This is a genomic window from Escherichia sp. HH41S (assembly GCF_009820115.1).
Classification (GTDB): Bacteria; Pseudomonadota; Gammaproteobacteria; order Enterobacterales; family Enterobacteriaceae; genus Escherichia; species Escherichia coli_F.
This window is the reverse complement of sequence record NZ_VNXE01000065.1, coordinates 1-105,989: the sequence shown is the minus strand read 5'-3', so window position 1 is coordinate 105,989 and position 105,989 is coordinate 1. Positions and strand designations below refer to the sequence as shown.

Sequence of the window (105,989 nt, the reverse complement as noted above, 5' to 3'; positions counted from 1 at the left end):
GAGTTGATGAACTCCTGCCATGGAACGTAGTACTCACCAATAAATAAGCGTCAATACGGTGCTCCGTTGACGCTTACCCTTTTGGTCAGGACTTTGTCAGCAATCTGACTGCCTCCTTAGGGGGAGTTTAGTGATAAGAATCAAACACTTTCGTTAATTATGACGTTAAATCATAATCAAACACAATAATATTGTTCAATATCGGTCTGAAAATTTCCTTGATCGCCCCATGCTCCGGGTGAGCAAGGTATCGCTGTCTTGCAGCCTCATCAGCAAATGTCATCATGACACAATGTGTGTAACCGACATTCTTTCCTTCCGGACTGTTGTTTTCCCCCCATTCAACAGAAGCCACTCCCTGAATTCTTACCGGCACTGATAAAAAAGCCTCTCTGACAGAAGCAATTTGCAATGTTGTTGCTTCTGGTGTAAAGCGAATCAACAGAATATGTCTAATCATATTATCTGTATGAACGCATCCCCGTTTACAAAGCTTCCGTTGTTCTGATATCGACGAGTAGTTGCAGCTCTGTATCCGGCCTTATTGCAGTCAGAGCTGCAAACTACTATGAGATTTGCTGACCTGAGCCTTATTCTCCTCATGGACTTTACGTCTAGGAAATTATTCCGTTTGATCAGGTCACAGTCTTACTGTCTTTATCATCTCTCGGATCGCCATAGCAACCTTTCAGCATTCACCCTTTTGTTAAGATGTCATTGTTTATCGGTATCAGCGATTTATATGGTCTGATACTGACGTGATTCTTGTCATATTTAAGTCCGTGAGCGGCTATTGGTCACACCGTTTGCGCCAGCTTGTTTGCCATGGCGACGATTGCCACATTGACCGGACGACGTTTTTTAAGTTCGGTTATCCACGAGCTAGGTTCTTTAGCGACTAATGCCGCTGCCCTTACACCGTGGATAAATAATGCCTGGAGATAAGTGTCGCCACGTTTACTTATCCCCAACAGGTGTACTTTACCTCCGGAACTGGTCTGTTTTGTACCAGACCGACATACGCGGTGTATTCGGATTTAATCCTCCATAGTAGCCACAGCTATCGTCGCAATAAGTGCTTTGAAAAATGCCGGTAACATTGATGGAGATCGGTTCGTGTCACTTTCACAGAACCGTTTTTACATTAACTTTACTGAACTCCATCGGTCAATGGGATTTGCATTTTTCGCTTTTTAAGAAAAGGCGTAAACAGGCTCATTATTTTTTATTGTGTGATACCTTGCCTGAATAAATCGCACTCCTTACTCTATTACCGGGAGTGGCAGAAGCATTCATTTTTTTTGTGATGGTGTTGTATGTTATTATTTCGGCCAATAAAGAGATTCCATTCTGCTGAACAAAAGCCTCACCTGTCAGGATCACCTCTCCTGTTTTTGGCGTATATTTAAGTTTTTTGGAGTATCCTGAGAACGGTTTTCCGTCTTCTGTTATTCCATTGTATTTTATTGGATCCCCTGTAGCGGTTATATAGATATCGCCGAAGTTCTCACGATGATAAATAGCCTCTTCTGCATCAACAGTCATATCTCCGTATATAGCATGTACATTGCCAACAGCCTTAATATTTCCGTTTGATAATATTAACTGATGATCCGAGTCTATTGTGTACTTATTTGATGGAGCTTCTGAAGCGTTAGATGCGCCCATAATAAAAAATAAAATAATTATGTATCTTTTCATTTACACCTTCAATTCATATTTAATAATAAGCAGGCGGGCGTTCACCTCGCAGACCAGATTAATGCTCTGGAAGATGAGTCAGCCTTCCTCGCTGTTTTACCAGAGGGCGTTGAACTTTTCCCTTAACATAAGCTTCCGCCAAGGCTTTATCTTTACGGAGAAATTATTTTCCAGTTTCCGTAACCTGAATTAAGTATTCATGCCCTCCCCAAGGACGAACGGATATATGTTTCGGTAAATACCCCGTAACACTGGATGTAAAATCTGTATTAAAAACTAATAGCATTAACGTTGAGTCCGACCCCTTTTCGGCCTCACAAGTTATGATCATAGATATAACATAGAGTGATAATCATGAAGTACGGGCTATGATTATTTAACCGTCCATGCGGGGCTGAAATCCTCTTCCTGAAACAACTCCGTCAGCCCGCTAATCTGTTTCAGCCTCAGAACTTCATCCTGGTCCATGCCCAGCTCTGTGCCAATACGCTCATCTGTCCAGCCCAGGCGCGAAAGGTCCCTGACAATATCAGACATGGAGGTTATCCGGTGTTTGCCTCTGGCCCGGTTATGCCGGATGGTGGTCGCCATACGTGTGGCCTGCCCCTTTCTTTCCGGATTAATGCAGGCCACTGGCAGCCAGCCTTTCAGGCGTTTTCCAGTTCCCGCTTCCCTGCCCAGTAACTGACGATGAAAACCATCCACGACCAGATAATGCTCCTTCTCTTCCGAGACAACCACAGGCTGCGTGAACCCATCCTGCTCCAGTGAATGTTTCAGTAGTTTTTTCTCACCCGGCGCCATGACATTGGGGTTATAATCGTTGGCCACCACCTCATCCGCTTTCACCCACAGCACACAGTCCACCGGCTCCTGTGCAAAAGGACTGACTTCATGAAGTACCCTGCGCAGATGATTCAGGGCCTGTATGGTCTCTTCTTCAGTTCGTGCCTGACTGAAGTACTGACGAATCATGTCGCCCAGCATCTCCGGTGTCACAGAATCCCCCATTCCTTCCTCCTTTCCTTCATACGCTGCAGGTAACGTTCATAGTGCCGGGGTTTGTTCGGACTGAAGGAGAGGGTCCGGCACCAGAAATCATTCTTTATGAGAGTCTTACAGATACGTCGCCAGGACGGGATATCCCGGCTCCCCAGGTCATTCTCCTGTTCATCCGGGATGTCATCCGGGAAGCCCCGCGTCTGATACCAGCGCAGATAGACAGCTATCTTGTTACGGTAATGTTCTGCCGTTCTTTCCGGCATCACATCCAGCAGGAACATCGCGTAACTGCGCCAGGTATGATGATCCGGTTTTGATATGCGCTTACGCAGGGCAAAATAGGCACCGCTCTCATTGGCATAAAGTGCCCCGCTGGCAGCCCCTGACACCCGCTCACACATCCTGGCCCAAGTTTCCGGCTCCAGAACATGGTAAAGCCACAGTCCCTTACGTTGTTCAGGACCAAAAGGTTCACAGACACGCATGTTGCGTAACGGCACGCCGGCACGGTACATCAGGTCATACAGGGGATTGTAAATGGCACATGTTCTTGCGTTATATATCCAGATATCGCGGGCTTTCCAGTCATATAACGGATACATGGTGTAATAAAACCCTTCAGGCGACGCTGTTGTCCAGGGCTTATCATCGGCATATCTCAGTTTGCGCTGGGACACCAGTCCCATAAAGCGGTTGAGGGATTCATCCGCACGGACACCAGTCAGCACTGCCACTCCACACCGGTTGCCGGCAAACCAGGAAGAAAATGCCGGAACAAATTCTTCAAACGTCATGGCATACCGGTAAAAGGGAAAATACGCCATATCCGTAATGGCCTCTTCCGGTGGCTGGCGAACCCAGGTCACACCTGGCTCCCAGCATATCCACTCCGGTTGAAACTGAGAAACACCATTTACCGTGGTCAGCGGAAGTGCCACCCAGTAAAAAGTTTCCGTCACATCCCGGTACATATTTCGCATATTCAGAACATGTTCAATGGTGCACTGGTACTGAGCTTCCCAGTCAATGAAAAGTACAGAGAAACGGCATTTTCTCCTGCGGGCCACCTCTGCCACAAGATGGAATAGCACCGTGGAGTCCTTTCCACCTGAAAACGACACGCAAACTGATGGAAACGTATCAAATATCCAGTCTATACGATGCCTTGACTCACACAGTACATTACCGCCGGTCCTGATTTTCTCTGTTCCTGTATATATATTCTCAGATAAAAAATTGTTTTTGTTAATGCATGGCATGATACATAAACTGCTCTGATGTAAAACGCTCTCCGGGCACTGGCGGGGAATACAGAAATCCCTGTAGGTAGTGAATGCCTTTATCTGTCATTACCTTCGCTTGTTTCTGTGTTTCAATTCCTTCAGCAATAATTTTTAGCTCAAGCTTATGGGCCAACCCGATAATACTGTCGACAATACAGGTGGAAATATGATCTCTGCCTTGCTGTTGTATAAATGATTTGTCGATTTTCAGATAATCCACCGGACAATGCTGCAGCAACTGAAATGAAGAGTAACCTGTACCAAAATCGTCCAGAGCCAGACATATTCCCAAATCACGCAGAGACTTCAGTGTGGCAATACTTCTGGGAGAAACAGAAAAAGGTATCCGTTCAGTAATCTCAAGAAGCAAGTTAAAACCTCTACCTCTCATCAGATCATTTAACATCAGGCAATTACTCCTGAACTCCGGTGCAGAAATATCCGCTGCAGAAACATTGAATCCGACATAAAATCCCTTCGGAAGGGTATGCCACATATCTTTCAGGATGGTACCTGTCTTATGCATTAACTGGGCTACTAAAGGAACCGAAAGTCCGGTTTGTTCCGCCATTGGAATGAAGGTATACGGCGACATCATCCCTACTCCTGGACGATTCCAGCGGGCCAATACTTCACATCCTGCCAGTTTTCCATTCTCTGCACAGATTACTGGTTGAAACCAAGGAATAAACTCCTCATTTTTCAGAGCATTCTGAAGAATGTGACGAGAAATACGGTCTGACCGCGTAGCAAGAAAGCATTGCTGTTCATCTCCTGTCAGCAAATCACTTTTTTCTGTTGGATTTTCAATAAAGTACTTATAAGAATATTCACTGTTCATGGCTTTATTTATAAGTCAGAGTCGGTGGAAACATATCGGACAGTCCCTCGCTACTGGTACTCAATACTTACCGACAGTGATACCCGCCAATGTTCCGGCATCGCGCCGTTCAGATGTAATTCACCACTGCCTGCCACAACCTGTGCGCCGTATACACCTTCCACCTGACGCAGGGCAGCATCACTGAAATGACTCACTCCCGAATAACCACTGACTGTCATTGTCTGCAGCCAGGACGGACCTTCACCACTGAACATCTTCTGAAGAACGTCCGGAATATCAGAAGCCTTCATAGCAGTACTTTCACCCGGCAGGCCATTCACTTTCAGGTCGTCATACACACCGACATATACAGGTTGCCCGTCCTGCATATGTCGTAACACCCCGACCGCCTGCATCCTGAAGGTGAATGTCCCCGCACGAACATTTTTATTGCCGGTCACAGGCAGCGCCACTTCCGCCATGCCGGGAGCTGTCCATTCAAGTGAAAATTCCTCAGTACCCTTTCCGTAACTGACCCGGGGAGAAAGTCCCTCACGTCCTGCCGGTGTGGTCAGAGTGGTTTTTCCCAGTAAAACGGTCAACGCCGGCAGTGCAACCGGAATTACCTGCCTACCGTCACGAACGCTACGGCTCTGCTTAACTTCCAGACTTTCATTTCCCTGTCCGACTTTCCACACCCACGGGTTACGGGTACTGGTCACCGCCCCTTCCAGCTTAAGCTCTCCGCTGAAATCTTCTCCCGGCGTGTTCCAGGCCAGTACACTGGAAGGCAGGAGACTGGCAGCAAACAGAAACAGCGTCACCTTCTTCATTTCTCTTCTCTCCTTATACCTCTGCAACCATCACTGTACTGTGACCGTCACATTCAGGCCTGCCTGCCAGCGGGCCGGTGTACCCTCTGCCGGCAACCGCAGTTCAAAATCCGACACCGCAGAGGCATATGCCGAAGCCAGATTCATCACCCGGCCGTCAGCCAGTACACCCTGACTGATAACCTGTCCGTTATCCATCGCACTCATGCCATTTCCAAAATTCTGATTCATCAGTAACAGGGAAGAGAGTCGGGCTTTCAACCCCTGTGGCACCGTTCCTGACTGTACATCTGTCACGCTCTGCCCACTAACCAGCGACATCCCGACCGGTACGGATGCCCCGTCTTCCTGTCTGCCGACGCTGACGGCCATCCCCTGATTCAGGGTGAAAGAAAGCTGCCCAGATACTTTCCCCGTATCTGGGTCACGCACCGGGACAGCGGCGCGAAAACGTTGCGCTGAAGTGTCACTGCCTTCCTTTACGGCGAAAGGTTGCCCGTTACTACAGAAAGTAATAAAGGGCGTTAATCCGGGCCCGCCACGCTCGGCCACTTCATACAAATGCCCCTCAAGAAAAGGCAGGGACCCTTTATCACGCAAATCAAAAACCAGTTGCCCGTTCTCTGAACGGGCATCGGCAGTATCCACTGCCCAAGTCTGGTCGGGAGAACTTATCTGCCATGTCCATTTGGGGGCTTCGTCAGTGACAAAGCCGCTAAACTGAATTTCACCACCATCGAGAATATCTGCATGTGATGTTACCGAATAAAATAAAGCTACCGACATCAGGGCAGAAATAATATATCTATAATGCAATACTTTATTCATCGCTGTTTACTCTGCTTTATTCAATCGCATAACAATCAGACTGAATGCTGGTGTGCAGTACTGGACATACCATATCTGCACACCAGTGCTTATCTGGAGATTACCAGGAAAAGCAAATTTTATTTGTTGAAACTTATATTGCCAAAGCCGGAACTACATCAGTTACGCATATGTAACAATAACTGGCAGAGATGCTTTCCATTTTATAGTCTCACCTGGATTTACTGGGGAATCGAGATTGATGGTGATATTTTCACCAGCATTAATTCCCGCACCGTACGCACCAGAGAAAAGGTAATCTGGATTAGAAAGGTCATCATTGCTAACTATACTCGACATAGTTTCATACTGAGTTGTACCCAGATTGTTAAAATTATCCAATAATTGGCTAGATAATTTTCCTATTAGTAACTCTGCCTCCTTTCCATCTTGAACTGCGGTAGAACGGGTAGTTGGAAGGCCTCCGTAGAACATGTTACCTTGGGCACTCGACCCCATTACAGAATGTGTTCTTGGTGAAGAAGTTTTCGGCTTGAAGGAGACAATTCCCACAGCAGTATATGGAGCGACCAAGGTTCCAATTTTCTCGCTCTGCTGATTTTGAACTTCTAATGTCAAGGTACCTTTGCCTTTCACAGCACTGGATAAATCAACCTTACCCCCATAATTAATCTGAGGAGATATACCAGACTCCCCATAGAAACCAGTATTTTGCTGAGTGCGAATCCCTAAGAACAAAATACTCTGCTCCACAGGAATGTGGACAACAGATGTACGTTCTTCGATTGGTGAATCCAGAGTGTGCAATGTGCCATCAACAAGCACTTCCCATGGTGTAGGGCAGGAAGAAGAAGAAGTTAAAGTACCTCCTAAGTGAACAGTACCACCAGTACCGTTTGGAGTCCACGCCATAGCAGAGCCAGATACTGCCGCAGATGCAGCCACAACAAGTGCAATCAGAGTCTTTTTCATAAAATAAACTCCTTGATATTCCACAAATAATAAACTGAAATCGGTAATCCTTATTTTCCGGAATTACCGTAAAACTATCCCTGCGGCTCCGTTTAAATAACCGCATTTCATTAAACACTGTGTTTAACCCAGAATAGCTTTGCGTTATTCCCGTTTAAAAAAACGGTAAGTCCCTTTACCAATCTGACTCAGTCCGGAGTCACGGATGTTTTGCATCACTAAGGAGATTAATCCTCAGTCCTCCACCTGCAGCGCTATCTGCAGGTTTCCCCGGTAGCTGACCGGCACCTCCAGCTCTGCCGGCGCATCCGTTCTTAACTCAATCTGCTTCTGTGCCTCCGGTACGGTAATCACCACATCCTCACCCTGCTGTCTGGCGCTGAGTGCCACTCTCTTTCCGTCAACCATCAGGGACGTCTTCAGGGTGATGCGGGCTTCCCCGTTATCCGGCAGTGCCTGTTTCACCGTGATGTTTGCCAGCCCGCCGGAAGCCGGGCGGCTTTCGGCATGCCGGATTATCAGCTCTGCAGGCAACGGGCTGTTACTGTCTGAGCGGTACAGCACCGGGTCTGTCGGTGTACGGGCCACCTTCACCACGCTGTTACCCACCACCTGACCGTTCACCACACCCAGATACTGCGTTTTCTCGCTGTATTCAGTGGCCAGTGCTGACTGAATACTGAGTGCACTCAGGACCAGGGTGGCTGCCATCATTGTTTTCTTCATTTATTACCCCTCTGTTCCGTGTTCCGGAGGGCGGTTATTTCTGCTCTGAGGTATCTACTTTCTCAGTTTTTGCTGCTTCCGGTGCTGTCGGTTTCTTCTTATTAATTGTCCAGACCTGCAGTTCACCGTAATCGTTCAGGGAGTCCACTTTCATTACATTTCCCTTCACCTGCACTTCATCACCCGGCATGAACATCAGCAGTTTTTGTGCCGTCTCATTATCCGTGGCAATTTTCTTTCCATTTCCGTCCAGCAGACTGCCAATCGCAAAAATGTATGGCGTGGTGTTCACCAGCATGGTCCTGCCATCCGGGCGGCTCTGCAGGCTGATGCCCTCTTCTGCCCCCTTGCGACCTTCAAGCAATGCCTTCGGGCGATAGAACAGCTTCAGCTTCGTGCGCAGTGCTACCGCAATACCGCTGCCCTCCAGAGCCGGCGGTATATCCTGCAGGTTCAGCCAGTACACTGACTCTTTGTCCTTCGGCAGATGGTCCGAGGCCATGATGATACGCAGTGTCTGCTGACCATTCGGCTTCACCTTGAAGAAGGATGGCGTCACAACAAAGGTCGGACGGGTATCCTTCTCCACGATATTGTCCACCCAGGCCTGACCACCAAAGGTGCGTTCCTTGTCATTGTTGGTAACCGTGATGGTCAGCGCATCCTTGTCACCGCGAAAGATATAGCGGGTCTGGTCTGCTGCCAGGGAAGCCATCGCACTCTGGCAGGTCATCATCAGCGCCAGGGTCATCCCCAGCGTCTTCGTTACCCGGTTAGTGAAAAACTTCGTTACTGCACTACGCTTATTCACACGTAATCTCCTGTAGTTTCTCGGTATCCTGCAGTTTCGCCGCAGGTATCCGGCACTGCCCCAGGGTGATATCACCCGGCGCATCCACCGTGTTAATCATCAGTACACCGTTGTTGGCCACAAAGCCCAGCGGTGTGTTCTTACTGTCACGTGCCCAGGTTCCCCCTGGCACAAATTCACCGTTACGCTGCTTCACCTGCAGCAGGTAACGCTTAACTTTCAGGGTATCAAACGGCATCCACACCACCGCCTTGTCCGTCGGCACCACCTTCTGACTGGTGTTCGTCAGTTCGGCGCTCAGCGGGAGTGTGCCCGCATCAATCGTCACCGTGTTCCAGTCATAGCTGTTCAGCGGTACCACCAGGTTGCCGTCGCTGTCAGTCTGTCCGTCACCGGACGTCACCTTCACTCCGGGTGTATCCTTCACGTTCACCACGGCCACGGTATCCCCGGTCGTGCGGCTGAACATAATGTCTTTCGCCGCCGGGACTGCCAGTACCGAACCACTGACCGATACAGAACCGCTGGTTCCCCCGGATTGTGAATTGTTCAGGGCACCACTCAGATAAGCCCGGTCACCACTGTACGACGCATTCAGATAACTACTCACACCACCACCGCTGTCACGACCGCCGCCAAAACCATAGCTGAAGCGGTCATTCAGCGAACCGGACAGCCCCGCACTGAAGCCCGTGCCACCGTCCTTACCCGTACTCACCGACGTGCTGCTGCTGTAGCGACGGTCAAACAGTGTGAACGGTACCGACACTGACGCCGATGCAGACCAGTTATTCTCCCCCCGGGAATTCCGTGAACCGGACCAGCCCAGGTTCAGACTGACACCCTTAATCTGTGTGCTCAGGGTGCCGGTAATCCCCGTGTCCTTACCGTTGTCATCGCTGTACCGGTAACTCCCGGTCATGGATGCGGGGTAATAACTCCGCTGCCAGCCTGACACCGACAGGCTGAACAGCCCGTCCACCGGCTGACTGATACCGGCATTCCACTCGTCCTTCGTCCGGCGACCATGGTTCTCCTGCCCCCATAACTTCGTCGGGTCAAAGGAGGACATGTCCTCATATTCCTCACTCTGCCGTGACCAGCTCACCCGCAGTCCGGTGTTCGTCGTCTCCAGTTGTTTACTCCAGGACAACTGCACCTTATTCCCACTGTGGCTGCCGTCACGGTATTTCGCCGTGGCATAAGCCCCGTCCGCAGAGACTGCCCCCAGGTAACCCAGACCGGCAACCACACCGGTGCTGACACCCTGCCAGTCCTGGTTAAACACCCCCCCGGTGCGCAGCGTCAGCCCGTCCAGACCGTAACCATATGACGCCGCAAACACGCCGCCTCTCAGGTCACTGTCATCGTCAGGCAAACCGGCTGCCACGCTGAACTCGTGTTGCCCCGGGCTTAACTGCCCGGCCATCACCGACAGCGGGAAGACCTGAGTCTGCTCACGACCGTCCTCGCCAGTGATTTTCATGGTCACATCACCACTGGTATACAGCGGCACATCCGTGATGGAGAACGGACCCGCCGGCACCATCTCCGAATGCAGCAACCGCCCGTTCTGTGTCAGCGTCACCCTCGACGGCCCGTTCGCAATGCCGCTGAACACCGGGGTATACCCCAGATTGCCCGGCTTCATGCTGTTGTTCCGGCTCAGTGACACCCCGTACGTTCCCGTGCTGCCCAGCAGACTGTCCCCGGTGGATGTTTTCCCGACCGCCAGGTCCGCACTCAGTGCGCGGATAGCCCGGGTGGCCGTGAACATGTTTATCGTGGCGGAGTTATCCCCGCTGTCACCGCCGCTGGCCGTGGCAGAAGAGCTCACCACCCAGCGCCCGATATTGGCCTTCAGGTCCGCTGAGCCAAAGGCCGAGGTGTTATTACGACCGGTGTTGGCGTTCGCGTTATAGTTCACGCGAAAGGCACTGGTCCCGTAATCCCAGTCCACATTCTCCGGCATCTTCACCAGCCCCTTCTGGGGAATGGACAGCGCCAGACTCTGGGTGGAAACATCAAAATCCACCTTCACTGACGGGGCTTTTGTCAGCACATAGCACTGTCGTGTGGCGTCATATCCCTCACGAAAGTAATCTGCACTGACGTAAATCCCGGCCTTCGTCAGCCATGCCTCTGTCAGACACAGTTCATTACTGTCCTGTGGTGTCACATCCAGTATCTGTTTCCCGGCTTCCTTCCCGTTCAGGGACAGGTCAACCAGATAACGCCCCGGCGCATAGCTGCCGTTCAGGGCTGCCCAGACTTCTGGATTAACCCCGGCACCACCCTGGATAAAGGACATATCCAGTTTTTCACCGGCAATAACCGATGCGCTGCCCAGTACCGCCGACATAACCAGACTCAGGGTTGCCAGACGAAACGCCACTGGCTGCACTGATTTTGTTGTCACATATTTTTTCATTGGCATCCCTACTGATAAGTGACAACAAAAGTCAGCGCTCCGGAATACTCTCCCGCCTTCACATCAGCCGGAAACACCGGTTGTGCACGAAAACGGAACTGACCCCTGGCGGCAAAATCAACCGGATAATTCACTGAATGTTTATCCTGTGTCAGACGTCCGCGATAATCAGCCTCTGCATCCACCGCCCGTACATCCACGCGAATACCATCACCGGCACCGCGGATGACCACCCCCCCTGCATCCAACTGACCCGGGTTACCAAAATCCAGGGTGGCAACCTGTCCAGCCTTAAAGGCTGAGCACCCCTGAACCGTGGAACCGGATTCATATAGACGCACTGTAAAATCACGCGATGGCACCGCCCCCCTCGTGGACTTGCGGTAAGTTCCGAATGTCAACTGGCCACCGTTGCCGGCGCCATCCGCATCCACCACTACATGACAGGCTGACGCAACCATATCAACATCAAAAAAAACCTGATGGGTGCCAGCATTGCCAACCCGACACCAATTAACAAAAAGAAACAGACCGAGAGCTAAATGTAATATTTTTTTATTCAAGACACACCTATACCCGAAGTCTTCAAAAAACACCCCCTCAATACCCCCTTCAATCAATCACATGACATTGCAGAATAAATTCCGCACCCTTTGCTTTGACACTGGTGAACCACAAAAAATGACCAACCTTTGACAAAAAAACGACCTGCAAATGACACGCCAATATTTACTGAGACGCGACAAAATTTGAAATCTTAAATTCCCACACATCAAAAACTAAAATACATTACATTTAAAGCACTCACATCTTGAATGCATAAACCTATCCTTAATGACAGCAAATCACCCACCCACTTTTTAAAGTAAATCCAATTTCAATATATTACCAAACTATCTCGAACGCTATATCTAAGACGCATTATACTAAGTGCAAAAAAACGAACTCTTAGCTAATGGTGCACTACCCAAAAAAACGAGACACCAATGCACAAAAAGCAAAAAACATCGCGATTTTTGTTTTAGGACTGATTTAATATGAACAGATATAACTGGTCATTGAATGCGATGATCATCACCGCATTAAAGAGAAAGTCATTGTTTCGAGGGGCAGGGGCTCTCCTCCAGATGACTTTAGCTCTTGGCACGGTTGTAGAAAACCTCAATAATTGAACGCGGCACATGACCCTGTTTTATATATTCGTTTCCTGATGTGATCAACAGATGATGAATTCGGCAACCGTATTGCATCTTCTTTGCCAAGGGGTGATTGCACGTGCGAGAACCAATAAAATCAAGGAATAAAGTCCGCGACGATGTAACGTTTTAAACATCTCAGAATTCCTTTGGTAGATAGCCCTTCGCCTCTCTTCATTTTATAAATTATTTTTCCACACAATATGCAGGACCAGAATCAGATAACTTCATGCCAATTGAAGAGCAGTATTCTGCTGTTTTTGATAACTCCCAACTACGACCAAAATCAAAAGAAATAACGACCAACTCAAGAACCAATAAACTAAGAATGATTTTCTTTAACATAAACACCTTGCCAACTATTAACTAATGTTACCTACAATCGACAGCGTCGTCACTCATGGCTGGGAAATCTCTTTCCGGGGATGAAATTTCATCAGATGTCTGTTTAAAAAATAACAAATGGTGGTGTCCGATATTGCCAGCATACTTCCTCTTACCAGCTGACAAATAACTATCCGTGATTCGCGCTCAAGTAAATATTCCGCAAACGCAATCACAACGGCAATAGCTTTGTTCTGTAATAATGTCCCTCCCTGTTTTTTCGTACAGAACAGCGCGGAAATACAGCATGGCGCAATATGCTAGGGACATTCCCGTGAAAATGAATAATATTTTTGCCGCTTCTGTATATATTCTTAAACCTTATCCTGAACGTTTCTGATTTTAACCATTATGTCCGATGATATATTCATACCAGAACCCGATCAGCAATACTGGACAATAATGGCCCCGGGTCACGGTTACCGACACAGAAGAAAACCGGGTTATTTTGATCCTCATCCCTGCATGCGCCCGTTATATAATTTCATGAGCAAATTCCACCGGATTCAAAATCCCCCCTTTCCTGCATCACATTCTCAGACTGAAAGTGAATGACACGCCCCCGGAGCCGTTATCCGTCAGTAATAACCCGGGGCCGCTACGGATATACTTTGTTGCGTTGTCCCAGGCAAAGGGAATATCAGCCAAGAGCTGTGTTTCATTCACCAGGCTGAATCCAAGGTCATCACGATAACCGGCACCATAAAACCCCCCTGTATTATTTCCGACAATGATATTCCCCCGCCGTCCAGCCAGAGTGAACGCATTCCGGAACGTGTATGCTGTCCGAAGGAAATAACTTCCCGCCCGTGTGCCGATATCCCGCGATCCGGATGACCGCTCAGATGTTGACAGAAAGGAAACACCCGTCCGCAGACTGAAATCACCGACTGTCATCATTCCTTCAATTTCAGGGCTGACAAACAGAACATTCTTGTGTTTCCACTCCAGTGCAGGGTACCAGTACACCTCATCCTGAATGTGACTGCGGTTATATATACGGGAATAGCCAACACTTACGCCTCCTCTGAGCGAAACGACGTCTGACAGTTTTACTGTTCCGTCTCCCCCCACCGACAGACCATATGCTTCCCAGTGAAACAAATCCCCATCCTCCATGTCGGTTTTCATATCCATGTAACTTCCCCGGGCCATAACGCCTGCACACACCTTTCCGTTCTCTGGCTGACAGTCGCTGTGCCAGGGGATGGAAAATTTTCGGATACGATTATTTCCGGCCCCCAGTCCGGAGGCACTGATATCCTCCGACACCTGCAGGCTCAGCAGTTTTGAAAACATCCCCTCAGCTTCATGTCCGTATGCTCCGGCAGGCGCCAGGAGTATTCCCCCCGTCAGTACCAGAATACGAACATGCACAGCTTTCATCATTATTTGCGTCTCTATTCCTGTCATCTGTTTGCTGCCTGTAACATGTCCGCTCTTTCAGCCATAGCGGCCAGACGGGAAAAATCCGCCACAGAATAAAACCCCGTCGTGGCAGGCAGGCGCCGCATCTTCTGCCCGGGCCAGAGCTGAAGCGCTGCCTGCATCGTCCCTGCCGACAGTGGTAGCGTCAGACACAGTACAGAAGCATCCACACCCGGAACCGGGGTCGGACAACGCACATCTGCCATATCGTAATTACGTCTGCGTAACAACCATTTATCCGGCAGTACACGTCGGCTGTCCCACCATAACCCGTCCAGTTGCCTGAGGCGGGCTCGGGTTCCGGCATGCGTTGCTGCGCCCAGCTGTGTCAGCACCTGCCGCAATGCCTGCCCCATGGCCACCTCATACATTCTCCGATCGGACACATGCCCGCTCAGTATCAGGGACTCAGCAATCCGGGCACCCAGCATGTTGGACCACAGGTCTTCCGGAGAGAATGCGGAAACCTCTTCAGAAAATCCCGGTATGGATTCAAAACCATACCACTGGGCAATTTCATGCCATGCAGCCAGTTGCCAGGCCAGCCGTGCAGCCATCCCTGCTGCCAGAATGTATCGCTCGCGGGGTGAGAGTGGCGGTGTGAAAGCCCGGAAAACCAGCCGTCGCTGCATAAGCTCTTCCCGCCCCGGATTCAGGGAAAATGCCTCGCCCAGACGTGGCCATAGATTCGTAAAAATCCAGACAGTCATGTCCGCTGTATCGCGCACATGTGCGGTATCCACAAATCCACCTTTCTCTGTCCAGACTATGCCATTATATTCTGTAGCCCCCCTGTTTATACTTACCGACAACAGGCTGTCATTGTAGTGATGCCCCCCTGTGGTTCCTGCGCTCACAATATTGTCCACCCGATAAAAAGGTAATGCGGCTGTCATCCCGGGTATTCTGACCCGCATGTCATACCCCAGAGCACAACAGGCCCTGAGTCCTTCAGGCGCCGGCAACGGGGACATCACTGGCCAGATAGCGCAGTTCTCTGTCCCCCTGTCAGGCCACAACAGAAGCGGAATAGTCGCCTGCACGGGCTGTGTCGTGCTGACAACCAGACACAACACTCCCGTCAGCCAGCGAATCAGGCGGCCATATGCAGTTTTTTCCGTTATGTTCAGAAGCGATACTCCCCGGATACGAAAATGCTCTTACGTGCTTCAAAGCCGGCTTCTGCAGTCAGGCTGACATGACGGGTTACGTCATAACGAATTCCCGTCATGATATTCCACGGATGTTTCAGGTGCTGCCTGATTTCAAATCGCGCATCCCCGTTTTTATTCACCCGGTTAAGCCACTGCTGCAGTGCTGGAGATGGCAGGAAAAGCCTGCTCAGTTTTCCCCTGAAATCCTGCTGCACATCTTGGTACATACTTCCCACCCAGATACTCAGACTGCCCACAGGAAAATACGCCGTCTCCGGCAGTGAAAAACGATACCCCACCCGCGGCGTCAGGGTCATAGCATTAATATGTCCGTCAAGCACGTCAAAGCGGGTCTGCGTGTAATTAGCATCCAGCGACATAAACATATTGTTCATTCCGCCAGCCAGTGTTACCCCCGCACCATATGTGTTTCCCTTATAATTCAGGCGGAAATTCAAATCCTGCGTTTTACCTGACGGAAATGCGCCCCCGGTAAATACCGGAGTCCGGATACTGACATCTGACACAGAATGTCCCTTCGTTCGTCCTGCCACGCCATAAACATTCATAAAGGGCAGCATCCAGACATCCAGCCGGATGGTTTCGGTATAACTTTTTTGCCGTGTTCTGCCGGCCCAGATTTCAATCAGGCGCTCCACCGGCAGACTCCCCAGCTTCATACCTGAGAAGCTGATACTGTCAATCTGAATACCCTGCCGTATTGCCATATGGTTCACCCCCACACCGTACGGTGCCGGCAGGTCATATCCCTCAGCCAGCTCACTGAAAAACGGTAACAGGGATGATGAGGTATTTTTGTTATCAGCCACTGCCGGAAAATGAAACATCGCGAAAAACAGGCCACATATCATGGCGGAAAGTGAATAATGTTTTATGTCCATCTGTTACTGGTCTTCGTTTTTTCTCTAATTTTTATATCTTCAGTATGAGAAGAGCGCGTTACTGTCCTGCCTGACAGCCATTTACTGAATGCCGCCCGTTCCGGCAGATATCCAAGATACCTGAGCGGATACTGTCCAGCAGTGCATTCCGTCTGCGGTATTCCGCCCGTTTGCGGGCCGGGATGTCTTCCGCACCTTTACGCGGCAGTGGCACGGGAAGCCGGTAAAAACCACTTCCGATTCGTACCCCTCCCACCGATACCCAGCACTCACTGTAACGTGCCACAAACCGCCCCTGTTTACGTGCTGCATACCGATCATGTCTCAGGACATGCTGCTCTTCACTGACCGCAGTGATGGTATACAGCCGGCACACCTCCGCCAGCGCAGCAACGGCCTCACACAGCACCCTGCGCGGAAAAAGACCGTGGCATACACGGGTGGTGTGACGAATGGTATCTGCCCCGTCTTCCCGGGGGCCCTGCAGTCCGCCAATAAACAGTGTGAAATATCCCCGCCAGCGAACAAATGAAAACGATATCCGGATAACAGGCGTACCGTCACAATACAGAACCAGCATCAGTTCGCCTTCACGGTCAAATCCACAGGGTGCACAGGTGACAGATATCTGTTCTCCACCACGTCCTTCTGTACTGACCAGTGGTATTCCCCGGTAACCCTGCAGATAACGCCTTACCGGTTCCGGCAGTGTCCGGACAAACTGGTAATGATCCAGAACAGCCTGAGCACGCTGCCAGACAGCATTGTTCCTGTACAGATAAGGACGGTGAATTTTGGCCGGTAAAACCGGACTGGCCTCAAGCAGTTGCTCCAGATTTTCCAGTTCACACAATGCCTGCAGATAACGGAAGGTGATCCCCGGACAGACACACAGCGCACGCAGAAGGAACCGGTAACGGAAGTTCCGTAGAGCCCATCGCCGGCGCCGGTATACAGGGTCTGTCATCAGATTCACAAGCAATGTGATGGCTGACAGTTTCTTTGTTTTGTCGTTTTTTTCGTCACCGGAACATGTTTTTCCAGCCGGCTGTTCCTGTTGCATATTGCCTAACCCCATCTGTCTTCATGAAAATCATCATCCGTTTTTCCTCCCCAGCGGATATACCGGTAACGTCTTCCCAGCGTCATCAGCGCCCTGACTGTACTGTCTATGCTGTAACGGGCATCCATTTCTTCCTGTCCCCGCTGCACCATCGCCTGCGCACATTCCGGCACATCCAGAAATGAAGTCAGGGCATTTTCCCAGGCAGCCCGGTCATCCGGTGGAAGTAAGGTTCCGTTATATCCGTGATGAATAACCGACGGGATGCCCCCGACCCGGCTGGCCATCACCGGCACCCCACAGACGGTAGCTTCCACAATTGCCGTGCCAAATGCTTCATTCCGGGAAGGCATTACCATGAGGGATGCCCTCCTGTATACCGGTGCCACAGGCGACAATAGTCCGCACATCAGCACGCAATAGCTCATCCCCAGATAGTTGATTTTCGCTTTCAGACGCGCTTCTTCTTCCCTGCATCCGCCGCCCACAATCAGCCAGTAAAAACGTTCCCCCTTCTGCTTCAGGTTGTGAAGCACCTCCAGCATGAAATCATGTCCTTTCTCAGGGCGAATCATCCCCACCTGAACAATGACCGGGGCCGGTGCACGTTTTTTCAGCCAGACGTTAATATGTTCTGGAAGTGGCTCACGGCTCTGCTTCCTGAGTTCAGCGAAGTCCATTCCGGGTGGTACAACCACCACAGATTGCCTGCACATTTTGTGAATCAGACGGGACCGCATCTCCTCAGAAGGCACCACCACAACATCACACATGTGGTTCAGAGAGAACATTTTCATATTCTGTGTCATGTACGTTTTCTGCCGGATAATGACAAAACGTGACGTACCACCGAACAGTATTCGCCGGGTAATGCCGACGATATTGCTGTCATGACCGCTGTGGCAGACCACCATTTCCGGCCTGAATGTCACTATCAGCCGCCGGAGGGCCCGGACAGAAGGTGGATGCAGGCTGTTCCGGAACGGAATGTGAGCCACCGGAATACCATAACGACGCGCTTCTGCCGAAATCCGGCTGTGTTCACGGCAGGCGAGCATCGCTGTGTGTCCCAGTCGCCGCATCGCACACATCTGGGCAATAGCCTGCAGCTCCTGTCCGCCGATATTGGGAGAGGATTCGGTATACAGTATGTTCATCGGTGCTCCCCCTGCTCAGTCCACTGTCAGTCGCGGCCCCTTATACAGGGCCAGTAGTGAAGAAAATCCGGGGGTGGTGTAATAAAATAGACGACGTTTCAGCCATCCCACACTTTCCCGCTCCTTTGTGCTGATACGACCAATACGCAATGAACCACTGACAGGATTGTTCATCCGCCTTTCTGTGGTATACAGGTATGTGAACCCCAGTTCCTGAGCCACACGTATATAGTCAGGGCTGTACCAGCCTTCCGGCCAGCACAGATGCTGACTGCAGTACCCCAACGCTTCCTTCATTCGTTCACGACTGAGAAGAATATCAGCATGAAGCAACGTCTGTGGATTGCGGATATCCGCCATGCAGTCCCAGCGTCGGTGTGTGTGCGTATGAGAGTGAAATTCAACAAGACCACTGAGGCTCATTTCCCGGACTTCTGACCAGCGAAGCATGACATCATCAGCCCGACCCCGTTCAATCAGTCTCTGACTCTCATCATGAGAGTACTCCCGGGTGTCTGCAGAAATCCGAACAGGACCATCACCGAGCAGGCCAGTCACCAGAAAAAAATGTGCATGCAGGTTAAACTCCTGCAGTACCGGAAAAACCTGCAGCCAGTTATCCAGCCAGCCGTCATCGAAGGTAAGCATGACGCTTTTACGGGGTAGCGTTTCGCCACGATAAAACGCCTCTACTTCAGCAGTGGTAACTGTTTTCCAGCCGGATTCGGCAAGCCATTTCATCTGTCCCCGAAAGGTCCCGGGAGACAATGTGATCAACCCGGGCTTATTGCTGACGTGGTGATACATTAATACCGGCAAACACCTAACATCAGTCACATGTCTTACGTTCAAAATGTAGCCCCCATACTATTTCATATTTGAAATAGTCAAATAAAATCCCCCCCAAAATGTCCCTTCAAAAAACACCCTCAGAGTAGCCTCCACTACCAAGATGTCACTCGATCGGAATTTACTTTTTCCACTACACTGGAAGACTGCAATGCATCCAGTTCTCCTCCTAACCCGATATATTGTCAGCCCAACTGCATCAGCAACTTCACGGGTACTGAAGAATGTTTTCCGGAGAAATTTTTCTGTCCTTACATAACATTAACAATTTAGCCATCAAAATCCTTATCCCATACAAATACCCTCAGTGTCAGCAACCAACTCACATTACTAACATCAACATACATGAAGATTTACCTAGCCTCATTTCCACCCATCGTTTTTTGAAATTATTTTGTAAAACAAAAAGAATCTCTTAGACATTTGTGCACAAACAAGATACCCATGCACAATAAGCAAAAAAAACCATGCGCAATTAGCTAAGTTTTTTTGCTTATTGTGCATAGAATCTCGAGCTTCATTTAAAGCAAGCTGGTTCTAAAGGTTATTCATGCTTAAAGAAATGATAGTGAATTCAATTATTCAACACATAGAAGATAACCTTGAAAATTATTTCATTACTATTGATAATCTTGTGGATTACTCCGGCTATAGTCGACGTTATTTACAGATTACATTCAAAGAATACATGGGGATCCCCATAGGGAAATACATAAGAGTACGGAGAGCCAGTCGAGCAGCTGCTCTTCTAAGACTTACTAAGCTTTCTATAATTGATATATCAGAACGTCTTTTCTATGACTCTCAACAGACATTTACAAGAGAGTTTAAGAAGATAATGGGATATACACCAAGACAATACAGATGTAATTCTTTTTGGTCCTTTGAAAATCTGCTTGGGCGGAGAGATGTTAACCGAATCTATCCCACACCAACTTTATGTTACCTTAAGAGAAAAGAAGTTTTCGGAAAAATTTTTGACCATAAAGAACTCATCCTATATACAGGGGTAGATACCAGAGCTCGCTGGGGAAGAGCGTACAGCCATTTCATTAATAATGATACTATAACTGTTTCAAACATGATTCCTTTTAATAACAATGACAATATCATTGCACGGACTGTTATTTGGACAGAAAAGGAATCATCCGATTGCAGCATAATAATTGATGATGGTTTATACGCGCACTTCCAATTTACAGTCCCCATGGAACAATATATACATTGTTTATATAATATATATTATAATTCATTGCCCATATACAACTTAAATAAAAGAGACGCTTATGATATTGAGATTATCTCCAAAAATGAAAATGGGACATTAACCTGCCAATATTATCTTCCCGTTTTCGATGAATGTACGATTCATGTTAATAAATAGTTTGCTTATATAAATTTTATTTGCCTACAAAACAAGCTTGCGTTCAATCTGCCTCAGAACCGGATACAGTGCCGATTTGTAGAAGGCACCGTAATAATTGTCCCATCCCCTGTTCGTCGCATTGAACATGTGTGCTAGGTTACCCAGAGCTTTGTCACTGCGCAGTTGCAGGTTCCAGCTCCGCACTTTCTGGCGGTTCTAGCACTGATTGCTGGACTGGAGTTGACGGAGGTCTAGCCATAACGATTCTTCGACACACGCGACTTGAACGTAAAGTCTAGGAAGTCAGAGCTCGTTTCCGGGTAGTCTCCCCGTCGCTCAGCATCCTTACAGTAGACCACACGGATCTTATGTGGATGCAACTCCAGTCCACACTGTGCATAACGCTGATCCATCAGCGCCTGAGCCTGCGCATGGCTGTGACAGCGGCACACTGCATCGTCGGCATACCGTTCAAACGGTACTTTTCCATGGTGTCGAGGCATCCACATGTCGGGGTATAGTGTAGAAACAGATTGGCCAGCAACGGCTGGCTTCCCTTCGCCATGTAACGGGCTTGTCCCACCGCGGACTACTACGGAAGTTCCGCCAGCCAGCGTGTAGGAATCACAGATGAGTTCCAGCAGTCGCTGGTTATCCTTTTCTCCGGCAGATACAGGGTTATGGAGCCAGAATAATAAACCTGATACTTTCATGATTCTATGAGATGCCATGCAATCTGTTCCGCTCAGCTGTGAGCGTGCTCGTTAATTGTCGGCGTCTGACTACCATTACTGACAGCAACTTCCTGTGAACATCAGGTTAGGGACGGATATATTTTCACCACTCAGAATGCTGGTTAATAACTTTTGCCATCTGTTGCAGGGCTGGTCGGTCTTAGGCAGATAGCCATTTGCGCGGGCAAAATCTCGGGCCTGTCGGGGATTGATAACAACCACATCGAAACCTTCAGGCTGAAGATAGCCAACCACACCGGACTCAAGCCCCCCCCGGTGGCATCCATCAGGATCAGTTGAGTTTCATTTTGCTTTAACTCTTTGAGTATCTGATTAAAACCACCATTTTCATTTGGCACAGTGAATGGCTTGGCAATACTGCTGATTGCAATATCCAGAGTGCTTTTCGAAACATCAATGCTTGCACAATGTTGATTTGACACGCTCATCTCCCTCCTTGCAAATACATTTTGGACTGCTTTAAACATGAAAAAATGGCGTTCAATCCTTGAGTGGTGCGGGTTTGCGGAGTTTCCATAGATTCTTGGTCGTTCAAAAAATATCCCAAAATGCTTTTTTTACGCTTTATTCTGGACTTTTTTGATCGCATTTTGGCGTGTTTTTAACATTCTTTGCGTGTATTTGATTTGCTTTAAGTTTACTGAAAAAGATCGTTTTGTATTTTGTGTTAGGTATTTCCCTGCCGGATTTTTGGTGTTGTTTACAAAGTACGCACTTTTCTATTTTCACCTTGAGGAAATGATTATAACCTATTGATGAAGCTAGTTTTCTCTTGGAAGCACGCATTGTTGCCGCAGGAAAACCCAAAAAGGTTGCACTGACCGTTTGCATCAGAAAACTACTGACCATCCTGAACGCAATGCTGAAAAATAATGAAGCATGGAATCCGTTGTATCACCAACATGCTTCGTAATCGGGATCGAAAGATGGTTGCTATGCTCAAACTATAGGGCCGATTTGCCTACGGGCTCGGAGATACTCCAATTCATTTAGCCGCATGTTCACTATTGCTGGGTAAGATTACAGGGCCTCTTTATGCCGACATTAGCCATTCGAGACACTCAATCAAAGGAGAGAGAACAGCTTGAACAACTTTCTCGAAAATCTCGGGGACTTATTGCATTTATGTATATTTGAATTATCATTAATTGGTGTTTTTGATTGTTTGACTTGCTGGGTGAATGTAACATATTGTTTATTGTGTTGTATAAATTATGTTGCAGAGATTGGGAGGGTTATGACTAAACCCTAATATTGATGGACTATGGGGATTCCCACTAACTGGAGAATTAATATGATCAAAGAAAAAACAGTGCTTTTCATCTTGGAATGGATAGAGAAGAATTTAGAACAGCGTATAACGATCGACGATATAACACGCTTGTCAGGATATAGCCGTCGCTACATACAGCTCCTATTTAAAAAATTTACAGGTAAATCAATGGGGGATTATATTCGGCGAAGAAGGCTTTGCCGGGCAGCTATATTGGTCAGACTAACGTCTATGAGCATGATTGATATTGCAACGCTTCTATTCTTTGATTCTCAACAATCTTTTAGCAGAGAGTTTAAGAAACTTTTTGGCTGTTCTCCTCGCCAGTATCGTGAACGAGATTACTGGGATTTGAGCGGCATTTGTCCTCCATGGTTGGATTCAGCCGTAACGTTGCCGCAATGGGGTCTGGTTAATATGGATGAAATAAGACTTAAAGGAAATTTTTTTGAGTATACAGACAATCTTTTAGGAGAGTTCGATAAAAACGGAATCAGGTATAACCACATATTAAAGCACCTACGATATTATAAAAGAGATATTTATTGTTTGTCTTCTGTTTGTCCTTCTACAAAAAATACCGATTCAATAAATGTTAAAACATTCATTGGAATACCAACTGAAGAGTTCATATCTGAACAGAACGAGTCTGTGCTGGTATCAAATCGTGGACTTTATGTTTTTTTTCATTATAGTGGCCTCTGGAAAACTTACAAGAGTTTAGTTCAACGAGTGTATTTTGAAATACTGCCTGCAAATGGTCTAGCCAAGACACGCTCCTATGATATAGAATTATTTCATTCAATCAATATAAATTTTGAAGAAAATGAAAGTATTTCATGTGATCACTATATTCCAGTAAAAAAAATAGATAGAAAAGAACATGATGTTTGTATTTGATTATTTTACTCAAATACGGTTCCGGGAAGAACGATCACTTATTAATAGCCTCTTCGTCGGTCATTGTTGACTTAGGCATGAGATCCAAGGCTTGTGCCAAGTTATTGACCTTATGTTTCACCAGCTGGATAAGTTTCTCGAACACGAAAACATTTTCGCCATTTACTTTATAGCTCACTCCGGAGATGCCGTCTATTGAGCGAAACCTATTCTTAAAAAATTGTGTAACTCATCCATACAAAAAACTATCAGCGAGCACGTCACTGCTCAGTAAGCGCCCCGAGAAGTACGTAGCGTAAGGATTATTTTACAGTTGAGCAGTTCCATGGCAGCAGTTCATGCACACGGTTCGACGGCCAGTCATTTTCTGACGGGGGACAGGTGTCAGGTGAATCAGTGACTGACGATGCATCTTCCAGAAGATTTCTGGCTGTGTTCAGCCGGTTTTCCAGATCCGACAGTCGTTTTTCTGCCTGTCGGATCTGATTTTCAAGCTTATGACGCTTTTTCTCTGAACTCTGGCCGAACAACATGCGACGCAACCTGTCGAGTTGCGCTTTCAGCCGTTCAATTTCCTGCTCATAGCCCGCGACCTGACAGGCATACTGGCGAAGCCGACTCTGTTGCTTACGCAACATGGCTTTAAGCAGCTCAATATCGTCGGGGAGTTCATTGTTCATTCCTTTGTTTTATCACGGGTTATATCCGGATGCCAGGCCGCTCTGTCCGTTTGGGATGTTGCCACGCTATCCCCTCCAGTAGCATGGATAACTGAGCTGGCGTCAGGTGCACTTTCCCTTCCCGGGTCACTGGCCAGACGAAGCGGCCCCGTTCCAGGCGTTTGGCGAACAGGCATAACCCGTCACGATCGGCCCACAGTATTTTCACCATTTTGCCACTGCGGCCCCGGAAGACGAAGATATGCCCGGAGAACGGGTCATCTTTCAGCGTATTCTGCACCTTCGAAGCCAGGCCGTTGAAGCCACAACGCATATCTGTGATGCCAGCGATGATCCAGATTTTGGTACCGGTCGGCAGCGTTATCATCGGATACCCCCTTTCATTTCGCGAATGAGCACCCTAAGAAGTTCCGGAGTGAGGGGGGCAAACAGTTTTACCACACCTGATTTAAGATGCAGCTCACACTGTGGTGAGTCTACGGTAGTGTCATTCTGGCTTTCATCAGACTTGTTTCGCCAGAAAGGATTTGTCACCGGTTTGACGGGGTCAGGAGTCTCAGTGATTGCCACCGGAACGGCCTGACATTCCTGGAGATCCTCATCATTCAGTAAGCCCTCTTCATACTGTCTTTTCCAGTTAAACAACAGATTGTCATTAATATTGTGCTCTCTGGCGATCCGTGCAACGACTTGCACCAGGCTGTAATGCCTGTTTTACCAGCCTGATTTTAAATTCACGACTGTAGGAGGTTCGTCGTTCTTTTCGCCGTATGCTTTCGCTGATTTGAGGATCATCAGGTGATTGCTTCTTTCTGTTGGCATAAAGTATGGCATCAAGTTGGGTGACTGAAAGTGATTCAGGTAATGGCCAGGTAATACCGGAGGCATTAAATCGTTGAAAGAGATTATGAATGGTGGAATGACTGAGGCCTAACTGCAGGGCGATAGCCCGGACAGATAATTGCTCGTCGAATCTTAGACGTAATGCGTCTGGCAAATAAGAGCGAAAGCCGGTGATATCTTTTGTTGTCTGAGAATTCATCGTTCGTGTCCATCAATATAGATGGATGCGATTGTTGCCAGACAGGACAACCATCACAAGACGTCACAGACGGAGCGCTTACACTGCTCATACCGTATTCCTCGCTAATCACTCAATCTCAACTTCATACTGGTCTAAAGTGATGTCCATCATAGCACCAGGTATTTCTGGCAACTAACAGGTTGTATTACTCCATAATCATTGGGAGATATGCCTTCTGCCGCCATCTTAAAGGACAATTTACTCTTTGCCATAATGGATAAACACTCAGGCTTTTTGGTTTCGCGCATCCAGTGCGTCACACTTTTACCGGCCCCATAGCAATTACCATGACTAGGGCAACCAGCCATGATGAATGTTGAGTTCTGAATATAGTCCCCCTCTCTTTTTAAATACAGATGCCTGAACTGGCTCATTGTGTAATTTGCATGTCCTCATCCCACTAAGTGGATTCCCTAAAACCAACCGAGCCCAACATAAATAACGTGCAATCATCAGCATCGCACATTTTGCAATTGTGCCCTGACCAAGCCGCTCGCGAATTTTGAGAAAACAGGGAGAAAACAAAGAGAAAACAAAGAGAAAACGAAAAGTTATCATCTGAAACATTTGCACCAATCGGAAATCAGGCGAAGCCTGACTGCACGTAAAGGTCTGGCAGGGAACTTTAGGGATGAGGACATGCAGCTGTGCTTTTTCACCTGGTCCTTCTCTGTTGAAAATGGCCTCCAGCCGGTAATCCCGGCTTTGACCTCTCACCAGCTTTCCGGGTAACAGGGCCAGCTCAACCAGACATCGAGGACTTCGGTGTCACTAACGGCCGCAGCATAAATCCCGGCGTCCGGAAAGGAATAGACTGGCAGGCTTGAGCCGGGTGACACGCCGTTATCCGTGAGGGCACCAACCACCTGGTACGGCCCACGAAGCAAATCGCCCATGTAATCATCCGATCGGATGGCATTGCGGGATGCCGCCATCTCAACAAATTCTGATAACGTATGGCGTGCTGGATAGCCCCGAAATACCTCGTATGAGGGCGAAACACATTCTCCGCTACAGGACAGCGCCCAGAATCCGGACAATTGCTCTTGTCGAAGCCCACTGGCATGCGCAATAACCTGAGTTGTAAACTGGTCGAACATGTTCATACAATAGCCCCTGTAGGCTTCAAGCAGACAACACCGCTTGCAGCAAAGTCAAAGTTGGCGTTTTGTCGTTCTTTCTCAATTAATGTTCATCCCACGGAGACATATCTGGAAGTATATCGACAATACGGAATTTTCCATGATAGCGATATCTACAGCCTCCTTGTGTCCATACTGTTACGACAAATCCCCCACCCTGATTGTCTTCGGGGATCAGGCGGTCTGTTTGTTCGGCAACCATGTGAACGACAAAAGGAGCATCGCTACCGTCTTCGAATAGCACCTCAAGGGCGTCCCGGCCTTCCAGGCGACCTCGGCTGATGATGACATATTCTGCTCCGCGCATTTCTTTCAACAAATGCTTTGCAGAGTCAGGCACAAGCAACCTAGCGGCGCCAGCGTTCCACGAGAGATATACATATCCGGCTCGTGCATTTTCTGACTTCCAGTAGTCAGTCTCCTTTAACGCCTGACCTTCATTTTTAATAAAAAACATAAAAGCTCCATTTTCAAATTTTCAAGTGTCTGTTTAGCAGCCCATCCTGCGGCCCATTGCGGTAAGGATAATCATTTTACCAGTTCTGACGAAACGACTTTGTTGCCTGGAGACAATAAATTCTCTAATACTGAATTTATGCTTAGCTATCCAATGGTCATTTAGTCATGCTTTTATTGGTTAAATTTCACGTAACCACCCTTCCACATTTTTTAACTTAACGGATTGATATTTCAATAAAATAATGATAAACAGCTTTAACAGCAAAGGGGGATTTAAATGGAGTGGAGATTTTTAGGTTCGATATCCGAGGCCAGAAAGTCTGGCTGTAGTGGCGTTTACCTTATCGTCCATCAAGGGGCTTTCAATCGTGTTGTTTATGTTGGAGTGAGTAATAATGTAGGAAGAAGGATAAATGAACATTATGAAGGTTACATGAGAGGAAATAGAACAATTTACAATGCAGGTCACAATGATGACGTCTATCGTTTTATGTCAGCCTACAAAATTCGAAACCATATAAATCACTATAAATCATTGGCGAATAATTATGAGATATGGGGTTCAACCACACTGCATTTTGATTCACCTAAAAATATTTTATCTAAACATCAGACTTTTGATGCCACATGGAAGAGTATTGCATTCGAAAAGTATATCCCACAACTGGTCGTGTGGGCTCTTCCGATGGCCGACTACTCCTATTCCAATGCAACGGATATTGAAAGTGTTATCCAGTCGAAACTCATTAAATCTTTCTATTTAAGAGGATTTTTTAATGTTAAAAACATAAGCATCCTGGGTAAGATTGATAAGCCTTTTCTGGAAAGAACAAAGCACTTTATTGTTGATACTCCTGATTTAGATGAGGCTTCAAAAATTATTTTTAATCATTTGGATTCTACATCAATAGATGAATCGTTTGAGAAAGAATTCCATTTACAGTTCAAGCATGAAATTTTTTTGAGAGAAAAAGAAACACAAAAAAAACAAGCTAAAATAGCTCGAAAAATTTTACTCCATAATAATTATGGTGCTCCCTGGACTTTAGAGGAAATGGAGAAACTAAGAGTCATGCTGGTTGATTTTAATCTGTCACCAAAAGAAATGTCTAATTATCTCGGTAGGGACCCTCGGTCTATTTCTAAAAGAATAACCGAAAATGACAAAATAACTAATTTTAAATGGCGAGAAGGCATCGTATGGTTGTGATAATGCAAACTGATGAAATAATCTGTTCTGGCAACTATTTTCAGAGCAAAGAATAATTCTGTGGCCCTTGAGGCAACGATTCTTTTCTATCCTCACAGGACGTCAGGCACACTTTTTTAAGACGGTGGTTATACAAGCCAATCCGGGAAATTTCCTGAAGATATTCTCTCTCTTGTACCGTTAACGACTTACCTTCCTGTGAAGCTTCAATCATCTCTTGCCAGTATAGCAATTGTTCGAAATTGACGTGCTCACTGGAGTCGAAGCAATGCTGTCTGAAGTAACGTAAAAATAGCGGTAATTCTTCAGTCTGGGCAATATCGTAGGCTTTCACCGTGAGCTTACATAAACAGACTATGGTTGCCTGCTGCATTCTGAGCAGGGCATTCCTACTTTGAGGTAATGTGTCGGGCAGTTTCATATAACAGTCGGAAAGGCGCTGGAGAAGAGGTCCTGGTTCCGCAGGTGCGCGGCCCTGATATACCTTCAGCTGCTCAGCACCAAGATCCTGCATCAAAGGATGGTAGAGCCATTCTCGTGACTCAATTTCATCAGTGATTATCTTCTCAATACATTCGCTGTATGTACCGTCGCGCCTGCCCAGCTGAACCTGACTGAGTTCGTACTCGATATCAGGAAGATCGATACGCAATGCAGCAACCATTTCTGAAGAATGTAGATGGTCGAACGTCAGCTTCCCAACCACGCTGCGGTCTATATCAAGAAATACGGCTATGCAGAGGTCGTTAACCTTTACAAATAAATCTGCCGTGGCGCCGAACATGCTTCCGCTTCCGCTTACCTCATCAAGTGGTACCGCTCCGCCGTCGTAACCAGCCAGTAGATGCGGGAAACCAAGAAGATGTTTTTCCCGTATAACTTCAATAATTTTGCCCCGAATCGCCTCCATCAGGCCGTCACAATCACCGAGGAGATCGGTACTGTGACTATAGTGCCAAAGTTTGACCTCTCCCTGCCTGGCGATCAAATCAGTACGGCACCCGGGGCAAATGCAGTTGCATGCACTTCCCCTGCTGACTTCCGAGATGTCCAGGTATCGCCCTGTTTCGCGATGAAGTCCGAAAGGAATCCCATAGGTATAGTTTTTTCGCATGTCATCCCCCACAGAATACAGAACCCCACTATATCGGACGATGGCAACATGACTTTTCGATATGAAGCTTTTTTTACCTGATTATTTGGGTTGATTTATTACAGTGGCGGGGTTGATTAATGAAGTTATGGTAATTTTTCGTTGGTAAAAAGTTACTTTTCCGATTGCCAGTATTTCTTCCTTCGTGGAACCTTATCAACCCGGAAGGTATCGAAGCTGTGCTCTGGAGTGCTATGCCTCTCTTACACAACAGCTTAAAATGGACCTCAAAATCACGAATGTCTAACGTTATTTACCATGTACCGCTTGGCTCTCTTTATGTACCAGTCTTTTTGATTTCGCTGGATGTTAACTGTATCTGGGCACACAGATGTGACACCGGAACACAAAAACAATCCGTTATCACAGGAAGTTAACAACTTTGGCCACTTTCCCAGTTGTCAGACATCAAAAGCCATCTGATAACAGATGTAGGCGGTCTCCCGTTAATGCTACTAAGTCCCGGCCAGATTCATGAAAACCCGTTTGCAAAACATATTCTGGACGACTTTGGTTTTGAGCGACTAAGAAATCACTTCTGCATTATCAGACCGAATTGCGTTATAGGCGTAACAGTACCTTTATCCAGCTTCTGACTGAGTATCCAAGTTCTCCGCATTTAATTAAAGGTGATGAATGGAGGAGTTAAATATAATAAAGGTTTAATTTTACTACTGACGTTTTCGTAAGTATATTGTTTAAAATAACGTCAGTATAAGGATTGCCGGAAATTTCATTTTACTGACGGACCAGAGTCCATACACTGGCGGGAACCTTATCGTAAAGTTTTTTCATTGTCAGCTCAGCTTTTCGATGGTCATATGCACCTGAAATTTCTACTGATGCTATACCAGCATTCTTCTCACAGAGCCTTTCGAATACCTTTTCCAGTGTGTCGAATGAAGAGCACTTACGAAATTTCATCAAATATGCCTGTTTAGTTTCGGACATGGTCAACCTTAATTTATTTCCATCGAAAGTTCGATATCTCAATATTATGTGGATTTGTTCATGGAATCTAATTAATTTAACTAATTGACGCGTAACACCGGCTCGTTGACGAACTGATCTTTTTTATCGTTGCGTGGAACCTGTTCATAAGCAGGTTCCGCAATGTTAAAATATCTGTAAATAAAAACAGTGTTTTCAGGTAGCCACAATGAACATCCAGCCAGTAACCAGAGAGTATGCAGACAACGATCTCCATCAACAATTGTCCACGGTTAAAGTTAATGACAAGCAGCTGACGCGCCTAATCCGCTATTTTTCTCACCTGAAATACCACACAGCTAAAACGTATCTCCATTGGCTGCATGCATGGAATGATTGGTATCACGCAAATGTAGGAAAGAAGGGAAACGCAGATTGGCCTGCCAGCTCTCTCCCGGTGACTGAAATCCCGCTGCTGGCCTATTTAGACCATCTTCAGAAGTCACTCTCTCGAAGCAGTATTAAAGGATGCCTGCATGCACTGAACAGCATCCAAAGGAAAGCTCTCGACCAGCCTGGGATCATAACATCTGAAGTCAGGTATATTCTTGCGGCGCTCGAACAGGATGAAGCCCGAAAGCAGAAAGTTACCCGCCAGGCAACGCCATTCATGCTGACAGATCTAAAAGCATTGATTAAAGCACACAGTACGACGCAGTCGGTTCGCAAACTCCGCGACCTTTGCATGGTCTGGACTGGCTTTGAAACACTGCTACGCTCAGCAGAACTCCGTCGCATTCGAATGGAGGACCTTGTTTTTAATGAACAAACAGGCAGTTTTACACTTACGGTCTATCGCACTAAAACTGAAATCAATACTCTGCTTACCTATCATCTGTCCCCCAACCTCACAGCCACACTGAGAAGGTTGATGGGTATGGTCAAAAAGGATCAATACAGCCATCCTAAGGACTATCTCTTTCAGGCCGTTAATATTCAGGATAACGGATATATGCCTCCTGAATGGGGGTTAAGAAGCCAGGGCAACGAGATCAATACGCTGCTGAGAAACCACAACATGCCCTATCTGCCAGCCAGAACCCCGCTCGGGGAAAATGGCGAGCCCATTCCCGTCGAGGATGAAGGTATGATTAGTAAGAACACGCTCCTACGGGCCTTTAAAGGGTTTTGGGAAGAGCTTCATCCGCAGGAAACAGGCACCCGATGCTGGACCGGTCACAGCGTTCGCGTAGGCGGTGCCATCGAACTTGCTCATGCCGGGTACACGCTCTTGCAGATCATGGAGATGGGTAACTGGAGTAATGTGGAGATGGTTTCCCGCTATATCCGTAACATTGAAGCTGGTAAAAAAGCTATGACGCAGTTCATGCGAGGGGCGCTTGATGAGTAGCGCCCTTAAGGGCGCCGCTCATTTTTACTTCTTACGGAAAGGATTAAAGCGGTTGAGCTCCTGATTGGCGCCTTTCGGCGGCAACATTCCTTTGCGATTAAATTTATACACCCCGTTTAGCTTCATCGTTTGCACAGCAAGGTTAAAAAGAGCCACCAGCTTAAGGGTATACAGAAACGTGAAATCCGGTGCCATTAGTATAAAAATAAGGAGCAAAGCAGCACACGTCACCCGTAGCCACGCTGCATACTCCATACTCAGCGGGCGCTTAAAATAATGGATTTCCAGTAATTCTACAGTCTTGTTACTGATCCACACCGCTGCCAGTGAGAGTAACAACACGATGCACACCATAATGCCCAGTTCCATGATCATCACTCCCGGTAGTTTTGATATTTTGTGTTTCTGATTTGTTCGCTTTGGCTTTGTTTTTCGCCTTCTTTTTGGGTTTGATATGATGGAACAGGAAACAATCCACCAGCACCCAGCCATTGACGTACCGGGCCAGCAGAAATTTCTGTCCCGGGTAATGAGCATGAAAAAGCATTTTCACATAGGCGGTATTCATGATCTGTTGTTTACGCTTCAGCTCTTCTTCAGGCATCTCAAATTCCTGAATAAACGGCGATGACAACCGATGGCGCAGCATACGAATTGCGCTGGCATTTTCATCGTGTTTCGCCAATCTGCCAAAACGTACAAGCGCCTTATGCGACACCTGGACTGGTCCCAGATGGGAATCGACTAGTTCATATTGCCAGAAATATCGCAAATCCACTTTCACCCAACTGATGCTGTCTTCCTGTGCGCATTTCATGATGGTTCCCGACATCGGGACCATGGTCAGTTTGGTCAGACGCGTGTGAATATAATCAGCCAGGGTCCTGAGGGACTCTGGTACATTATTGTTCAGCAAAAGCTGCTGGAGAGCCGGAGTCGGCGTCTGCCAGCTCAGGTTTCGACCGTCAGGTAGAAATTCAAAGTTTTGATCCGCTGGCGCCGATTTTGAGTTGTTTTCCTTCCGCATGAGAAAATAATGGCCACACAGTAACTCAGCCCGTACCTGATCCTCTTCCGGATCATGCCTAGCCTTACTAAGGTCAACTGTCAACACAACACGGTTTATTGCATCCTCGTGGTATTTTTTCACCCAGACACAGACACGATAAAGCCTCTCATCGAGCTTCTGGCTGGTCGTGGAGATCCATTGCATGCATTACTCCTCAGTTCTTACTCATAATGAAAATGCCAAGATCCGCACCGGGTACAAGCTCTGTGTAGCTATGGCTGATCCTCCGTTCATTCGACGGTGCTTCATCCGACGGAGGCTCCCAGTTTTGGAGCCTTTTAAATGATGGCTTTTGCCCAACGCCAAAAATGGGCAGTGAGGCTTTCACCACCCTGTAATCTGTCTCGGCATATTTATTATTTCTACGCTCCGTGTCTTCAGCGCGGTATGTGAACAGATGGGCAATCGGAACCGGAAAAGTATTGGTCCGGCAAAGGCGGTAGGCCTCCCCGTCTTTCAGTACCTTTGTATCCAGTAATGACATCGCCCTGTCGATGTTCGCAATTACTGTCAGGTCGGCTGTCGCTGGCGATTTGAGCGCAGCTGCACGACGCCTATCCAGCATCTCGATGAGCTCACTGGCGCTGGTTTTGACCTGATTCCGGTTTAGCCGCCAGGCAAAAGTAACTTTTTTGAGCTGTGTCCCAACAAACATAATTTTACGAGTGGAATGCACAGCCACCAGGCCGGGAAGTTTACGGTGAACTTCCTTAAAACGGATGTGTTTCTGATCATTCACCCTTTTCATTGCTGAGGCAAAGTCACTTTTGGCATCGTTAATGTCGCGAATAATCCCGCTCAGTAGTTCGCCCCCCTCAGGAACAATAATCAGCCCAGGGTATTTGGTCGTTACTTTCGTAGAAAGCCTACTGAGTAGATCAACGTCATCGATGCAAAAATCCTGAAAAACACGGATGATGTCGTCCACGGAAGCATCTGAGATAGTATTCACCTCGATTGTGTTCACCTTTTTCAGCCGCTCTTCGTGGCGCGTCACGCTCCCCACAGTCATCAGCTCGGCCATTACTGGCTGATGGTCATTCAGAAAAGCTCTGAGCTGGTCAATTCGCTCCAGAATCCGATCACGATAGAAGGGTAAATCTTCAATGGTCATTCATCACTCCGGTTTCAGTAAAACAGCGCAATACCGTTACATCTTCAGCCACTTCTGAAGATGCAATATGAAGACGGTAGTTGTACCTTTCCAACACCTTCCGAAACTCATCTGAATTGCCGGTAGAATAAAGAGGCAGAGGTTCAGCTTGCTGAACGTCATGCCGGAAACAACGATTACGGTCGGCCAAAAGACCAAAATTGACAGGCTTGTGTTGCAGATTGAAGTGCTGCCATTCCAGCGGTACTCCGAACTTCACCCACCAGCCCAGACCAATCAGTTCATTTCGGATGCTCTGCGCATTGCCTAAATCCGATACTGTAACATCCGGGATAGTACCCTTCCCTTCAACCAGCAAATGCATCGCGTTCTTAAAATCAGGCATGACGACTCTTCCTGGCTTGCTTCAGAATGCTACGGTTCGAACGCAAGCTGTGACGAAAATGCAGATTGCGACGTTCAGCCGAACTAAGCCATATCTTGATGAGTTCATTCGAATACGAAACCGGCATTTCCCCGAGACCTGACCTTACGTTTTCACGGACATTCAACGAACAGAAGGTGGCGCCACTCACCACGGCGTCAAACTTTGCGTTCATGTTCGCGTCCGTTAATATCAGAAATCTGGTTATCCGGGGACAGGAACAAAGGCTGATAATACAGGCGCCACGGATAGTGTACCGTAAGGCCATCCGTACCAATCCGGTTCAGCCGGTAGCGGCCGTTCATACGATCAACAGACCAGATGCCGGGAACTACAGGACGACTCCAGCGCCAAACAGGTAAACCTCCGAGCTGAAGGGTATTCACCAGCCCTTTATCCAACTCGGTCACGCGTACCTTCAACAAGAAGCATAACCACGGAGAGCACCAGATAAACAGCCAGACAGGGGGGAGGACAACCTTGTTTAGCAAATGGCCTGTCATCAGCATCGCAGACAACAGCATAAAACTGATGATCATCCAGAAAACCATCCATCCTAACCAGGCTCGTGTTTCGCAAAGTCTCCATTCCAGCAGGTAAAGTCGCTTTTTCATCCAGAACCTCCGGAGCTCAGTGAATCACTGAGGTGTGATGCATCAAAATAGTTGTGCGTGGGAAGATTTCGTTTCGCCACAGCTCTTGCGCCGACGTCCATCCATGGAGAATTCCGTTGCCACATTGAGAATTGAACGCCATTACCTCATCATTTAGCTGGTAGACAAGCCTTTCAGGCATATCAAGGTACTCAGGCAGAGAAAGCAGTACGCCGTGGATCATTTCGCTGGCCAGCCTGGATAACGTCTCTTCTTCGTCGAGATTTTCTGTCGGCATTGCAGAGAGCGGGATAGAGAAACAGCAGAGCTCCATACCCACAGCGTCATAACCAACTTCAAACCCCTCATCATTGAGCACAAAGCGGAAGATGGCCTCTGGTACCTGATCCAACTCGGGCATCGGTACCTCTGGCACTTCTACACCGGAAAAATACTTTTCGGTCCAGTTACTGAAAGGACTGGTGAACACCCAACAGAGCAGCGGCAACGCAATGTCCATTTTGAGTACTCGTTTCGTGCCAGACGCTCCCGAAGAATGAAGATTACTTTTCATGTTCTACCTGTAGATTGCTTTATTTACAGCTATTTAAACACATCCCGGAATTTCCCCAATAGGTTGGAAAACACTAAAACTCACAGATGCTGGTCCCCTTCTGTTTTAGCCGGTGCTCAAGATAGATGCAGGCCAGATCGAGAGGTTGATTTTCTTCGAGGCATGCCCGAACGAGATCTTCAGTGGAAACAGATTCCAGTCCCCGGTTTTCAAGAATTTCTTTCGCCGTCATCAGCGCCCGGGAGGCACTTCGGCTTAACTGAATTTTCACCTGAGAACTGCTTTCACACAGGGCATCAGCTGGTACGGTCTGTGAATCGGTATTATGCATAGGGGTATCACTCCATATCAGGGATCGAATGAAAATTGACTGCAATAGACTTCTCTGGTTCATCGTTTTCCACAGTACTTAGCCAGGTTCGGGCAGCGAGTTGTTGCTCACAGAGAAGCAGGTAGCCTTCGCCCATTAGATGCTTTTGTCCCAATGCATGCAGGAGATCCCCGGAATATGGCCCCAGAGCAGTTTGGGTATAAAACAACGCGCCAGCTGGAACTGTTTTCGACAACTTGCTAATTAATACGGTCTTCTCGTCCTCATTTTCGGGTAACACGAGAATTATCCTGAACCCCTTGCTAACGTGTGATTTCAGACCTGCAACCAGCGACCGAAACCTGAGTGCATAAATGACCATCCTGAATCGGGTCATTAACAGCGTTGTAGCGGCAAAAATAACGACAACTGAGCCGAGTTTGGAGCGGTAGAACCACCAGTTCAGGCCACCGGCCACGATCAGAACCACCAGTAGCACAATGCTTCCATAAAAAAATGCAGCCGGGAAACGGGTTCTTTTTCCTTCGAGGAACGCCGACGCCATTATTACGCCCGTGATGCAGTACACAATCCAGTCATAGAACGATTCAGTCATCATTAGGTACTAATGTCTCGTTTTGGTTTTAAATCGGACGCCTTGCTTTATAAAGCCCTCAGCAATCGTGTCCCATACAGCCATCGACTTCGCTAAAATTGTCACAATTCTCCGTTGTCACGAAGCGTTCCCCACGGTCTAAACGGCGCTGTAAATCGGACTTCACTTCAGCCGACGGTTTGAGAAAAAGATACTCCAGCTGTGTGTCACTACCCGAAGAAAGCAGCAGTTCAATACTGAAATCAACATGCCGATATGTGAACTGGCTTTGTTCGTGAGAAAAGATCGAATTCACAGGGATATTGCTCAGACTTGTGGTGGTAGGCATATTCACTCCTTTGTTTAAAACAGTATACAAATCTCTATCGGTCCATTTTTCGGATAAGAGACCTATTTTCGCGAAACTAGAACAAAGGACGTAAAATTTATTTATGTAGACTCCAACTCATCGACTGATTTCGGCTGGAAATGGAAACACAGGGCAGAAAAATCATAATAACAGGAGCAAAAAATGAAGCAGCAGGAAGGTAGTTATTTAGGATGGCGGCTGATGTGGATGGTAATGGAGGGATTATGTGAAACTGTGCTCGTAGAGTAATACCGACAATCATTTCAGAAATTTATTACTTTGAGGAAAATCGGAATAAACACAAGCTTTGACAAATGCACAAAAAAAGGCACGGATAACCGTGCCTTTTGGGATGTAAAAAATGAAGATATATAAATCAATCTTCAGCACTCATGCTGCAACAGAGATTTTAACCTCTGAAGCAGGAATGAGTTCACGTAAATTGGTGAACACTTCATAAATTAGATCCTGACGGTCATGGATTTTAATCCGACCACCAGCCAATTCAGACACATTCACCCCCTAGTAAAGTTCAGTAACAACCTCACCATCTAGATCAAGGACGCGAACACAAGCAACCATATGAAAGTAGGATTTTGCAGCATATCTTTCATAAATATCAATAATTGATTCGTTATTGCGGCGTAAAACGACCTTCCCAGACGGCAGGGTTGTTTCATCCATATAACAATCGGTTAATTGGTCTTCGAAATCATCCTCTTGAAGTGAAATATGCAGACTCAGTTCGTCGGAAATTCGACGTGAATATGAATAATCACTAAATGTATAAGCGGCCATGGATATATCACTGAAAGTGCGATAAGCCTCATAAAGCCGGGATGTTATTTCATCTGATACATAGTTGATAAGCCCTATAAAATGCGTATTCCAGAATAGTTCCAGTGCAAAACGGGCTATTAAAACCTGTCCATCAACTTCCATCAGTCTTTTGTACTCTTCACGATCATAGCCACCAGGCTGTGTGCTATCCGCAGAAAGACTCAAGACATCACTACAGACATCATCGTATTCAATGCGGCTGGTCGCGTAGTGTTTTCCAGCGATATCCAGATACTGACCGGAAACCTGGTCGAATACCTCAAGAAAATAAGCCAATCGCTTCTTGAGGGTATTCGCCTCCAGGCCATCCAGTTGGGTATCATTAAGAGTATCCACGTAATGGTCCACAGAATGTCTTAACTCACTGGCTGATATACTGCACGAAAATGAAACCTCGTCGCCCTGACAGTGTGAGACATTGATAATCATTTGTGTCTCATCAAAATCAATGCCAATGCCTGCCAGTACTGCACGAACGTAGTTTTGGTTATCAGTATAATTAGTCATTTTCACTTCCTCAGGAATATTGAAAGGAAGTGCCCCAGAGGGGAGCAACTTCCCCAGTGGGTGGATTAAATTTATGTTCTACTGCGCCATGCTGCCCTGCTAGTTAAACAGAACATTGAAAACGGCCATTCAGTCGAATAAAGGTACTTTTTACGATGAGTAGATAAAGGGAGCTGGTTAAACACCGTCCCGTAACTCTTCAATCGCTTCATGGAGCAATACAGCTCTGTCACAAATTTTTACTCGTCCGCAAGCACTCACAGAAGAGAAGGTTCCGTGCGAGGATTCACACATAACACTCCCATCACTGCCGGTGAAACGAACGTTCATCATTACCGGTACATCGTCTCCGGAACTTACGCTGGTATAAAGACTGATGAGTTTTTCATCATCGCAGTACACCCCCGTCGTCCCTTCCTTGAAGCCGATGTAAAGGTCTGGCATGCAAACCGGGTATTGATCTGTGTTCAGCTCAAGATGCAACGTCAATTCATCATTAACACGACGCTGATATTGATATTGACCAAAGCGATTAAATGAGGCCTTTACAGATTTAATCATCTGGAGAGCATTATTCAGACACTCCGAGATTTTTTTCTCGAACTCAGAGATGAAATCGCCAAAATCAGAATGAAAAAATTGCTTAAGTGCATATCGGGCAATAAGTACTTTCCCGTCAACACGCATTCTATTCTGATAAATCTCCTTTCTGAGCTGTAGCTGGAATGCATCATAATGAGGCAACGGTTTAGAAGCCGACAGTATTAGGGTTGCTACATCGACTATTTTTATAGCGCTGCGCGCGTTATGAAAACCGCGAATTTGAATTTTCTTAAAAGATGAATTTTCATAGACTTTAAGAAAGTATTGTATTTTATTCCGAAGGACTTCAGTTTCAGAATACGGTGCTTTATGTTTTATCAACTCTTTAATATATGAATCCAAATAGAGTAACAAATCATCAGGCACCACTTCTGTTTTGAATGTAAGCTGTTCAAAAAAGTTAGACTTGTCAAAGAGTTTTATATCCTGTTGACTTACAGTCAGTCCAAGCTGTTTTTTAAGCATGGCACAGACAAAATTCACATCATCACTTTCGTTAAACATTTCTACTTCCTTTTGGCTGAAAAAAAAGGAAGCATTCCCCACAGGGATTAAGCTTCCCTTGTGGGTTTAAATTAATTACATGTAAAGCAAATCATCTGAATGCTCTTGAGCAAACGAATTTACTTGCTTAAGCGAGTTATTTATCGCCTTTCGATAAAGCGCTGAAGAGTGCGATTGAACCATTTTATACTCAGTGACGAGAAGAGGTGATGTAAAGCAACCTAAATTCGCATCGAGTGTTAAAGGTCCAGCGTCGGAAGAATCAATGACAGCATAAATACGCCGCTTCATCACCCTACCTAACAGATAACGATTAACATGGTTCAGGAACTTATCCGCCCCTGAAACACTACTCACATCCCAATCAGCAGAAATTATCTGATCTGCAACTGAAACAGGTACCGGTTCAACAACTATCTGAGCATTGATTTGATGGTCAACACTGAAGAACCTGGTGACTACTTGTGAAACTGAACTCTTCGCAACCTTATCTGTAACTGCGAAAATAAGCGGAAGAGCCCGTGATAATCGTGACCGTAACAGACTATGAAGATGGCTGATAAAATTGTGCCCGTGTTCAACCATACCAAGGATTAGATCCTTGTCTGAATTGCTGGAGCGATAATAGACATACTCCAGTTTTTCACGATTCACACCCTCATTCAGCCAGTCTGGAGCAACATCCACAAGCCGAAGATGAGCAGCTGACAATGAAACCTCAAACCGCAAGGTTTCAAGAGTGACCGGCCCAGCCTTCAACAACGTAGCTCCTGAGCAATATTGTGCAACAGGGTGATTATCCACGTCATGGTCCCATAAAGGCTCCCAATCACGCAGATATCGCGCTAAATGCGGTATTAAAGTTCGGACTGGTATGTCAGCCTGAACAACAAGGCTCTGAATCACTCCCGTTTCCAGATTGACACTTTGGATCTCGGCACCTTCAAAACCCATTTTTACCAGCATCGCTTCAATTAATTTATCAATCGCTTTCATTTTATAGCCCTCGATTAAGAGGGAATCTTCCCCAAGGGAAAAATTCCCTCAGGGATTAGATAATTTGATATTAAGTTTTAATACCCGTAACGGATCGCATGTTGTCTTTCATTAAGGTACGCTTCGTATTCATTTTTTCCGGATGCGAAACACTCTTTAACAAAGACACTGCAAAATGCTTTAAGATCATCTCTGGCATGCATTTCTTTATCTGACATCAGAATTGCATAGTCAGACGTGTCGACATCCGCTAACCGCCATCCGTATTTCATGTAAACACGATTACTGAGGGCATAGCCTTTAAGATAGCGACGTGCATTAGTGATGATTTGGCGACAACCGGATAAGTCAGACGACAACGTATCAGGTGCGATCATCGTTTCCAGAATATCAACCGGCAACCCCTTACAAAAAATTTGAACATTATAATTGCTGTAGCAGTCATGATACTTAAATTCTTTTATAATACGGTCTGGTTGATCAGTTGATATCTTATTTAAAACATCAAGTGCTAAACGGACACCTTCCATCATACTTTCATGTAATTCCACATTCACAAATGAAAAGAAGGAACTCAGGTCATCCTTGAACGTGAGATAGTCATCACTAAAACGTCCTTGTCGGGTCAAATGTAGCAAACGTTGCTTATTATATTCACAATCAGTCACGTCATAACTACCACCGCGCTTTAGAGTGAACCCTTCCTTGATAGAAACCAGGAATCTAATATGGTCAATTAAAAAAGACCGGTTCCGTTTATTTTTAACTACATCTAATTGGCGTTTAACACAATCCGCAATGTCCTGGTCTTCGAACCCAGGGAACGGGATATCTAGAAAATTTGAACTGTATGCAGAGGCATACGAATAAAGAAAATCAAATGAAACATCGGCATCACAGCATATACCAGTAAATTTACCATCGTTGCCAGTTAAGCAGATAACATTGCTGACCTTCACTAAATGGTTGCGTGACATCAGGAATGCATTAATGATTTTCTCAATAATTTTCATGTAATCCTCTCTTAATTATAAAAAGGGATTACTCCCATCAGGGATGTAATCCCCAGATGGGTAGAGTTAATCAGAAATCGCAAAGACCTAAATCTTTATTTCGTCCTGAGATCGTGGAAGATATCAGGCGATTAGCACGTTTCTGTATATTATGCTCAGATGTCTCTTTCATATAAAATGGTAGTGACATACCAAGAGACTGTCCATTTTGGAAATAGTGACAGACTATAAAGCCATATCTCCAACCTGTACGGATATAAGACTGAACGCATTTGATAAAACTCGAAGCTGCCGCTTTTGTTCCTAAAGAGGTATATGTTTTCAGATACCGGTCCATTGAACTTAGTGAAACAGCTTTAAGAGTCACCTCCATCGTTTCATTCCCGTGCTTCACTCTTTTAATCAACTGATCTACATTCCGGAGCAAGAATGCTTTACGCAGTCCAGCAATCAGAATTAAAACCTGTCTGAGTAATGCACACAGCCTATTACGCACATATCTCATGAAGTCTTCAAAATACAAAAGCCAGAAACAAGCAGCCTGGCTTATCAAAGGTTCATGAGAGCAAGCCAGCATCTTAGCCAGCTCGATATCTTCAGCTCGAGAAGAAAAGTTACTTTTCTCAAACCACTGTTGCTTTGAATTACACGTATAGAGCTCTATCCATACAGAGATGCACTCAAGTGACTCCATGTCTTCACAGAGCAATTCAGCACTGTTGATACACTGCTGAAGTTCAAGACCGATATCATACGAAACCGGACATTCTTTCAGAGTCTCAACGTAGTTAGGGACGAACTGCAATAAATGCGTTGTTTTCAGGCACAGGCTGAGATGCACTTGCGTCAAAGGATTTACCAGAGACTGTGCAGGCAACTCAGTAATGGAAATCGGTACAATACCATTCTTTATCAGAACCGCATTAACCAGATCTGTAGCTAATTTCATAAGACCTCCAGAACAAACTCTGAGGGCCACCCCGATGGGAGGTGCCATCAGGGATGTAGTTAAAATTTGTGTTATCTTTATGCGCAAAGTGCCATGACATCGTCGATATAACTGACAAGAGATGGTCGCTCATCCTTTACTGCAAAGTGACGAAGGCCATCCAGGTTGTATGCAGGAAGGAAATCTGCATAACCTCGCGCACGAAGATCATCAACAACAAGTTTTAAATAATCAAATCTTCCAAGAGAACCTCTTAATGGCGGTTTTCCGGGTTTTGACAAAATTTTAAATGCTTGTTGCCAGGTGATTTCTTCCGCGTCTCCTGTTGCAAGATTAAAATGCACATACTTAAATGTTTTATAATCTCCACGACAAGTAAGATAGTAATTCGGAAAGAAGTATTTATCACAACGCAACAAACATGTTCCTGAAGGACGTATAACGTACAACAGGTTTTTGTCTTTATCTATTATGCTGTGTTTTAAAATCGTGAAGTCAATTTCATTATCATGAAGGTAATAACACGAAGATGGTTGCTCAACGATATGAGATGAAATCACAGCAGCGAACGTATTAAATAAATCTTGATTTTCAATATTCATAACAATGCTCTCCGATATTTAACGATGAGCATCACCCTAACGGTAATACTCCCGTCAGGGGTTTTAAGTTTTATGGATATACCATGTCATACAACCGACCGTAGCCAGAAGTACCGCACATTTATTAAACTGAGCAAGCATCTCAGCCGTAAAAAAAACCTGAATAACAGGTGATTTTCACGAAGGAAATCGGATTATCTGTTTAGGATTTAACGTAATTAAACACTAAAGAGATAACCCCCCCCGGCCTGAAAAGGCGGGGGAGTTATCGGATTTAAAGCTGAGCAAGACATTCAGGAGCCCATTTTACGGGGAATCCATCCGGTCCTGTTAATTTTAGTACATCGTTCCAGTCGACTCCTTTCTTCCCTACAGGAATATCGAAATCAGGTTCAAAGACTTTAATTGTCAGCTCTGAAGTGGGATATCGCTTTGCAAAAAACTCTTTCATACGTTCCTGAAGTCGTTTAGCTGACTCCATTCCCGGGGAAGTGCCTTTTGTATTCACAAGATCCTTATCCGCCCAGATGTAAAACTGTATTACTTTCACACCAGGGGGAGGCAGGAGACTATCCGGCACTTCAACGTTTTCAAGGCACCAGGCAGAGCTCGCGGCCCAGCACGGTGTTGAAGTCGCTTCAGTAACTGACAGCGCGTTTTCTATGCCTTCAGCCACACCTAACGTCCAGGTACGGGTACCTGGATTGAAGTGTGGATCGTACAGCTGAATTGAGCCGCCAGTCATATCGGCAGGCGGTTTCATCATCAGTTTCGGATTCTCAACATGTGCCTTATCACCATTTAACTCGACGAACGTTCTGTGGATTGTCAGAGGACGCCCACGGGTATCGCGATAAATTGCGATCATTCCCGGGTAAATCGTGGGTTTTTCCAGTGACTTATCCATGTAGTAAAGTCGTTTGTTCAGACCTAAATCCTTGGGAAGGTTGCTCAGAACTCGATTAAGACCTCGATTTCGGAGATACACCCACACAGGGCTCTCAGGTTTGATTTCACCGGTATAGTGATATATCACTTCAAGTTTACGCCCTCGTTTTTCAACTTCATCGCTGTCAAGCGTTTCGGTTGCACGAACTGTTAATTTATAACGACGTTCACTTTCGAGATCCGCATCAGTTAATGGAGCGTACAAATCCATCCCAAAGAAATCAGTCAGGATCTTCTTACAAGTCTGGGTCTTGCTCAGCTTGTAGTACTCTGCCAATACATCAATACCGTCACAAAATGCATTCACTGGAAAATCATTGTGAATGGCACAACCGGTAAAGAGGTCCTTTTTACGGAACCGGAACTTTGATTTCCCGACCCCACTAAATGGGCAAGGAACCTGGCCAGGTGCTTTATCACAAGCGTCTTTAAATGCCGGTATTCTATCGAATACATAGCGCCAGCCTGATACTTCCGCTATACGAGCGTGAACCATTTTTATAAAGTGGTCAGTGACTTCATGTGGTGTACGCTTAACAGCCTGGGATGCATAAGTCATTTGTTCTCTCTTATCTGGCATTGTGGGTTTCTCAATGCCCTCTGCGATGCAGAAAACAGGGAGAAACCCACAACGCAGAATCTAAGAATGAGGGCCCACAAGGGCCCTCAACAATTACGCTTCAGTCTTGAAGCCGATATTTTCAAGACGCTGGATAAAACCATCAACCATTGACGTTGCCATTTCTCCATTACCCTCTGGTATAGATACATCCCGGAGAATTCTTTCTTCTGGCAATTCACTTTTGACAATTTCACCCATGCGACCAAAAATACGGACACGATGCATCGTCCCGACTTTTTCATACTCGACACGGTAAGTCTTTATCTGAGTCATATATTGCTCCTTAATCCTTCAGGGAGCAAAGCGACCCAACCGGGCGTCGTTTTGCCCCGATTGGGTAGAGTTTAATTAGATAGAATTTGATGTACTAATTTACTGACCTCATTCGGCAATAAAGAAATATCATCAACATTTACGAAGGTGCCCTCATTAAAACCCATCAACACATCAGTTTTAATACCAACACCAGCGATTTCAATGCCGTTACTTTCAGCAACTGAAAAAACATCATTAATGGTGTAAGCCGACTCAGTCGGATAACCATCAGTAATAAGGAAAACAATTTTCCTGTCAAACTGGCTTTCAAGTAACAACTCTAAAGCAGCATTTAATGCAGAACCCGTTGGGGTATTATTACCCTTGCAGCCAAGTGAGAATTTTGAAAGTTTCTCTTCCGCGTTTTCATCAAACGTTTTGATAACTTCAAAATCTTTGTCTACAAACGGATAAATCACATTAGCAACATGCATTTTTGAAATAGCTTCAATTGCCAGAGTTAATGCAAGGTCAGTCTTAATTGCATGGATATAACGGTGTTCCAGACTCATTGAACCTGAAATATCACGAACAATGACCAAGCCGACGTGGCCCCGGTTTTTAGATTCGCTTTTTGACCGAAATACATCCCTAACACCCATCGGAGACTGGATCAGTCGATTAATATCGAATGACAAGCCTCTTTCACGGGTTTTAAATTGACCACGCATTTTTACCTGCTGTAAAACAGATAAATCTGCCCCAAGGGTCTGGCTGATATTTAATGCTTCATTGTAGACATTCAGATCAATGTTCAAATCTGGAACATCCCACTCACTTGCACCAAATTCAGCTTTAACCTCATCCGACACACTGACAGCAATTACGGAGATCTCTTTTGCAAGAACCTCATGAAAATCATCGCTTTCCTCATCACTGTTTAAAAAATCATCCAGCAATTTAGCAAGCATATCCCACTGTTCAGGAGAAAAGTTACTTTCCCCCTCAGAAGAATTTCCATTTGAACTGTCGTTTAGGGAAGGTGTCGAGTCAGCATCATCCGAGCCGGGGTTCGCCGATTCATCACCTTCGGACTCACCATCAGGTTCGCCGTTAGAGTTCTCAGCATTTTGTTCATCCCCTCCGGATTGGTCCGGTAACCCATTACCTTCCGCAGGCGCCTTACCATCACCAGAATCATCGCCTTGGCCTTCTTTATCACCATCCCCCTCACCCTGGCTATCACCATTGGGTTCGGTATCAGGTTCATTCTCAGAGCCAGATGATTCATCTGTATCGTCATGCGGGTCTTTCGACTGCTCCTCTTCTTGCTGTTTCTCTTTTGCTTCATCCCTTAAACGCTCTAAAAGAGCCAGAGTTTTACGCGCCAGAGAATCGCAATTTTGCGTACTTTTGCAACTTAGAGCTTGATGAATGATCTCATCGACTTCTGAAGTTACAGGTGCAAGGATTTTCTTTGCATAATCGAAAAATGGGTCAAGCGTTTCTTTATGCCCTTCTTGTTGAAGAACGTTAACCCGCAATGTATTAAGCAGGTACATTTCAATAAACTGAACCGGGTTTTGAGGGGTTGAAGAAATATCAACCGTCATTCGCCCAGCTTCAACCATCAAGGCATAAGTCACCGCGAGGCGTTTTTTTGCCTCCTGATAATCAATACCCGTCTTCTCTTCCATCTGGACATCATCAAAAAGATTAATAAGTCCTTTTAGTCGACAAGCACGAGCATATGCTTTTTGCTTTTGTTTTAGGTTTTGAAAATCAGCCTTCAAGTCATCATCAATACTGATGAAGCCATCTGCATTGATCAATTCTCCAACAAAAGCTTCACGGTATACTTCATGCTCTGTATAACGACCGTGTCCTGCTTCATGACATATGAATCCTTCAATTAGCTTGACAAATCTCTCATCGCTATAATCACCGTTAGGTAAAACACAGACATTGTTTTGGGTGTTGAAATAAGGTGTACTCACCTTATTGTCAATAATTACATAAATCCCATTTATACCGCTTATCACGCTGGCTATATTCGTCAGGCGTTGAATATGGCGTGGTGAAGATTTTAAATCAAATTTCATTTGAGTACCTTTATTTGATAAAGGGTACTCACCCAGATGGTGAAGTACCCATCTGGGGATATTTTTACAAGACTAAATTACCAACCGGTCAATTCGAGTTCGCAGTCAAATGCGCTATTACTACCACTGGCCTGAATAGAAACATCTTCATCAGGGCCAACAGCAGGCTCAGGTGCAGTCACTGCCTTGTTATCAAGATCTTCAACCGGGTCTTCTCTGAAAACATTTGCTGAAGAAAAAACATCATCCTCAGCAGAATTCAGAGAGTTAGCCGCTGTAACCTGTGAATCGATATTGAATGACCGGGTTATGGAATCCAGCCAGTCGGTTACCTTTTGTTCACCGGAGATAATACGTTTCAGCATTGACGCATCGCTCATGAAATAGAACCACTGCTTTAATACCGCAACATCACGGGGAGAAGAAATGGCACCTTTTGGTAAATTATTCATAACATGCTTAATAGCTTCTGCAAGAACAACAGCCTCTTTATGAATGAACATGAAGCTAATTATTTTATCCTGCATCTGCTTTAATCGGTCAATCGTGCTGGAACGCAAATTATCATTTTTGCTGATTTTTGTATAAACCTTCATAGCTTCATCGGCCAAGTCAGTTATCAGTTGTTCTTGATAAAAGTCCTGCGTTTCATCCCCCTCCACACTAATCGGTGAAAACGGAATGAAATGCGCCAGATTAAACCGGAATGATTTAACAAAATCATCTTTAGTCAATTTCAACTGGTCAATTAAATCTGACATCAACGGACTGCGATCTTTCTCAGCCTGAATATGAGTGTCATAGTTATCAACCACGTTCTGGATACCGGCTTGAAATTCACGTTCGATTTCTTGTGCCTCTTCGAGAAACTCCTCCATCCTTTCAACTGGCAGTATCCACATATTGCTATAGCGGATGCACAACCGTGAACAAAGGGTTGAAATTCGACTAGTGATAGTGCTTTTGAAACTCAGTGCCTTTATGTCTATCCAGCGAACTTCGCTTTTAGACACGCTCTTCTGGTCTGTTATATCATCACCGCCATAGGACAGTTCGATTTTATCAGTTCGCCGAGAGCCCTGACACCCACTAATTTCAATTTTTGTTATAACAGCACCTTCCAGCAAGTCAGGATATGCTTTTATAAAGTTTTCACTGATTTCCTTTGCAGAAATTTTATTAAGTTTAGAAGTATTGAAAGTCATAGGTTTTCTCCAGATTTAGAAATGGGAAAACCTCCCCGTCGGGAAAGATTTCCCGATAGGGTTAAGAATATTACTTTTCAAGTGTTGTTAAAAGAATTCCAGGAAATTCATTTTCGACATCCGCCGATTGAATGCTCCCTTGATACATGAATCCTTTTGATTCAAGGCCCTTAATCATGGCTTCCATATCTTTGTTACAGACTTCATAACAAATAAATGAATAGTCATTATTATGCTGCTTCAGACCTATATATTGATTTCCATCTTGTGCAATCACGAAAGTTTCAGTTCCGTTTGCACTCAGAAAACCGTAAAACGTAAGATGAGTAAAGTCTGTCACACGGCATTCAGCCTTCTGATAACTCGTCCCATCTATAACTACTTTTTTGCAGTGTAATACTCCATTGTACGGTTCTTGTCGTCACCGAGAATTAAGTCGATGGCTTCCAACACCATACCAGTGGCATGTGCAGGCAGAGCCGACGCAAAAGCAATTTTAAATGTATCCAGTAAGGACATGGTCTTTAACGTCATTGACGTTCCAACCCAGGCCACAAGCTGGCGTATATCCATTACACTGTCGTCAGTTCCTGTGTTGTTTACTGCAACGGCTACCGAAACGAATTTTTCAATTACCAGCATAGGCAGGCTATTGTAGCGTTTAAGCAAAACGTTGGTTAATGCAACCTCTGAAGGCCTTTCCATCTCCACAATCAGGAAGCGCTTGATAAACGCTGCATCCTGCCGCTGCGATGAAACGAACTTACGAGATCCCCCACTCATGTTTGTGTTTGAAGTACCCATAAACCGCGTAAACTTATTGGCCTTAACCACTTCGCCACCGTTGGCAGCTAGTGACCAGGGCTTTCGCTCTATAGGCATATGAAGCTTTGCGGCAGTATCAGGGTCAATCTTGTCCACTTCATCCAGAAGAATGAGATGGCCTTCCTGAAATGCCGTTACAAGCTCGCTAGGCACAAAACTGGTGTTACCGTTATTAAGACTTCGCTCACCTTCCAGCTCATCAGCACGAATATTGCTATTGATTTGCTTTATGGTTAGCGGCCAGTTCAGCATATGGCTAATATACATTGCCATTTCCGTCTTACCTGATCCAGACTCTCCTTTCAGGCATACACTCAAATCTATATCGTTACTTACAAGCAATTTTACTACTTGCTCAAGTATTCGAGCATTCGGTATATAGTCCTTATTCAGATTTGCACGATATGGAGATAGCTTTTTAAATACAGGAACAATCATATCCTCGTCCATCTCAGGAATGCCAAATAAATCTTTTGCTTTGACAAGGTAATACTGATCCTTATTCGCAAACATCTTACTTGATATAACATTTGCGGGTAACAGATTACCAATGATTTCCTCCTGGAGGGAAGCTTCGGATTTTAATACAGTTGCGGCGTTAGTCATTTTTAAAACTCCGGTAAAATGCAAACACCGCCCGCTGGCAGATGTTTGCCAGTGGCATATTAGTTGAAATTCATCGCACACGCTGTCGCCATCTGCGTTCTGATAGCTGCAACGTTGTAACCGAGAAAAGTTCCTACTATTTCGAATACTTCAGAGTCAATCCATTCGAACTGGCGTTCAAATGTAGGGTTTACGATTACCCAACCAGAAGTATCTCTTAATGTTAACTTGTTAGTAACGACAAGCTTTTCAAACAAGTTAATTGTTGATTTAAATACTTTGGAATAGACATCCATTATATCCCGATCAGTCCATTTAATTGCCAGTTTATTTTCTTGCAGCAAATAGTCCTGTTCGAAAAAGATATCCCATCCCATCTCTTCCTTACAACCATGCAAAATAACATTATTATCTTGATGATAACGAGATAATTTTGCATTTTCACTTCCGTAACTGTGCGTATATTCATATAAGCATTTTTTAAGCTCTGACCTGAACTCAATAGCATCAATACCATGAGTGGCACATGTAAGCTCAAATGATTTCGACATATACCACCGTGTTTCAGCTTCAAGAAGCGGATTCACGGTAATATTACCGAATTCATCAGTTGTATAGAGTGTTTTTGTAAAGGCGAGATGTTTAACGTTTTCCAACGACTCTTCCAGTGCAATGACGTATAACTGATATACATCTTCAGGAGCCCAGTCGAAAACCAGACCACCTAATTCCGCACTGTATTCTTCTAGTGTGAAGAGATAATCAGTTTCCGCAGCAAAACTAATGTCATGCAGAATTTGATTTTTGAGTAGTTTGGAACAATCACCTAGCAGAGTAACATCTTCAGATGCACAAGGCTCCAGTTCCGGGCCAGAATGCTTATCTTCTAATTGCGTACTTTGTTTTGTAGCGATTGCATCATTTATATAGTCAATTGGAGACGCGACTATAGTTATTATTTCATTTTCCTCTTTTTCAAAATCGAATATAGAGAAAAAATCCATTTGTTTACTGCTAAATGCAGTAGGCATATTTTTTTGTTTCATGGGTTCTCCTAAGGGAGAACCCCCATGAAGGGATTTCTCCCCTTTTGGGTGGTTTAAATGTCAGATCTGTCTAAAGCTACTTTGCCCAAAACCCTTAGGGGGTTTAGGTATGTGAGCTAACTTACTTGTTGCTACGACTCTCATGTAGTCAAGAGGATGCTCTCTCCCTTCCAACGTGATGGTATCCACAACAAGATAACCGGAGACCATTAACTCATCACCTTGATTTATACCAGTGAAACAGCCTGAATACATTTCTGGTGATACTTTAATTTGAATCGAAAATTCTCTCTCAGTATTTTCACCATTAACTTCAGTTTTCATTCTGTTTTTGAGTTTTATTAATAACCCAACGTTACCGCCAGTCATTTCTTTCTCCATTGCACTGATAACTATCCCGGACACTTTTACTTCATTAACATATTCAAGATATGACATTACTTCTCTCCTCATTTTAATCAAAGAGAAGCCCCGTCAGGGTTCCCCCTTAACAGGATTAAATAAATTTGTTTACAATGAACATCAATCCCAGCATACCAATAACAGAAAAGCCAAACAGCTGACCAAAAGATCTTGGTGCTTTTACCGATTTAGCGTTATTGATTTCTGCCATGAGTTCATCAATTGTCGCCTTCCGTTTTTCTGCTTTCATTTGATAATCTAAACATTGTTCCTCTCGTTTTGTGAGAAACTCAATTTTCGATTTGATAGCATAATCCCAACCTTTGGAATCGAAAACGCTCAATTCACTAAAGGTGTGTAACATGAGTTCATCAGGAAAACCTAACTCTTTCATTAATGGGCGAACGGATTCATACATTGCATCCACAGTTTCATAATGTGCTTTGGTCACTTCATTAAATCGATTACGCAATGCTAATTTATCGCGTTTCTCAATAATTTCAGAAACCCAGGCAATCAACTGATCATTTTTTAACTCTCTGGATTTGGCGAGTGAGTAATCTAGATTATCCACATCAAGGAATGTGTTCAACCCATACTTTTCAAACTCTTCAGTTAAAAATTTATCCAGATCGGCTAATGTTTTAAACATTGGAATTGCAGGTGCTTCTTTCAGAAGCGTGTAAGCTTTCTCAAAGTCAATTGGATTGACATGAATTTGCTGCATTTCCACATGATAATAAGTTGAAAAAGCAGAAAGCTTTTGAGCCAGCATTGAAACTGATTTCAAAGAGTTCAGTTCAATTATGGTTGGTCCATCTTCATTCATAATAACAATAAGGTCATTATCATGCTCTGAATAAATAGCCAGAGAATCCAATAACTTCTTGTTAACCACCTTGTCCATATCTGGAATCAGATCAACAAAGGCGATGAGAAGAGCTTTACTGCGTGCTTTACTTTTAGACATTTGGGGTCACCTATATATAGTAAGAAGGAAGGAATAATTTAATATTCCAACACAAAGGCAAAGCCTGTCATTCATCTCCCGTAAGCTATGAACCGCCTGATTTATACTTTCTGGCATTAGAAGTACGCAACGAAAATAGCTCCATTAAGAGCTAAGTTAGTTACGATTTGGTAAATTTGTTTAGCCTTTTTCAGGCATGGGAAAGGCACCAGCGACAAAGGTGACATTTTGCCGGTGGTGCCTTGCAGCTTGACAAAGCTGGCCGCTTTTCACGGCTGAATACGCGCTTAAAGCGCAAAGTAACTTTTCTAAAGTTACCTGAAATGTGGGAGCGATAAAATTAAGCTCATTTATCTTATACTACACAGATTCATTCCTGTAAATGAAGAACTCAAAATTAATCTTATAAAGGTGATTCTATTCTACTTTTCGCAGCCTCTTTCAATTTATCTTCAGCACATTCGCTTAAAAAGAAAGACGGATCACCATACCACATTACATGCAGCTGTTGCTCTGCTCGTGTAAATCCAACAAACAGCAGTCGTCTTTCTTCTTCAATCGCCTCCTGCCCCACTGACCGCTTACTTGGAATCTGGTCCGCATTACAGCTCATAATAATAACTTTTTTCCATTCTAACCCCTTCGAACCGTGCAACGTCGATAAAACTACTTTATCCGTTGTGTATTCCTCATCTTTCTTTTTCGGCCCCAAACACATCGCAGCAGCTCGATTTATCATGTTTTGCCAACCATTTTTCTCTGCCCATTGCTTACAGGTATCAAGCGCAATTCGTGTCAGTGAAGGTGTCCCTTTCTGAGTCCTCATTTTTATTGATGACAATTCCATCCATTTAATCAGGTTTGCAAAACGCTTTTCGATTTCGACTTTATCCCGAGTCTCCTGTGTAAACCGGGTGAAATTTGAATGAAGCGTTCTTGTTTCCAAGGAACTAGCATCCGGAATTCTCAGGTCACCAAAAGTAACTTTTCTCCCTTTCATGCCAAATGCTGTTTGGTCCAAAATTTCTTCATTTTCACCGAAAAGCGCCAACACCCTCTTCATTAATCGAACATCGTAGGACTGACGAAAGAATGCCATCAGATGCAATACGTCGCTTGTCTCTTTCTCATCCCAAAAGGACTTCCCTCCATAACGAAGCACTGGCTGCTCTATCAAGTTTTCAAGCTGATCAAGATGTGCATTGCCTCTGCTGAGGATTGCCCAGCCATTTGGGTCCTGGTTAATTAGATTGAGGATACCTTGAATTTGCTCCTCCATATCGACATAAGAGCGGAAATGAACTTTTCCCCCGCCACTCTTAGCTGAACGCAGATCCTTAGCATATCTGTACACATTTTTCTCAATCAATGCCCCTGAGACATTCAGTATTTCTGGTTCACATCTGAAACAGGTATTCAAATAAAATATGTTGGGCCTGAATTGTTTCTCAAATTGCTGGAAAATTTTTACCCCGCCGGAGGCCCTGAATGAATAAATTGCCTGGTCATCATCCCCAACTATGCTCGTGTTAACACCGGCCCTAGTATGCAGTGCGATCCAGGAGTACTGAATCGAGTCGGTGTCCTGCACTTCATCTACCACTAAATGCGTCAAATTCAGTGGCTGCATTTTTCCTGAATGCATCTGGCCCACGACAAAACGAGAGAGTGTATTCAAGTCAGCGACCTGGTCTTTCTGACATATTGCCTGGTATGTATTGAACAAGTGGATCTGCTGACGCGTATGACGAACAGAAATGATGTCTGTATCCATTTCCCTTCCAATCGCGTCAATGGCAAATTCAGCCTCCGAGTATTGGAATGGCGCCCCTGACTCCTTCAAGGCCCTGTGAATTACAGAACGCTGTGCCGAGCTAATCAGCATCTTGCCCTTCCAATTGACCATGTCCAGTTGCATCCGGATAAAGCCATGGAAGGTATTAATCAGTACCCTGTCATGATCTTTTTTACTTAACCGACGTTTAATTTTTTCAGCCAATGAATTTGTTGCAGCACGGGTAAACGTGACCATTGCGACTTTGGCATAAGGGAACTGCCTGAGGATTGAGAGCACAGCCTCGATCATCGTAAATGACTTTCCCGACCCTGGTGCAGCAATAACCATATTATTTGCGTTTGCATTTTCTATGATGACCCTTTGCTCATCTGTTGGTTTACCCATAAAAGCCTCTAAATATTTAGTCCCTTGGATTATACGATTTAATTTAGAGGGATTTTTCTTTACAAGACCTGATTTTGATTGCTTCACATTTTTTCATTTTTCTTCATTTTGCTTATTTGAGAAACTAGCGAGTATGAAATAATGCTCCTAGAAGAAAAATCATTCAACGAAGGGTCAAAAATGAAAACTAATAATATTTTATCTCTGGTTTCAGCTTTAGTTGCCAGTGCATCACTGGTTGGTTGTGCCGGAGACGCTGGCAAATCCCCGAATTCTGCACAGCACAGCGACACTCATGGACTCTACTGGCATGCTAACCCTAAAGACTCGGTAGCCAAAAATGCTTACTCTTTGGCCGGTTTTGACGTTACTTTTAAGGAAGAAGTAGTCCAGCCGGGTGGCGATGCAGATAACTTCCTTTCCAAACTGCTGGTTAATGGCTCCATGGGGTATGTAACAGGTGGGCTCAGCGGGTTAAGCATTATGAGTTTGGGATCGTTGTACAGCTCCTCCGACGCTGAATACATCCAGGTCAATCAGTATGTCGTCTTTGTCCCGAACCCTAAAAATCTTCCTTATAACGATGAAAGCTTAGTACGTGCAGGTGCTGCATATGTATACAATCACACCCAAGAGTCACAAGTAGCACTTGGGTTCAATCCTTCAAAGCAAAGTGCGGCTTTGGCTTCATGCAAGATTGATCTGGCGGTCATGAATAAATGGAGTACCTGTGACCTCCCTTCAAAGCCAGGGGCTGATGTAATGCCAACTAGTTCCATGTACAGCTTCCAGCCTATTCGCCCAGCTACTGGAACTGAAATCCCTCAGCTGAACCTTCCTGCCGGTGAATATTCAGTAATTCGTTACGTATTTATCCCATTTAAAGGAAATGAATCTAGCCGTAATTTCTCAGGTATTATTTTCCGCTCCGACAGTCCAAAGTTCACAACACCTAGTGGCGTTGCTGCTTCAATTAAAGGAAAAGATTACTATCTTTTTGCCGGAGAATATGGTCAAAAGGGGTTCCCGGAAAAACAACTTAAAGCTAAATAAAAAAAGGGGCTTTAAAGCCCCTTTTGTTTAGTATTTTGGTAATTCTTTCCCCGTAACTGGGTCTACATAGGTTGACCCAACTTCACAAATAGCAGGTCGTGGTAGGTAACTACAGTCCACGTTTTCCTCCTTAATTGCCTGACTGTTTTCCTGTCTAGCTTTTATCATATTATCCTCACCACCCATTGCTTCTATCGTTCTTTCTGAAGGAAGTTTGTAATTCTCATTTTTAAATGGCAAGTTTCCTGTTATCGATGACTCTGAGAATGTAGCGTACTGGTCTGGTACTTCTCCGACCTGGACAGCATCGTTAATCCATTCAGTTAAATCAATTTTATCAAAATCTAATCTCTGGATTTGACTAATTGATAAGCCAACGCAATTTGAAGCAACCGGGTCTATTCCTAGTTGAGGATATGCCTGCTGCATAATTACCCGGGATAACATTGAATTATAACAACACATGTCTGTTGCTTTTTTAACGCACTTCTTTGTAAATCCCATATTAAGATATTTAACACAACGTTCAGTATCCAGTGTAAAACAAGATTTCTGATTTTTGTGAATTGACGCCTCCATTTCTTTTTGGTCACAAGCCACTAGCATTTCAAGCAGCATTTTTGTGACTTGATATGCCGTATAAATCCAACCGATGACATTTAATGCAAGCATGAAGTTTTGAATAGCAGCTGAAAAAACTATTTCGCCACCCGTTGTCGCTACATTTTGAAAAACGAAATCTCGAACAGCTCCGGGAAGCAAATCATAGGCTTTTTCCATGGCCATCTGCTTAAGCTGACCAATCCCGAATGAGCTAATTGTCTCCTGTGCAAGTTGACCACTTCCACCAGCAGATGATGATCCTACTGTTCGCCCAAGGTTACCAGCCACATTTTCATACAGGCTGGTTAATGGGCTAGTGGCATTGCTCCACATTTCACCAACAGTTTTACCTGCCGATGCTGTCCATTCACCAACCGAGTTGGCCATTGATGCCCAGGTTCCACTCTCTCCGCCGGTCCAACTGACCAACTGAGAATTTACCCGTGTCCAGTTCGTGTTTCGGATCATCGACCCAGCCAGCATGATCGCCTCCAGTGAGCCAGCTGTACCCTGGGGCTGTTCGCAGCAATCTGTTTTGGCCATTCCGTTAACAAAACCAACAGATCTGCCACACCACTCTGCTTTTCCCTCAAATACAGAGCAAGAGTTAGGGTCGTTAGGGTCATCACATTTTGCTTCCCCCTGCATATACTGAACCATGTTTGAGTATGCGGCCACTTTCCCAAAATCTTTGTTTTCCTCTTTTGGGCCTGTTTCGCATGTACCACCAGAACAGGGGATCATACCTACACAAGCGTTAGTCTGTGACTCAACATCTCTGACAACGTCCGTCCCTCTGTCACACGTATATTTCTGCTCATACATGTAACACGTATTTGTGCCTTCATCGAACCAACCTTCAGCACATGTCTGTTTATCGAGCACACACGCAGCATCATTTTTATATGCGCTGCAAGCGTCAGGCATATTTTTAATATCGTCATAGTTGTAGCAGAGGTCTTTACCTACAGCGTCTTTCATGATGTTTCCTTTCGCATCATAAGAGCACAGTTTTTCCTTCGCTAAGGGATCACAGAAGTAACCTTCAAGGTTCGTTTTCCAGGTTAAGAAACCTGTATCACCTTTATAAAGCGGTGAAGCCATTTTAAGCACACTTTCCGGAAGCCGCTTTGTTCCGACATCCATGTTTACAAACCTGTCGAACCGACAGAATGAATTCGGCGTTTGTACTGCATCAAAACAACCTGCGGGTTCCTGTATATGTTTATCTTCCAACTTCATATTTTCAAAAGTCAGCTCAACTTCAAAATAACCTTCACCACCACCACCAACCCATACACGTGAAGCCATAGTCACTTCGCGGTCCTGCTCCTGATATACAGAGTTCCTTACCAGGTCCGTAATATCGTAGGTTTTGTCAAGTTTCCAGGATTCACCCAGCTCCCACGGCCCTTGTGGAGATGGATAGTTGCTACTTCTATATGCTCCGTCTATATGAGCAAAAATCTGTATTCCATCAAGCGTGACCCTCATATGATCATCCCACTCTGCGTTAATTATTTTCGCAGTTGCAAGCTTTGCATCTGGGTGGAATTTTAAGGTTAATGAGTTGTCATAGACTCCATCGGTCCAATAGTTGTCGTCCCTTCTCCCAAACCAGACTCTCACACAGTTATCCCCACACATGGACATATCACCATTACCGCCTGAGATATAAACCGGCACGGAGAAATCACGAGTTATCGTACAACTGTTAAAGTTATCTTTCTTGGGTGAGTTGCAGTAAAACTCTTTATAATCTGGATAGTGCGTTGTGATAGTTTGTTTTGATGTTTCCGTATTACAATTCTGTAGCCAGTTACCTGTACCAGCCACAGCATTTCCTATTTCATTTCTGCCAGCATTGAACATAGGATCGTTAGGTTTAATATTAGTTGCAGGATTATCTTTATTTGCATTCACCAGTGTACGGTAGGCTACCCCATCGTAACTTTGTGCTTCAAAAAGCTGACTTTTTCTATTTTTAATGTCGTTGATGAAGCCACTTTCATCCCCATACCGACCACCGGCATTAAACTGAATATCACTGTGCTTCTGCTCTGAGCTGAATAGTTCCCCTGTGCTGGTTTTGGTTCCTGCCGTTGTATTCGGGTTGCTACTTATAGCAATATTACCGTTACTGTCCCTGGAAAGTAGCTTTGCCCCCTCTTTCGTATAGTTCGAGTTGATCGTTCCGGTCGTCATACTCGGTAACTGTACAGTCTTACCGATCGACTTCCCGTCGGATGCCGCATTACCCATAACACTTTCATTTGAGTTCTGTGTCCCGTATTTCCCAGCATTTAGATTTATTGATTCTGCTTTACCTACATATTTCTCAGATATTCCGCCACTCAAGTTTTCCCCAGAATCCGCATTTTTATATTTCTCCACAATATCCTGAGCACTTGTGGTTGCGTTTCGATTGGCGTTGGGATTAGCCAAATTAAAATTATTTTCTAACTGGTCAAATATCGCATCTGCCGCGTATATTTTTGGCGTCATCACAATGTTAATGAGCGACACGCAAAATGCCCAACTCATAGTATTGGCGATCATAGATGCTATTATAGTTGAAACAATTGTTTTTCTATGTTTCACAAATATTGCCTCATGATATCAAGCACCTGGAACGTAGCGAACACAACAATCATTGTAGCGCCACAACATATAGACATAGTTATCTATACCTATTTTCTTCCTTCCACCTTTCAGTGTTGACCAATCATGAACAGAATCACCAAGACGATGACAGCATTCTGGTCCATTTGCTTCAGGTGTTGGGAAAAGCATCGAAAGTCGGTATTGAGAACGAGGGGTGAAGTATTCCCACGTTTTCTCACACATTGCATCAGCCCCCATTGTTCTCATTAGCATTCCTTGCCGATGTAGCTTAGTAAGTAGTCGTTGTGTAATAAGGGAGCTTGTTCTGACGGCATCATCATTCGCATAGACATGCCCTGTAAGCGGATACAAGTTCCCATCACATCCGGCGCAAAAATATGCAGCTAAATTGTCCTTCCCGGCTGTCACTGCCACGCAGTCGGCTGCACACACCATTGAGGCAATAGGGTTTGCAAATACCACAGCTTCGGGGTTCAGCACGAGCGTCAGCAAATCGCTTTCCCACATTGGGTCTACTTCGCTGATATACGTCAGACTGGCATCAACATAAGGTTCAGCTGTACATTCACCGATGATCAGCAATTTCAACATTGTCATGATCGGGAATTCCCAGAGATGTACGTCGTAGAATCCGGCTTCTGTCCCAGTCATAGGCTGGTTAGTATTACTCTTTCCAATATCGAACTGTGATTTTTGCAGCATGGTTCCCTCTAAAAATGGGCTGCACCACGGGCTTTTCACTACTTCTACAATTTTTACTGGCTGAAAAAAGCTGAGCTGCCATCCGATTTCTGGTATCCCATTTTGGTCCGTGCAATAGCAGCCAGGTCGCGAGGGTGCGGCTCCTTCTGGCGCCGCACCAATTCCCATGATTCGCATCGGGAAGATGCAACTCCAGCATATGTTTTTGATGAGGCCCTGCCATACACCCGCTGACTGGCACATTGCTCCCGGAATGCCGGTATCTGCGGCCATGGACATTGCAGGAAGGGAGAGCGACAGCATGACAGCGACCAATATTTCCAAAAGTAACTTTTTTAGATTCTTCACCGGCACGCTCACTATTTATTAATGAATGTTGTCACGCTTTCCACATACGCAACCACTTTGTTGAAATATTCTCTCATCTGGTCCGGGTAATTCAGGGTCAGCCACATGGCCAGCAATGCCCCTAAAATAAATCCGATTTTCATATCAATTCTCCTCTCCCGTAATTTTTACTCCAACACCACGGATTTCAGCTTCACTGAATTGTGTTATCCGGAATTTATCTTTTTCGGTGGAGATCAACACTGGCGTGTTTTTTACCTGGAAGCGGGAAATAATTTGCTCATTAACTTTGAATACCTTTCCGTTAAATTTCTCTCGCAGATCATTCAAATGGTCCCAACCATTTTCCTGTTTAATTCGGGTAAACATCGGCATAACCTGTCCACTACCAAGTCGCTGGCGATATTGCTTCTCAGCCCAATCAAGCTGGCCAGGGATCATTGGGTCAAAAATTATCATAGTGAGATTCTGCGGGAATCTGCTCAGCGGGTTAATGAGCTCGCCCGCAGACGCAATGACGCGGCCTTGCTTATCTTTCACGTCCTGAGTAACCCTTATAGTCGGGTCGATTAACCATTCCTTGTGCTCCTGAGCCGGAGGTAGATTAACCATATATTGGTTTTTCCAGGTGTCAGAAATAGCTCTCTTCTTGGCGCCGTCCCAGTCATACTTTTGTGCTCGCTCTTCTAGCTCCTTAATAATGCTTTTCTCTTCTACCGGGTAGGTCGTACCAGCAATAGGAAAAATATCCTGATCGGGTTTTCTGGCCAGTTCTCGCTGGAAGAAATCAACGTTAAACGAACCGACCATTTTCGCGAATCGGGACTCTTCACGGGAGATGATTGTCGGGACCTGCGCGATCTGGTACTGATTAAATGCATCCGGGTCAATCGTAATCAGCGGAGAGTCAAACTTCCCCTTCACCACCAACTGATTGATTGCTGCCTGGGTCTCCGGAAGCCGTGTTGTGCCTTTCTTCAGTCCATTAAAAACCACTCTTGCCTTATGCTGTGACGCGGTACGGAGGAGATCTTCCAGGACGTAATCAGGCAAGCTAAATGACGCAAAGATAGTGATACCGTTTTCTGTCGAAAGCACCTCTTCCCGTCTGCTGTCTATTTTTCGTTCGAAGTCAGCGGCGGTGATCCCTGAGGTACCAAACATCTTTTCGATATTCGACGACTGGCTGCGCATCACTTCTGGTTTATTTTCGACAGACTTTAGTGCTGAGGCGTTCAGGTTCGTATTTCCCTGAATCTCATCACGTCTGCGAATAATGTCATTAACTGCCTCAGAATTATTACTCTGAGCGCGTATAGCCTGGGTATGATCGATAACCGCTTGCACACTGTCAGCATTCATACCCGGGACATAGCCTCGGTTCGTTGGCTGACTGAGATCTCTGTTTTGCTTCATAGCCTCAGCCTGCCGGACGTACCTCTGGACATCAGGAGAATCCAGAGTGCCTGACGGAAGCGGGCCTTCTGCTGTTTCCAGCGGCGGTGATTGAGCGCCCAATGCCTGAGCTTGCCTGGCTATGTCATCGGCAACCTGCTGATACTGAGAGCTGGCCGTAGCAGTGGATATCAAGGCGTAAAACGTCAGGCAGGAGGCAAGAGGCTTAATGGTTGTTTTTAATTCAATAGATCGCATATGTTTTCCCAATAACTGAAGTCAACTTAACCGGCCCCCAAAATCGTGAGTCCCATGAGTGATCCGTTTGCCCAATTAAAAAGACTTCTCCTTTCGGAATAGTTAATTCTCTTTCAATAGACTCAGCAGGTATGTTGTATTTCTTCGAAATACGTCTGGCATTAGCTTTATAAAATTTATCTCCGTTATAAACGCCGTCCATTGTGACTTTCAGGCGATCTCCACCTACTCCAGCCACAATCTTAATAACCTTCTCATTTTCACGTATAAAACGGACTGATTTTGGCATATGAAAAGCAATGATATTCCCTGCTTTAACCGATTTATCCTTCAGGTCAATCATGTAAAGATCAGCAGGTAAACACCCTTTTAATAGCCCATGGCCAAATGTAAACCGAGTAAAGAAGATGGACAGAACCAGCAACAGAATTGCTAAGTTGATTGGCACGTACCAATCAAAAATCAGTACCCCACGCTTTTTCGGTATGTATTCTTTCATAACCTGCTTCTCTCAGAGACATGTACCAAAAGGGACTCATTTTTTCACTACCTTAATACCTATTATCCACGTTTTGGACCGTCTTCATTTCTGCAAAGCCAGTTAATTCTGATTATTTACGCCCTCTTTTTATTTTATTCTGGCCTTTGATTTGTGATTCTTGAGACTTGTGTCATAGCTCATGTAAAGTAACTTATCTGACGCAATCCAACCAAAGGGTCAATGACAAAAAGCCGGGACTTTGTCCCGGCTTTTATTTCAGTTCAATAGTTTGTTTTACTGGGATGAATCATTTTTTCCTTCGGACTTTGATGTTTCCTCATCCGGACCATATACGGTCGTGCGCTGTGTTGCTGAATCCCCACTATCATCATATGCGACAACCCGGATATCTTGCTTACCACGATTAAGATTTTTAGACAGTGTCGCAGTACTGCCAAATACATTCCTTAGTTCATCATTGATATACCATTCATAACGAACCAACTTGCCATCTGTATCAACACATTTATTTGTGAAACTCCAGCTCAAATTGGTTTCTGTATAGCTTAACGTACATTGCGGAACAGAGTTTTTTACAACATCAAAATCTACTGATGCGGTTCCCCGCTGCCCCATTTTACTGACAACATCCATCGTTATTACATATTTTTGCTCAGTAAGACCGGAAATTACTTGCGCCCAATAATTTTTACTACCCTCGACAACCTTACCATTTACTTTGTACGTCACGGTATCAATGCTGTCAGCAGAGTGCGCCAGCTTAATGTTAGATCTTAATGTGACATCAAGAGGCGTCCTCATGAACTTATTAGAGAATTTCGGGGTCATTTCAACAGTCATCGGAGTTTGCTCATCAACCACGAAGGTATTTTCAATACGCTGTTCGTTGTTACGGTTATCGCGGAAAATAATCATCAACGTATATTTACCCGGTTTTGCGATTGCAAATTCCTTCGTATCCCCATTATCTTTTAAAACAGAGATATTTTCTTTATCGTAGATCCACTCCCGTGAGTAAGTTACTCCCGGATAGTCCCCGTCTTTTATTCCGTTCAGGGCGACGTGTAATGTCGACGGGGCCATAGTGTATTTAAGCTTCGTATTGACTTTCATTTCAGGGAACTTATACACCCAGGACTTAACCGATACCTTCCGCGAGGAAATGGTACTTTCCTTGCTGTCAGCGAGCCATGCACTGTATGTAAATGCCGCATAGCCTTGCTTATCCAGCATCTCCTCTGTCAATGTCAACGACAGATTAGACCCACTGATTTTCTGTCCGTCAGGGGTAGTCCATTCTTCAATGACGTCATTTCCGTTCTGGAAACGGCTGTTCGGGTTGGAGTATTTGCCATCTAAAGTAACTTTACTTCCCACCTCTACACTTGAAATTCTGCTCACTGAAACGGAAAGGCGTTTGGGTTTAGCGACAGTTAACCGCGCAGATGTCTCTTTCCATGAGGACTCTTCAGCCAAGTCGTCTGAATCCAGATAACGCATCCGGGCATAGATAGTCGGCGGAAGCGTCTCAGCCGAAGATACGCTATAGGTCGTGTCACCCTCGACCCAATTAACTTTATCTTCCGACCACATCACTTCAGCCGTACCCTGCGGAATAGGCTCATCATTATCCAGCAGCGTGACAGGTAAATCATCACCTTCAAGAATTTCCGCAATATCAATACTCAGCTTAGGCTGTTTGTACGTTACAACTGTCAGCACGTCGCTAAATGACACTTTCGACGTAAACTTGTTGGTCATTTTGGCCCTGTAGAGCCACTTACCAACTTCAGATTTCCTGATTGAAATGCTTCTCTTCCCTGTCATATCCGAAAGCATCGTCCATGTCTGCCCATTGTCAGACGACTCCTGCCACTCGGTAGGCGCAAGCGCATCAGAGTTTGCGGTACTGGCCGATTTGAAGTTTACAAGCGTACTTAAAGGGATACGACCGATAATCAGGCTCTTTGAGAGATTACCTTCCAGTTCTTCACCCTTATACACACGGATGCCGATCGCACTGGTTTCCCGGGTCAATTCAAAATCAGCGAAAGGCGAACGAACTTTAGCTATCCCGACAAGACGCATGTTCCCGAGATCCATATTCTCGATTTTGATCTTTGTTTCGACCATCCCTGCATCATTCACTGGCAATGCTTCGGTTAATGGGGTACGTTCATAAGTCGTTTTATAACGCCCTGTTTCTGGATCTTTACCATAGACGCTTTTCTGAGCGTAAATGGTTACATCCCAGTCCCCCATTGTCGTCCGGCTAAATGAGCTTTTGCGGGTTGAATTGTTATAGCGCCCAACTGAAACCTTCACCGGTAGTTCCATTGTAGTAGCCGTTTTTTTGTCATCAATTTCCATTGCTGCCCGCATGTTAAAGTCAGGGACCGTATATACATTTAGTGTATCTGCGGTCCGCATAGTCGGGTCCTTCGTGTACTCAACAGCAATATCGAATACATTCTTCGTCCACAGCGGGGCTGCGGCCACTTTTAAACGCTGAACGAAAGTAGTAGCGTCGTTATTTGATGAACGGTTTTTAAACGTCGTTTTTTCGCTCTCCCCCCCGTTTTGCGATACATAGACTGTCACATCAGCTGGTACCACTTTTGCCAAGATGCGAGCAACTTCCCCACCTGTTGTGTACGCTAGTACAGTGTTAGGGTTAATCCCCGTGACCACCTTGTTTTTCTTGTAAGTAATTTCAGGGTTATACGGCAGTTGCGTTTTAAGTACACGGCGATTTTTAGCCGATACTGCTTTAGAGCCCTTCCCGTTTATCATATAAACTTGGTAGTCGAGAAGGTTATCGCCTGTTTTATTGAAGAACCCTGTCAGACCTGGCGTCCGGCCTTTAAAGTAAAATTCAAGCCCGTCCGGCACATTGTTCCACTGCGGGTAACAGGCAATGACATCAGATTTGCTACCATACCACTCAAGATAAGCCTGCGCGTTCTCTTCCGTAGTAAAGAGAGTGCATTTATCACCTGCTGTCTGAACCATCAGGTCGGTATATTGCCTAACGCGTGAGTATAAGGTGATGTCTTTCTCCAGGTTTTTAAGCGCGAACCCTGTCGGTTGATATGTGAAAGTGGTATTGAATGTCACAATCTTGCCATACAGGTTTTCCGCCACGACTGTGATTTCGTGGTCTTCATTCACCTCCAGATCATCCCCCACCGGCAGATAATAAATGCCTTTGATGTTCGTTGGGGTGAGCTCAACAACTTTGTTATCGATAGTAACGGCTTTAATATCCGCAACACCGGCCTGCCCCTGGAATGCGGCAACAATGATTTCATTTAAGAAATACACAGGTGCTCGTTTTGCCAGAACTGCCCCATTTTTAAGCACCATGAGTGTGGGGTTATCTGAAAGCATAAGTTTGCTTTCAGGCTCATTGTACGTAGAAGTATTCTTGCTAGTGTTTTCTACAGTGAACGAGGCGGCATAAGAGCCATTAGTAAGGTCTGTTAAGTCAAAGATGTACAGATATGCATCGCCGACCTTCTGGGGGCCGCTCACGGGCTGGAGGGTGCGGCGTATTGGTGTTGCCCAGGATTGCTTAAAGTCGATAACCGTACCATCATCTAAAGTAACTTTTGTTGTCGGCTTAAATACTCCGTCCGGCATCATCGTCAGCGTCATAGCTGTTGGCAACCACCACTCACCTTCAGTCTCTTCCTGAGGCACTTTGACGGCTACAGCTACCGTTTTAGCTCCGGTATAAATCTCCTGCCCACCAATATTGATAGTTTTAGCTTCATCAGTGAAATTCCAGAGAGTATGGTCAACAACCGGAGGACGATAGTCCCAGGTAAGCGTCAGTTTCTGCGCTTCGGGAGGGGCGAAGTAGTTATTTTTAGAATTAGCGGTGACTGTTATTTCCCGTGAACCTATCAATAAATCCGAGTCACGTACCTTAATACTCCCTACATCGATAGTGCAACTGGTCCCGCCAATAGGAACTTCACAGGCAGAGCCCGACCCAATAGAGATATATTGCACAAAATTGCGGGGTTCTACTGAAATGGCAAAACTCCTAATCACTTCATCCTTAATATAGGATTTAAGTGAGTAACCCTCCTGTACCAGCCCATCCATTGATGATTTTAGACCAGTGATCGTAGGTTTAACCGGTACGATAGCATTAACTGTATACTCCCCTTTCACCACTTCAATTTTCTGCCTTTCTGTGCCGGAAAAATAAGATATTTTATACGGGAGTTTTTGCTCTCCAGCCGTATTAGGTATCCCAGATAGCGTGAAGCCGTTGGCAGTAAAGCCAGAACTATTTGGAAGCCATTCAAAGAAGCAGACAAGATTATCCACCGTTGATGTCGCACGATCATCAACCGTCAAATTACATGCGGTGCCAGAGCCTGAAGCAGTAATTGTATTGTTATTTACGAATGCAACAAAATCGCCCGGCCCGGGATTAAATGTGACGGCAGGTATATCAGCCTGGAGTTTTCCTGAAATCATAATTGCCTCGGCATTTACCGACTTAATCGAGGCAGTTAAAGAAAACAACAGGGTTAAACATAAACCTGATTTTCTCATGACGAACACCTGTTTTTTTACGCAGAATTAAAATTACTCTACGATAAAAAAATCTGAAATCTTGTCCGTTAAGAGGTAAAAAAAATTAATTTTTTACTCAAAATTGAGGTTTTTTAACTCACTGACCGCTTTTCGACTCCGAAAGGCGCAAAGCAGTGATTATCGACTCTGAGGATACATATGGCATCTTTAGCGTCAAGAACCCAAGCAAAAACAAGCCTGTTGAAACACAATCCATTTGTGTTACAGGAAGATTATAATTTAAGGGTTTAAATGCTCCTCTTTCGACCGGAACAATTCCCGCTGTTACTAACAGGCCCCCACGGTCATTTGGCCCGATATTGATATTTTTGTAGGCGGGGTGTGTGCGATGGGTTGTTTTTCTCTTTTCTAATTTAAGTGTCGCTTTAATTCTCAGAAAAACAGAAGCCAGCGCCATGGTTTCGTTTTGGGATAATTTCATGAGGATGCTTCCCTCAGAATTCCACCCAAATTCCCTGTTGTTAGCAGGAGGGGCGAACTGGAGTGTGAGGTAATACTTTTCAGCCTCGCTTATGAAGGCAGAATTATCAGAAGACCGACTTTTGTCGAGATTCGCTTCAATTGCCATCGCTACTGACTGGCTGAACACCCTAACCCGCTGAACCTTCTTACCAGTTGCTTCCAGTTCTTTCATCGCTATGCTCTCTTCCTATAGAACCATGTTCCGGACATGACTTCATTATCCTGGATATGCTTCAAATCCGAAATAACAAAACCACCTTTTCCTTCCGAGATGATCATGGTGTAAGAGCTGGTATGCACAAGCCTAGAATTTTTAATTGGCAACCCCGTACACTTAACAGAAATTTCCTTAGGCTGAACTTTTTCAACAAAAGTAACTTTTGATGCAACACCATTGATATGTACGCTTGTGTTATCTGCAATCTGGACGTTCAACGAAGGTGTGGATTCTTTATCACAGGGTTGAAAAACAGACGTGGTTTTAAGAACGTTGCCAGTAAAATCGTACAAGTCTGGCTTTGCAGGTTTTGCGTTAAAAAGCGAGTAACTCCCCGCAAATGTGAAACCGAGCACTACAAGAGGTACTAACTTCTTAAAATTAACTTTCATCCTCCAATTCCTCTCCAATTAGGTGTAACGCACTCACGCACATAAGCCTAAGCTGGTAAAGCAAATTGTCGGCAGTGATACCACCAACAAATGTCACCGTACGGCGTATTGAAACACCACCAGGCTCGCATTGAATATGACCAATCCCCGCATCGCGAAGAAAATCATTCTCGGCGCTTACGGAGTCTGCTTCCGCAGGCGGAATGACCACTTCGATGAGTATTGTATCAATTGGAGCCCATTCCCAGTCGTACTTAAGGGAGGAAATTGGAGCGATAGAAACATGAAATTCATCAATATTAAAAATTACAGGTTTTTTGCCCGTTGATGCAGGCTGAATGAAAGGATTCTCGACCAAGACAACTGGGAATTCAGAAATAAACAAAACTTCGATTAACTGATCTCGACGTAATCCATGTATTAGTGAGTTGCGTGATAACATTCAGCCAGCCTTTATTATAATAATCAAACAGTTATACATGATGCCGTTAGTTTCTGTTCTCATTCCGCTTTCACGGCAGAACCCCTTGGGATCACAGGGGTTAGGATAACAAAAAAACTAACCTAACCAGTAAAGCATATAGATTTTTAACATGAAATACTAAATAAGTACCAATTTCATCAAGATATTTCTTACTACCACCAATACTTTAGGACAAATCCGTACATGTTTTACCACCTGTACTGACATCGTGCAAACGAACAACATGAAACAGAAGCTAAATCACCTTTTTTTAGTGGTACACCTAACCAAAATTAGGTTTCATAAAACAAACTGGTTAGACCTGAAACAACCAAAGCATTTCATAATAATTTTTTGAGCAGAATCTGTAATCCTACATAGTTATTTAACTTGTTATGAAAAATTAAGCTTCCAAGTACTCTATGTAACCGGTTTAACATTCACAATCAACTCATAATAATATACCAATAAAAAAGCCAGCTGGTAAGCTGACTTTTTTTAGAGATTTAAATCTCTAATTAATTGATATTTCTGAATTTACTTCGCAAGATTTGCGAGGTTTGCATTGAGCCTTTTCTTCTGCCGTCTTGTCACACACTGCCCTTGCGCTTTCTCACTGAGCACCATGTTATCATTCGGAGCTACGTTAGCATCAGCATAACCATGATTAGTTTTTAGAACTGAATCATTCTGTTTTGCGCTTGTAACAGGCGATAAAGACTCTACAGTCAGAAGGTTGGCCTTTTCGACCTGTTCAGTAGCCATTAACTCTAGCTGCTGGTTCTTTTCTGTCTCTGGCTTTACTGCATAACCGACATCAGTATGACTATTAGTTGAAAGAGGTGCAGGAGGATTTTCGAAATTATTAATTTTTGATAAAAAATCGTTAAATTTCGAATCAAGCATAAGACTAATTTGTTCTTTCAACTGTTCATTGCTTAAATCATTCTTTTTAAATTCATCATTAAAGAAGCGATTGAGATCAGCAGCTGTTAATCTCTCATTCAATCCATTAATAAAACTTGATAGTTCGGGGAAAAGATTATTTAGCACTAACCCCGTAGTGATTGCTGACCTTATTAGTGAAAGCTGCTCACCACGATGTGTTAAGTCATTTTTTTTCAAAAAATTATAGGCGTACGGAGATTGTCTTTCCGATAACCAAAACGCGCTAATCTGAATGCGATCGTTTTCTTTCTCAGATTTTTTTGCCATAAATCCCCTCCCCTTATCAAAACTATCATCACGCAAAAACAGTATCTGCAATAGCCAGTGACAATGCGAATTGCGGATTATTAACCAGAATGATTTTTGATTTATCAAAATGTTTACGCACTGCCGATTCAATCAGGTAAGAGCCCCCACCGACAAGGAAAACATTGTGCGGCCGTTCTTCCACCTGAGTGACTGCTTTTATCACTTTTTCTTGAAGTTGCACTACGGCACCATTTACAGCCTGGAAGACGCCTTCAAGGTCATCCGGAGACACCTTAAGTGAGGCTTTATTTTCACGATTGTCGATCAGGTGATGAATGTAAGCGTTACTTGCGTTTAGCTTTGCAGAATCCAGATAGCGACGGATTTCATCGTATACGATCGAACAACCAATGCGGTCAAAACCCCTGACACGGGAGATCTGTTCCAACTGACCAGTAATGCTTGCGACATCAAGTGTTGTCCCACCTAAATCGATTACCAGACTTGATTCAAAAGACTCGATTGATTCGATTTCATCCGCACGAGTTACCGCTGGAAGTGATTCAGGGAAAACGGTAACTGAAACAACATTAAATGAAACACGTTTACCATCAATATAGCGCTCAACCGGCTTCATCAGGTTATCTTTTTTTCGTTGGATGTTTTCGTTATTTGTTTCACCCAAAGCAGTATAGAACTGACTGAGTGGCAAAGTAACGTAGAGATGAACATCCTGCGGCTCTAAACCTGAAGCATGAAGAGCATGGTGAACATTTAAACGACTGATCTCGTCGTACTGGTGCGCTACGTCAGTAGTTTCAAGAGCATTGCTGGATTCACTGTGATGCGAGAATCTTTGAAGCCCATCTATTAGGTAATTAAACGGAATAAGCCCGTCATGACTTACCCGGAAATCAGCAACAAAACTATTTTGAGTTAATAAGGGAATTAGGTCACCTTGATTGTTAACGCAAACCAGTTTTGCCGCTTTACTACCATCATCAATAACAACTTTAAGAGTCTCTTGTTCAGTAGAACTAGATTCAGCTACAGCCAGTTTTGTTTTTGCTAATTCAGTCATGCAGAATCCCTCGGATTGGTTTATTTAACCCACCATTTTTCAATGAATTTTATACACTAATGGTTTCATTAGGTCAACAAAAAGGAAGCGAAAATATCATATAAGTCATTGTTTAAAAAAGAATCCTTCCATTTTAGATAGGGGATACCTCTATCTATGTGTACACTTGATACACACATAGAAAAAAACGTTTTCTTCAGTATTACTGACACCCAAAATCCAATTCAAAGGCGGTACTTGCCAGTATTTTTTTAGTTACCGAAGATGCTTTCAAATTCTATTTTGCCTAATCGCAGAAATTACCCCTCTTAACGAAAAGATTGACGACGCTCATCCGGTATTATTACTTCACATTTTACAAGAGGCATCTATGGCATCCGAGCACGTCCAGACAATTGACCTTACCAATTTCTCCGGAAGGGTTTTCTTTCTGGCAGATCCCCATGGGCATTATTCGACCCTTTGTAACCTTATCCATTCGATATCATGCCCTGATGAGGAATTAATCATTTTCCCTACTGGTAATCTCTTTGATTATGGTCCTGAGCCCATGGAATTAATGACAGCGATAAACACTGGGATTTTCGACGGCCGTTCAGTGCGTGTGTTCTCAGCTGCCGGGGCTGGTGAAGAGATGATGAAAAAGCTTTTACCCGCCAATAATGATCGCAGGACTTATTATCCAAGTACATTTATTAACGAACGATGGTGTGCAAGAGGCGGAAGTTGGCATAAACAGATTAATCGCAATTATCTTGAAGAGGAGATCAGAAAACTACTCTCCACGCAGTTAGCCACGGTGATGAAGGTGCTTTTTAAAAATAATATTACTATCGGTGTTTGTCCATCCGACTATACCGACATACGACAAGGATTCGACAATACATATAATGCTCTTCTCGCATTTAATCAAGCAAACGTAAATATCTTCCAGAGTCAGTTTCTTTTTGGCATGGAGCACGCCGTCAGGCCAATGAATATTAGCAATGTCAACCTAGTGGTACTGGGTCGGAACCCAGTTAATAGTATCAGAAAGGCGCATGGGTTACCGCTGACGAACTTACCTGTACTCATTGGCAACTGCCTTCATATCAATACTGGCTCTCTTTACATGTCAGCAATCAGCGATCCAGAACTACTGGCTCCTGGTATACCTCGTACTACAGTTCCGGCAATAACACTTGTCGAGTTGATTCTGGCGTCAACACCGACGCTGATTTGTCACCAAATGATTCTTCATAAGAACGGTATTTACACACAAAACTCGGTACCACTTAACCTAGATTTAAAAGATAACAATATAGAGGCTGTTTTATAATGCATAAATTAAAACTTATACTGTTGCCGGTGCTGGTATTTATGGGTACATCCATCATAGTAAACGCATCGACTAAAGTCTCAATGCCTACTTTTCAGCAGTCAGTAGGTAAATCTAATGCACGCTATGAATATATTTCTATTGCAGCAAATTATGTCAACGGAAGATGGCTTGTTGATGGTCAACAAAGACCAGTAATTAAAACAAGCATGACTAAGCGTAATTATCTACAGATTGAAAACCAGTCAGCTTTTACCTCTTTGAATCTTGTGATACCCAAAATTGCATTCGACGTTATTGCTAAAAATGGCGTGCTCTTGTCGAAAATTGTATCCCTGGATGAAGAAGCAGCCGGAAAAAATATTTTATGGCTAGAGCCGGGTTCCAGCCTGATACTTTCATTCGTCAATGATCTATCCAGTACCCCATTACAGGCGATAGTCTCCGTAAGAAAACTGAACAAAGACGTTATTGCGATTTTTGGGCCTGCTCAGGACAAAAAATTTACCCTGCCTCCATCTTCAAACACTCAGCAAGCTTCAAAGGAGTATGCCCCTGCACCGGAAGTCGCATTAAATCTCACTGTGCCCAAAAAACTTCGCCCTGCCGCCAAAATCTCAGATTACTCGAATGCAACTTTACTGCCCTCACATATCTACGAGATCAAAGCGGCAGAAAAAATCAGGTCGTTTAAATTTTCAGAGTTTGTTTGGGTTGGTAAGCGCAACAACCTCGTACTTGGTTCTAATTATTTTTCTAATAAATTAACGGTTTATCCGGGGGATAACCTTCTCTATCAGCACCCTAAAGAAAACGACTATGAGGGCTGATAATGCTTAAAAAAGTAGGAGTGATTTTTTTCTGTCTTTTGACTGGCTGTCAGTCGGTTGGGAGCAAAATTGCAGACCTCCCTTCCATAGGGTTTGACCCTGTAATGAGCAACAAAAGTGACGCCTATACCGATGGAAAAGTTACTTTTTTGATTGAGAGCTCAGGCACTGATGTCTGGTTACTCGCCAAGAATGGGACCACTGAATTTATAGAGATATCTGATCTGAATCTGGCCGGAAGCCGTTGTACCTATTCAGCGCGTGGGAAACAGTTGATAGCACCTAGTTCAGTTTCAATGTTTGCGGTTCCGACAGTCGGCTTACTCGGTCTATGCTATGACAACAATGACCAATTAATATTTATCAACAATGCGTTTACGCGAATTTCACAGAATTCAAGTGATGGACTCACCTTACCATTGTTGTTCAGTATTAAATATGAATTTCCCGGCTCGAATGAAACAAATTCAACGATAGTAGCGCAGTCATTAAATCTGGCATTTTTGAAACAGGAGCAATCATGAAATCTATATTGGCAATCATTTGCATTTGCTGCTGCCAAGTGGCCTTTGCATATCCTTATCGCATCTACACTGCACCTGACGGTGCCATTGTGAAAAATATTCTTACCAATGAAGTAATAGGTAGAACACCCGTTGAAGTCGATGTCAGCAATACTGAGGCAGGATCAACATTCGGGATATCTATGTATAGGCATGAAAATGTTGCGATAAAAATATTCACTGTAATGCCTAGTGCGGAAAATAACTTTACTGTTTCAGGCCCTGACGTTGCAACGATGTCTTTACCAGGTAAAGCTCCTTTAAATGTAATGAATGACAGCAATGCAGCGGCAGTTCATATAGATCTCAGACCTTTTCTTTCTGAACCAGCAAATCAACCTTATCAATAGAAATTCAGGTCCCAGCGATAGGGACCTTTCTACTCATTTGTAATGAGCAACTTTGTATTATTAATCATTAAGTTACTATTATCAGATGGTTTGAATAAAAGGCCTGCACTAAAAAATTCCCGCACCCAAACGATGCGGGTGTTGCATAATCTAATTATTTATTTTCTCTTAACTTTAATTTTATAAATTCCTCAATTTCTGCGATTAATTCGCTGTTCATTCTATTAAATTCAAAACGTATTTTTCGTCCAGATGCACTTTTGCTAATCCTTGCATATTTATCTTTATTATCAAACTCGGCTAATTCACGAGTATCCCAACCCTTACTAGGCGGATTTATGTCAAGCCCTTCAACTACCGTTGTGATTTTTTGTATTACGGTCTTCTGTGCTTCTGTAATATCGCTAACATCCATGTCTTTTATTTCGTCCCGAACACTATCTACAACCTCTTCAAGAGAATATAAATTCTTCTCTATGTATTTCTGTAGTCGGGATAGACGATTATAATACGAATTTGGAATGCCTTCATAGTCAGGAAATAGAGCAATAAGAGAATGATCTATCTTCGCAGCCTGGACACGTTTAGAAACAGATACGTGGCTGATACCAAGAAATTGAGCTAGCTCCTCATTAGTTACAAATCCAAGTTCTTCCATTTTCTGTAAATACTGGAATCCAACCTCACGATAAGAAAATCTTCGTGAGGTCTGTGCTGCTGTAATGATGGAATTAATATCTTCCGGGGATAGCTCATCCGGCAACACCCATAATGGCAAATCCTTTCCCGATTGTATGCAACAGAAACGCCTACGACTGCCTTCTATAAGCAGATAAACCCCATCCCTTTTTACAGCAACGCCCTCGGTGTCTACTCCCCTTTCCTCAATTTGTTTCAGGATATCCCGAACTGCATTTTCAGTAAGAGCTTCCTGATTTCGAGGGTTCATAGGGTGTACTGCGGTTTCCAGTTTCACCTTTTCAGCCGGAACAATGATGTGTTCAGCCTCGAGCTTACGGTTGTTGTGTAGTGTAAAAAGCTTCCTTAGTCGAGGCTGTGATCTCAAGCCCTGAAGTCCTGAACGATGGCTGACTTCAGTACGCTTAGGTGCATTAATATAGCGGGATTTGTCACTTCCGATATGCTGCTCATCACTCATGCGTTACCCCTTTCTTTCGCAGAAAAACTCTTAATCTCATTTATAAATTGCTGGTAGACCGCCATTACTGATTCTTCAGCCACATCAAGCTGTTTGGGAGAACACAGTTCCTCAGACTTTTTAATATCTAATACGGTTCTTCCCCTAGAAGCTGCGGCTTTAAATGCTTCGGAATTTTTGATATTTGCGGACATAAACAGTTCCTGCACTGTTCTTACCAGTTTATCCAGGACAATTTTTTCGTATGGACTTTTATCGTCGACGTTTACAGCCAGCACTTTGAACCACTTCAAATTTTCACCCTTGCTCGGCGATTGTTTGAAACGCTCACTGATCGTCAACATGAAATCAGTTGTAGATGCATAATCATATTCACGAGGTGAAACGGCAACCAGGATGCCATCAGCAGCTTCATCAGCTGCCCAAGTGAGGGGCGAATCCTCTGGTGGAGTATCTATGATAATCAAGTCGTATTTTTTCTTCAAAACAGGCAATATAACCTCTTTGAAGCGAAGTAATAATTCTGTGCGTTCTTCTCTGGAACACTGCCAGTATTTATCTTTGAATCGCGCATCTGTAGGAAATGCTGTTATAACATCAAGATTTGGAAGGTGTGTCGAAAAAGGCATACTTTCAATGATTTCTTCTTCCGAATACCCTAAATTCAGGTAATTTTTGTAATCGGAGTCCTCTTCATATACCCCTAAGATGGCGTCAACTGCGGTCAGGAATACATCATCATCCGCTACACTTTGGATCATCCCGCTACCAATAGAGCCTTGTGGGTCCCATTCGATCAACAATATTCTGGCATTTAGCTGCAAATCAAGTGCTGCCGCGACCGCAAGAGCACCTGAAGTTGTACTCTTCCCAGTACCTCCCTTATGGTTCTGCGTTACGATTGTACGGCTATGGTAATAGTAGCTGTACCGTGGGAAGCCCAGCGCATCCATGATTTTTTGGACGTCCCATCGGGTATAGAGATGGTTTTTGTTCTGATAGATAGGAGCACCAACCACACCTTTTTCTTCAAGGTCTGAAAGGATTTTGTTAAAAGTGACGCGTGATTTTCCAAAAAAGTCTGACAGGTTTTTTTTATTCAAACAATGGTTATAGATGAGGCGATCTACACCGTCAACGCTATCATCTGAAACTGAAACCCTTGAAGAGACCAATAACGATTCTTTCAGGGAAATCTGCTCGCTCTTCATGCGTTGACCGACAAGGGCGATTTTATCAATTAGATTCATTCTCTTCCGATCCCTTTTAACCTAAATATTAGAATTAAACGCATATACGTAAACTTTACGCATAATGCGTACAGTTGCGCCTCATGCGTTTAATTGTAACCTCATTTCAATTTCTTCGCTAACTTTCTGAATCTTTTTCATCGATATTGGAATTTCTACCTCACAGACTTACCTTGTTATTTGTTTATTGCGCTTTTTTATGAGTGTTGATTTCAATTTTGACGGATAACAGAATCTCGGCTCAAAGGGGCTCTTCTATCTTGTGATTAATTGCCGCCAGGGCCGTTCATTTTCCAGCCAGTGTTTGGCGATTAAGGGGGTTAAATCAGTACCCCATTACCCGGACAGCTTCCTTCACTGGCTGGCGATTAAGGGGGTTAATCAATGCACCGTTACTCGACCAGCTTCTTTCACCGTCTGGCGATTAAGGGGGTTAAATCAATGCACCGTTACCCGGACAGCTTCTTTCACTGTCTGGCGATTAAGGGGGTTAAATCAGTACCCCGTTATTCGAACTAGCTTCCTTCACGGGGTTGCGATTAAGGGGGTTAAACTCCCCAGCACTCGAACTGCTTCATATATTGGATGGCAACTAAGGGAATAAATTCCCTGAGATCCACAGGAGGGTCTATCCATAGCGTAAAATTTTTACTGAGAAAATTTAAATTTGGTCATAAGAACTGAGAAGAGAACATTTTTCAGCTTGGTATTTCGACCAAAATGTTATCTCAGAATTTAAGCTTGAAAAATCTCTTAAGCAACCAACACCATAAGTCCATTTAGTAAAGAGATTAAGTTACAACGCTGAATCACAGCTTAAGATATAAAGGAAGGACATAACGAGGTGACTACTGCTTTTAGGTTGAAACACCGCCTTAGGGATAACTTTCAAATCGAAACTCAGGTTAGGCCGCGAAAATTTCTTTATGGTTGTTTGGTGATCATTTATTCAAAAATATGAAATTTGACTCATAATCAAGCCGTCATAGACCAACAAATTTTTAGGCGACCGCTAATGCGGCGGGGACCTTTCAGAATTGCCTGATGCTCTCTAACTGACGGTTTCCATGCGGTTCAGAGGGCAAACAAATATTTATATGAATATTTGTGCAAATCAAAACGACTGTTCACTTTATCAATGAGTTTTCCTTGCAGACAACTTCTTCAGAAATCTAGATGAGAATACAAAAATAACTTGGTATAAGAGGATTGGAGTTTAATTCGATTTCCTTCTCTTTGCTATATAATGGCGGTCCAGACAAGCGTTTATATTTTACTCGGTGAACTTCTAATGAGGGACAAAGGTCTTGCCATATGCCAGGTTTCAACAAAATCATCTTCAGATATGCACTCATTCTTGAATGAACCTAAGATTATCTTGGCTCATGATCTAAATGAAGGTAAGCAGAATACTCCATACTAAGGCAGGAACTTTGAGCCTGAGGGTTTTATATGGAAGTTACTTTATGCAAGGCACGCTAAAATTTAACAATTACAATATGCTTTTGAGCGTTACTGACCCAATGTTAAAGAGTTTGTTGCCCGCATCAAGTAAAAGGGAAATGAATAGGTTCTCAGCAAATTTCTCAATTCGAAAAATATTATGATGTAATTATAAATACAGATCTAATGTCATATTTATGTTTTTTTGGTCGCAACGTTAGTTTTCACATTGATTGAAAAATCAAGATTAACAATGTTGCTGATTCTATTGAAGTCTAAATGGTTACTTATTCAAACCAATATATCAATATAGTGCAATCCTATACAACTCACCGTGAATTTGGTTTGCTAAGCAAACCATTTCACAGTCTTTTTTTAGTTTGCCGAGCAAAAACAACTTAGAAAAACCAGATTCGAATTAGTTAACCAAACCAGCATCTAAAAGAATTATCACTGTAGTTTCAATGCTTTAGCATTAACAAAAAAATTAAAACTTATTTTGTGTTTTGCTAAACAAACCAGATTTTTGTGTATTGTTTTAATGTACATGCAATCGATACTTTTGGTTGAAACTTACAACCATAATCTCTGCATCCAAGGCAAACACTTTACTCAACACAGGGTTAGTCTGATGAATCATCAGCCATGTATAAGCCACATAACCCGCCAGCTTAGACAGAAGTCACAGGCCCCCCTACCAACACTATTTTTCAAAGAATATGATGGAATTATTTAGGAAAGAAAACTCGAGTTAAAGATCCTGAGCCTGGGCGTTGTTGGCGGGGGAGGGCAGGGATAAAAATTAACAACCTTCAATTTGAGAACCGTATGGATACCTCATTAAGAAAATGAGGTATCCAGTACAATTTAAACATCATACAGCTGCTTTGCTCGCAACTTCTTGTTGGTACAGAATCTCGATCGCTTCGCCGTAAGAGCAATCAAGGCGGCTTTGAATTTCCCATAACTTTCCACGGTCGGAACTGTCAGTTGTAAAACAAAGCTCCATTTTCCTGTCTACATAAAGACGACAAATCTCCTGGAAATTTTCAAATCGAACAAGCATCTCAGAAAAGGCACGCTTTACCGTTCGTATATTTTTCATACGCTCATATTCAGCATCTGTAGTAGAAAAGTAGTTATTAGCCTTCATGGCTTCTATACTCTCTTTTTCCTGCTTCATGATGATCTTCCACGGCGAGTTGGCCGTCAGAGCACGACCTACCGAGGAGGAAAAGTAATCTTCAAAAGACTGAGTAATACAAATACCAGCACAGTGTGTTTTCCTGAATCGGCGCCAAGCAGCTTCAAGGAAAGATGAGAAAAACTGATTTGACTGGTTACTTGAACCTGAAGCATTGTCCGGGCGAATATACTCCCACGCCTCATCAAGTATGAACAACCTGCGACGGCCGTCTTTTTTGATAAACATTGCATGCTGAGCGGCCTGAATGATCGACATTAGCACGACTGTCTGGAGGTGAGGGGTGCCCTTCAGCTCTTCGAGTTCAAGAACAATAAACCGACTACCAAAATTTATTGGCGGGAGATTTTCGGTAAACCGATTTCCGTAAATTCCTCCTTCACACCATTGTCCTAGCTGCTCTCCGATATCTTTAATTCGCTTATCTTCATGGGCAAAACAGCGGCGAGCAAATCCTGTGATAGAGCCTGTACGACCGATTTTTCGTGATTCGTTATATTCCTCCCCAATCAGTTGCAGCATGACCGATTGTTGATAATCGTCAATATTTCCCTTTTCAGATGCCATTATTTTTAACTGGTTCAGGACCATAATGGTCTGTGCAACTTTATCCTTTTCGTCGTCGTTATTATTTGAATCGTCATCGAAAACAGGCGCTTCATCAAACACTCGCTCTGCAACAGTGACATCAGTCAAAAATGCGAACGGATTCAGAGTAAAATCAGGGCTTTTACCAAAGTCTATAAACTGACTATTTGTGTATTGCTCCGAAATACCCTGATATGAGCGACCAACATCAACTACGAAAATCTGGGCCCCATCTGGATCAAAGGCATCATAAGCGTTGTTTTTGAAACCTTCAAAAGTATCGCGATAATGGATCAGATTATTAGAACGCGGCCCAGCGCCAAGATAGTTATTAATGATGTATGCAACCCAGAACGATTTACCTGCACCAGAAGTCGCCCCAATAACCATGTTATAGCTAGCAGAAGTCTTGAAGATATCAAGCCCCAACAGCTGGCCTTCTCGTGAGACGAGGTTAAGCACGGGCCTGTCAGTATTACCTTTCCATGGTCCGAATAGCGGAGTCATGTGTGCTGCACCAGTATTACTAACGACCTCAAAACGATCCAGATCTAGTATTGTTTTTGGGTCATTACACATTGGAAGGGAGGAAACAAACGAGGGAAAGACTATGAATGAATCATCTGCCACATTAACACGATTTTCCAGATAAAATGATTTTAGCTGGTTTGCGGCAGACTGAACATCAATTGCAGAATTCCCCATAACGGTAAAAGTCAGATAACTGTGTAGGAGACGTGCCCCGTCTTCCAGTTCACGAGTTACCGTCATGTAATCATTATCCATATCCTTCAGTCTTGGACAAAACGTTAAAACTGTCGGGATACTTGCTTGTTTGTTTGTAATTGCCTTATATCTGACGTTATCTCTTGCTAACTTTAATGGGTCCGCAAAATGGACAGTCTGCGTTATCATGAATGGGCTAAAGATTGTTTTTCGACCATTCATCCAGTTAACTACAAGTTCATACATGCAGCCAAAATTTACATATTCTGGAAATTTGACCACTGACAATTGTTTGAAAAAGCGTTGTTCAGAAACATCATTACTCTGAGTTGTAGAAGAAAAGTTATTTTCAGTAACTGTATATTTTCGACCAGGGACATTGAGCTGTTCGTTTAGACGTCTCATGGTATTGACTTCAACATGACCTTCAGACCATCGCGAATTTTCTCCCGGATGCAATAACTTATCCATGCAATAAAGCCAGTTTTCGGCGCCAACTTTATGTGGGAAAAGGCCTAATGTATTCAACTTACTGATGAGTTCAGAGTACAGCGCATCGACCCGAGTTTGTTCCATTTCAGTAGGCAACGCTGATTTCAAAGGAATTGAGAATGAAATCCACACCTGAAAATCACGAAGCATCAATTTGTCATGGTCCGGTTTTAAAGGTTCATGCAGGCTTCGGTGATAATAGTCAAGCTGGTAGCCAGTCAGCAAATCTGCCTTAAGCTTATCATGACCTTCCATTCGACCACCACGAACGGCAGACCAGGCACTTAAGTGCAAGGTCAGGTCCGGCAGGGCAGTTAATGAGGTTTGACAGATAGTGTCAGCAGGGAAGTCCATTTTAAATAATTCAGCCAACACATCCTGCTGATTATCAAAAATACCAGGCGAAGGGTTACAAATAAACATAAACCCAAGCCTATTACCGTCAATTAGAAAATAATTCGTACCTGGGATCTGGTCATATACGGGAATAAACCCACCTAGCTGTTGACGTTTCAACTCTTTATTATAGATGTTAGCAGATTTCATTAGCGACCTCAGAGTTGTCTGATAATACCGTTAGACGAAACTGCTTTGGTTGCTCGCTGTTGCTGTTGCATATTTTCACGTGCAGCATCCTGAACTTCCAAAGGAACAATACGCGCTGGATTTGATGTAGAATTCTTACCCGCAATCCAGGTTTGCGGTTTGACATTCACATATACAAAACCAGGCAAATTTAACGCGTCATTATCATCCGTGTATGGTGCAAAGGTGATCCTCATGACGCGACCTTGTTGAAGTACAGCAAGCGGTTCTGGAGCTACGACAGCCTGTTTGTACCCTTGTGTACGGTACTGCTGGATCTGGCCTGAGCTGAGGGTAGGGTTTACAGGCTTTCCGTTATTAATTGAGTAAAGGTCTTTACTGGCATTTATATCGGAATCCGGCGCAACGTAGCGCTGTACAGGCGCCGGAGTTACAACCTGGGTTGCTTGTTTCATAATTTCAGCAGTCGGATGTAAAAAAGGGTTCCCAGAGGCTCCTGTAGTGCTGTAACTCGTTGTCATCGTTACATTTGAATTAACGGGAATGCCACTTATAGGTCGCGGCCCAATTTTTGACATTGGCGCCCCCATTTTTAGTGTCTCATCGTACATAACCGGGATCTGGCCATCAGGTTTATTTTGCGTTGCCGTGTATATCACAGGCTTATTAACCAGCGTAGACGACTTCGGATACTGAACGGCGCCAGGGGGCGTAACCTGGACAGGGTACTGACTGTCATTGACAGCCGATTTCCCCTTTCCCGAATTAGCTTCTTCCTCCGCAAGGCCGGAAAGATCATCACGGTTATTCGTCAATTCCATAACTTCACGAGGGCCTTTACAGACAACCCCTTTTTCAATACCAGGGCATTCGGATTCTGAGCTGCCGATAGTACAACCCACCAGGTATGAAGATGAACTAACAACCAGTGCGCTGAAAATAATATTTTTAATGTTCATTTCATTACCTTATTTAGTTTCAAATGGGTTTTTGAGTAATGGTTCAACACTTTGTTTTAACCAGTAATCAAAGTCTTTCGGTATGCCATTACCAGAGAGTCCATCCTGTCTTACAACTGAAGGTACTCCCTGTAATTTATAAATACCTGCCAGCATTAAAGATCCCACCAACGGTTCAGCCGGACATGTTTCAGCCTCTTCTTTTGACAGGAGACGCTTTTCTATATCAGCCTTATTGCCCATAAGCCAACGCAATATATCAAGGTCATTCACTTTACCTTTTTCTTTACTGCACCATAATTGTCGTAATTTCTGCTTTGACTCACCCGGGGAGGGGATTAAAACGATGTCAATCCGGTATTTTTCTCGTTCATCATAAAATTTTTTTACTAAATCCTGGCAACCATCACAATCCAGTGTAATAAAAATAGCCGCTTGTCTTTTTAATTTTGGGTTCCCTAAAGGGATAGATGCCACAGTCGCAAGTGAAAAGGGAGCATCGTCTAAATTAATAAAGTAAGACTTTCGTATATCCTCTACTGATAAAACTGACTTCCTCTGAAGAATGTCCATGACGCTACCACCCGTTATTGTATAACGACCATCAGTGGTGACCGCCATCAGCTGAGACCGTTCATCCTGGAAGAGATAAAGGCCTCCAGTCGGGATGTAAATAGCATCTTTAGGTATATAGTTACGCATTTTTGCCAGTACACCCTCAAAAGGTTTAGTGGAAACTCCACCTTCTTTTGCTTTTTCCATTAACGCAGCTGCATCACTATTGTTTAATACACTTTCAGCAGCATGAGTTTGGAGCAGACACACTGTGCTCATGGAGACCAGCAGAGATAAAAGTAGCTTTTTCAATTATCGTATCCCACTTTCTTTTGTATCGCTTTGAAGTGATTGTACCTCACCAAAACTGTCATCAAGGTCGATATAAGAGACAATTTGAACATTCTCTGGAATAGTTACGGCTATTGATGCATCAATAACAAAATAGCCACGCTCACGGTAAGTTTGCATTAATGCTTTAAAGTAATTTTCAAAATTCTTTTTAGATGCTACCGAATCCAACACCGGATTCTGCTTATTAAATTCTTTCCTTAAAGTTTGCAAATCAAGAACGGCAATCTTGTAAGTCGGATTCGACAATGCTTTGACGCTGTCATAAACAAAACACGCCCCCTTGTATCCATAAATCACGAAAAGAACGATAATGCCAGCTAGCATCAGATATTTGAGGGCTTTCTCTATATCGATCTCCAAAGTTACTTTTTTAGTCGAACGGGTACCCCCAACAGGTTTAGACACTTTGAGCTTTACGTTATCAACAGAATCACTTTTTGTTCCTGGTTCAATGTTATTTTCCATAATTAACCTCAGCGGCTCGTCAGGTTTGTAGGTATTGTTGCGCCTGATTGAACGATAAACGTAATTGGGCGCCCCGGGCTAACTTCTACTATTGGCCACTGCTGTTCAGCAATTGATGTGTAGTAGTCCACAAGACGGTTTAGTCCTCCCTGAGCTGCTCCGGCTCCGGCCAGCGCTCCTAATGCCCCAACGTTTGGCGATTGGTATTGAGCCGTTGAGTTAGGGTCGATATCTAGCGAAGACACTTTAGATGGGCTCAGACTACCAGCAAGTGCTGACAGGCCTCCCGCAAATGCAGAACCAGCGATCGCATTTCCATTTCTACTTATCAGATTTCCACGAATTCCATTTTTCCCGTCGTTTTCACTAACTGCGTATGCTTCAAGTTTTACGTCGAAAGCTTTTCCTTTCGAGTTCACGCAAGATATTGATGTTGCTCGGATGTATGCTCGCTGTGACGCTAGATCACCCACAGCTGAACCTAATAAATTGCAATCTCGCAAATCCATTGTGAAATTGTTTGGCATGATAATGTCTTTTTTAATGCGCATTGTGACCGGCATAGGTTCAGCTTTTGAGGACAGGCTCGTTGGTGCTTCCAGACCGTTAATTAGCACCCCAGTGATAATTGACGTCGCAGGGAGAAACATTTCGTCCTTACGGGCCGCGTGGCGAGCTTTACTATCAACAGGAGCAGTCCCATCACCGCGAATAGTACGAGTCGGGGCCTTTTCACCGCCAGCAACAACCTCACGGCCCTCCCTTATCCGGTTCTCTGAAATAGGCATAACTTGAATGACACCATCAGTACCACTTGTCTTTATTGAACTCTGCGTGATCGTCCGCATTGGACTATTTCGGGTCGGAGTGATCTGTGCGTATCCGGAACTGACCCCATTCACAGCAGCATTTGGGTTAAGCTGATAAGGCGTTACTGGTGCCTGCTCATTTACGTTTCTGCGTGCCCCACCAGTGTCGAGATTACGATTACCATTTCGCGAAGTCTGAATGTCACTCAACTGCGTCGAGAGTTGCTGAACTTGTGAAGCGAGGTTGGCGATCTGTACTTTACTTTCTTGCTGGGCCTTTTCGGCTTTTTCCCGGTCAGCCTTTGCAGCATTCTGATCAATGCGGTTCTGCCTGACCATTTCGTTATAAGTCTTCTGGCTTTCCTCATTACTCAGCTTATTCATTTGTGAATCATCAATCAGGAAACCTGTTTGTAGATCTTTTTTCTGAGTTTTCTTCTCTTTTTTAGCCGGAGTGGAAAAAACTGATTGAGTGATAACAATCATCAGAATAATCAACGCAGCACCAATTACTGAGATTCTGACAGTTTTATTTTCCCAGGCATTTTTAATGTCCATTATTAGCTCCACTCTTTGGTTGCTGGAATCGCTTAACTTTCAAATTTCGTTCGTTTTCTGTCATCTGAGGCACGATATAAGGTTCACCCGCTCTGGGCCATTTATCTTTAACCGTCAATTCTGAATTATCAGAATTAACAGGGACTAAATTCATACCATTAGTTCGAGAACCATTTCCTTTAATTTCATTAACTCCGTGCCGAGCTTCAAACTCGGTTGAACTTCCAACAAATTTCTGCGAGAGGGTAGGGTCGCTTATAATTATCGTGTGTTCTACAAAGGCATCTTCAGCAATCTCACCCGCCAGGTGGTCGTCCGGAACTATATTTACAGTCCCTTTTGGAATGTACTCAGTTTGGTAGTAATAACTGGTACACAGAAAAACAACCAGACCAAACGAGCTCCCTGTAAGAAAAGTAGCTTTTCTCATTTTATCTTTTAATCAGGCTTGGGCGTGTGGTTACACGAGTCTGACGCTCTTTAAATAATTTATCCCGCACAATGTAAAGCTCGGTCTCCTCCCCAGGCTGAAGAAATGCTTTATCGAACAAAGCGCTTGCAATTACACCTTCAGTTATACATTGCTGATCAGCCACAACCTGGCCGTAAGGCTTGTCATTTTTTACAAGAATTACATCTATCAATTCCCGAGAGCCCACAAGCCTTTGCCCTAACTTGGAATACATATTGAAATTACATGGGGTCTGCTCTGAGCTCGGTATACGTGACAACCGGTCTTCTTGTAGACTAAAACCAGAAGGTACCTCACCTAGTGCAACCGGAGTCAGCAAATCAATGATTCTCTGTTTATGGTCATCCTGCCGTGGGTCAGAGGGAGTCAACTCTTCTGATTGTGCTCGTGCCAGCATCTCATCATAATTATGTTTATCCAGAGAGTTTTCACGTTTCGCCTGCATTGTCGGGCTCAAAGATGTTGTAACTGAAATCATTGCTCCAGGTACATCCAGCGGTACCAGTGTCAGGTTATAAGTCGATTCAGGGACTGAATCTTCTGAAAGCATTATTCCAATTGGCTTATCTGTATTTGTTGAAATAAATACATCCCCGCCATTAACGAAAATACTTGCTTCATCAATTGGCGTTGAAGTACTTACAGATGCGTTTTTAAATGAAGTTGAAATTCTATTTTGCAGCCCACGTGAAACCGGCAATACAATATTTCCGCCCGGAGGGACGTTTACTCGCTGTACTTCTTTGTACCGATTACGCGCTTCAACATATAGCTCATCTGATTTTGAAGGGGCTCTGGTGTTTTGTTCATTTTGTTGAGATTCTTTCCCTGCCGGTCTTCCATAACTATCAAAATTACCAGATTTTGCCTGTTGCTGATAACCGACAAGCGTCGGGTTTTTTGATAACGCCTCAGTTATCTCATTGACAGCAGGGGAGGCGCTGCTTGCAGGAGATAGACTTGGTAAAGCAGTGGTCGGTTTTGTTGTTTGTGTAGTCTCAGTCCCGGGGACGTTGCCAGTATCTTTAATAATCGCATTTTTAATACCGTTCTGAAAATCATCGGCCCCGACAGGCATAACAACGGGATTATTTACTGTCGCCGGTAACTGATAGTCTTCAGCAAAGACTACATTCGAAGTTGCCAGAAAAATCATTGCTGTAATCGCGTGATAGCGAAAGCCCTTTTTAGAAGTCATAATTAATTACCTGTTGACGGCGGCGGATTATCGAGTGTTGCCAGTTGTTCTTTGCCGTTGATTGTAATTTTCTTAATATTTGGCGTACCTGAATACTGATTAACATAGGCTATGCGTGGCCGTCCGTTTTTCATTCCCAGCACCCATTCAAATGTCCATTTTGATGATTCAGTTTTGTCCGGAACATTAATCAAACGGGTTGATTTTGTTCCCCAGACGTAGACCATGTCATTTTTGGTGTCATAATACATATCGATCGGTTTAAATGACTGCTCAACACCACGCGCCTGCATTATGTTGGTCTGCTGCTGTAATGATTCCCGGTTTTTTTCCTGTAAATCCGGAGAAAGCGCATCCAATATAGTTGTTGTTACAAAGCCTATGTTTGTTGGGTTTATGTTCCCAATTAAAGTACTGAAGAATAAAGCCCACTGCGTCTTATATGATTCAGAGGCTTTATTTCCTACGACTTTAACTTCTTCCGTCATATTCGGCGGAAGCACAATAGTCACAGGGTCAGTAAAAAATTGATTTTTTACCACTAAAACTGCGATGATTAACATTGCAATTGAATTGACGCGTATGAGTTTTTCATCACGTTTAATCAATGCACTATAAGTAATTCCAATTTCAGAGGATTCAATTTCCTTACTAAAGCGAGCTTTAGAATCCCGAAAACGTCCTATTGCTTCTTCGCCTCCAGATTGCAAAGTCTCTTCCTTTTTATCAAAATCGCCATTACTGGCATTTTTGATGAATGGAATTTTAAGTCTGCTGAGAAGTTTCATTCTTAGCTCCATCAAGAATAGAGGTTTCTGATAAATGGATCGGTAAAGTAACGACTACTAAACACTGATTTTCCCGGTAACAAGCCGTACCACCACAGCTTATGTTTGAGTTTACCTCTAACTCCTTCTTCAGAAGCTTTTTTATATGCAAACCAAAACACCACAGCAATAACTACAGAAGTTATAAAGAAGTCAAAAATATTACCACTCGCGATAGTCACGAAAGTTATACCCAGTTGCTTTGCATCCCAGAATAGAATTAACAAAGGCATATTAATTCTGTAAGGGAAACGATAAGTATGTGGCGGTACCTCGTACTGACTTGTCATAAAAACTCCAGAGAGGGGGAATATCCCCCTCATCGTTATTGTTCTAACAAATCACAGCGGGATACCAGCATCCAGGAATGAGCTGATAATTTTTTCACCGTTTGCCATTATCAGCATCATTAATGCTGATACCAGCGCCAAACCAAGGTTAGGTTTCACAACTCCGAAATAAGCTACGGAGAACAACATGCCGCAAGCGATAATTTTACCCGGCGCACCAGTTAAGGCTTCACTCATGTAAGACCAGATATCGCCGAAGGCCCCGTCATCGGACCCCGCATAGGCTAAACTGCAACTTGCTAAAAACAGGAGAATAAACAAAGCCACTTTTGCTTGTTTGGACTTCAGAAATGCAAAAGCATTCGCTTGTCCTCTTTTAACGCTAGTATTCAATGTCAGTTCCATAATTACTCCGTATTGATTTGAGGTCACGTAAACGCATTTGCATAATACTTTTTATTTTCCTTTCATTTTTCTCTTAACCACCCTTTTTTTAACCTTAATTGCACTTGGTGTTTTTTTAGCCTTTGAATGTCAAATGTGAATCCCGCGTGTATAAAGGATTGAAGAAAGTGAAAAAGATTATTTAACTTTATGGCGAAGAAGTTCATCATCTATCGCTTAAGCATTTTTATGATGCCGATCAAACCCAATATTCGAGAAAGCTCAAATCAAGGATTTCATTCTAGAAAAGTCACTTTTCCTCCATTGATACAAGTGCTTTTCATTCGAATCCTGTGTCGCCCCCATTCATCCAAATGCTTTCCAACCAATGCTCCTTTCCCAGTCTCATTCATGCACATGCCTTTCGGCTAAAATCACATTTTCCAACACCATTTATCCAACTGCTTTTCGACCTCAGACAGTTCTCCGGAACCCATTCATAAAAATGCTTTCCGAGCAAAGGCACCTTTTCAGATCCGATTAATCCATATGCCTTACGTTCAATGACACCTTTTACGGACTCATTAACGCAGATGCCTTTCGGCCAAAGTTACATTCCTCCCCCCATTTATCCGAATGCTTTCCGACTACAGACACCACTCCGGATACCTTTTTTCAGATGCTTTCTTGTAAAAAGCACCTTTTACTCTGTCCCATTTATGCAAATGCTTTTCGACTACAGACACCACTATGGAAACCATTTCTTCAGATGTTTTCTGGTAAAAAGCATCTTTTACTCTGTCCCATTTATGCAAATGCTTTTCGACTACAGACACCACACCGGAGCTCATTCGTTCAGATGCTTTCTGGTAAAAGGCACACTTTACATATCCGACTCATCCAAATGCTTTCCGATCAATGACACCTTTACGGCGCCATTCAAGCAAATGCTTTTAGACCAAAGGCACCTTTTACTGTCCCATTCATGCAAATGCTTTTTGACCAAAGGCACTTTTTTTACTGTCCCATTCATGCAAATGCTTTTTGACCAAAGGCACTTTTTACTATCCCATTCATGCAAATGCTTTTAATCAAAAGTCACTTTTCTTACACCATTGAAGCAAATGCTTTTCATCACCACTATGTCATAAGCTATAAATTCATGTTTATTTTCATTATCTTATGTAGGATTTAGGGGGAGTAATCTGGACTGTGTATTCATCAAATACCATCTGTCATGACTCTGCCCCAGACGATTACAGGCATTAACTTTCTGTACAAATCGCAGGGTGACATCAGAAGGATTGGGATTTTTGCGCGTAAAGCCACGATGCAAACATGATGAAGGTTAATTTGTAGCTAAAGGCATCTGGACGAATGCTATCTGAATAAACCATCGCAGATTCAATAGGTTAAACTGTCTTAACCTACACAGAGGAAATTTGTTGGATTTAGCATCGCTCTAAGCAATAAGTTCCCGGGAGCCGAAACAAAAGGAGGATAGGAAGCAGGGAAGGGTATTCATATCAGCAAAGGCTTCCAAAAAAAGCATTTGGATGAATGCACGTTCGCCTCATAACATCCAAAGTTACTTTTCTGTTTTCTGTACCTTGAGGATCAGCTTTGCTTTGCAAGAGCAAGCTTTGGACTTCTCTTAAATATCTGGAATTGAATATCTCTACCTTTCTTAACTTCTTGATATTCAAGGTATCCTATTGATTTTAACTCCAGCATAGCCTTTCTGATGATCTGATTCTGAGTTCGTACTGGTGTTGTCAACAGAAGCCGCTCACGCAAACGCTTCATGCTCACAAATAACGTTCCGGCAGGCATCGCCTCAAAATATATGTACAGGCTCTGTGCAGCCTCCTTTTTAGCGAGAACTGAAAGAACCTGCAAGCTTAGTAAGGTTTTATGATCATACCGGTAAAGCTCCCACATTGAGGGATCGCCCACCAGCTCTACAGTATCCTTCTTAGGATCAATCACAGCTTTCTGTACAAGGTGTGTGACAGTAAAGCGTTCAGTTTTGGAATCACGGAAAGAAATCACAACGGAAGCTAAGTTTGCTAGCGCTTCCTGAAATCGAGAGCGGGTTCGCTTGTTGATGTTTGTCGAACTGATACCACACATTTTTGCAAACTCATTGAATGACAATGTGATCTTCTCGGAGGCGAAACCATATTTGCTGAACGCCATTATGCAACCGAGCCAACACTTAAAGTCGGTCGACATAGAAAGCTTAAGACCTGTGATCCGGATGTCATCGTATCCTTCTGAACGGGCCAGCTCCATGCTCGACAACTCATCAGAAGCGTCAACCTCAAAATTTCTGTATCTCTTCTCTTTAGTTCCCACCGGGGTAAAAACACTTAAGCGCAGTAAGGCAATGGGTTGGACCGATTTCGAAGAGTTTGGACTCAGTTGATAAGTCTTCCCTGTCTCCGTGTTGGTCACATCAAAAGGATGCGTTAACTCATTGTTATCACTCATTTAAATTTACCCACCATGGTTTATCTCTTGATGCATTTATCTGTGAATAGATTATTCGTGCAAATGCTTTTCTCGTATTAAACTAAATGCCTTTTCAATTCAAGTAAATGCTTTTCTTATTCAATCAAATGCTTTTTGCATGCATCTGAATGCCGGATCATCTATATTCTCTTGTAAAATCATCTAGTTGCAACAACGGTGATCTTTATTGTTCTCTCTTGATCTCTATTGATCTAAAGAATTGATCTAACTTGTGGAAAACGGGAATAAATTCCATCTGTTAACCAAACGGGCCTGAAAGTTTCAGGATTGGACTCAAGCCATGCAGGGAATACAGTCGGAAGAAGTATCAATCAATCTGAAGCTCTTCAAAAATATTAATTTCAATCTATTCAGATATAAAAATCTTAGAATTAAAACGGCCTGATTCTGGAATAATAAAATATGTATTCAGACGATCTGAGTTAATTATTTTTACTTGTGAGTTATTTGAAACCAAGTCAATTATTGTATTATGTAATAAAAAGGAGATTATATGAATCACTGCGACTATCAGATTATTGAAATCAGTCCTAAAGCTCTAATTATCGAGTCTGGATTTAATCCACGTGAAGCGGTAATTGGTGATCTTTGTTACGAACAGGAACCAGTAAAATCGGCCATTGTTTCTATCAAACAAGCCTATAAAGATGGCAGACGAGTCGATTTAATCAAGGTCGTAAAGAAAGACTCCAATTACGTTGTACGACAGGGGCATTGCCGTTACAGAGCACTATCACTTGCTCTTGCGGAAGGAGCTGACATCCAGCTCATTTCAGTCGTTGTTATGCACTATAAGGATAAAAATGAGGAATACCTGGAGAACCTTGATGGAAACAGGAATAACGGCCTTAATCCCGTAGCATTAGCTTACGCACTCGCAGAAGCCATGAAGCTAGGCTCTACCGTTGAATCCCTTGCTATGCGCTATCAGCGCTCTAACACTGCTATTCGTAATCAGCTTAAAATCCTTGATATGCCTTTAGAACTACAACGTTTAATCAGTCTAAACCTTATTAAAAAAACACTCGCGATTGAGATCATGTTGAAGTATGCCAATGACCATGTAAAAGTCCTTGCACATTTGGAATCGTGTTCTCTTTTAGTACCATCATCTGAACCAACACCTGTTTTATCGAAGACAACAAGTGTTGCAAAAGTATCAAAAGATGCGAAACTCGATAACACGGAAATACACCCTGTTCATGTTATTCATGAGGAAGTTAAAACAAAATCCATCACTCGTAGTTCATTGGGTATCAAACGTCTTTCTCATAAAAAGACTGAACGCTTAAGAACTGAATTTATCGGTCTGATTGATAATGTAGTTCCAGAGTTAAACGACAATAATAAACTCACCCAATTAATTTTCGATGGACAACATTCGAATTTATTTATGAACATCAGCAGCACTTCAATCACAAAAACAACTGAAAGTGTAAAGATCACTCTAGATGAAGCAAAACTCCAGCTAGTATTGAGCCTTCTGAATGATGAAAACACTGCTATCATCATTCCAAAATCTAAGGTTACCGAACTACATGAAATTCGTGACCTTTTAACAAGTGAGTAGAAAGCTAAGGACCTTTTATGGACAATATTGCAAAATTTCCCGTCATTAATACTTTTAACGATCTACTTATTACAAAAGCTACCCTCGAGCGCAACATTGAAGATATCAAATCTGGAAAGCGTTTTGATCACTTTGAAGAAGGGCACGAACAATACGTACAGAAAGTGACTAACGCTTTACTTATCGTGGAGGATCGACTGGGGAACCTTAAAAAATGAAACATTATCTTTTTTTTACTCAGGATGGTTATTTACTGCCATCATCCGTAAAGCCTAACTATAGAAACGATGGACACTATTACGCCGTAATCACCCGAGAGTGCTTTGATTGCGGAGGGGCGGGAGAGATTGCGAACGCCGTCTGTGTGGCATGTAATGGCTCCAAAACGTCTCCAGCCACAGAGGAAAAGCTGGTACTGAAAGAGTCCATTGAATTCCTTGAAACTATTCCGGAACTTCGCTGCAATCCCGATCTTGAAGCCTGGAAACGGAGGCACAGCGAGCATTTAGCATTGCTGCAAGCTGACAATTCTAAGTTTGCAGTAAGCATTTCGCAGCAGTTAAACAGCAATCTCTTTTTAACAGTCCGTCAGTTGACGTCTTTCTACTCGACATACCAGCCTGTTTCTAAAGATTTGCCAGAAAACGCAGGTTTTCCAATTGAACATTCTTTCAACATTGGTGATGTAGTTAATATTGATATTATTTTTACAGAAGTGCGAGCTGCATTTTCAAAAAGTTCTCGTAGCTACTTTTTTACTTTTACGGGCAAAAAGCAGAATGATGGATTCGCGTTGACAGGTAATGTGCAGGATCACGTTTTATTGGGGCATAGGTATCATCTTTCCGGAAAAGTGAGAAAGATCCACTACTTTGACTCAGTACCCTACGCATTACTGACAGTGTTTAAATTAACAGCATTGCCTAGTGTCTAGTGACCGGAACTCTCAAATACAGAGATTTTTTTCATTAGCCACCAGCTTTCGGCACTGTCGTGCCGACTCACTCACGTCAAATCTGTTGCTCACGCATCGGGTTTTTACCCGGTTTCACACTCCGAAAATATGCCGATTTCTTTTAAATTCAACACGCGTTATTAACTAATCTTTTAAATTAAAAATGATAATCTTATTAATTATATTTTTTAATTTTTGTCTTTTCTTAACATATAGGTTAAGGAATTTTTGTTAAAACGGAGTGATGTATGCAAAAAAATCTTGGACTTGGGTTCATCCGCAAGTCAGCAAGAACGTCAGCAAAAATTATTTCCCGAAAAGTTACTTTTCCGCTCAATGACTCGGATAACGCAAAACTAACGCTAACTGGCCTACAGTGTCATCCATCCTGCCGCTTCCCATTTTACCAGCTGTCTATGCTTATCCATAACCAGCTCGCTGAGCACGACGTTCTTTCGGCCGATGAAAATACACCGTTCACTGTATCCATTAGCATTCACGAGTGGCTGAGTCGTGCCAGAGTGGCATTTATTGATTATCACGGGCTGCGTAATACCGATAAAACAGCCATGATCACGCTGGATCATCTGGAAGAATTACTTACTCACTTGTCGACTACATTGGTCGTTTATATCCCGTATTCAAAGAAGCGCCTGAGCTTCAGCTTCCTGACGTCCTTCACCCTGATAAAAACATCGCAGTCTTATACGTTGACGTTCCCTGGGGTACTTCGTCCGTTCCTGGTGTTACTGGGGGGATTAATTCAGGAATTTATGACTGCAAAATTATTGAAGCGTCGTAATGCTCAGTTTGTCATCTTTGAATATTTGCGAAAGTCCCGACGCCATTCACACAAAATTACCGACATCGTGAATGATCTTCAGTTGCATACGGTGAACGTACGAATCATGAATGTTCTTACCCAACTTGCAGATCAGGGGCTCATATCGTTTATTTGCGAAGGTAAGAGAGGGGAGCGATCCATTGAAGAGCTTCAGTTTATTCCTTATGCCAGCCGGGACCATTCCGAAGTGCTGAGCTTCGAGGAATGGATGAGCACGATCGACTAACCACTGACCGCCACTTAACGAAGGACGGCCAGAATTTCTATTTCCTTCTTTCGCGCCTTTGATTGACTGCCGACAGACCGATAAGCGTTGTGAGTATGAATATCAAAACCACGTTCTTCATAGAGCTCCAGCGTAAAGGGAGTCATGCTGTTGGATATGGCCACTGAAGCCCCTTTACGATTAGCATCCACCAGCATATCCGCCAGTTTAACATGTGCGCTCTTATCGAATGGTATGCCATCATAGCTGACGAAGCTGGTTTTACTGATTTTGTCATACGGCGGGTCACAATAGATTTGGTCACCACCACCTGCAAACTCCAGCGTCTGGCCAAAATCTGCGGCTTTCAATTCAACGCCCGAAAGCCTGAATGAGAGGTAATCGACTTTCTGGGTATCCAGAGTGAACTGGTATCGTTTTCCCCACGGAACAGAGAACTTTCGTTTCAGGTTGTAACGACACAGGCCGTTATATCCGAGTCGATTCATAGCGTAGAACAGCGTAGCTCTTTGCAGCGGGGCATCATCCACGCTGGTATTGTTAAACGTGTTCCTCAGTTCGTAGTAATCCTCTTCTTCAAAATGCCTTTCTGCCAGCTGCTGCACTTCTCTGATGAATGCCGGTTTATTCCGCTGGATGTTGCGGTACAGATTGATTAGGTCTGGGTTGCTGTCTGCCAGGAGTGCCTCGGTGGCAAACATGTTCAGAAACACGGCGCCGCCACCGATAAATGGTTCAATCCAGCGTCGGCTCTGATCATGTGGGAAATGCTGGCTGAGGAACGGCATCAGTTTGGTTTTACCCCCAGCCCATTTGATTATTGGTGTATGTTTTCGCAACGCATCTTCTCCTTTAAGCAGTGTCGTTATGTCACCCTTATGGTACCGAAAGCTAGGCTGCTACCAACAAGGTTTAAGCAAGGAAAAATCGAGGAATTTGTGGATGAGATTTTCATTCCAACATGATTGATATTTTTTTCACTTTTTTGGGAAAAAGATACGCTCCTTCTTTAGAAGAGTATTTATTTGTTTTTAATGGTTTATTTTATCTTTTAGGTCTGAGCAGCAGAACTTTTTTCCTCGTTAAATTCGGAATAGAACCCAAAAATACCTTTTTAACGAAAAAGTGAGACTTTTTTTCCCGGTAGTATTCACGCACAGATGAAAGGTATGACTAAAAAGAATACAACGGAGTATCTATGAGTGATCTGATGACTGATTCCCAACAGCAAACTAACTCACGGGTCTTTAAATCACCCCTCGTGTCATTTTCAACAGTGACAGGTTCCGGCCGCTTCGTAAGTGGCATGAAGCAGTTCCGCGACGCGAACCCGGACCTTTGTAATGAGGTCACTGAACAAAAAGCATGGGCTATCAACCCTTCAGTGATTCAAGTCACCCCTGGATTCAACTCCCGTGAGATGGGTATGGGAGAAGCTTATTACCAACTGCCGGAAGTCGTAGATCATCTCAATAACATCAAGTGTGCGTACATCCGTGGTGATTATGTTGACCCTATCCGCGTTCTGATCAAAGACGGTATTCCGTACGTTCGCCAAGGCCATTGCCGTTTAAAATCGGCTTTAATGGCTCAGGCTGAAGGACATACTGACCTCACCGTTCTTTGCATCGAGATGAAAGCCGATGAGATCAGTTGTGAACTGACGACAATTGACGGAAACCGTAGTCTGGCGCTTTCTCCAGTGGCATTGGGTGAATCCTACAGGCGTCTTCAGTCGCTGGGCGGATGGTCGCTTGACCGTATTGCCGAACGTGAGGGCAAGAGTAGTACAACCATTGCTGCTCTCATTCGCCTGACTGGATGCTCTGTCTATATCAAAAAATTAATCCATGCCGATGCCATTTCCTATGTTGCTGTCCTATCCCTTATTGATGAGTTCGGTGAAACGGAAGCCATCTCGCGTATCGAAAAGATGATCGCCGAGCTTGAAAAGGCTGATTCAAGCGGTATCGTGATTAAGAAGACGCCACGCGGTCAGATCCGTGTTGTCCCTTCCGATTTTAAACCTGCACGCGTTCCACCTGTTCTCGCAACAAAAGCCGTGGAAGGGGTCAAACTCATTACAACGAGTTTGTTACAGAAACTCGGTGATATCCAACTACCCGAGGTGACAGACTCCAGCGAAGATGAAGAAATTACCTTTACGTTGAACAGAAGTATGCTGGAGATGCTCAAGAACCTGCAAAGTGAGATCACTGAAGCGGAAAACAAGCAGCTTCGACGGGTTGAAAATCGGCAAGCGCGATTGAAAGGGGAAAAGGTGACTTACAGAACCAAGAAAAAAGCAAATACTGGCGGGGAACCGCAATCTGAAGCACCACCAGCACAGGCTTGAATTAAGCATTTCAACATATGAGAAGCTCATATTAAGAAGTAGCTCACGCCCATTGCCCCTAATTAGCAGGGGCTTTTTTTATCCTGGTTCCGGCCTGTTTTATCCTCATTAAAACCGCATCTGTCTGTACTACTTTCCGCAGGGTTACTTTCAATATTTTAGTGTCGGCCAACCTATTAGCTTCTTGATCAAGATTGTTATCCTTCAAACAGATAAACCCTTCAGAAAGGACTGGTGCTATGTCTGCTGTTGAATCTTATTTCCCGCCAATGGATGCTCCAGGGAGCTCTCTGGCCGCTTATATGCCTCATACTGGCCTTAGTGTTAACGAGGATAGCTTTCTGCCCGAAATGCGGGAAGAGCTCAACGTCATTGCCAGCCAGGTCAAATCCTATAACGAAGAGCTTAGTTTGCTGAAGTCCATGTCCGCTCAGTTCCTAAAATGTGGAAATCAGAAACTTTATTCCTACCTCTCCGGTCATAACCATCTCATTTCAGAAGCTGACACCCAGTACGCAGAAAACGCACTGCGTTCTGAATACTGGAAGCGAGTCATGGCCCTTTCCGATGTGCTGTCTGTGATGTCTGACGAAAAGAAGGACGAATGGGACAAGCAATTTACTGCTGACCGTTATCATCGACCTCCGCAGGAAATCCCTGAGTTTACACTCGACGCAGTTGTTGCCACGGTTGTCGCATTGCTCAATGACCGTCATCAGTTCATTAAAGATCGCGTCTATGACGTTTTTCACTCATTGAGCCGTCACCACAAAACCAATAAAGCGTTTGGTTTCTCAACCCGCATGATCACTGTCGGCGTCTGTGAAGGGGTGAAAGACAAGTGGGTAAAACTGAAAGTTGAATTCAAAGAATCAGGACTCATGCCACTGTCGGAGCTGCGGGTTATCTGTTCTTATTTCCGTGGAGAAACAGTTAAGCCGGTCTATGACACGAAAAAAATGGTTGAGAATATGGTTGAGCAAGTAGGGTTCAGAAATTGGATCAGCCTGGATGGCAATAGTATTCGTTTTCGGGTTTACAAAAACGGATCGATGCATATAGATGTGCATCCTGATATCGCCGAACGACTTAACACCATTCTTGCTACCATCGTCCCTCTGGCTCTGCCTACTGAACGCACGGCCCATTCCAGAGCGACGTTACAGGAGTTCCCGGCACTGAAACGATGCATCGATTTTCATTCGCGTATGCAGCTCTCAGAGCTGGAATTCACTCAGATTGAAAAGGAATTTAGAAAGGAATGGTCCAGTTGGACATCGCTCGGCTATGCCGGTGAGTACGCTGATAAAACACGGCAGGTGAACGCGGAGATTCTGCGGTTTCTCGGCGCCCGGGTGACGAGCTACGATGTGACGTTTGATTATGACCCGACCGAAGTGATGCGCTTTATCGGCCATATGGGCGCCATGCCTGATATTGTATCTCACCAATTTTACCCGTCGTCAGCCCGACTTAGTGAATACGCCGCATCAATTATTGCGGTCGGAGAGGGGGAACGGCTGCTTGAGCCAAACATCGGACACGGGGATTTGCTGCAATGTTTCCCCAAGAGTGTCAACGTAACCGGTATCGAACTGGATACACTTAATTGTCTGGTCTCTCGGGCTAAAGGTTACGATACCACGGAGGCTGATTTTCTGGCCTGGTCGGCGGCGAACCCCAATCAGAAATTCGACTGCGTAGTGATGAACCCACCTTTTGCTGACAACCGGGCTAAACTGCATCTGCTGGCTGCTTCATCTCATCTGGTTTCCGGCGGGCGTTTAGCGGCCGTCCTGCCGCTATCCCTTCAAGGGATCGATAACCTGCTGGGCGATGGATTCCGTGCCGAATGGCTGGACACCTTCGATAACGAGTTTGACAACACTGCCGTCTCCGTCCGCGTTCTGTATGTAGAATGCCTTTAACTGAAGGAAAGACAATGTCTGAAATTTCACCAGGCCTGCCAGAGGGCCATGATGATGTTGAGTTTATGATGGATGATTTCCAGCTGAGCCTGGGGCAAAGTAAACCAGTACGTGAAGTGCAATTCTTGGGGGAGTCACCGCAAAGTGAAGAATCGGCGAACGCTGCCGATTCGCCCTGGTTTGAAGACTAACCAGGTGGGTATTGGTTCTGACGGTGCCAGCGGCCTTAATGGGACTCCCTGCCAGTGAGCGGGGATTGATTTCAGAGGGACAGTGGTTAAGACCTTCCCCCCCGTCTAACAGCGGTTTCGGTAGACACGTTAAGGCACACGTCTATTTATTCCATGCCTTGACTTTACCGGAATCTAAAATTCCTCCTTTCTGCTAACCGCCCCAATTTCTGCCTTTTCGATTTTCTTCACAGGAAGAAAAGTTACTTTTCTTCCTCCGTCATCCGCTACGGTGAAGTGTGCTGCCTGTTCGATATGTTCAGACCAGACACTATTTTTATAACGCCAATATAAGACTTTTTATGCCGTGAAATATCCCTGTTTAACAGCAATGCCAGAAATAAATCTTTCGTAAAATAGGGACAAAATACATCCCGGGAGCATCACATGCGTAAAATACTGACAGGCTGCATAATTGGCACGACCATCGCTTCAGTTTATCCGGCGGCGGCTCAGATTTTCAGCTATTCGTATACCGACACCAATCAGCTGTCAAAGACGACTAAGCCTGCCACGCAGAGCTATCTCAATCCGGCAAGCACACTGACCCTGAATCTAATCTCAGGCCTCGATCGGTACGAACGAGTGAGTGTGACCAGAGACAGTGACAAAAAAGTCATGTATTCCTCACTGACGTCAAAGATAAGCGTCTCCGATCGCATTGTGGCCGCCGACGGCACGGAATATTACGGTAAAGATATAGCGTTACCCGCTCTCGGGGAAGGGGCCTTCACGGTAGTTAACGACACGCTGAATCTCCAGCAAGCCGTTGTCAGTTCCTCAACGTATCATTTCACCATCGATACCACGGCGCCAAAGTACACCAGTATTTACCCTAGCCAGAACGCGGGATATAGCATGGTCCTGAGTGGTCCGCTCTGGGAGCTTGGTAGGGGCGGGTCAGGTCAGTTTTCTATCTTCGCGGATGGCGTTGAAGATTCGAATGGCATCGACAAGATCCGCCTTGTCATCAAGCGCAGTAATGGCACCATCGTGTCCGACAACGTGCTCAGTTACGACGCGGCGAATAAACGCGCCTTCTACCCCTGGATCAACGACATGGGCACTCAGCCAGGCATGCCTTCCAGCGATCTGAATGAAGAATTTACCTTCAATTTCATCATCACGGATACAGCCGGAAATACGCTGAATATCCCTCCGCAGCGCTTTTTGTTTGATGATCAGATTGGCGAATTTACACCCTTTGCGGTCCACGACTCACGTGTTAGTACGAGTGTGGTCCCGGGGATCTCATCAGGGTACGTACCATTTGTGCGGGGTCTCTCTGTACTCGGAAACCCGTACCGGATGGTCATTCGGATTCCCCGAACTAACTGGAAGCCATACCGTAACGGCGGCATCACCATTCTTAACAATTATGGCGGTGCTCAGGTTATTTCAGAAGACTCGACCTATGTGTACGTGGAGGTGAAGCTACCTCAGGGCAATCTGGATGGAAACTACTATCGCCCGGTGAACACGTACCAGTGGTCCGGTGGCGATCTGACTCAGTACGCCTCTTGGCTGAGTTGGGACCCGGCGGCGGTAAAAAGCCCTGCGTGGGGGTATCCTGCGATTGAGCGGCAGATGTCCGACGGCACCTGGTTCAACAGCGTTGACTGGAAATTCATCAACGCTTCAGATATGCCGGTGAACCTGACCCAGATCCGTTTCAATGTGCAGGCAAGGCCCTACGACCAAAAAATTACTGGCGGCGCCACCTGCAACATCCCAGCAGGGTCAACGTCGTGTACCGTCGCCCTGACAAAGGCGATTACAAACGGTACCACCGGCTATCTGCACAGTGGCTATGAAGTACGTTCCACAACAGAATCCACCTTCTTCATGCCTACTTGGGAAAACGTCGTCTGGCATACACTGGGGCCCTCGGTCACCGGCTATGACTACAATGATACGACCAACATCCTTCAGATTTACATCAACCAACCGGGAGACGGATCGTATTTCGACCATGTTAAACTGAGCCGGGTGTGGCTGTCCGACAAATCCCGAAATAACGCGGATATCAGCGTGACCGGAAAACAAACGGGCCGCAATATGGCCAGCGGGAACTATACCTACGAGTTCAACTTGAAGCAGATCCCGGAGGGTAGCTATAACGTGCAGGTCAATGCCCAGGATTCTTTCAGAAACACAGGGAGCATGGCCTACAAAACCGTGACGGTTGATAACACGCCACCGTCCATTAGTATCAGTTACGAAAGCAAACCTATCACCAGCAGCGTGACGGTGTACGGTCTGGAAAACGTTCGCATTCAGCTTGCAGATACACTGACCAAACCCACGTTAACGCGAATGACACTTCGCGGTGGACCTGTATCTGATGCTGTTGAGTTGTCCTGGGTAAAACTCGGAAATGATCTTTATGCTCCGAATTACCCGAAGATCTTCCCGTCACTTAATGACGGCGAAACCTACATGCTGACTGTGCAGGCCAAAGACGAGATGAACAACGTTAAAGAAAGCGCCGTCGAATTTAACTACCTGCCAAACAACCTGGTTCGTCTGGAAAACTTGAAGACCATCTCCGTCAGTGCCGCCCTGAAAACGTCCGACAATACGCCGCTGGCTGTACTGTATGCCAGCCAGTTACGCAAGAAGGACGGTTCTATCGCAACCGGGAGACAAGATGCGGTACTGACGGTGCGTAAGGATGCGGCCTTCGGCGTTACGATGAATGGGGTTTCAGCAGCACCAGGGGAGAGCAAAAACGTTCAGTTGGATCTCGGTCTGGGTGACAGCCGCAGCTTCCCTATTTTTCCGTCAACTTCCGGCGTTAGCGGAACATCTGAATTTATGCTGAATATCGAGGAACTGAAGTAAAAGCAGGATCGAGTGACCCGGTACCGGGTCACTTCTTCCTGGTGATGCCGCCGCAATTATGATTATCCCGTCTTATCCAGACGGCACACACAGGATTATACACCGTTTCTGTGGATAACCAGCTCTCCTGTCAGTAAAACCGCAAATGATACGGGTCTGCCGCTCACTGCGGATCTGTCCATACACCTACCCGTCAGAATGGATCAACACATCATTCACCCGCCATAGAGGATACCCAGCATCCAGCACGCGAGTCCTGCGGCCAGTGCCAGTCATGGTGATGGTGGCAAAGCCACTAGCGGCAAACACCGGTTCAGCATGGAGTTAAACTATACCGGGTGCTGATCCTCCTCTCTGCTTTCGGGTATGCAGTTTCGGTGGCACCACTATACTGGGTACGCTTTCACTTCAGCTTAATTGCGTTATCAGGCTATTCACCATTCACGATCTACTGTACCGGGTACGGTTTTCTAACCGTACTATCACGCTATCCGGTAGGGCGCCAGTGACACGATCCACTATATCGGGTAAACCTTTACAGTCAGTACCAACACATTCCCCGTAACCGATTCGCGGCACTTCTCATCCACTCTACCCGGTTCAGTGGAGCCACTGAACCGGGTAGAGATTACATTTTTGGTAGAAAAACACACAGGTCGCCCAGGGAAAGGCAGAAGAAAGGTGACTGCATCAGGGTAATAGTGCTGGCACCGCCCGGTGTAGTGGAGATCCACTGTACCGGGTATAGATTACATTTTTGGTAGAAAAACACACAGGTCGCCCAGGGAAGGCAGAAGAAAGGTGACTGCATCAGGGTAATAGTGCTGGCACCGCCCGGTGTAGTGGAGATCCACTGAACCGGGTATAGATTACATTTTTGGTAGAAAAACACACAGGTCGCCCAGGGAAAGGTGACTGCATCAGGGTAATAGTGCTGACACCACCCGGTGTAGTGGAGATCCACTGTACCGGGTAGAGATTACATTTTTGGTAGAAAAACACACAGGTCGCCCAGGGAAAGGCTGAAGAAAGGTGACTGTATCAGGGTAATAGTGCTGACACCACCCGGTGTAGTGGAGATCCACTGAACCGGGTAGAGATTACTTTTTTGGTAGAAAAACACACAGGTCGCCCAGGGAAAGGAAGAAGAAAGGTGACTGCATCAGGGTAATAGTGCTGACACCGCCCGGTGTAGTGGAGATCCACTGTACAGGGTAGCACAGACAACTGTGTTATCGGGCAGCGATCATGGCTTCATGTTTCTCTTCAATATATTCAGTACGTAATCGCCGTTTTCTTTGTCTATGGAGTATTCCAGAAAACCGATCTCCTTAAGCTGGCCCAGCGCCTTTTTCACCGTGGCATTCTGGTTGCCGAGGTGTGATGACAGTTGCAGGCGTTCACGCAAACGGTCGAACCCGATACGGTAGAAAGTGCTTGGCAGCTCAGCCAGGTACAGATACAGGGCCTGTGCGGACTCTTTACGGGCCAGTTTCTGCAATGTCTTCAGGTAGAGTCGAGTTTTACCGTCGACGCGATATAGCGTATTGAGCTTCGAATTTGGCTTGATGACGATTTTCCCGGTGGAACTGTCGTAGTACGTCGATTCCACGAGGTGCATGTTTATCGTTATCTGATCGTCTGTACCTGGTTTTTTCTTAACGAACGAGATACTGGTACGGGCAATACGCGTCAATGAGGCATCAAAACGCTCTCTAAGTTGTTTATCAATGCGCTTGGTGTCAAAACCGCAGAACTTCGCAAACTCCGGGAAATTCAGCACCAACTGACCTTCCGAGTCGAGCGGACGGTTAGACAATGCATAAACGATCCCACACCATGATTTGAAGTCAGAGTCCATGTCGAGCCGTGGGCCATAAATTTGGATCTGGCTGTAGCCTTCACCCTCGACAATGGATAATCTCGAAAGGGGTTCAGTGGCATCTATGCGGTGATTCTTCCGACCACCCTTATCCGTGGATTTCAGTGTCGGCACAAACACCCCCAGACGGAGTAAAACTTTCGGCTGAATGGTCTGTCTTAGCGTGGGAAAAAGTTGGATAACTTCCCCGGAATCTTTTTGGGACTCTTCAATGACAAGAGATAACTTCTTGTTATTACTGGACATATAGAAAGATCCGTTTTGTGCATAAGATCTACATCCTACCCGCTATAGTGTATCGAATCCACCCGGTATAGTGGATTATGCACCCTGTACAGTGGATGGATTACCCGGCATAGTGTATTTCGCCCCCTGTACAGTGGATGACGATCCGCTGAGAGGCTCGATATCACTGGGCTGCGAAGATCGTTATTCCTTTTTAATCTGATATTGATCCTCTATTGATCTTTATTATTACTCTATCCTGTTGATAACTATGTTCTGAGACGTCATGGTACATCCTGATCGAAATGTGAGTTAGTTCCGATCCTTTCTAAAAACTGCATTAGCAGACTTCTTCCCTTGTAAAAATGGCAAAAACTGGCGTTGTTTTACTGAACATTTCTCCCTCTTAACGTACTAGCGATGAAAACGATTCGGGTAAAATTTCCTAGCCAACCAGGAGATCCGAAATGAAACTTAGCCCACGTCCGTTGATCGCCGCCGTTTACGCAGCATTGCTGTTCCCGCTTTACGGCCAAGCACAGCTGTACAACTATTCGTATACTGATACACGCGGCACGAAAGTAAATGCTGAACCGTCCAGAGAATATCTAAACCCGGGCAGTGCAATTACGTTGAACCTGATATCAGGTCTCGACCGCTACGAGCGCGTTACCGTGACGCGTTCATCAGATAATGTGCAGATGTTCCAGAGCGTCACTGACCTTGTGACTGTAGCCGACAGGATCACCGCCGCAGATGGCAGTGAGTACTACGGGAAATCCATAAAGCTTCCTGTACTTGGCGAAGGGACTTTTGCTCTTAAATCTGAAACCCTCGACAATAAGTCAAATGTCGTGGCATCAACGAGCTACGCCTTCAGCATTGATACCACGCCGCCCGTTCTACCTAACCCGATGCAGTGGATCAGAGCTGGTTTCCAGTACGGTAGTCTGGATATTTTCGGCGACAGAACCGCAACACAAGCCATTTCGTTATTAAACGTATCTGATGCGAGATCCGGTCTGCATAAAGCTGAGTGGTTCGCTATCGACAGTAATGGCGTCCGTCGCTCTGTTGATGCCCAGTTGAATTCGCTGACGGGGGGGGTGCAGGCGCTGGCCGCAGTGGCTGCGGGAAGCACGGTTGCACCTGTCAGTCCGGCGTATTACACCGTGGGTTTTCGTGTTTATGACAAAGCTGGTAACTGGACTGAGACATCGCACCGTTCTGGTATTGATCGTACCGTCCCCAGCTACATTCAACATCAGGTGCGGAATGCGAAAACAGGCGTCTGGGAAGATTATGTTCCTGGCATGACCATTTATGAAAACCCGGTAAAATTCCGGTTCAAACGCCTTAAATCGGACTCAACAAATTTTAACGGGACTGATTTTGGCTGGATCGATCAGATTACTAATTCTGACAGCACCTACTTTTATACTGAAGTCACGGTGAGTTACCCAGAGACCTATGTTTACTACGAGCGGTTTACCAAGGCTGGTCTGAACAATAATATCAATTATAGTACACTGAAATTTACTCTCGGCAGCGGTGTGCCGGAAGCTCCACGTTATTTATCCGGGCAGTTTCATTTCAAAAAAGGCAATTCCTGGACACCGACCGACATTGTCAGGTTTACTGGACCGGATTGCGTTGATATGGGCCGTGTTAACGTTGAACCACGCCCGTATGTGCAAACCGCCACTATCATAGGTCTTGGTAGCTGCAATGTTGCAGTGGGGGAGAGCAGTTGTCTAGTCAGCATGGATTACTGTAAGACGAGCGGTAAAGGCTATAGTCCGTACCAAATTCATATGAAAGGGACCGGTACTTACGCTAATCTTGGTGGACTTCAGTCGCATTTCTATACCTACTGGGATATGAATCCTCCTGTCATCAACAGTATTGTTTCCAACCCACTGGATAAAACAGTCGTTATGCTGGTGACTGACAGCGACGTAACTAACGACTGGACCACCTATATGTGGGCCACCAACATTTTCAACCTCTCATTGAAGGATACCAGTAATAAAGTCACAACCCTGTCGCCGAAAAGCGTCGCAGTCCTGAACTACCAGCTGAAGCAAGTGACGTTTGACTACAGTAAGTTACCTTCCGGGAAATACACTGCAACGGGTGCTGCGACGGACACCTACAACAACACGGCTGAACTGAAGCTATCGAGCACCATCCTGCATGACGTGACGCCGCCAGTCGTCGGTATCATCTTTGAAGGAAAACCAGCTGACGGATCGCTTGTCAAAGGCCTGGAAAACTTGGTGATCACCCTGAGCGATGACATGACTAAAGCTTCTCTGAAGAACATTACGCTGAGCGGCGGACCCACGTCAGATAAAGTCAGCGTAGGCTGGTACAGCCAGGGAACCGACAAATATGGACTGAACTACCCGCGTATCTTCCCCGCGACAGACGACGCGAGTTCCTACCTGTTGACTGTCGTAGCTATGGATGAAGCTGGAAACGCCACCACAAAGACCAGCCGGTTCCGCTATGTACCGAACAACCTGATTGAATTTAATACCATCAAGACGCTGGCCGTGGGCATGGGACTGAAGACATCAGATAACCAACCGCTGGCGTATCTGCGGACCAATAGCATCCGGAAGAAAGATGGTTCGTTGATCACAGGAGTGCAGACCGGCACGCTGACGGTCCGTAAAGATGCGGCTTTCGCGGTCAGTATGAATGGGGTGACTGTCGTACCCGAGGATTCGAAAGACATAAGTATAGACTTCGGGAAGGGGGATGGCGTCCTGATCCCCATTTTCCCGGCCACCAGCGGCAATGTCGGCGAATCCAGCTTCATGATCGAGCTGCCGCAAATCCAGTAAACACAACCAACTCATGCCCCGCATGACGGGGCCTTTTCATGATGTCTTAACGCAATCAGATAGAAACGGAACAGGCTAATTTGTAAGCGTAAACTGACCGCCGTATGTAGCCATCAGACGAGAATTGGTAACTTAGACGCCCATCTGATATAGACGGA

General features: G+C 44.6%; 97 protein-coding genes and 5 pseudogenes. 19 read left to right on the top strand and 83 right to left on the bottom strand.

What is annotated here, in order from left to right:
* Window positions 1-157: 157 nt before the first annotated feature.
* The 20 genes and pseudogenes from FQZ95_RS13695 to FQZ95_RS13605 all read right to left on the bottom strand — a co-directional run bounded on the left by FQZ95_RS13695 (window position 158) and on the right by FQZ95_RS13605 (window position 19,501).
* Window positions 158-460, bottom strand: a complete 303-nt coding sequence (locus tag FQZ95_RS13695; RefSeq protein ID WP_097311290.1) for a Dabb family protein — start codon at window positions 458-460, stop codon at window positions 158-160.
* 337 nt (window positions 461-797) lie between these two features.
* A pseudogene (locus FQZ95_RS13690) lies at window positions 798-1,076 on the bottom strand (transposase); the annotation flags it as partial.
* A 142-nt stretch (window positions 1,077-1,218) separates the two neighbouring features.
* Entirely contained in the window at window positions 1,219-1,701 is a 483-nt protein-coding gene (gene lptA / locus FQZ95_RS13685) for a lipopolysaccharide transport periplasmic protein LptA (RefSeq protein WP_097311291.1), read from the bottom strand.
* 372 nt (window positions 1,702-2,073) lie between these two features.
* Window positions 2,074-2,712 carry an IbrB-like domain-containing protein gene (locus FQZ95_RS13680; RefSeq protein ID WP_097311292.1) on the bottom strand — a complete coding sequence of 213 codons (639 nt, stop codon included), beginning with the start codon at window positions 2,710-2,712 and terminating at the stop codon, window positions 2,074-2,076.
* Window positions 2,697-3,962 (bottom strand): phosphoadenosine phosphosulfate reductase, encoded by a 1,266-nt coding sequence (locus FQZ95_RS13675; RefSeq protein ID WP_097509720.1) that lies wholly within the window; start codon window positions 3,960-3,962, stop codon window positions 2,697-2,699. Before FQZ95_RS13675 ends, FQZ95_RS13680 begins: the two co-directional genes overlap by 16 nt.
* Window positions 3,949-4,827, bottom strand: coding sequence for an EAL domain-containing protein (locus FQZ95_RS13670; RefSeq protein WP_160530298.1), 879 nt, complete (start codon window positions 4,825-4,827; stop codon window positions 3,949-3,951). Before FQZ95_RS13670 ends, FQZ95_RS13675 begins: the two co-directional genes overlap by 14 nt.
* A gap of 50 nt (window positions 4,828-4,877) precedes the next feature.
* Window positions 4,878-5,642 (bottom strand): F4 (K88) fimbria minor subunit FaeI, encoded by a 765-nt coding sequence (gene faeI, locus FQZ95_RS13665; RefSeq protein ID WP_097311295.1) that lies wholly within the window; start codon window positions 5,640-5,642, stop codon window positions 4,878-4,880.
* A gap of 30 nt (window positions 5,643-5,672) precedes the next feature.
* Entirely contained in the window at window positions 5,673-6,470 is a 798-nt protein-coding gene (gene faeH / locus FQZ95_RS13660; protein WP_160530297.1) for a F4 (K88) fimbria minor subunit FaeH, read from the bottom strand.
* Between the two features lie 162 nt (window positions 6,471-6,632).
* Complete coding sequence (locus FQZ95_RS13655) at window positions 6,633-7,442, bottom strand: fimbrial protein (protein ID WP_160530296.1); 810 nt, start codon at window positions 7,440-7,442, stop codon at window positions 6,633-6,635.
* Between the two features lie 234 nt (window positions 7,443-7,676).
* The gene (gene faeF / locus FQZ95_RS13650; RefSeq protein ID WP_097311298.1) at window positions 7,677-8,168 is read right to left on the bottom strand and encodes a F4 (K88) fimbria minor subunit FaeF; all 492 of its coding nucleotides are present in this window, start codon (window positions 8,166-8,168) and stop codon (window positions 7,677-7,679) included.
* A gap of 34 nt (window positions 8,169-8,202) precedes the next feature.
* Complete coding sequence (gene faeE / locus FQZ95_RS13645; RefSeq protein WP_097311299.1) at window positions 8,203-8,979, bottom strand: F4 (K88) fimbrial chaperone FaeE; 777 nt, start codon at window positions 8,977-8,979, stop codon at window positions 8,203-8,205.
* A complete protein-coding gene (faeD, locus tag FQZ95_RS13640) occupies window positions 8,972-11,410 on the bottom strand; it encodes a F4 (K88) fimbrial usher FaeD (protein WP_097311375.1) in 2,439 nt (812 codons plus the stop codon). Before faeD ends, faeE begins: the two co-directional genes overlap by 8 nt.
* Before the next feature lie 8 nt (window positions 11,411-11,418).
* Window positions 11,419-11,940, bottom strand: coding sequence for a fimbrial protein (locus tag FQZ95_RS13635; RefSeq protein ID WP_407581247.1), 522 nt, complete (start codon window positions 11,938-11,940; stop codon window positions 11,419-11,421).
* An 852-nt stretch (window positions 11,941-12,792) separates the two neighbouring features.
* On the bottom strand, window positions 12,793-12,951 hold the full coding sequence (locus FQZ95_RS26165) for a hypothetical protein (protein ID WP_172945334.1): 159 nt from the start codon (window positions 12,949-12,951) through the stop codon (window positions 12,793-12,795).
* Between the two features lie 567 nt (window positions 12,952-13,518).
* Window positions 13,519-14,403 carry a hypothetical protein gene (locus tag FQZ95_RS13630; RefSeq protein ID WP_097311301.1) on the bottom strand — a complete coding sequence of 295 codons (885 nt, stop codon included), beginning with the start codon at window positions 14,401-14,403 and terminating at the stop codon, window positions 13,519-13,521.
* Window positions 14,400-15,392 carry a DUF4056 domain-containing protein gene (locus FQZ95_RS13625; RefSeq protein ID WP_097311302.1) on the bottom strand — a complete coding sequence of 331 codons (993 nt, stop codon included), beginning with the start codon at window positions 15,390-15,392 and terminating at the stop codon, window positions 14,400-14,402. Before FQZ95_RS13625 ends, FQZ95_RS13630 begins: the two co-directional genes overlap by 4 nt.
* Window positions 15,393-15,544: 152 nt before the next feature.
* Entirely contained in the window at window positions 15,545-16,474 is a 930-nt protein-coding gene (locus FQZ95_RS13620) for a hypothetical protein (RefSeq protein WP_157916970.1), read from the bottom strand.
* A 58-nt stretch (window positions 16,475-16,532) separates the two neighbouring features.
* Window positions 16,533-17,441 (bottom strand): VirK/YbjX family protein, encoded by a 909-nt coding sequence (locus FQZ95_RS13615; protein ID WP_237428003.1) that lies wholly within the window; start codon window positions 17,439-17,441, stop codon window positions 16,533-16,535.
* A gap of 101 nt (window positions 17,442-17,542) precedes the next feature.
* The gene (locus tag FQZ95_RS13610) at window positions 17,543-18,694 is read right to left on the bottom strand and encodes a glycosyltransferase family 4 protein (protein WP_097311305.1); all 1,152 of its coding nucleotides are present in this window, start codon (window positions 18,692-18,694) and stop codon (window positions 17,543-17,545) included.
* Between the two features lie 15 nt (window positions 18,695-18,709).
* Window positions 18,710-19,501 carry a polysaccharide deacetylase family protein gene (locus FQZ95_RS13605; protein ID WP_202384144.1) on the bottom strand — a complete coding sequence of 264 codons (792 nt, stop codon included), beginning with the start codon at window positions 19,499-19,501 and terminating at the stop codon, window positions 18,710-18,712.
* Between the two features lie 592 nt (window positions 19,502-20,093).
* On the opposite strand from FQZ95_RS13605, the gene FQZ95_RS13600 reads away from it, so the two are divergent.
* The gene (locus FQZ95_RS13600; protein WP_097311307.1) at window positions 20,094-20,927 is read left to right on the top strand and encodes a helix-turn-helix domain-containing protein; all 834 of its coding nucleotides are present in this window, start codon (window positions 20,094-20,096) and stop codon (window positions 20,925-20,927) included.
* 24 nt (window positions 20,928-20,951) lie between these two features.
* Here FQZ95_RS13600 and FQZ95_RS26435 read toward each other — a convergent pair whose 3' ends face one another.
* From FQZ95_RS26435 to FQZ95_RS26990, 3 genes and pseudogenes are all read right to left on the bottom strand, one after another.
* Complete coding sequence (locus FQZ95_RS26435) at window positions 20,952-21,113, bottom strand: group II intron maturase-specific domain-containing protein (RefSeq protein WP_244578136.1); 162 nt, start codon at window positions 21,111-21,113, stop codon at window positions 20,952-20,954.
* Window positions 21,114-21,638: 525 nt separating this feature from the next.
* Window positions 21,639-22,092: pseudogene (locus tag FQZ95_RS13585) on the bottom strand (IS110 family transposase); the annotation flags it as partial.
* A 136-nt stretch (window positions 22,093-22,228) separates the two neighbouring features.
* Complete coding sequence (locus tag FQZ95_RS26990; RefSeq protein WP_157916971.1) at window positions 22,229-22,495, bottom strand: hypothetical protein; 267 nt, start codon at window positions 22,493-22,495, stop codon at window positions 22,229-22,231.
* On the opposite strand from FQZ95_RS26990, the pseudogene FQZ95_RS26430 reads away from it, so the two are divergent.
* Both FQZ95_RS26430 and FQZ95_RS13575 read left to right on the top strand, forming a co-directional pair.
* A pseudogene (locus tag FQZ95_RS26430) lies at window positions 22,449-22,577 on the top strand (IS110 family transposase); the annotation flags it as partial. The gene FQZ95_RS26990 and the pseudogene FQZ95_RS26430 sit on opposite strands and share 47 nt — an antisense overlap.
* Before the next feature lie 381 nt (window positions 22,578-22,958).
* The gene (locus FQZ95_RS13575; protein WP_160530294.1) at window positions 22,959-23,837 is read left to right on the top strand and encodes a helix-turn-helix domain-containing protein; all 879 of its coding nucleotides are present in this window, start codon (window positions 22,959-22,961) and stop codon (window positions 23,835-23,837) included.
* Between the two features lie 362 nt (window positions 23,838-24,199).
* Here FQZ95_RS13575 and FQZ95_RS13570 read toward each other — a convergent pair.
* The 5 genes and pseudogenes from FQZ95_RS13570 to FQZ95_RS13550 form a co-directional block, all read right to left on the bottom strand.
* A pseudogene (locus FQZ95_RS13570) lies at window positions 24,200-24,517 on the bottom strand (IS66 family transposase); the annotation flags it as partial.
* Between the two features lie 19 nt (window positions 24,518-24,536).
* Complete coding sequence (tnpB, locus tag FQZ95_RS13565) at window positions 24,537-24,884, bottom strand: IS66 family insertion sequence element accessory protein TnpB (protein ID WP_000631709.1); 348 nt, start codon at window positions 24,882-24,884, stop codon at window positions 24,537-24,539.
* Window positions 24,881-25,559: pseudogene (gene tnpA, locus FQZ95_RS13560) on the bottom strand (IS66-like element accessory protein TnpA). The gene tnpB and the pseudogene tnpA overlap by 4 nt, the downstream one beginning before the upstream one ends.
* A gap of 755 nt (window positions 25,560-26,314) precedes the next feature.
* Window positions 26,315-26,707: a hypothetical protein gene (locus FQZ95_RS13555; RefSeq protein ID WP_097311310.1), complete on the bottom strand. Its 393-nt coding sequence runs from the start codon at window positions 26,705-26,707 to the stop codon at window positions 26,315-26,317.
* Window positions 26,708-26,786: 79 nt separating this feature from the next.
* Window positions 26,787-27,200, bottom strand: coding sequence for a hypothetical protein (locus tag FQZ95_RS13550; RefSeq protein WP_097311311.1), 414 nt, complete (start codon window positions 27,198-27,200; stop codon window positions 26,787-26,789).
* Window positions 27,201-27,479: 279 nt separating this feature from the next.
* Between FQZ95_RS13550 and FQZ95_RS13545 the strand changes: the two genes are divergently transcribed.
* Window positions 27,480-28,412: a GIY-YIG nuclease family protein gene (locus FQZ95_RS13545; protein WP_097509724.1), complete on the top strand. Its 933-nt coding sequence runs from the start codon at window positions 27,480-27,482 to the stop codon at window positions 28,410-28,412.
* A gap of 40 nt (window positions 28,413-28,452) precedes the next feature.
* Here the strand turns inward: FQZ95_RS13545 and FQZ95_RS13540 are convergent, their stop codons facing one another.
* Complete coding sequence (locus FQZ95_RS13540; RefSeq protein ID WP_097311312.1) at window positions 28,453-29,526, bottom strand: competence protein CoiA family protein; 1,074 nt, start codon at window positions 29,524-29,526, stop codon at window positions 28,453-28,455.
* Between the two features lie 777 nt (window positions 29,527-30,303).
* Window positions 30,304-30,516 carry an Hha/YmoA family nucleoid-associated regulatory protein gene (locus FQZ95_RS13535; RefSeq protein WP_097311313.1) on the bottom strand — a complete coding sequence of 71 codons (213 nt, stop codon included), beginning with the start codon at window positions 30,514-30,516 and terminating at the stop codon, window positions 30,304-30,306.
* A 208-nt stretch (window positions 30,517-30,724) separates the two neighbouring features.
* On the opposite strand from FQZ95_RS13535, the gene FQZ95_RS13530 reads away from it, so the two are divergent.
* Window positions 30,725-31,906 carry a tyrosine-type recombinase/integrase gene (locus tag FQZ95_RS13530; RefSeq protein WP_097509725.1) on the top strand — a complete coding sequence of 394 codons (1,182 nt, stop codon included), beginning with the start codon at window positions 30,725-30,727 and terminating at the stop codon, window positions 31,904-31,906.
* Window positions 31,907-31,930: 24 nt separating this feature from the next.
* Here the strand turns inward: FQZ95_RS13530 and FQZ95_RS13525 are convergent, their stop codons facing one another.
* The 26 genes from FQZ95_RS13525 to trhI all read right to left on the bottom strand — a co-directional run bounded on the left by FQZ95_RS13525 (window position 31,931) and on the right by trhI (window position 54,132).
* Entirely contained in the window at window positions 31,931-32,275 is a 345-nt protein-coding gene (locus FQZ95_RS13525; RefSeq protein ID WP_097311315.1) for a hypothetical protein, read from the bottom strand.
* A complete protein-coding gene (locus FQZ95_RS13520) occupies window positions 32,211-33,119 on the bottom strand; it encodes a hypothetical protein (RefSeq protein WP_097311316.1) in 909 nt (302 codons plus the stop codon). The genes FQZ95_RS13525 and FQZ95_RS13520 overlap by 65 nt, the downstream gene beginning before the upstream one ends.
* A gap of 10 nt (window positions 33,120-33,129) precedes the next feature.
* Window positions 33,130-34,089, bottom strand: coding sequence for a DNA replication terminus site-binding protein (locus tag FQZ95_RS13515; protein WP_097311317.1), 960 nt, complete (start codon window positions 34,087-34,089; stop codon window positions 33,130-33,132).
* On the bottom strand, window positions 34,079-34,474 hold the full coding sequence (locus FQZ95_RS13510; protein WP_237428001.1) for a hypothetical protein: 396 nt from the start codon (window positions 34,472-34,474) through the stop codon (window positions 34,079-34,081). The genes FQZ95_RS13515 and FQZ95_RS13510 overlap by 11 nt, the downstream gene beginning before the upstream one ends.
* 197 nt (window positions 34,475-34,671) lie before the next feature.
* Window positions 34,672-35,127 (bottom strand): hypothetical protein, encoded by a 456-nt coding sequence (locus FQZ95_RS13505; RefSeq protein ID WP_097311319.1) that lies wholly within the window; start codon window positions 35,125-35,127, stop codon window positions 34,672-34,674.
* Window positions 35,128-35,143: 16 nt separating this feature from the next.
* Complete coding sequence (locus FQZ95_RS13500) at window positions 35,144-35,680, bottom strand: hypothetical protein (RefSeq protein WP_097311320.1); 537 nt, start codon at window positions 35,678-35,680, stop codon at window positions 35,144-35,146.
* 73 nt (window positions 35,681-35,753) lie between these two features.
* Window positions 35,754-36,011, bottom strand: coding sequence for a hypothetical protein (locus tag FQZ95_RS13495; protein ID WP_097311321.1), 258 nt, complete (start codon window positions 36,009-36,011; stop codon window positions 35,754-35,756).
* Window positions 36,012-36,018: 7 nt separating this feature from the next.
* The gene (locus tag FQZ95_RS13490; RefSeq protein WP_237427999.1) at window positions 36,019-36,555 is read right to left on the bottom strand and encodes a hypothetical protein; all 537 of its coding nucleotides are present in this window, start codon (window positions 36,553-36,555) and stop codon (window positions 36,019-36,021) included.
* Window positions 36,556-36,664: 109 nt separating this feature from the next.
* Window positions 36,665-36,934 carry a hypothetical protein gene (locus tag FQZ95_RS13485; RefSeq protein ID WP_097311323.1) on the bottom strand — a complete coding sequence of 90 codons (270 nt, stop codon included), beginning with the start codon at window positions 36,932-36,934 and terminating at the stop codon, window positions 36,665-36,667.
* Between the two features lie 411 nt (window positions 36,935-37,345).
* The gene (locus tag FQZ95_RS26720) at window positions 37,346-37,468 is read right to left on the bottom strand and encodes a hypothetical protein (RefSeq protein ID WP_272917207.1); all 123 of its coding nucleotides are present in this window, start codon (window positions 37,466-37,468) and stop codon (window positions 37,346-37,348) included.
* 9 nt (window positions 37,469-37,477) lie between these two features.
* Entirely contained in the window at window positions 37,478-38,302 is an 825-nt protein-coding gene (locus FQZ95_RS13480; protein WP_237427997.1) for a hypothetical protein, read from the bottom strand.
* 177 nt (window positions 38,303-38,479) lie between these two features.
* Window positions 38,480-39,409 (bottom strand): hypothetical protein, encoded by a 930-nt coding sequence (locus FQZ95_RS13475; RefSeq protein WP_097311324.1) that lies wholly within the window; start codon window positions 39,407-39,409, stop codon window positions 38,480-38,482.
* A gap of 75 nt (window positions 39,410-39,484) precedes the next feature.
* Window positions 39,485-40,405: a hypothetical protein gene (locus FQZ95_RS13470; protein ID WP_097311325.1), complete on the bottom strand. Its 921-nt coding sequence runs from the start codon at window positions 40,403-40,405 to the stop codon at window positions 39,485-39,487.
* Between the two features lie 77 nt (window positions 40,406-40,482).
* On the bottom strand, window positions 40,483-41,418 hold the full coding sequence (locus FQZ95_RS13465; protein WP_097311326.1) for a hypothetical protein: 936 nt from the start codon (window positions 41,416-41,418) through the stop codon (window positions 40,483-40,485).
* Window positions 41,419-41,488: 70 nt separating this feature from the next.
* Window positions 41,489-42,367 carry a hypothetical protein gene (locus FQZ95_RS13460; protein ID WP_160530293.1) on the bottom strand — a complete coding sequence of 293 codons (879 nt, stop codon included), beginning with the start codon at window positions 42,365-42,367 and terminating at the stop codon, window positions 41,489-41,491.
* A gap of 77 nt (window positions 42,368-42,444) precedes the next feature.
* Window positions 42,445-42,969, bottom strand: a complete 525-nt coding sequence (locus tag FQZ95_RS13455; protein WP_097311328.1) for a hypothetical protein — start codon at window positions 42,967-42,969, stop codon at window positions 42,445-42,447.
* A 274-nt stretch (window positions 42,970-43,243) separates the two neighbouring features.
* Window positions 43,244-44,497, bottom strand: a complete 1,254-nt coding sequence (locus FQZ95_RS13450) for a DUF7146 domain-containing protein (protein WP_097509727.1) — start codon at window positions 44,495-44,497, stop codon at window positions 43,244-43,246.
* 93 nt (window positions 44,498-44,590) lie between these two features.
* Window positions 44,591-44,812, bottom strand: coding sequence for a hypothetical protein (locus FQZ95_RS13445; RefSeq protein ID WP_000192122.1), 222 nt, complete (start codon window positions 44,810-44,812; stop codon window positions 44,591-44,593).
* A gap of 71 nt (window positions 44,813-44,883) precedes the next feature.
* A complete protein-coding gene (locus tag FQZ95_RS13440; RefSeq protein ID WP_097311330.1) occupies window positions 44,884-46,896 on the bottom strand; it encodes a VWA domain-containing protein in 2,013 nt (670 codons plus the stop codon).
* Between the two features lie 77 nt (window positions 46,897-46,973).
* Entirely contained in the window at window positions 46,974-48,101 is a 1,128-nt protein-coding gene (locus tag FQZ95_RS13435; protein WP_097311331.1) for a DUF3150 domain-containing protein, read from the bottom strand.
* Window positions 48,102-48,171: 70 nt separating this feature from the next.
* Window positions 48,172-48,441, bottom strand: coding sequence for a hypothetical protein (locus tag FQZ95_RS13430; RefSeq protein ID WP_097311332.1), 270 nt, complete (start codon window positions 48,439-48,441; stop codon window positions 48,172-48,174).
* A gap of 38 nt (window positions 48,442-48,479) precedes the next feature.
* A complete protein-coding gene (locus tag FQZ95_RS13425; protein WP_097311333.1) occupies window positions 48,480-49,532 on the bottom strand; it encodes an ATP-binding protein in 1,053 nt (350 codons plus the stop codon).
* A gap of 59 nt (window positions 49,533-49,591) precedes the next feature.
* Window positions 49,592-50,578, bottom strand: coding sequence for a hypothetical protein (locus FQZ95_RS13420; RefSeq protein ID WP_097311334.1), 987 nt, complete (start codon window positions 50,576-50,578; stop codon window positions 49,592-49,594).
* A gap of 60 nt (window positions 50,579-50,638) precedes the next feature.
* Window positions 50,639-51,016 carry a hypothetical protein gene (locus FQZ95_RS13415; RefSeq protein ID WP_097311335.1) on the bottom strand — a complete coding sequence of 126 codons (378 nt, stop codon included), beginning with the start codon at window positions 51,014-51,016 and terminating at the stop codon, window positions 50,639-50,641.
* Window positions 51,017-51,074: 58 nt separating this feature from the next.
* The gene (locus tag FQZ95_RS13410) at window positions 51,075-51,950 is read right to left on the bottom strand and encodes a hypothetical protein (RefSeq protein ID WP_097311336.1); all 876 of its coding nucleotides are present in this window, start codon (window positions 51,948-51,950) and stop codon (window positions 51,075-51,077) included.
* A 403-nt stretch (window positions 51,951-52,353) separates the two neighbouring features.
* Window positions 52,354-54,132, bottom strand: a complete 1,779-nt coding sequence (gene trhI, locus FQZ95_RS13405; RefSeq protein WP_097311376.1) for an IncHI-type conjugal transfer helicase TrhI — start codon at window positions 54,130-54,132, stop codon at window positions 52,354-52,356.
* A gap of 180 nt (window positions 54,133-54,312) precedes the next feature.
* Between trhI and FQZ95_RS13400 the strand changes: the two genes are divergently transcribed.
* Window positions 54,313-55,185, top strand: coding sequence for a hypothetical protein (locus tag FQZ95_RS13400; protein ID WP_097311337.1), 873 nt, complete (start codon window positions 54,313-54,315; stop codon window positions 55,183-55,185).
* A gap of 27 nt (window positions 55,186-55,212) precedes the next feature.
* Here FQZ95_RS13400 and trhN read toward each other — a convergent pair whose 3' ends face one another.
* The 11 genes from trhN to parM all read right to left on the bottom strand — a co-directional run bounded on the left by trhN (window position 55,213) and on the right by parM (window position 70,044).
* Window positions 55,213-58,389, bottom strand: a complete 3,177-nt coding sequence (trhN, locus tag FQZ95_RS13395) for an IncHI-type conjugal transfer protein TrhN (RefSeq protein ID WP_160530292.1) — start codon at window positions 58,387-58,389, stop codon at window positions 55,213-55,215.
* 18 nt (window positions 58,390-58,407) lie between these two features.
* A complete protein-coding gene (gene trhU, locus FQZ95_RS13390) occupies window positions 58,408-59,463 on the bottom strand; it encodes an IncHI-type conjugal transfer protein TrhU (RefSeq protein WP_201794334.1) in 1,056 nt (351 codons plus the stop codon).
* An 11-nt stretch (window positions 59,464-59,474) separates the two neighbouring features.
* Window positions 59,475-59,606: a hypothetical protein gene (locus tag FQZ95_RS26715; RefSeq protein ID WP_272917206.1), complete on the bottom strand. Its 132-nt coding sequence runs from the start codon at window positions 59,604-59,606 to the stop codon at window positions 59,475-59,477.
* 1 nt (window position 59,607) lies between these two features.
* Window positions 59,608-61,116: an IncHI-type conjugal transfer protein TrhW gene (trhW, locus tag FQZ95_RS13385; protein ID WP_097311339.1), complete on the bottom strand. Its 1,509-nt coding sequence runs from the start codon at window positions 61,114-61,116 to the stop codon at window positions 59,608-59,610.
* On the bottom strand, window positions 61,103-61,615 hold the full coding sequence (gene trhF / locus FQZ95_RS13380; RefSeq protein WP_097311340.1) for an IncHI-type conjugal transfer protein TrhF: 513 nt from the start codon (window positions 61,613-61,615) through the stop codon (window positions 61,103-61,105). Before trhF ends, trhW begins: the two co-directional genes overlap by 14 nt.
* Before the next feature lie 276 nt (window positions 61,616-61,891).
* Window positions 61,892-66,190 (bottom strand): IncHI-type conjugal transfer protein RSP, encoded by a 4,299-nt coding sequence (gene rsp / locus FQZ95_RS13375; protein WP_097509729.1) that lies wholly within the window; start codon window positions 66,188-66,190, stop codon window positions 61,892-61,894.
* A 118-nt stretch (window positions 66,191-66,308) separates the two neighbouring features.
* Entirely contained in the window at window positions 66,309-66,866 is a 558-nt protein-coding gene (locus tag FQZ95_RS13370) for a plasmid transfer protein (RefSeq protein ID WP_172903201.1), read from the bottom strand.
* 2 nt (window positions 66,867-66,868) lie between these two features.
* The gene (locus FQZ95_RS13365) at window positions 66,869-67,303 is read right to left on the bottom strand and encodes a plasmid transfer protein (protein WP_097311343.1); all 435 of its coding nucleotides are present in this window, start codon (window positions 67,301-67,303) and stop codon (window positions 66,869-66,871) included.
* The gene (locus FQZ95_RS13360) at window positions 67,293-67,745 is read right to left on the bottom strand and encodes a transfer repressor (protein ID WP_097311344.1); all 453 of its coding nucleotides are present in this window, start codon (window positions 67,743-67,745) and stop codon (window positions 67,293-67,295) included. Before FQZ95_RS13360 ends, FQZ95_RS13365 begins: the two co-directional genes overlap by 11 nt.
* A 558-nt stretch (window positions 67,746-68,303) precedes the next feature.
* A complete protein-coding gene (locus tag FQZ95_RS13355) occupies window positions 68,304-68,981 on the bottom strand; it encodes a hypothetical protein (RefSeq protein ID WP_097311345.1) in 678 nt (225 codons plus the stop codon).
* Between the two features lie 28 nt (window positions 68,982-69,009).
* Window positions 69,010-70,044 carry a plasmid segregation protein ParM domain-containing protein gene (parM, locus tag FQZ95_RS13350; RefSeq protein ID WP_097311346.1) on the bottom strand — a complete coding sequence of 345 codons (1,035 nt, stop codon included), beginning with the start codon at window positions 70,042-70,044 and terminating at the stop codon, window positions 69,010-69,012.
* A 370-nt stretch (window positions 70,045-70,414) separates the two neighbouring features.
* On the opposite strand from parM, the gene FQZ95_RS13345 reads away from it, so the two are divergent.
* From FQZ95_RS13345 to FQZ95_RS13330, 4 genes are read left to right on the top strand one after another with little or no spacing between them, the layout of a single operon-like run.
* Complete coding sequence (locus tag FQZ95_RS13345; protein ID WP_097311347.1) at window positions 70,415-71,362, top strand: metallophosphoesterase; 948 nt, start codon at window positions 70,415-70,417, stop codon at window positions 71,360-71,362.
* Window positions 71,362-72,192, top strand: a complete 831-nt coding sequence (locus tag FQZ95_RS13340; protein ID WP_237427996.1) for a hypothetical protein — start codon at window positions 71,362-71,364, stop codon at window positions 72,190-72,192. The genes FQZ95_RS13345 and FQZ95_RS13340 overlap by 1 nt, the downstream gene beginning before the upstream one ends.
* A 2-nt stretch (window positions 72,193-72,194) precedes the next feature.
* Window positions 72,195-72,716 (top strand): hypothetical protein, encoded by a 522-nt coding sequence (locus FQZ95_RS13335; RefSeq protein WP_097311349.1) that lies wholly within the window; start codon window positions 72,195-72,197, stop codon window positions 72,714-72,716.
* Window positions 72,713-73,105 carry a hypothetical protein gene (locus FQZ95_RS13330; protein WP_097311350.1) on the top strand — a complete coding sequence of 131 codons (393 nt, stop codon included), beginning with the start codon at window positions 72,713-72,715 and terminating at the stop codon, window positions 73,103-73,105. The genes FQZ95_RS13335 and FQZ95_RS13330 overlap by 4 nt, the downstream gene beginning before the upstream one ends.
* 154 nt (window positions 73,106-73,259) lie before the next feature.
* Here the strand turns inward: FQZ95_RS13330 and FQZ95_RS13325 are convergent, their stop codons facing one another.
* From FQZ95_RS13325 to FQZ95_RS13265, 13 genes are all read right to left on the bottom strand, one after another.
* On the bottom strand, window positions 73,260-74,264 hold the full coding sequence (locus tag FQZ95_RS13325; protein WP_097311351.1) for a ParB family protein: 1,005 nt from the start codon (window positions 74,262-74,264) through the stop codon (window positions 73,260-73,262).
* Window positions 74,261-75,514 carry a ParA family protein gene (locus tag FQZ95_RS13320; protein WP_097509731.1) on the bottom strand — a complete coding sequence of 418 codons (1,254 nt, stop codon included), beginning with the start codon at window positions 75,512-75,514 and terminating at the stop codon, window positions 74,261-74,263. The genes FQZ95_RS13325 and FQZ95_RS13320 overlap by 4 nt, the downstream gene beginning before the upstream one ends.
* Window positions 75,515-77,831: 2,317 nt before the next feature.
* Window positions 77,832-80,513, bottom strand: coding sequence for an IncHI-type conjugal transfer ATPase TrhC (gene trhC, locus FQZ95_RS13315; protein ID WP_097311353.1), 2,682 nt, complete (start codon window positions 80,511-80,513; stop codon window positions 77,832-77,834).
* An 8-nt stretch (window positions 80,514-80,521) separates the two neighbouring features.
* Entirely contained in the window at window positions 80,522-81,472 is a 951-nt protein-coding gene (locus FQZ95_RS13310; protein WP_097311354.1) for a TraV family lipoprotein, read from the bottom strand.
* 9 nt (window positions 81,473-81,481) lie between these two features.
* Entirely contained in the window at window positions 81,482-82,234 is a 753-nt protein-coding gene (htdT, locus tag FQZ95_RS13305) for a protein-disulfide isomerase HtdT (protein WP_183082998.1), read from the bottom strand.
* Between the two features lie 105 nt (window positions 82,235-82,339).
* Window positions 82,340-82,846 (bottom strand): transcriptional regulator, encoded by a 507-nt coding sequence (locus FQZ95_RS13300; RefSeq protein ID WP_097311356.1) that lies wholly within the window; start codon window positions 82,844-82,846, stop codon window positions 82,340-82,342.
* A gap of 8 nt (window positions 82,847-82,854) precedes the next feature.
* Entirely contained in the window at window positions 82,855-84,213 is a 1,359-nt protein-coding gene (trhB, locus tag FQZ95_RS13295; RefSeq protein WP_097311357.1) for an IncHI-type conjugal transfer protein TrhB, read from the bottom strand.
* Window positions 84,203-84,643 carry a plasmid transfer protein HtdO gene (htdO, locus tag FQZ95_RS13290; protein ID WP_097311358.1) on the bottom strand — a complete coding sequence of 147 codons (441 nt, stop codon included), beginning with the start codon at window positions 84,641-84,643 and terminating at the stop codon, window positions 84,203-84,205. The genes trhB and htdO overlap by 11 nt, the downstream gene beginning before the upstream one ends.
* A 1-nt stretch (window position 84,644) precedes the next feature.
* Window positions 84,645-85,883 (bottom strand): TraK domain-containing protein, encoded by a 1,239-nt coding sequence (locus FQZ95_RS13285; RefSeq protein WP_097311359.1) that lies wholly within the window; start codon window positions 85,881-85,883, stop codon window positions 84,645-84,647.
* A 2-nt stretch (window positions 85,884-85,885) separates the two neighbouring features.
* A complete protein-coding gene (locus tag FQZ95_RS13280; protein ID WP_160530291.1) occupies window positions 85,886-86,671 on the bottom strand; it encodes a TraE/TraK family type IV conjugative transfer system protein in 786 nt (261 codons plus the stop codon).
* An 11-nt stretch (window positions 86,672-86,682) separates the two neighbouring features.
* On the bottom strand, window positions 86,683-87,000 hold the full coding sequence (locus tag FQZ95_RS13275; protein ID WP_160471632.1) for a type IV conjugative transfer system protein TraL: 318 nt from the start codon (window positions 86,998-87,000) through the stop codon (window positions 86,683-86,685).
* A 51-nt stretch (window positions 87,001-87,051) separates the two neighbouring features.
* Window positions 87,052-87,405 carry a pili assembly chaperone gene (locus FQZ95_RS13270; protein WP_097311362.1) on the bottom strand — a complete coding sequence of 118 codons (354 nt, stop codon included), beginning with the start codon at window positions 87,403-87,405 and terminating at the stop codon, window positions 87,052-87,054.
* Between the two features lie 1,596 nt (window positions 87,406-89,001).
* Entirely contained in the window at window positions 89,002-89,877 is an 876-nt protein-coding gene (locus FQZ95_RS13265; RefSeq protein ID WP_097311364.1) for a RepB family plasmid replication initiator protein, read from the bottom strand.
* A gap of 535 nt (window positions 89,878-90,412) precedes the next feature.
* Between FQZ95_RS13265 and FQZ95_RS13260 the strand changes: the two genes are divergently transcribed.
* The 4 genes from FQZ95_RS13260 (at window position 90,413) to FQZ95_RS13245 (ending at window position 93,514) form a co-directional block, all read left to right on the top strand.
* On the top strand, window positions 90,413-91,489 hold the full coding sequence (locus FQZ95_RS13260) for a hypothetical protein (RefSeq protein WP_097311365.1): 1,077 nt from the start codon (window positions 90,413-90,415) through the stop codon (window positions 91,487-91,489).
* 17 nt (window positions 91,490-91,506) lie between these two features.
* On the top strand, window positions 91,507-91,707 hold the full coding sequence (locus tag FQZ95_RS13255) for a hypothetical protein (protein ID WP_097311366.1): 201 nt from the start codon (window positions 91,507-91,509) through the stop codon (window positions 91,705-91,707).
* A complete protein-coding gene (locus FQZ95_RS13250; RefSeq protein WP_097311367.1) occupies window positions 91,704-92,423 on the top strand; it encodes a hypothetical protein in 720 nt (239 codons plus the stop codon). The genes FQZ95_RS13255 and FQZ95_RS13250 overlap by 4 nt, the downstream gene beginning before the upstream one ends.
* A 269-nt stretch (window positions 92,424-92,692) precedes the next feature.
* Entirely contained in the window at window positions 92,693-93,514 is an 822-nt protein-coding gene (locus FQZ95_RS13245) for a hypothetical protein (protein WP_097311368.1), read from the top strand.
* 14 nt (window positions 93,515-93,528) lie between these two features.
* Here FQZ95_RS13245 and FQZ95_RS13240 read toward each other — a convergent pair whose 3' ends face one another.
* Entirely contained in the window at window positions 93,529-94,353 is an 825-nt protein-coding gene (locus FQZ95_RS13240) for a DNA adenine methylase (RefSeq protein WP_097311369.1), read from the bottom strand.
* Between the two features lie 359 nt (window positions 94,354-94,712).
* Between FQZ95_RS13240 and FQZ95_RS13235 the strand changes: the two genes are divergently transcribed.
* The 4 genes from FQZ95_RS13235 to FQZ95_RS13225 all read left to right on the top strand — a co-directional run bounded on the left by FQZ95_RS13235 (window position 94,713) and on the right by FQZ95_RS13225 (window position 100,872).
* Window positions 94,713-95,870 carry a DNA-binding protein gene (locus FQZ95_RS13235; protein ID WP_097311370.1) on the top strand — a complete coding sequence of 386 codons (1,158 nt, stop codon included), beginning with the start codon at window positions 94,713-94,715 and terminating at the stop codon, window positions 95,868-95,870.
* Window positions 95,871-96,109: 239 nt separating this feature from the next.
* A complete protein-coding gene (locus FQZ95_RS13230) occupies window positions 96,110-97,798 on the top strand; it encodes a DUF4942 domain-containing protein (protein ID WP_097311371.1) in 1,689 nt (562 codons plus the stop codon).
* A 14-nt stretch (window positions 97,799-97,812) separates the two neighbouring features.
* Window positions 97,813-97,989, top strand: a complete 177-nt coding sequence (locus FQZ95_RS26160; RefSeq protein ID WP_097311372.1) for a hypothetical protein — start codon at window positions 97,813-97,815, stop codon at window positions 97,987-97,989.
* 426 nt (window positions 97,990-98,415) lie between these two features.
* On the top strand, window positions 98,416-100,872 hold the full coding sequence (locus tag FQZ95_RS13225) for an Ig-like domain-containing protein (protein ID WP_160530290.1): 2,457 nt from the start codon (window positions 98,416-98,418) through the stop codon (window positions 100,870-100,872).
* Window positions 100,873-101,500: 628 nt separating this feature from the next.
* Here FQZ95_RS13225 and FQZ95_RS13220 read toward each other — a convergent pair.
* On the bottom strand, window positions 101,501-101,836 hold the full coding sequence (locus FQZ95_RS13220) for a hypothetical protein (protein WP_160530289.1): 336 nt from the start codon (window positions 101,834-101,836) through the stop codon (window positions 101,501-101,503).
* Between the two features lie 282 nt (window positions 101,837-102,118).
* Complete coding sequence (locus FQZ95_RS13215; RefSeq protein ID WP_032206658.1) at window positions 102,119-103,000, bottom strand: RepB family plasmid replication initiator protein; 882 nt, start codon at window positions 102,998-103,000, stop codon at window positions 102,119-102,121.
* Window positions 103,001-103,446: 446 nt separating this feature from the next.
* Between FQZ95_RS13215 and FQZ95_RS13210 the strand changes: the two genes are divergently transcribed.
* A complete protein-coding gene (locus FQZ95_RS13210; RefSeq protein ID WP_160530288.1) occupies window positions 103,447-105,831 on the top strand; it encodes an Ig-like domain-containing protein in 2,385 nt (794 codons plus the stop codon).
* Window positions 105,832-105,989 lie beyond the last annotated feature (158 nt).

Bases quoted from the DNA above. Each gene is read 5' to 3' on its own strand.
- FQZ95_RS13695 (WP_097311290.1), bottom strand. From the start codon at position 460: ATGATTAGACATATTCTGTTGATTCGCTTTACACCAGAAGCAACAACA.
- lptA (WP_097311291.1), bottom strand. From the start codon at position 1,701: ATGAAAAGATACATAATTATTTTATTTTTTATTATGGGCGCATCTAAC.
- FQZ95_RS13680 (WP_097311292.1), bottom strand. From the start codon at position 2,712: ATGGGGGATTCTGTGACACCGGAGATGCTGGGCGACATGATTCGTCAG.
- FQZ95_RS13675 (WP_097509720.1), bottom strand. From the start codon at position 3,962: ATGCCATGCATTAACAAAAACAATTTTTTATCTGAGAATATATATACA.
- FQZ95_RS13670 (WP_160530298.1), bottom strand. From the start codon at position 4,827: ATGAACAGTGAATATTCTTATAAGTACTTTATTGAAAATCCAACAGAA.
- faeI (WP_097311295.1), bottom strand. From the start codon at position 5,642: ATGAAGAAGGTGACGCTGTTTCTGTTTGCTGCCAGTCTCCTGCCTTCC.
- faeH (WP_160530297.1), bottom strand. From the start codon at position 6,470: ATGAATAAAGTATTGCATTATAGATATATTATTTCTGCCCTGATGTCG.
- FQZ95_RS13655 (WP_160530296.1), bottom strand. From the start codon at position 7,442: ATGAAAAAGACTCTGATTGCACTTGTTGTGGCTGCATCTGCGGCAGTA.
- faeF (WP_097311298.1), bottom strand. From the start codon at position 8,168: ATGAAGAAAACAATGATGGCAGCCACCCTGGTCCTGAGTGCACTCAGT.
- faeD (WP_097311375.1), bottom strand. From the start codon at position 11,410: ATGAAAAAATATGTGACAACAAAATCAGTGCAGCCAGTGGCGTTTCGT.
- FQZ95_RS26165 (WP_172945334.1), bottom strand. From the start codon at position 12,951: ATGTTAAAGAAAATCATTCTTAGTTTATTGGTTCTTGAGTTGGTCGTT.
- FQZ95_RS13630 (WP_097311301.1), bottom strand. From the start codon at position 14,403: ATGACAGGAATAGAGACGCAAATAATGATGAAAGCTGTGCATGTTCGT.
- FQZ95_RS13625 (WP_097311302.1), bottom strand. From the start codon at position 15,392: ATGTCCCCGTTGCCGGCGCCTGAAGGACTCAGGGCCTGTTGTGCTCTG.
- FQZ95_RS13620 (WP_157916970.1), bottom strand. From the start codon at position 16,474: ATGGACATAAAACATTATTCACTTTCCGCCATGATATGTGGCCTGTTT.
- FQZ95_RS13615 (WP_237428003.1), bottom strand. From the start codon at position 17,441: ATGACAGACCCTGTATACCGGCGCCGGCGATGGGCTCTACGGAACTTC.
- FQZ95_RS13610 (WP_097311305.1), bottom strand. From the start codon at position 18,694: ATGAACATACTGTATACCGAATCCTCTCCCAATATCGGCGGACAGGAG.
- FQZ95_RS13605 (WP_202384144.1), bottom strand. From the start codon at position 19,501: ATGTATCACCACGTCAGCAATAAGCCCGGGTTGATCACATTGTCTCCC.
- FQZ95_RS13600 (WP_097311307.1), top strand. From the start codon at position 20,094: ATGCTTAAAGAAATGATAGTGAATTCAATTATTCAACACATAGAAGAT.
- FQZ95_RS26990 (WP_157916971.1), bottom strand. From the start codon at position 22,495: ATGCAAACGGTCAGTGCAACCTTTTTGGGTTTTCCTGCGGCAACAATG.
- FQZ95_RS13575 (WP_160530294.1), top strand. From the start codon at position 22,959: ATGATCAAAGAAAAAACAGTGCTTTTCATCTTGGAATGGATAGAGAAG.
- tnpB (WP_000631709.1), bottom strand. From the start codon at position 24,884: ATGATAACGCTGCCGACCGGTACCAAAATCTGGATCATCGCTGGCATC.
- FQZ95_RS13555 (WP_097311310.1), bottom strand. From the start codon at position 26,707: ATGAACATGTTCGACCAGTTTACAACTCAGGTTATTGCGCATGCCAGT.
- FQZ95_RS13550 (WP_097311311.1), bottom strand. From the start codon at position 27,200: ATGTTTTTTATTAAAAATGAAGGTCAGGCGTTAAAGGAGACTGACTAC.
- FQZ95_RS13545 (WP_097509724.1), top strand. From the start codon at position 27,480: ATGGAGTGGAGATTTTTAGGTTCGATATCCGAGGCCAGAAAGTCTGGC.
- FQZ95_RS13540 (WP_097311312.1), bottom strand. From the start codon at position 29,526: ATGCGAAAAAACTATACCTATGGGATTCCTTTCGGACTTCATCGCGAA.
- FQZ95_RS13535 (WP_097311313.1), bottom strand. From the start codon at position 30,516: ATGTCCGAAACTAAACAGGCATATTTGATGAAATTTCGTAAGTGCTCT.
- FQZ95_RS13530 (WP_097509725.1), top strand. From the start codon at position 30,725: ATGAACATCCAGCCAGTAACCAGAGAGTATGCAGACAACGATCTCCAT.
- FQZ95_RS13525 (WP_097311315.1), bottom strand. From the start codon at position 32,275: ATGGAACTGGGCATTATGGTGTGCATCGTGTTGTTACTCTCACTGGCA.
- FQZ95_RS13520 (WP_097311316.1), bottom strand. From the start codon at position 33,119: ATGCAATGGATCTCCACGACCAGCCAGAAGCTCGATGAGAGGCTTTAT.
- FQZ95_RS13515 (WP_097311317.1), bottom strand. From the start codon at position 34,089: ATGACCATTGAAGATTTACCCTTCTATCGTGATCGGATTCTGGAGCGA.
- FQZ95_RS13510 (WP_237428001.1), bottom strand. From the start codon at position 34,474: ATGCCTGATTTTAAGAACGCGATGCATTTGCTGGTTGAAGGGAAGGGT.
- FQZ95_RS13505 (WP_097311319.1), bottom strand. From the start codon at position 35,127: ATGAAAAAGCGACTTTACCTGCTGGAATGGAGACTTTGCGAAACACGA.
- FQZ95_RS13500 (WP_097311320.1), bottom strand. From the start codon at position 35,680: ATGAAAAGTAATCTTCATTCTTCGGGAGCGTCTGGCACGAAACGAGTA.
- FQZ95_RS13495 (WP_097311321.1), bottom strand. From the start codon at position 36,011: ATGCATAATACCGATTCACAGACCGTACCAGCTGATGCCCTGTGTGAA.
- FQZ95_RS13490 (WP_237427999.1), bottom strand. From the start codon at position 36,555: ATGGCGTCGGCGTTCCTCGAAGGAAAAAGAACCCGTTTCCCGGCTGCA.
- FQZ95_RS13485 (WP_097311323.1), bottom strand. From the start codon at position 36,934: ATGCCTACCACCACAAGTCTGAGCAATATCCCTGTGAATTCGATCTTT.
- FQZ95_RS13480 (WP_237427997.1), bottom strand. From the start codon at position 38,302: ATGACTAATTATACTGATAACCAAAACTACGTTCGTGCAGTACTGGCA.
- FQZ95_RS13475 (WP_097311324.1), bottom strand. From the start codon at position 39,409: ATGTTTAACGAAAGTGATGATGTGAATTTTGTCTGTGCCATGCTTAAA.
- FQZ95_RS13470 (WP_097311325.1), bottom strand. From the start codon at position 40,405: ATGAAAGCGATTGATAAATTAATTGAAGCGATGCTGGTAAAAATGGGT.
- FQZ95_RS13465 (WP_097311326.1), bottom strand. From the start codon at position 41,418: ATGAAAATTATTGAGAAAATCATTAATGCATTCCTGATGTCACGCAAC.
- FQZ95_RS13460 (WP_160530293.1), bottom strand. From the start codon at position 42,367: ATGAAATTAGCTACAGATCTGGTTAATGCGGTTCTGATAAAGAATGGT.
- FQZ95_RS13455 (WP_097311328.1), bottom strand. From the start codon at position 42,969: ATGAATATTGAAAATCAAGATTTATTTAATACGTTCGCTGCTGTGATT.
- FQZ95_RS13450 (WP_097509727.1), bottom strand. From the start codon at position 44,497: ATGCCAGATAAGAGAGAACAAATGACTTATGCATCCCAGGCTGTTAAG.
- FQZ95_RS13445 (WP_000192122.1), bottom strand. From the start codon at position 44,812: ATGACTCAGATAAAGACTTACCGTGTCGAGTATGAAAAAGTCGGGACG.
- FQZ95_RS13440 (WP_097311330.1), bottom strand. From the start codon at position 46,896: ATGAAATTTGATTTAAAATCTTCACCACGCCATATTCAACGCCTGACG.
- FQZ95_RS13435 (WP_097311331.1), bottom strand. From the start codon at position 48,101: ATGACTTTCAATACTTCTAAACTTAATAAAATTTCTGCAAAGGAAATC.
- FQZ95_RS13425 (WP_097311333.1), bottom strand. From the start codon at position 49,532: ATGACTAACGCCGCAACTGTATTAAAATCCGAAGCTTCCCTCCAGGAG.
- FQZ95_RS13420 (WP_097311334.1), bottom strand. From the start codon at position 50,578: ATGAAACAAAAAAATATGCCTACTGCATTTAGCAGTAAACAAATGGAT.
- FQZ95_RS13415 (WP_097311335.1), bottom strand. From the start codon at position 51,016: ATGTCATATCTTGAATATGTTAATGAAGTAAAAGTGTCCGGGATAGTT.
- FQZ95_RS13410 (WP_097311336.1), bottom strand. From the start codon at position 51,950: ATGTCTAAAAGTAAAGCACGCAGTAAAGCTCTTCTCATCGCCTTTGTT.
- trhI (WP_097311376.1), bottom strand. From the start codon at position 54,132: ATGGGTAAACCAACAGATGAGCAAAGGGTCATCATAGAAAATGCAAAC.
- FQZ95_RS13400 (WP_097311337.1), top strand. From the start codon at position 54,313: ATGAAAACTAATAATATTTTATCTCTGGTTTCAGCTTTAGTTGCCAGT.
- FQZ95_RS26715 (WP_272917206.1), bottom strand. From the start codon at position 59,606: ATGAAAATCGGATTTATTTTAGGGGCATTGCTGGCCATGTGGCTGACC.
- trhW (WP_097311339.1), bottom strand. From the start codon at position 61,116: ATGCGATCTATTGAATTAAAAACAACCATTAAGCCTCTTGCCTCCTGC.
- trhF (WP_097311340.1), bottom strand. From the start codon at position 61,615: ATGAAAGAATACATACCGAAAAAGCGTGGGGTACTGATTTTTGATTGG.
- rsp (WP_097509729.1), bottom strand. From the start codon at position 66,190: ATGAGAAAATCAGGTTTATGTTTAACCCTGTTGTTTTCTTTAACTGCC.
- FQZ95_RS13370 (WP_172903201.1), bottom strand. From the start codon at position 66,866: ATGAAAGAACTGGAAGCAACTGGTAAGAAGGTTCAGCGGGTTAGGGTG.
- FQZ95_RS13365 (WP_097311343.1), bottom strand. From the start codon at position 67,303: ATGAAAGTTAATTTTAAGAAGTTAGTACCTCTTGTAGTGCTCGGTTTC.
- FQZ95_RS13360 (WP_097311344.1), bottom strand. From the start codon at position 67,745: ATGTTATCACGCAACTCACTAATACATGGATTACGTCGAGATCAGTTA.
- FQZ95_RS13355 (WP_097311345.1), bottom strand. From the start codon at position 68,981: ATGGCAAAAAAATCTGAGAAAGAAAACGATCGCATTCAGATTAGCGCG.
- parM (WP_097311346.1), bottom strand. From the start codon at position 70,044: ATGACTGAATTAGCAAAAACAAAACTGGCTGTAGCTGAATCTAGTTCT.
- FQZ95_RS13345 (WP_097311347.1), top strand. From the start codon at position 70,415: ATGGCATCCGAGCACGTCCAGACAATTGACCTTACCAATTTCTCCGGA.
- FQZ95_RS13340 (WP_237427996.1), top strand. From the start codon at position 71,362: ATGCATAAATTAAAACTTATACTGTTGCCGGTGCTGGTATTTATGGGT.
- FQZ95_RS13335 (WP_097311349.1), top strand. From the start codon at position 72,195: ATGCTTAAAAAAGTAGGAGTGATTTTTTTCTGTCTTTTGACTGGCTGT.
- FQZ95_RS13330 (WP_097311350.1), top strand. From the start codon at position 72,713: ATGAAATCTATATTGGCAATCATTTGCATTTGCTGCTGCCAAGTGGCC.
- FQZ95_RS13325 (WP_097311351.1), bottom strand. From the start codon at position 74,264: ATGAGTGATGAGCAGCATATCGGAAGTGACAAATCCCGCTATATTAAT.
- FQZ95_RS13320 (WP_097509731.1), bottom strand. From the start codon at position 75,514: ATGAATCTAATTGATAAAATCGCCCTTGTCGGTCAACGCATGAAGAGC.
- trhC (WP_097311353.1), bottom strand. From the start codon at position 80,513: ATGAAATCTGCTAACATCTATAATAAAGAGTTGAAACGTCAACAGCTA.
- FQZ95_RS13310 (WP_097311354.1), bottom strand. From the start codon at position 81,472: ATGAACATTAAAAATATTATTTTCAGCGCACTGGTTGTTAGTTCATCT.
- htdT (WP_183082998.1), bottom strand. From the start codon at position 82,234: ATGGAAAAAGCAAAAGAAGGTGGAGTTTCCACTAAACCTTTTGAGGGT.
- FQZ95_RS13300 (WP_097311356.1), bottom strand. From the start codon at position 82,846: ATGGAAAATAACATTGAACCAGGAACAAAAAGTGATTCTGTTGATAAC.
- trhB (WP_097311357.1), bottom strand. From the start codon at position 84,213: ATGGACATTAAAAATGCCTGGGAAAATAAAACTGTCAGAATCTCAGTA.
- htdO (WP_097311358.1), bottom strand. From the start codon at position 84,643: ATGAGAAAAGCTACTTTTCTTACAGGGAGCTCGTTTGGTCTGGTTGTT.
- FQZ95_RS13285 (WP_097311359.1), bottom strand. From the start codon at position 85,883: ATGACTTCTAAAAAGGGCTTTCGCTATCACGCGATTACAGCAATGATT.
- FQZ95_RS13280 (WP_160530291.1), bottom strand. From the start codon at position 86,671: ATGAAACTTCTCAGCAGACTTAAAATTCCATTCATCAAAAATGCCAGT.
- FQZ95_RS13275 (WP_160471632.1), bottom strand. From the start codon at position 87,000: ATGACAAGTCAGTACGAGGTACCGCCACATACTTATCGTTTCCCTTAC.
- FQZ95_RS13270 (WP_097311362.1), bottom strand. From the start codon at position 87,405: ATGGAACTGACATTGAATACTAGCGTTAAAAGAGGACAAGCGAATGCT.
- FQZ95_RS13265 (WP_097311364.1), bottom strand. From the start codon at position 89,877: ATGAGTGATAACAATGAGTTAACGCATCCTTTTGATGTGACCAACACG.
- FQZ95_RS13260 (WP_097311365.1), top strand. From the start codon at position 90,413: ATGAATCACTGCGACTATCAGATTATTGAAATCAGTCCTAAAGCTCTA.
- FQZ95_RS13255 (WP_097311366.1), top strand. From the start codon at position 91,507: ATGGACAATATTGCAAAATTTCCCGTCATTAATACTTTTAACGATCTA.
- FQZ95_RS13250 (WP_097311367.1), top strand. From the start codon at position 91,704: ATGAAACATTATCTTTTTTTTACTCAGGATGGTTATTTACTGCCATCA.
- FQZ95_RS13245 (WP_097311368.1), top strand. From the start codon at position 92,693: ATGCAAAAAAATCTTGGACTTGGGTTCATCCGCAAGTCAGCAAGAACG.
- FQZ95_RS13235 (WP_097311370.1), top strand. From the start codon at position 94,713: ATGAGTGATCTGATGACTGATTCCCAACAGCAAACTAACTCACGGGTC.
- FQZ95_RS13230 (WP_097311371.1), top strand. From the start codon at position 96,110: ATGTCTGCTGTTGAATCTTATTTCCCGCCAATGGATGCTCCAGGGAGC.
- FQZ95_RS26160 (WP_097311372.1), top strand. From the start codon at position 97,813: ATGTCTGAAATTTCACCAGGCCTGCCAGAGGGCCATGATGATGTTGAG.
- FQZ95_RS13225 (WP_160530290.1), top strand. From the start codon at position 98,416: ATGCGTAAAATACTGACAGGCTGCATAATTGGCACGACCATCGCTTCA.
- FQZ95_RS13215 (WP_032206658.1), bottom strand. From the start codon at position 103,000: ATGTCCAGTAATAACAAGAAGTTATCTCTTGTCATTGAAGAGTCCCAA.
- FQZ95_RS13210 (WP_160530288.1), top strand. From the start codon at position 103,447: ATGAAACTTAGCCCACGTCCGTTGATCGCCGCCGTTTACGCAGCATTG.